The following is a 112,474-nucleotide window of genomic DNA, read 5'->3' on the forward strand; positions in this document are numbered from 1 at the left end:
CGCCGGCCTTTGCGCTGGAGACCTTCAAGCCCGCGGTCGAGGCCGGCACGCTCCGGCCCGCGCGCTGGTGGATCCACGCCCTCTCCGAGGCCAACGAGCGCGCCGACCGCGTGGGCGCCTACGGTCGCTCCTGGCTGTACCTGGTCAGCCGCGCGCTGGAGACCGCCCACAAGACGCCGCTGATTGGCTTGGCCCGCTGCCTCGACCCCAAGACCGTGGCGCCCGGGATGGCGGACGGCCTGTGGGCCACCGCTGCCCTGGACACCGTGCGCGCCTGGCAAGGCTTTTGGGGGGCTCACCCCAAGGCCGCCCAGCGCTTTCAGGTCTGGGCCGAACGCCGTTTTGACGATGGCGCGGACGGCGTGCCCGCCGCACACACGGCGTTTGACCGCTCCTCAGCCCTGTGGAGTCTGACCTTGGATCGCATTCAGAAACCCCGGCCCGCCCAAGGGTAGCGAGCTGCTGGCCGGGCGCTCGGGCGCGCCTTCGAACCACAATGCCCCCGTTGGCCCGCACGGGATCGCCTGTTGCGTGGCCCGCTTTCCTTTCAGCCCAGGAGTAACCCATGTTCAGCCACATCATGGTCGGCACCCAAGACATCGACCGCTCGCAACGCTTTTACGACGCGGTCCTGAGCGTGCTCGGAGCCGGCGCCGCGGTGCAAAACACGGCCAGCAGCGGCCACAAGCGGCTTTTTTACCGGCACGACGGCGCCAGCTTTTGCGTGACCGAACCCATCAATGGCGAGCCGGCCACGGTGGCCAATGGCGGCACCATCGGCTTTAAGTGCGACTCTCCCGAGCAGGTGCAGGCCTTCCACGATGCAGCGGTGGCCCACGGTGGCACGTCCATCGAGTCGCCGCCGGGGCTGCGCGGTGAAGGGCCGGGCGCGATGTACCTGGCTTATGTGCGCGACCCGGACGGCCACAAACTGTGCGCCCTGCACCGGCCCAAGCCGGCGCGTTGAGCCAGACCGGGCCTTAAGCCCAGCGCTCGACGATCACCCAACCCCACACGCCCGTGCACAGGAGCAGCGCCATCAGCACGGCGGCGCTGCCAAAGTCCTTGGCTCGGCCCAGGAGGGCGTGGTGTTCCACACTGATGGCATCGGCCAGGGCTTCGAGCGCGGAGTTGAGCAACTCCACCATCCACACCAGCACCACGGCGCCGATCAGCGCCAGCACCTCCCCGAGGCTGCGCCCCAGCCAGGGCGCAGCGGCGATCAGCGGGATGCCGATCACCAGCTCCTGCCGGAAAGCGGCTTCGTGCTGCACCGCAGCCCGCAGGCCTTGCAGGGAGTAGCCGAACGCGCGCCACACGCGGATCAGACCGCCGTGGCTTTTCAGGGGGTGTTGGGAGGGGGTCATGGTGCTGTGAAGGGGCCGCAGCCCGAATGATCGCCGATGGGGCGCCGAACCCCCGGAATCCGGGTGGTCCGAGGCCCCACAACGCGGGCGGCAGGCTCCGCGATCAGCGTAAGCTCCTCCCCACAAGAAGGGGAGCTGGGGAGTCCATGCGTCTGAACCATCCTTATGCCGAGCTCGATGCCTTGGTCATCGACGACATGGCCACGCAGCAGACGACCTTGCGCACCCAACTGCACATGGTGGGGATTGATCGGGTGGATGCCGTCAGCTCGGCCGACGACGCCCTGCGCCACATTCGCGGCAAGCGCTACCACCTCATCCTGTGTGACTACAACCTCAACGCCAAGACAGACGGCCAGCAACTGTTCGAGCACCTGCGTGAGAACCGTCTGCTGCCCCCGGATTGTTTGTTCTTCATGGTGACGGCGGAGAGCCACTACAGCGCGGTGGCGTCGGCCAGCGAGCAGGTGCCCGACGCCTACCTGCTCAAGCCCATCACGGCGGGCGACATCGAGGAGCGGCTGCGCACGCAACTCGAGAAGCGACAGGCCCTGCTGCCCATCACGAAGGCGCTGGGCAAACAAGATTGGCTCGCCGCCGTTCAGGCTGCGGACGAGGTTCTGGCGCGCAAGGACCGCTGGTTCATGCATGCCTTGCAGCACAAGGCGCAATTGCAGTTGCAACTGGGCGCGGTGGACGAGGCCCGCGGCGTGTATGAACAGGCGCTACAGCTGCGGCCTGGGTTGCTCTGGGCTCAGGTGGGGCTGATGCGCGCTCACAAAGCCGCGGGCGCCTTTCAGCAGTGTCGCGAGCTCGCCCTGGCGGTGCTCCAGACGCCGGATGGCAGTCGGTGCTTGCCCGCGTTTGATTTGTTGGCCGATGCTCAGGAGCGGCTGGGCGACACCGCCGCGGCCGTCGAGACGCTCAAGCAGGCGGTGCAGGCGGTCCCGTCGGCGCGGCGTCAGCGGCTGCTGGGGGAGGCGGCCTACCGCGAGGGCGACTTGGCCGTGGCCAGGCAAGCCTACGCCAAGGCCTACAAGGGTGGGCAGGGCTCGGTGATGGCCCAGCCCCAAGATGCGCTGGTGTTGGCCCAGGCCCTGGTGGAGCAAGGGGAGGGCAAAGAGGCGCTGACGCTGCTCACCGAGGCCCATGCGCGGGGCACCCGCGGCGCCGCCTTTGACCAGGTGGCATTGGCGATCAAAGCACAGGCCTGGGTGCAGACCGGCGAGGCCGCGCGAGGTCTGGCGGCCGCCAATCAGGCCTTGGAAATGGGGGGCACGCGCAAGGGCGATTTTGCGACGCTGGCCCTTGCACGGGCCGCCTTGGCCACCGGCCAAGACGCGCGGGCGCTGGGCCTGATGCAGCGCGCCCTGTGCGCCGACCATGAAGACTTGCGCACGCAGCGCTTGGTGACGCGGGCGCTGACGGACCATGGAAAAGGCGAGGAGGCCCAGGCCTTGATCGCCAGTGCCAGCCAGAGCCTGAAAACGCGCCTCTTTGAAGCCAAGCGCCTGTTGCGCAGTGGACAGCTGGATGAGGCGCTGGTGGCCATCGAGGCCGAATTGGCGGATTACCCCGAGAACACGACGGTGCTGCTGGAATGCACGCAGATGAACTGCATGTGGCTGCGCCTCAACAAGTGCCTGGAGGCCTCGCGCGTGGACCGGGTGCGTGACTACCTGGCCCGGCTGGAGAAGCTGTTGCCGGGCCATGAGCGCGTGGCGCAGATGCGCCGCTATCTGCGCGAGACCTTGGCCACGCTCAGCCGTGAGGGCGGCTTTTCCATCAGCAAGGAATTGGCGTGAACCGCGAGCTGATGGCGCTACTGGTCCACGACCTGAAAAACCAGCTTGGCAATTTGGAAGCGGAATTGGCCTGTTTGGCGGAGGCGCCCGACACGGCGCGCGCCCAGCGCGCTCACCACCACTGCGCGCAGCTGCGGCAGCGGCTGGTGGCCTATCTCACGCTCTACGGCGGCGGCCACGAAGCCTTGCAGGCGCAATTGGAGGACGAATCGCCGTCCGGCTTTCTGCGCACGCTGGAGCACATGCCATCCCGCCCCGAAGGCGCGCCGCTGCTACTGGTGACCGATGGCGCGCTGCCGCCGTTTTGGTATTTCGATGCCCGCTTGGTGCGCCTCGCCCTGGAGGCTGCCCTGCACAACGCGTGGCGCTTTGCGCGGGACGAGGTGGTGCTGTCGGTCGGCGCGGACGCCGGGGGGGTGCTCTTCGCCGTGGAAGACGATGGGCCGGGCTTGGGCAGCCCGGACCCGAGCGCCCAGAGCTCGACGGGGCTGGGCATGGAGCTGTGCGCCGCGGTGGCGCGCGCCCACCGGCGCGAAGAGCAGCGGGGTTGGGTGGCGTTGAGGCCGCGCCCGGGTGGCGGAACGCGCTTTCACCTCTGGCTTCCCTAAGCGAGGCCGGCTCGCACCGGCCCTCTTAAGACTCCGGCAAGCGCGCTGAGATCTAATCGTCGCCCATGTTTGATCGGCTCCTCTCGTTCCGTCGCTGGGCGCGCCCTACGCTCTCGCCCGAAGCCCTTTTGCTGGTGGTCGCGCTGGCTTGGGCCCTGTTGTTCAACCGCCCAGTGCTGGCGGCCCTGCGGCAGGAGTTGGAGGCGGGCTGGGGCCTGCAGGCCGCCGTGGTGGCCCTGCTGGCGGCCATCCACTACCTGCTCGTGGCCCCGCTGTTGGGGGTGCGCTGGACCCAAGCGCTGCTGGCGCTGCTGACCGTCGTGGCGGCCTGCAGCAGCCACTACACGCACAACCTCGGCGTGGTGCTGGACCCGGCCATGATGCGCAACGTGCTGCAGACCGAGTGGCAGGAGGCGCGCGAGTTGATTGGCTGGGGCCTGTTGCGCCAGCTCTTGTGGGCCTTGCCCATCCTGCTGGTGCTGGCCTGGGTGCGGGTTGAGGGCCCCGCTCACGCCTCCTTCTGGCGTCTGGCTTGGCGCCGCATGGCCTTGTGGGGCGTGGCCCTGGGCGTGGCCGTGGCCTTGCTGCTGGCGATGTTCCAACCGCTCTCGTCCCTGATGCGCAACCAAAAAGGCTTGCGCTACCAGATGCTGCCGGTGGCGCCGCTGTACTCCATGCCGCGCAGCGTCTGGAAAGGCCTGCAGGAAGCCCGCAAGCCCCGCGAGCCGATCGGGGAGGACGCGCAGGCGGGCCCGGCGCCCGCGCGGCCGCGCCTCTTGGTCTGGGTGGTCGGTGAAACCGTGCGCGCCGCCAACTGGGGCCGGTACCTGCTGCCCGAGGGCGGCGAGCGGGTGACTGCGCCCCAAACCCAGGCGCAGGCGGAGTGGGTGTACTTCCCGGTCATGAAGACCTGCGGCACGGACACCGAAACCTCGCTGCCCTGCATGTTTGCCCCCGTGGGCCGCAGCGACTACGACGAGGACCGCATCCGCACGCAGCAGTCGCTGCTGCACGTGCTGGCCCGCGCGGGCGTGCAAGTGGACTGGTGGGATGCGCAATCGGGTTGCAAGGGCGTGTGCGAAGGCCTGCCCGAGCGCCGCATCGAGTGCAAAAAGGGTGGCTGCGATGCCCAGCTCTTTGCCGGCTTGCCCGAGAAGATCGCCGCTGTGCGCCAGGCCGGGTCTGGTACGCACCTGCTGGTGCTGCACATGCTGGGCAACCACGGCCCGTCCTACTACCGGCGCTATGGGCCGGAGCACGCTGTTTTCCAGCCCGAGTGCCGCAGCGACGACCTGGGGCGCTGCAGCCGCGAGGCCATCCGCAATGCCTACGACAACGCGCTGCACGCCACCGATGCGCTGCTGGCGCAGGCCTTGAAGCAATTGCAAGTGGCGCAGACCGACATGGACGTGGCCCTGTGGTTCACGCCGGACCACGGGGAATCGCTGGGGGAGAAAGGCCTGTATCTGCATGGCCTGCCCTACGCTTTTGCGCCCGCCGAACAGACCGATGTGCCCTGGCTGATGTGGGTGGGCGAGGGGTGGCGTCGGTCGCGCGGCTGGGCGGAGCTCTGTCTTCAAACGCTGCCCAGCCGCTTGCGGCCCGATCATGAACACCTGTTCCATACGGCGCTAACGCTGTTGGATGTGAGGACCCGTCTTTATCAGCCGCGCTGGGACGCCCTGGCAGCCTGCGCACCATGAAGTCGGTTGCGCGCACCCGGGTGGCGTGGGCCTTGCTGCTGGCGTTGCCCCTGATCGGCCTGTGGGATGCCTTGCGGTTGGACGCGCTGACCACCCCTTGGTGGGCCGACGCGAACGGCTTTGCCGCGCGACATGCGTTTTGGGCTGAAGGCTTGCTGCACAACGGCATTCGTGGCGTGATGGGGTTGGCGGTGGTCGCGATCCTGGTGCTGGTGGTTCGTCCGCATCGTGCTGGCCCGACGCGCAGCGAACTGTTGGTGGGGTTGGGCGCAGCGCTGGCCGTTTCCGCTTTGGTGAATTTCATGAAGGCCCACAGCCTGACCAGTTGCCCTTGGGACCTGGCGGAATTCGGGGGGCAGGCTGAATGGGTCTCTCATTGGGCCTGGGGCCGGGCCGATGGCGGGCCGGGTCATTGCTTTCCCAGCGGACACGCGGGCGGTGCCTTTGCGCTGTGGGGGCTGTGTTGGCCGTGGTGGCGCCACCAGCGCCGCTGGGCCCTGGTGGCATTTGGGGTGGTTGCCGGGCTGGGCGTGATGGGGTCACTGGGTCAGTGGGCCCGCGGAGCCCACCATCTCAGCCACAGTTTTTGGGCGGCCTGGATTAGTGCGGCGGGTCTGTGGGGCTTGTCCCTTGCACGAGCCTTTTGGCTGTGGCACCAACGCCCCAACACAGCCACCGACACCTGGTCGGCGGCTTGAGCTGCAGTCGGGCGTTCAGCGCTGAATCGTGACCGGCGGCAGTTTGGGGGTTGGATCTTTTTGTGCCTGAACTTGAACGGGGGCAAGCTGCACGGGGACTTCAGGCTCCGGCGCAACCGCCGGCTCGAAGGTCAAAACCATGAACAGGCTGATCAAGGTCAGTGCAATCATGGTGCCCATGGTCAGGGCGTCGGAAATGCGGGGCAGGTTCATGGCAGCCTCCTCATTGATGCCCGAAAACCACCGGGCCTGGGGCAATAGTGCGCCAAGGCAGGTGGAAATGCCAGCGGTTTTTTAGAGCCCAGGGTCCACGCCGAGACCTTGAAATTCGTCCCCGTGGAGGAACGGCGGACCGGCGGGCAGCGTCCAGGGGGTTTCGGCCAGCGCCGGCCCGCCACTCGCGCTGTGGCAGGTCAACCAGGCCTGTTCGGCCTGGCGCCAGAGCACCAGCACCAGGTCTCCGACGGCCCGCGCCGTGACGAGCTGTGCGCCCGCCCGCGCAATGGGCGCCCGGCCGGCACGTTCGGGCCAGGCCTGCAAGCGGTCCTCGTCGGCCCGCCACAGCAATTCACGGTCGGCTTGGCCCACCAGGCCCCGGGCAGGCCGCGGGCATTGCACCCAGGTTGCCGCGTCGTCCAGCCCCACGACCTCAAATCCCGTTGGGGTGAGGTGGGCCCAGGCGGCCTGACCTTGCCAGGTGCACCAAGTGCTGAGGCCCCAGGCGTGAACCGCCCGGCGCGGCCGCAAGGGGCGGCGGGCATCCAGGTTGACGATCAGGGCTTCGCCCGCACGGGTTCGGGCCAGCACATGAAAGTGCTGGGGATGGACGGCCAAGGCCGTTAGCCCCGTGGGCATGGGCATGGGGCGCAAGCCCAGGTGGCCCCGGGTGGGCACGCCCTCGCCAAACTGAAAGTCGTGCACCGTGCCGGTGTAGAAGTCTTCGGCCTGGGGGTCCAGGTAGATTTCCCACAAGGCCTCGACCCCTTGCGGTGCCAGCACAAAACTGCGCCGCACGGGGTGGGCCGCCGCCACCACACCCTGGGCGGGGCAAGGGTAGTGGGCGACCCATCGCTGCGCCGTTGTGGACCACAGGTGGAGGCGCAGGCCGTCGCTCGTCAAAACCTGCTCGCCGGTGGCACTGACGCACACGAGGGACAGCGGGCGATCCCCCGGCGCGGCGGGAACGCGCTGGGCTTCGGTGCCGGCGAGGCCCCATTGGGTTAACCGACCGGCGTCGATGCCCCACAAGCCCGTGGGGCTGGCGCGCCACGGGCCCGCCATCGCCAGGCGCCGGACTGGCGTCAGGTCGGGCAGGCTCAGTTCGACTGCGCCCTGGCGGTCGCGCCACCACACCGAGGGTCGTGGCACCGGGGCTGGCGGGGCGGGGCGGGCGAGGCCGGGTACGGCGAGGGGCAGGCTGCCCAAGCCCCCTGCGGCCTGACAGAACTGGCGACGGTTCAGTGACATGCTGCCAGTGTGCGGGGTGGGCAAGGCCGGCTCCTTGAAGTCCATCAAGCCGCGGGCTTGTTGCCCGATGGCGACGGGCGCTCTCGAACCTGACGCAAGTCAAGGAAATGAAATAGCCCTAAGCGCCAAATGGGATTGCTGCGTTGCAGCAGATGGTTTCAAGGGATCGCCCATGCAAATTGCCAGCCTGATCGTGGAGGCGCTGCCGGCCGAGTTGGCCGCAGTACAGGCCCGATTGATCGAAATCCCGGGCGTGGAGGTTCATGCCACCGCCCCTGAAGGGCGCCTGATCGTGACCGTGGAGTCCGATGACGGCGCCGGAGCCGAAACCCACGACCGCGTGCGCACCCTGCCTGGGGTGCTGAACGTGGCGTTGGTCTTTAACCAATTTGAAGCTGAACCTGACGAGGAGGTCGTCCATGTCCAAGACCTTGGCGCTGTCGCGCCGTGAAGTGATCAAGATCCACGCGGCGGCCTCGGCCGCCTCGGTGGCCGGAATGACGCTGCCGCACGCGGCAACGGCTGCGACCACGCCCGATGGCCTGCGCTGGGACAAGGCGGTGTGCCGCTACTGCGGCACTGGCTGCGGAGTGCTGGTGGGCGTGAAGGACGGCAAGGTCGTGGCGACGCAGGGCGACCCGGATGCGCCGGTCAACAAGGGCCTGAATTGCGTCAAGGGCTACTTCCTGGCCAAGATCCCCTACGGCCAAGACCGCTTGACCACGCCCTTGCTGCGCATGAAGGACGGCCGCTATGACAAGAACGGTGAGTTCCAGCCCATCAGCTGGAAACAGGCCTTCGACATCATGGAAGAGAAGTGCAAGGCCGCCCTCAAGGCCAAGGGCCCGACGGCGGTGGGCATGTTCGGCTCGGGCCAGTGGACCATCTGGGAAGGCTATGCCGCCAACAAGCTGATGAAGGCGGGCCTGCGCTCCAACAACATCGACCCCAATGCGCGCCACTGCATGGCCTCTGCGGTGTTTGGTTTCATTCGCAGCTTCGGCGCCGATGAACCCATGGGCGTGTACGACGACGCCGAGCATGCCGATGCCTTCGTGCTCTGGGGCAGCAACATGGCCGAGATGCACCCCATCTTGTGGAGCCGCATCACCAACCGCCGCCTGACGGCACCGCATGTGAAGGTGCATGTGCTGTCCACGTTCACGCACCGCTCCTGCGAGGTGGCGGATGCCGAGCTGATCTTCAAACCCCACACCGACCTGGCCATCCTCAACTACATCTGCAACCACATCATCCAGTCGGGCGCGGTGAACGAGGACTTCGTCAAGAAGCACGTCAACTTCCACAAGGGTGTGACGGACATTGGTTTTGGCCTGCGCCCGAACCACCCGCTGGAGCAAGTGGCCGGGAACAACGGCTACGCGGGCGCCGATGGCAAGCCCAAGGGCAACCCGATGGCCAGCAGCCCGATCAGCTTTGACGAGTTCAAGCAGTTTGTATCGACCTACACGCTGGAGTACACGGCGCAACTCAGTGGTGTGCCCAAGGACAAGCTCGAAGCCCTGGCCCAGCTCTACGCCGACCCCAAGACCAAGGTCACGAGCTACTGGACCATGGGTTTCAACCAGCACACGCGGGGCACCTGGGTCAACAACATGATCTACAACGTCCACCTGCTGGTGGGCAAGATCAGCGAGCCGGGCAACAGCCCCTTCAGCCTGACCGGCCAGCCCAGCGCCTGCGGCACCGCGCGCGAGGTGGGCACCTTCGCCCACCGCCTGCCGGCGGACATGCTGATTGCCAACCCGCAGCACCGCGAGGTGGCCGAGAAGATTTGGAACGTGCCGGCCGGCACGCTGCGTGGCGAGGTGGGCTTCCACGCCGTGCAGCAAGACCGCATGCTCAAGGACGGGGTGCTGAACTTCTACTGGACCACCACCACCAACAACATGCAGGCCGGCCCCAACATCAATGGGGAACGCTACCCGGGCTTCCGCGACCCGCGCAATTTCATCGTCGTCTCGGACGCCTACCCGACGGTGACCGCCATGGCGGGCGACTTGATCCTGCCCTCGGCCATGTGGGTGGAGAAGGAAGGGGCCTTCGGCAACGCCGAGCGGCGCGGCCAGTTCTGGCGCCAGCAGATCAAGGCGCCGGGCGAGGCCAAGAGCGACCTCTGGCAATACCTGGAGTTCGCCAAGCGCTTCACGACCGATGAGGTCTGGCCGGCCGAGTTGCTGACCAAGTCTCCCCAATACAAGGGCAAAACCCTGTACGACGTGCTGTTTGCCAACGGCGAGGTCAACAAGTACCCGAAGGCCGACGCGGCCAAGGTCAACGCTCACGCCTGGAGCGGGTACAGCAACGACGAGACCGATTTCTACGGCTACTACGTGCAAAAGGGCCTGTTCGAGGAGTACCGCAAGTTCGGTTTGGGCAAAGGCAAGGACCTGGGCGAGTTCGACGCCTATCACAAGGTGCGTGGCCTGCGCTGGCCCGTGGTGGGCGGCAAGGAAACCCTGTGGCGCTACCGCGAGGGCTATGACCCCTATGTGAAGGCCGGAGAGGGCCTGCGTTTTTACGGCAAGCCCGATGGCAAGGCGGTGATCTTCGCGCTGCCTTACCAGGACCCGCCCGAGAAGCCCGACGCCGAGTACGACCTGTGGCTGTGCACCGGCCGCGTGCTGGAGCATTGGCACACCGGCACCATGACGCGCCGCGTGCCCGAGCTGTACCGGGCCTTCCCCGACGCGGTGGTCTGGATGCACCCCAAGGACGCCGAGAAGCGCGGGCTCAAGCACGGCGATGCGGTCAAGGTCGCTTCGCGCCGCGGGGAAATTCAGCTGCGCGTGCACACCCGCGGCCGCAACAAGGTGCCCGAGGGCCTGATCTTCGTGCCCTTCTTTGACGAGCACCGCCTGGTCAACAAGCTCACGTTGGACGCCACCTGCCCGATCTCGAAAGAGACGGACTTCAAGAAGTGCGCGGCCAAGGTGGTCAAGGCTTGATCGGGAAAAAACCGTGACCGAACCCCGCAGCCCCGAGCAACTGGCGCGTCGCCGCTGGATGCAAGACACCGCCCGCCTGGCTTGTGGCGCGGGTTTGGTGGGCGGGCTGCTGGGCTTGCAGGCCAAGCAGGCGCGGGCCCTGCCGCCGCAGGCCTTGCGCCCGCCGGGCGCTTTGCCCGAGGCGGAGTTTCAATCGGCTTGCGTGCGCTGCGGCCTGTGCGTGCGCGCCTGCCCCTACAAGACCTTGCGGCTGGCCACGCTGGATGAGAGCGTGCCCGTGGGCACGCCGGTGTTCACGGCGCGCGAGATCCCCTGCGAAATGTGTGAGGACGTGCCCTGCGCACGCGCCTGCCCCACGGGCGCACTCAATCGCGACATCGAGCGCATTCAGGACGCCCGCATGGGCTTGGCGGTATTGATCGACGGCGAGCATTGCCTCAATCACTTGGGTCTGCGCTGTGACATTTGCTACCGCGTCTGCCCGCTGATCGACCAGGCCATCACGCTGGAGGAGCACAGCAACCGCCGCACGGGCAAACACGCGGTGTTCACGCCCACCGTGCATGCCGAGGCCTGCACCGGTTGCGGCAAGTGCGAGCAGGCCTGTCCGCTGCCCGTGCCCACCATCAAAGTGCTGCCCATTGCCTTGGCCCAAGGGGCGGCTTCGCCCCACTACCGCCTGGGCTGGGAAGAGAAGAAGAAGGCGGGCGGCAGCTTGGCCGCCCCCGAACCCGAACACCAGTACCACCTGCCCGACGGGGCGTCGCAGCCGGGTTCGCCTGCCGCCAGCGCGCCGGTGCTGAAGGCGTTCAAGGGGGATCGGCTATGACCTCACGCGTCCTGACCACGGGCTGGCGCGGACAGCGCTTCTTGTTGGCGCGTCGGGCGGTCCAGATCAGCGTGCTGCTGCTCTTTCTGGCCGGTCCTTGGTGGGGCATCACTTGGCTGCAAGGCAATTTGAGCGCCAGCCAGGTACTGCACACCGTGCCGCTGACCGACCCCTTTGTGTGGCTGCAAACGCTGATGGCGGGCCACGCCCCGCAGGCGCAAGCCGCGCTGGGCGCCGCCATCGTGCTGGTGTTTTATGCGGTGGTGGGCGGACGCAGCTACTGCGCGTGGGTGTGCCCCGTCAACGCCGTCACCGACAGCGCCGCCTGGTTGCGTGAGCGCTGGGGCTGGCGCACCGGCGTGCGGTTGCCGCGTCGGGCGCGCTGGGCTTTGCTCGCGCTGGCCCTGGGGTTGCCTGTGCTGCTGGGCACGGTGGTGTGGGAACTGGTGAACCCGGTTTCGATGCTGCAGCGCGGCTTGCTCTTTGGCCTGGGCCTGGGTTGGGCCGTGGTGGTGGCGGTGTTCTTGGCGGACCTGCTTCTGGTGCCTCGCGCTTGGTGCGGCCACCTGTGTCCGCACGGGGCGTTCTACAGCCTGCTGGGGCGCCGCAGCCTGCTGCGCGTGCGCGCCCAGCGGCGCGAGGACTGCGACGACTGCGGGGACTGCTACCGCGTGTGTCCGGAACCTCAAATTTTGAAACCGGTGCTCAAGGGCGAGGGCTCGCGCTTGATCGACACCGGGCAGTGCAGCAACTGTGGGCGGTGCATCGACCGCTGTCCGCAGGATGTGTTTGAAATGGGCTGGCGCGGCACGGGCCGTGTGGGCCCCAACCCTTGAAGACACGAAAGGACGAATCATGAAGAACCTGCCCATGCGCTGGATGCTGGTGGCGGCTGCGGTGGCGGCGGTCTATGGATGCGCGCAGTTCGCCGGAGTCTCCACCCTGCGCGGCAGCAACGCCGACACCGTGGACGTGGCCCCCAACGACAAGACCTATGTCGGCAAACGCCCCGGCGGCGGCCAGGAGCGGATCGCGCGCAGCTACAAAGAGCAGCCGCCGCTGATCCCCCATGCCATCGACAACTTCGACGAGATCACGGTCAGCGACAACCAATGCATGGACTGCCACAGCCCCAGCAGCGCGGCCGCCAAGAAAGCGCCGGCGGTACCGCAAAGCCACGTGGACGCCACCGGCAACAAGGGCCTGAACATGGCGCGCTACCAGTGCAACTCGTGTCACGTGCCGCAGGTGGACGCCAAGCCGCTGGTGGAGAACCGCTTCGAAGGCCGGAAGTAAAGAAGAGGGCCCGCGCCGCGCGGGCCTTCCCTTCCGTCTGCAGGCCGGTTTTACATCCGGCTGTCGTGCAGCGCACCGCCGCTGAGATCGGCCAGGTCGGCGGTCAGTTGGCTGAAGGGCAAGATCTTGCCGCCCCACGCTTTGACGAAGCCTTCGGCGGCGGCCGCCTCCGCAAAAGTGGCCAGTGTGGGCCCCATGCTGCCGTGGCGCTTGCTGCCATGGACAAAGAAGGCCGTCTTGGCGTCGATCCAGTGGCCCACGGGTCGATCCCAATCGGCTTTCCCCATGTCTTGCACATAGGCGGCCTTGAGGGGGCGAACCTGCTCGGGCTTGAGCAAGAGGCTCACCATTTCCACCGTGTCGCACAGGAAGACGGGTTTGGGGTCGTCAGCGTAATGGAGCTGGGCCTTGGGGCCCGCGTAGTCGGCCAGCAGCATGCCGTCCAGATCGCAAGCGGTGGCGGGATTGACCTCTTGCGGGCCCTGGCGGCCTTTGTCGCTCTCGCGGGTGCAGGCGGTCAGCCAGGGTAGGGCGGCGCAGGCCAAGCAGTGGCGGCGGCTGATTTTCATGGTTTGAACTTCCAGAGGGCCAGGAGCAGCGGCGCAACGATCCAGGCCAGCAGGGCGCTGCCCATGATCCACGGGCTGGCCAATTGAGGGGGCATCAGCGTGCCCAGACCGGTCAGCCCTGCGACCTGATCGAGGGTGAAGACGTTGGCGATCCGGAAAACGTCCGCCGGATTGAGCAGCAGGAGCCACGCAAAACGGTCCCCGCTCAAGCCGGGAATCTGTCCGCCCGTGCCCACCAAGAGTCCGAGCAGGGCCAGGTCGAACACCAGCGCGAAGCCGAACCACAGCATGATGGCCAGGCCTGACGCCCGGGTGCGCTCACGGCTCAAGACGGAGAGCAGCAGCGCGAGGCTCAAAAAGCTCAGGCCCATCAGCGTGGCGGTGACCACAAAGCCGCCGTAATGCAGTAGCGTGGCGCTGGCACCAAATTGACGCCACAGCAGTCCGCCCACCAGGGCGAAGCCGCCCAAGGTTGACAAGGTCAACGCCGCGGCCAACCCCAGGTACTTGCCCATCAGCAACTGCCCGCGGCTGATGGGGTGAGTGAGCAGGAGCTCCAGCGAGCCGCGCTCGCGTTCGCCCACGATGGTGTCAAAGCCCATCAACAGAGCGATCAGCGGCAGCAGGTAAATCACCAAGCTGACCAGCGAGGTGATGGTGGTGGCGAGCGATTGCGGCCCCAGTTGGCCTTGCTGCGCCCCGCCAAAGTAAGTGATGAGCAGCGAAAAGGCGGTGAACACCAGCGCAATGGCCAACACCCAGCGGTTGCGCAGGCGCTCACGCAGCTCTTTGCTGGCCAGGGTCAAGGTCGGGTTCATGCGGCCACTCCGAAGTAAAGGTCCTCCAGCGAGGGCTCATGGATTTGCAGGTCGGCGAGCTGGCTGGCCAGCGGCGCCAGGCGGGCCAGCACCTCCATCTTGTGCACGCGCTCGCAGCGCAGGTGCAGACCGGCTCCGTCCTGCTGCGCGGTGGCGCAATCGCCCACGGCGGTTTGAGCGGCGGCCAACACGCTGGGCTCGCCCCACAGGCTGACGGTGAGCGGCAGGGCCAGAGCCTCGCGCAGCTCTTGCACACTGCCTTGGGCCACGATGCGCCCGCTGGCCAGGATGGCCAGCCGGTCCACGCGCTGCTGCAACTCGGCCAAGATGTGCGAGGTGATGATCACCGTCACGCCCTGGCGGCGCAGGCCATCCAGCAGCTCATAGAACTCGCGAATGGCTTGGGGGTCCAGGCCGTTGGTGGGCTCGTCCAGGAACAACACTTGGGGCGTCCCGAGCAAGGCTTGGGCCAGCCCCAACCGTTGCCGCATGCCCTTGGAATAGGTGCGCACGGGCCGCCCGGCAGCGGCGGACAGACCGACGCGCGCCAGCAAGGGTTCGATTTGGGAGGCGTCGGCGCGTTTGAGCTGGGCAAAGAAGGTCAGGGTCTCGACGGCGTTGAGGTTGTCGTACAGCGCCAGCTGCTCGGGCAAGTAGCCAATGCGCGCACGGGCCGCCTGCCAGGCGGGGCTGCCCACGGCGCAGCCAGCCACCTGCACCTCGCCCGCGTCGGCGGGTGTGAGGCCCAGCATGATGCGAAAGAGCGTGCTCTTGCCCGCGCCGTTGTGGCCGATCAGTCCGAACAGTTCGCCGCGCGGCACCGTAAGGTCCACGCCATCCACGGCCACCAGCGGTCCGAAGGCCTTGCGCACGCCTTGGAGGGCGATGGGTGCCCTGGCGGTCATCGGGCGGTTCGCGGCGACCGCGTTAATTGCTGAAGTGGCGTCCAAGCCATTCCTTCCAGTTTGAAGCGGGGGGCTGCATGCGCGGGTGGGCGTCCACCACGGAGGGCGCGCGCAGCACCGGAAATTGTTGGGACACCACGCGCAGCGACTGCACGGCCGGGCTGCCCATCAGGAGGCGCAGACTGGGGTGGCGCCAGGAGAGGCGGTCCACCAGGTCGTTGGCCTCGTAAGGCAGGTCGCCCACGCCGTCGCCGTCGCGGTCCCACCCGAGGTAGTTGCTGAAGTGGTTGCCCTCGCCCTTGGCGCCGCCCCAGCGCTCGTCACGCGTGCCGACGTATTTCACCGGTTCGCGGTTGGCGATGAAGGCATTGCCCTGCACGGTGTTGCGAGTGGAGAGCGCGGCCAGATGCACACCAATTTGGTTGTCGATCACCCAATTGTTTTTGAGCGTGGCGTACTCCACGTCGTAGATGAACAGCCCGCGCGCGTTGCCGGCAATGATGTTGTTTTCTATGACCGAGTCGGTCAGGGTTCGCAACATGATGCCGTGGTCGCTGTTGCCCCAGGTCTTGTTGTGGCGCACCACGTTGTCCCGCACTTCCATCAGGGCCAGGCCGCCCCGGTTGTAATAGCTCTCGTTGCCCTCCCAGAGGTTGCGATAGCTGTTCATGTAGTGCGTGCCATAGCGGCTGTGGTGCAGCTTGTTGCCCCGGAAGATGGCGTCGTGCGAGACGTCGACGTACAGCGCGTCGCGCACAAAGCTGATCTCGTTGTTCAGGATGCGGGCGCCGCGCGTGTTGTAGAGCTGAATGCCATTGCCGCGCTGTGAGGAGTTGTAGTCGCGCTTGCCGGTGATGGTGTTGCCCTCGACGGTGACGTCGTTGGCCCGTTCGATCCACAGGCCAAACAGGTTGTAGGAGAGGCCGCAGCGGCGCACCACCACCCGATGAGCGCCGGGGGCAACCCAGATGCCGGCGTTTTGGTCGACCAGAGAATCGCCGGAATTGGTGACGAGCAGGCCTTCCACCACCGCCTCGGACGCAGCGATCTTGAGCGTGTGTCCTTTGAGACCCCCACTCAGGGTGGGGCGTTCCAGCCCTCTGAGGGTGAGGCGCTTGGGAATGACGAAATTGCCCTCGTAGCGCCCCCGCGCCACTTCGACCACATCGCCGTCCGCGGCGCGGTCCAGCACCGCCTGAAGATCTTGCCCGGGTTGCACCCGCCAGGTGGTGGCTTGCGCGCCGCCAGACCCCAAGGCCGCGAGCAGCCCAGCGAACCCTGTGGCTCGGAGGTTTCGGCTGAATCGCGCCCAGCAGCGCGCCGAGGGGGGCTTCACGGCAGCAGGCGGCCCAGGGCCTGCAGACCCAGATACAGCACCGCACCAATCAGCAAATTTTTGAATCCCACGTAAGCCACCATGTCCATCCATCCAGCTTGGCGATAGTGCGCTTTCCACCACGGCCCGTCCTTGACGAAGCTCATGCCTTGCTTACGCAGCAGCACTTCGTACACCGACCAACCGATCCACCACCCCACGACGGCGGCAGCCGAGAGCCGGCTGTTCCAGGCCAAGACCCAGGCCAGCGTGGCGGCTACGGCCAGGCCGATGCCGGCAACTTGCCACGCCTTGGCCGTGCGCCAGCCCTTGGCGCTCCAGGGAAAGAGGTGGTGACGCGCCTCCGCCAGCAGCCAGGCCAGGCTGCGCTCGCGCGCCAAGTGCGGCGGCGCCACAGGCGGGGTGGCGGCGCGCGGGTCGCGCTCCGGCGCAATCGTGGAAGCAGTGGTCGCAACCGGAATGATTGGAATGAAATACCCCTGACGGTCGATGGCCGTCAGCGGCTGGCCGTCGCGTTCGCGCTGCTTGCGCTCCTTGGCCAGCGGCGGGCAGGCATGGGTATCGGTGTAGAGCACCATGCAATCCAGGCAGTGCAGGCACTCGCGGTGGTCGATGCGGCCGGCGGGGTCAATCGCCAGCGAGCCGCAGCCTTTGGCGCAGGCCTTGCAGGTGTTGCACTCGGCCTTGCGTCGGAGCCCGAACCAGCGGAAGGTGGAGGGCAGGGCCAGCGAAGCGCCCAGCGGGCAGAGGTACTTGCAGTACGGGCGCTCGACGATCAGCGCCACGCCCAGAATGGCCGCGACAAAGAGGCCATAGGGCCAGCTGCGGTTGAGCACGCCCACCAGGAAGGTGGTCTTGAAGGGCTCGATCTCCGCCAGCACCTCGGCCGTGGTCATGGACACCAGCGACACGCCAAAGAGGCCAAAGAAGATCCAGTACTTCAGGTTCTTCAGCTTGTCATGCAGCGGTTTGGGCAGGTTGCGTTGCAGCTTCTTGAGGCCCAGCAGACCCGCCAGCTTGTACAAGCCCTCTTGCAGCGAACCAAAGGGGCAGAGCCAGCCGCAAAACAACCCGCGACCCCAGATGAAGGTCGTGAGGATGATGAAGACCCAGAAGCAGAAGATGAAGGGGTCGGAGAGGAAGAGCTCCCACTGCCACTGGAACAAGAGGGAGTGGAACCAGGTCAGCACCTGGGTGATGGAGGGCTGGGCCAACACGCCAAAGCCCACAAAGAAGATGGACAGGGCCCAGGCCGTGTACTTGAAGCCGTTGACGGGCCACTTGTTCTTGTGGGTCGAGAGGCGCGTCAGGCGCTCGCGCTGCCAGTACACCACCGCCGTGGCCAGCAGCAGCACGATGAAGCCGGCCAGGGCGAGCGGGCGCGCGGCCCACACCTTCTTCCAGGTGTGACCTTCGTCCACCGCCGGGCGGCCGCCGTCCAGACGCTCATCGGCCAGCCAATAGGGCTGCTCAAAGTTGGCAAAGCTGCGCTGGCCGGTGGCCCGGTCCACGCGGTTGCCCAGGAAGTTCAGCTTCCAGGGGTGGGCGGCAGAGTAGGCCTTGGAGCGCAGGATGAAGATCGCAGCCTCGGTGTAGGTCGGGCTGCCAGCGGCTTCCAGGGAATACAGGTTCAGGTAATCGGTGTCGCGGAACGTGAAGAGGTCGCGGCCTTGCTTGATCTGGATGCGGTCGTAAATGCCGCCGCGCACAAAACCCGAGCCTTTGAAGCTCTCCTGACCGGCGGTGCGGATGATGAAGAGCGCGTGTTCGTGCGGCTGCAAGCGGCTGCGCAGGCTCTCCCAATTGGTTTTGCCGAGCAGGGCTTGACCGATTTCCGGGTGGTCCAGGTTGCCGAACCACAGTTCAATGAAGGGCTCGGGCCCAGGGGGCAAGCCCACTTGCTGGGGCGTGACGGTCAGGCGCTGCACGGCGCCTTCGGCCACCAGGTCGGCCCAACGGGGCAACTTGCCGGCCAGCTTGAAGCGGGCGGGCTCGCGCACCGTGGGCGGCAGGATGCCCACTTGCGCAGCCACGGCTTGGCCCGAGGTGGTGATGACTTGGTTCTGGGCAATCACCGTGACGGTGGCGCCGGAGATTGCGTCCAGGTGCGTGGCGTTGCCACCGCCGCCTCCGACCTCCAGTGTTTCGCTGACGGCGTGGCCCTTGTATTGGTCGTGAAACTGTGTGAGCGCCGACTCGGGGATGCCCAAGAGCAGGATGGGCTCCGAGTGCTTGAGCACCTTGAAGCCGACAAACCGGCCGACCTTGTCCATGCCAATCAGCGTCACCACCGGCTTGCCGGAGTAGGCCGGCGTATCGGTGATGTCGGTGGAGAGCATCACATAGCCCAGCAACTGATCCTGCGCGTCGAAGGCCTCGACATAGGGCGGCTGCCCCTTGCGAGCGGAAAAACGCGTGGCGCCCGGAAACACGGCGGCGCAGTCCACGCGCTCGCACAGATTCGGGTGGCTGGCCAAATCGTCCGGCAGCTTGGCCTCATAGGCTTGGCCACGGGCCGTGCCCGTCAGAAGAAAAAACGCGGCCACCAGGGCCGCGAGGAAGTGCATTACCGGCATCGTCATTCAGCTCGTGTTCCGGGCTCGAGTCGGTTCACAAGCCCTCCCATCTCATCTTGGCGTTGAGAAGCGCCTCGGGGCTCAAGCGGCCGCCGCGGAACTGGCTTTGCCAGGCCGCCAGCGGCGCCCCATGAGGGGGCCGAGGCAGGACACAAAGGGCCCAGTGGGCCATTTGTGCCAGCCGAGGGGTTGAGCCACTGGCTCAACCTGGCCCGTAGGGCGCCGAAGGCGCTTCGGGGGGGTCAAGCTTCGACAATCATGCGCGTCCGCATTTCCAGGTGCAGCGCGTGGCAGAAGTGCGTGCAATAGCACCAGTACACGCCAGGGTCCCCAGCCGTGAACGTCACCGACGCGGTTTCCTGCGGGTTGACGATGAAGTTCACGTTGTGGCCCGGGATGGCGAAGCCGTGCGTCAAATCCTGCACCTTGTCCAGGTTGGTCAGGATCAGGGTGACTTCGTCGCCCTTCTTGACCTTGAACTCGGTGAGGCCGAAGGCCGGCGCCACCGAGGCGATCTTGACCGTGACCTTTTTGCCGTTGCGCGTGACGCCGCTGTCCTTGACGTCCTTCACCGCATGCGGGAAGTCGTCGAGGTTGTAGACCATCTTGGGCTTGAGCAGGTCGCGCTTGAAGAACACGAAGTCATGCGGCTCGCCGCGCACCGGGTGGTCGCCCAACAGCGCCATTTTTTCGCCCGAGATGTCGATCAACTGCTCGTTCTCGGGGTGCAGCGGGCCGACCGGCAGGAAGCGGTCTTTGGCGAACTTGCAACCCACGGCCAGGAACTTGCCGTCGGCAGCTTTGGTCTCCGACTGCGACGCGTTGATGTGGCCCGGCTGGTAGTGCACGTCGATGCGGTCCACCACGTACTTGGCCGCCTTGTCGCCCTTGTGGAAGGCGATGGCTTTGTCCACGTTCCATTTGACGACTTGGCTGTCCAGGAACAGCGTGGTGTAGGCGTTGCCGCGGCCATCAAAGGCGGTGTGCAAGGGGCCCAAGCCCAGTTCGACTTCGGCGGCGATGGCGCCGTCCAGTTTTTCCAGCTTGCCGTCGAAGTAGTCCAGCACCTTGGACAGTTCGATCACCGTGGCGGTGGGCGAGAGCTTGCCGGCGCAGATGAAGTACTTGCCGTCCGGGCTGGCGTTCACGCCGTGCGGGTTCTTCGGCACACTGACATAGGCCGCCAGGGCGGTCTTGGCATCCTTGTTGGCTTCACGGGTGGCATCCACCACCGGCACCTTGGAGCTGCCAATGGTCTTGAACTTGCCGGCCTTGACGGCTTCTTCAATGCGGGCGATGTTGAAGAACACGCAGGCATCGCGCTCGGCCGACATCATGTCCGCGAACTTGGCACCCATCTCGGTGTTGTACTGGTTGGTCGCGGCCAGCTTGCCGTCGTAGCTGGTGGCCACGAGGTCGCAGTTGCCGTCGATCAGGGCCTGCCAGCGCACATCCATGGTCTCGGCGTCCACACAGGTGAACAGCGAGCGGTACTGCTTCTCGTCTTCCACGCCGGCGTTGGGCAGCGGGATGCTGAACTCACCCCCGCAGAACACGCGGGTCGTGTAGTTGATCTTCGGGTCGACCGGGTCGGCCTTGTCCGGGAAGATGCCGTGGAAACCTTGCACATTGGGCAGCATGGTGATCTTGTCGCAGACGAAGTAGTCCAGGCGGATGCGCGCCACGCGGCTGTTGATCTTGTCGTTGACCCAGGCGTAGCGGCCGTCGTAGTTGCCGTCCTTGTAGGACAGGTGCACGTGGTGCGTGTCGCCCACGGTGTAGCGCAGCGAGCCATCCGCCTTCGTGCCCATGATCTTCTTGGACTCGTTGGTGTGGCCCCAACCCACCAGCGCATCGGGCACGAAGCAGGGGATGCGCAGGATTTCGCGCCCGCTGGGGATGCCCAGCACCCGCACGTCCCCCGTGTGGCCGCCGCTCCAGAACCCGTAGTAGCTGTCCAGTTCACCCGGCTTCAGGTGCGAGGCATTGGCGCCGCCGCCCGCGTGGGCCAGCGGAGCCGAAGCCGGTGCCGCGCCCGTGCCCGCGGATTTGTCACCGCAAGCCGCCAAACCTGCGGTCAGGCCGACCAACGCCGTGGTGTTGAAGAAACGACGACGGCCGAGTTCCGGTTGAGCCTCGGGGGTCGTGTCAAGGATTTTGTCCGTCATGGTTCTCACCTAGGTTGTGTTTGAAGGCTCTGTACAGGAAGAGCCTGGGCAGAGACGGGGTGCATCCTTCGCTTCTTTTGGGTTTGCCGCTTTGACTTAATTCAAGCAATTGGCCGATGCCATCCCAATTGATGAAGCTGCGGTTTTCTTGATGCATTCGGTGTGCTGTAGGCGGGCCCCCTCCCAAAATGAATCGAACTGTTTTTGGAGCTTCGAATGCAAAAAACCGTCCTCACCCTGGGTCTGTGTGTGTTGGCGCTCGCCGCCTGTGGCAAGAAGGAGGTGCCGCCCGCCGCGCTGCCGACGCCGGGGGCTGCAACCCCCAGCGCTGAGCCCGCAGCGGCTGGGGCTCAGAACGATTTGGGCAAGGGCGTGTATGCCAAGACCTGCGCCATGTGCCACAGCGCCGGCGTGGCCGGAGCTCCCAAGCCGGGTGACAAGGCCGACTGGGGCCCGCGCATCGCCCAGGGCATGGACGTCGTTTACAAGCACGCGATCGAGGGGTTCACCGGTGGCAAGGGCATGATGCCCCCGCGCGGCGGCGGCACGGCGTTGACCGATGAACAGGTCAAAGCCGCGGTGGATTTCATGGTCAATCAGTCCAAGTAAGCCCATGACGCCCACTTTGACGCGTCGCGCCTTCGCCGGCGTTTCGGTGCTGCTTGCGCCGGGTTGGGCCCAGGCCACCAGCGAGTTGCAACGGGAGACGCGGGCCCTCATGGGGACCCACGTGCGGGTGTTGGTGCCGGGGCGGCGCGACGACGTGGCCCCGGCGTTGGCGGACTGTTGGTTCCAGATGCAACGCCTGGAGGCCCTGCTCAGCCGCTACCGGCCGGACAACCCGGTGGCGGCCTTGGCGCGAGCTGCAGGGCGTGCACCGGTTACGGTACCCGTCGAGTTGCTTGCCGTGTTGCGTGCGGCGCGTGAGCGTGCCGAGCAAACGGACGGCGCGTTTGACGTGACGGTCGGGGCCTACCGGGACTGGCACTTCGAGGCGGGGGCCACGACCAATGTGCCGAGCGCCCGGCGCTTGGCGCAGCAGCGGCCTGCGGTGGATTGGCGGGCGATCGAAATCGACGGCTCGCAGGTGCTGCTGAACCGTGCGGGCATGCGGTTGGATTTGGGGGGCATTGCCAAGCTGCCCGTTTTGGCCGCGGGCCTGCAAGCGCTGCGCCGCCATGGCGTGCGCGATGCGCTGGTGGATGGCGGGGGCGACATCGGGGCCATGGGGCGGTTGGATGGGCGCGCGTGGCGCGTGGGCCTGCGCGACCCGATGGCGCCGCAGCAGTTGCTGGGGGCGGTGAGCCTGGAAGACGGCTGGATCGCATCGTCGGGTGACTATGAGCGCAGCTTTGTGCGGGACGGCCGCCGCTACCACCACGTGTTGAACCCCCGCACGGGCTGGCCGACCGAAGGGGTGCGTGGTTTGAGCCTGTTGGCGGCCGACTACCGGGTCCTTAATGGCTTGGGGGCCGCCCTGATGGTGGGGGGCGGGGAGCGCACGGGCTGGCTGTCTTCGACCCCGGTCGACGGTGTCATCGTGCACGCGGAGGGTCGTCGCTGGCAAAGTGCCGGACTCGCCGCGCGCTGGGCGACCGGCTGAGGGCGCGCGACGTCAGGCTCGCGCAATGGAGGCATGGTGAGATTCTTCGCCTGAAGGGAGAACGACATGCTGACGGCGTACCTGACCCATCCCGATTGCGAGCGGCATCAAATGGGCCCCGACCATCCCGAGTGCCCAGAGCGACTGGCAGTGCTCAACGATCACCTGCTCATCAAGGGGCTCTTGGACTGCATGCAGGCGGAAGAGGCGCCGGAAGTGACCGATGAGCAACTGCTGCGGGTGCACTGCGGGCTGTGGTTGGCCCAGCTTCAGGCGCTGAGCCCTGCCAGCGGCTACGCCCGGCTGGATGCCGACACCCTGGTCAACGCCTACACCCTGCGGGCGGCTCGGCGCGCGGCGGGTGCAGCGGTGCGGGCCGTGGACTTGGTAATGAGCGGCCAGGCGCCCAATGCCTTCTGCGCGGTGCGCCCCCCCGGCCACCATGCCAAGCGCAGTACTGGGGGGGGCTTTTGCTTCTTCAATAACGCCGCCGTGGGCGTGGCCCATGCTTTGGCCGTTCATGGCGTGCAACGCGTGGCCTTGGTCGACTTTGATGTGCACCATGGCGATGGCAGCGAAGACATCTGGGCCGGGGACGACCGGGTGCTGCTGTGTTCCAGTTATCAGCACGACCTCTACCCCTTCCGCGACGCCGCGCCGCCCGCGTCCAATGTTGTGCTCGCGCCCCTGCCAGCACGCAGCGGAGGAGGCGCCATGCGGGAAGCCGTCAGCCAGCACTGGCTTCCCGCGCTGCAGCGGTTTGAGCCTGAACTCCTCGTGATCTCGGCGGGGTTTGATGCCCACCGCGAGGACGACATGGGCAACCTGGGTTGGAGTGAAAGCGATTACCAATGGGTCACCGAACAACTGCTGCAGCAGGCCCGCGCCTCCGCGCGGGGCCGCATCGTCTCTTGTCTGGAGGGGGGCTATTCGCTCTCAGCGTTGGCGCGCAGCGCCGGGGCTCACGTGCGCGTGCTCGTCGAGGCCTGAGGAGCCCGGCATGAATGCGCACCCCCTGAGTGCCCTGCTGGCCCCCCGCTCTGTGGTCGTGTTGACGGGGCCCGAGGGGCAGCGCACGGCCGAAGCCGAGCAATTGCTGGCGCAGCTGAGCGCCCAGCCCTTTCAAGGGCCCTGTGCGATCTTGGATGCGCACGTGCGGGGCAGCCTGGCGGACTTGGCGCAATCGCGGGCGGACTTGGCGATCCTGGCCCTCCCTGAATCCGAGTGGCTCTCCGGGGTGGAACTGGCCAGTCGCATCGGTTGTCGCGCGGCACTAATCGTGGGCTCCGGTGTCTCCGCCGACCGGGCGGTGGCGCTGCAGCGCCTGGCGCGTCGCGAAGGATTGTTGTTGGCCGGGCCAAATGGCAGCGGGCTCATGACGCCCCGTCTGGGCCTGAATGCGAGTTTGATGGGCCCCTTGGTGCCGGCTGGGGGCTTGGCGGTTCTCTCTCAGTCGGGTTCGCTCACGGCGGCGTTGCTGGATGGCACGCGCACCAGCGGGGTGGGCTTCTCAACGGTGGTGGCCTTGGGGCCGCATCCGGGGGTGGATTTGGCGGCGCTGCTGCTGTACCTGGCGGTGGACCCGCACACGCACAGCATCGTGGTGCATCTGGAAGGCCTGACGCAAGCGCGGCCGTTCATGAGCGCCTTGCGCTTGGCGGCGCACGCCAAGCCCGTCGTGGTTCTCAAGACCGGTCGCCGCGAGGAAGGGCGCAGCGTGGCACAGACACACAGCCAAGCACTGGCGGGGCATGACGACGTGTTCGATGCCGCCCTGCGTCGGGCCGGTGCCGTGCGGGTGAACGCATCGGCCGAGTTGTTGGCCGTGGCGAAGTGTTTGGGTGTGCTGGGGCGTGGAAGCCGACCGGTCCAAAAAGGCTTGGCGTTGGTGAGCAACGGGGGCGGGCCGGCCGTGCTCGCGGCGGACTGGGCCGAGCGGGTGGGCCTGGCGGTCACGGCGGTGCAGGACCTCTCACGAGGCGGCACACCGGGAGCCTATACCGCGGCCGTTCTCGCGGCGCAATCTCGCGCCGATACCGACGCGGTTTTGGTGCTGCACGCTCCGTTGCTGGACAGCCCGGGAGCGGATTGCGCCCAGGCACTCTTGGACCTCAAGCCGGAACTCAGCAAGCCCGTCTTGGCCTGCTGGATGGGCGAAGGGGTGGCGGCTGAGGCCCGCACCCGCCTGGGGGCGGCGGGGATTCCCTGTTTTCGCACGCCGGAGGCCGCTGTGGGGGCGCTGGCCCATGTGGCGGCCTACCACCGGCATCAGCACCTGCTCCAACAGACGCCGTCGCCACTTTCCCCGCTGCCGCCGCCGGATCTGGAAGGCGCACGCCTGCTCATTGACACGGCCTTGGCCCAACGCCGCAGTGTGCTCAGCGAAGTGGAGAGCAAAGCCCTGCTGGCCGCGTTCCGCATTCCCGTGACTGGCACCCTGAGGGCGCGCAGCGCGCACGATGCCATGCTCATTGCCACGCAACTGGGGTTCCCTGTGGCGTTGAAGATCGACAGCGATTCGCTGCCCCACAAGACCGAGGTCAACGGGGTGATGCTGGACCTGCGTGATGCCCGCGCGGTGCATGCGGGCTATGACCGACTGCTCGAGCAGGTCAGAAGGGCCCTGCCGGGTGTGGTGGATTTGGGGGTGACTGTGCAGCCCATGGCGGGCAAGTCTCGGGCGCGGGAGTTGCACGTGGGCTTGATTCACGAACCCTCGTTTGGTCCGGTGGTGGTGTTTGGGGCTGGGGGCACCCAAGTGGAATGGATTCGCGACTGCGCCATGGAGTTGCCGCCGCTCAATCGCTTCTTGGCCCGCCAACTGATGATGCGCACCCGCACTGCCGTGACGCTGGACGCCTGGCGCGGCGCCCCTGCCGTGCAATGGGAAGCCCTGGAAGCCTTGTTGTTGCGCGTGTCGGAGATGGCGTGTGAGTTACCGCAGTTGCGGGAGATGGACATCAACCCGGTGCTCGCGGATGAGCATGGGGTCGTGGCTGTGGATGCACGCATCGTGCTGGCCGCCGAAGCCCCGGCCACCGTGACCCCCTCCTATGCCCACTTGGCGATTCGCCCTTACCCCGCCCACCTGGCGCACCCGCTGGCCCTGCGCGATGGGCGTATCTGCCAGGTCCGGCCCATCCAACCAGACGATGCAGAACGGCTGCAGGCCTTGGTGGCAAGCCTCTCGCCCGAGAGTCGCTACAACCGTTTTGCCGCCACGCTCACCGAACTGCCGCCGCGCCTGCTGGCTCAGTTCACCTTGATCGACTACGAACGCGAGATGGCCTTGCTGGCGCTGTATCGCGAGGCGCCGGATCAGCCCGAACGCATCGCGGCTGTGGCCCGCTACACCAGCCAACCCGACGGTGAGAGTGCCGAGTTCTCACTGCTGGTGGCCGACGGGTTTGCTGGCCAGGGTTTGGGGTCCCGCATGATGGAGTCCCTCTTTGTTGCGGCGCGGGAGCAGGGCTTGCAGCGCCTGGATGGGTTGGTCTTGAAAGCCAATACCGCCATGCTGCGCTTGGTTAGAGGACTGGGCTTCAGCATCGAGCCCTGCAGTGAAGAGCCGGACTTCCGCTTGGTTCGCAAGCCGCTCTGACGGCGGCGCAAAAAAGGCCGGCGAGTGCCGGCCTTCTAAGTGAGTGTCAGCGGCTTACTGCTTGACGCCTTTGTCTGCCTTTTCGGCCTTGGGCTTGGCCGCCTGGGCCGCAGCGGCAGGTGCAGCGGGCTGGGCCGGCGTTGCCGAAGCCGCCGCTGTGGCCGGCGCGGCGCCCTTGGCGGGGGTGGCGGCGCTGGCGGGCGTTGCTGGCGCGGCAGGGGTCGCGGCCTTAGCCGGCATCGCAGCCGGTGCGGGTGCTACGGCCGTCGCAGGCTTGGCCGTTGGGGCTGCGGGTGCTGCCGGTGCAGGGGTCTGGGCCAGGGTCAAGGTGCTCAGGACACTGGCAACAACAAAAATCGCAGCAGACTTTTTCATGGTGGGTCACCGTGAGAAGAAGGTTCGTGGTGGAGCTCCGAACCGTTGAGCAGGCGGCAGGTGCCGACATGGGCTGCACAACGGGGTCTGGCGCTGCCGCGTTGACAGGGGTGGGCAAGGGTGGCGCTGCGGAGAGAATGCAGCCATGTTTGCCTACCGCCACGCCTTTCACGCCGGGAACCACGCCGATGTCCTCAAGCATCTGGTTCTGGTTCATTTGTTGCAACATTTGAACCAAAAGGAAAAGGGCTACCGCGTAATCGACACGCACGCGGGCACGGGCGGGTATTCGCTGCGCAGCGTCGAGGCCAACAAAAAGTTGGAGTGGGTGGACGGCATCGGTCGCCTGTGGGAGCGGCAGGATTTGCCCAAAGGCGTCGCTGCGTATTTGGACCAGGTTGAAGTCTTCAATGGCCCGGGGGTCCTCAAGCAGGTGCCCGGTTCCCCCAGCCTGATCCGCCAACTGCTCAGACCCCAGGACGAGCTGCACGCCTTTGAGATGCAACCGCAGGACATGCGCTCACTGGAGAAATTGATGGCGGACGACAAGCGCGTCAAGGTGCACTTGAGTGACGGCTTCAATGGACTCAAGCCCCTGCTGCCGCCACCCACCCGCCGGGGGCTGGTGCTGATGGATCCGCCTTATGAAATCAAGACGGACTACACGCGGGTGTTGGGTTCGGTGCGCGAAATCCTGACCCGTTTTCCCGATGCCGTGGTGGCGGTGTGGATTCCGCAAGTCCAGTTGGTGGAGGCGCAGCAGCTGCCGCAGCGCTTGCGCAATGCGGTGCAGGGGGTGGTGAAGAAAGGTTGGCTGGATGCCCAACTCACGGTGGCACCTGCGCAAGGCGGCGGGTTCGGCCTGATGGGAAGCCACATGTTTGTGGCCAACCCGCCCCACACCCTGGGCACGTTGTTGGCGGAGGAACTGCCCTGGCTGGCCAGCGCGATGGCGCAGTTCCCCGGCGCCAAGGGTCAGTTATTGGCCGGGTGAGGGCGCCGGACGGGTGGCTTCTGGGGCCACGGGTGCCAGCGCGCGGGTGACACGCGCACTGCGGCCTTGGTGAATCAGCATCACGGCATCGCCTGGTGCAAAGCGCTCTTCGCCCGTTGACTGCACGATCGCGATGCGTTCGCCATTGCGCAGCTGGATGATGAGTTCAACCCCTTGGTGCTGGCCCGAGTCACGTTCGATGGCACTGCCAATCACGCCACCCAGGAGCGCGCCCAGGGCACCGAAGGCCAGCGATTCGCGATGGCCGCCGACGGAGGACCCCGCCACGCCACCCACGATGGCGCCGGTCATCGTGCCTGCTCCGGTCGGTTGGGCTTGCAGGCGAACGGCCCGCACCGAAATCACCGTGCCTTCTTGAACCTGCGCCACCCGGGCCACTTCGCCGCGATAGCGGGTGTCGGCATGGTGGTGGACGGCACAGCCTGACAACAGGGCGGCAATCAAGACGGTCAGGCTCAGGCGTGGTGCGAACGATGGCATAGAAACTCCCCAGAGTGAGAGGGACTCAACGACGGGTGCCGGGCGTGGGTTGACCGCTGGGGCGCCGCTCGTGCGGAAAAAACTGCGGGTTCCCCCGGTCTTTCCCGGGGCTGGATTAGAGGCGATTCCCCAGAGGTGGCGCGAATTTGTCCTTGCCGGCGGGGTGCAATGCGCCAAAAATAGAACGACCGTTCGTTTTATTCTGTGTCCGCAAAGTTGAACATCTCCATGGCCTCTCGTCCCACCTCCGCATTGGCTTCCGCCCCCGACCGCCGGGTGGCTGCGCCTTTGCAAAAGGGGCAGCAAACGCGGGCGGCCATCTTGGATGCCGCCCTGAGCCAAGCGGCCCATGTGGGTCTGGAGGGGCTTTCGATAGGCGCGCTGGCGGATTTGATTGGCATGAGCAAGTCGGGTGTGTTCGCCCACTTCGGCTCGCGCGAAGAGTTGCAGATTGCCGTGGTGGCCGAATACCACCAGCGCTTTGAAGAAGAAGTGTTTTTTCCCGCCATCCGGCAAGCGCGCGGTCTGCCCCGATTGCGGGCGATGTTTCAGCGCTGGGTGCGTCAGGTGGCTGTCGAACTCGAAAGCGGCTGCATTTACATCAGTGGCGCCGTTGAGTTTGACGACCGTCCCGGCCCGGTGCGCGATGCCCTGGTCACCATGGTCAAGGCGTGGCATGCCGCCTTGCAAAAGGCCATTGAATTGGCCCGCGATGAAGGGCACCTGGCGAGCGAGTGCGATGTGCCCCAAGTCCTCTTCGAACTTCACGGCCTGATTCTTTCCCTGCACCACGACGCGCGTTTCTTGCGCAGCGAGGGCGCACTGGATCGGGCTGCGCGTGGTTTCGACCGCGTGATTCAGTCTTGCATCACCCCGGCCGGAATGGCCGCCGAACCCGCGGCGCCTGCGCGCCGCAAGTCCCGCTGATTCCCCGACACCCCTCAAGGAGACCACCATGCCCAGCTATACCCCGCCTCTGCGCGACATGCAGTTTGTGTTGCACGAAGTGCTGAACGTGGTGGATGAGCTCAAGATGCTGCCGCCCTATGCGGACATCGATGCCGACACCATCAACGCCGTTCTGGAAGAAGGCGGCAAGTTCTGCGCCGAGGTCATCACACCGATCAACCTCAGTGGCGACAAAGAGGGCTGCCAGCTCGACAAGACCACCCACGAGGTCACCACGCCCAAGGGCTTCAAGGAGGCCTACCAGACTTATGTGGACGGCGGCTGGCCCGCGCTGGCCTGCGACCCCGCCTACGGAGGCCAGGGCCTGCCCCTGCTGGTGAACCAGTTCTTCTACGAGATGCTCAACAGCGCCAACCAGGCCTGGACCATGTACCCGGGCCTGAGCCATGGCGCCTACGAGTGCCTGCACGCGCACGGCACGGAGGAGCAAAAACAGCTCTACCTGACCAAGCTGACGAGCGGGCAGTGGACGGGCACCATGTGCCTGACCGAACCGCACTGCGGCACGGACTTGGGCCTGTTGCGCACCAAGGCCGAGCCGGTGGGCGATGGCACCTACAAGATCACCGGCGGCAAGATCTTCATCAGCGCGGGCGAGCACCAGCTTGCCGAAAACATCGTCCACCTGGTGCTGGCGCGCTTGCCGGATGCCCCGGCGGGCAGCAAAGGCATTTCGCTCTTCATCGTGCCCAAGTTCCTGCCCAACGCGGACGGTTCACTGGGTGCGCGCAATCCCATCTTCTGCTCGGGGCTGGAGCACAAGATGGGCATCCACGCCAACTCCACCTGCCAAATGACGCTGGATGGCGCCATTGGCACGATGGTGGGCCAACCCAACAAGGGCCTGGCCGCCATGTTCGTGATGATGAACACCGCGCGTTTGGGTGTGGGCAATCAGTCGCTGGGCCTGACCGAGGTGGCCTACCAAAACGCCGTGGCCTACGCCAAAGACCGGCTGCAGATGCGTTCGCTCTCCGGTCCCAAGGCACCGGACAAACCGGCCGACCCCATCATCGTGCACCCCGATGTGCGCAAGATGCTGCTCACCGCCCGGGCCTACGCCGAGGGTGCCCGCTGCCTGCAGGCCTACACCGTGCTGCAGGCGGACAAGTCCATCAGCAGCGATGACGAAGACGAGCGCAAGGAAGCCGAGGCCGAACTGGCGCTCTTGACGCCGATCATCAAGGCCTTCATTACCGACAACGGCTGGATCGCCACCAGCCATTGCATGCAGGTGTACGGCGGCCATGGCTTCATCCACGAGTGGGGCATGGAGCAGTTCGTGCGCGACTCGCGCATCAACATGCTGTACGAGGGCACCAACACCATCCAATCGCTCGACCTGCTGGGCCGCAAGGTGCTGGGCAACAACGGCGCCACCCTGAAGAAGTTCGGTAAAAAGATTGCCGCCTTTATCGAGGAAGAGGGCACCAACGAGGCCATGCAGGAGTTCGTCAACCCGCTGGCCGACTTGGGCGACAAGGTCAACAAGCTGACGCAAGAAATCGGCATGAAGGCCTTCGGTAACCCCGACGAAGTCGGCGCGGCGGCCGTGGACTACCTGCGCGTGGTCGGCCACATGACCTTTGCCTACTTCTTTGCCCGCATGGCCAAGGTGGCCTTGGAAAAGGAGGCTTCCGGTGATCCCTTCTACCGTGCCAAACTGGCCACGGCCCGTTTCTACTTCGCCAAGCTGCTGCCCGAAACGGCCAGCCTGATCCGCACCTGCCGGGCGGGCCTGAAGCCGCTGATGGAAATGGACGAAGCCCTGTTCTGAAACCTCGCCCCAGCCGTGCTGGGGTTCTTTCGGGAGATGCCATGAAAGTCTTGATGGCCGCGCTGGCGCTGGGGGGGATGACCGCCGCAGCGTGGGCGCAGCAGACCCCCGCCGGGCTGTGGCGGACGATTGACGACGATGGCAAGACCGTCAAGTCCCACGTTCGCATTCAAGAACAGAGCGGGGTCTATTCCGCGGTGGTCGAAAAAGTACTCGACCCCAAAGCGCCCCCCAACGCCAAATGTGACCTGTGCAAGGACGACCGCAAGGACAAACCCATCGTGGGGCTAGAGATCATGCGGGGCGTCAAAGCCGATGGTGAGGGCGTGTGGGCCGGCGGCGAAATTTTGGATCCCGATGACGGCAAAACCTACCGGGTGCGCCTCAAGCCGCTGGAAGGCGGCAAGCGTTTGGAAGTTCGGGGCTACATCGGTGCCCCGTTGTTTGGCCGCAGCCAGACCTGGCAACGCCTCGAATGATTGACAAGCAAGGAAGCAAGATGAGTCGATTCCAAGTTCGTAAAGTCGCCGTGCTCGGTGCCGGCGTGATGGGGGCGCAAATTGCGGCCCATCTGGTCAACGTCAAAGTGCCCGTGGTGCTCTTTGACCTGCCGGCCAAAGAAGGCCCCAAGAACGGCATCGTTCAAAAGGCTGTCGACAACCTGAAAAAGCTCAAGCCCTCGCCGCTGGGCGACAGCGCCGATGCCGGCCGGATCCAACAGGCCAACTACGAAGAGCACTTGGAGCAACTCAAGGATTGCGACCTCATCATCGAGGCGATTGCCGAGCGCATGGACTGGAAGCTGGATCTGTACACCAAGATCGCTCCGTTCGTCGCCCCGCACGCCATCGTGGCCTCCAACACCTCGGGCCTGTCCATCACCAAGCTCAGCGATGTGCTGCCGGAAGAAATCAAGCCGCGCTTTTGCGGCATCCATTTCTTCAACCCGCCGCGCTACATGTACCTGGTGGAGTTGATCCCCACCGCCGCCACACGCCCGGAGATCATTGACCAGCTTGAGGCCTTCGTCACCACCAGCGTGGGCAAGGGCGTCGTGCGCGCCAAGGACACGCCGAATTTCGTCGCCAACCGCGTGGGCGTGGCCGGCATGATGGCCACCATGATCGAAGCGGAGAAGTTCGGTCTCAGCTACGACGTGGTGGACGACCTGACCGGCAAGAAGCTGGGCCGGGCCAGCTCGGGCACCTTCCGCACCGCCGACGTGGTGGGCCTGGATACCATGGCCCACGTGATGAAGACTATGCAGGACAACCTGCAAGCCGACCCCTTCTACGCCTGCTACGCCACGCCCAAGGTGCTGGCCGCGTTGATCGAAAAGGGCGCCCTGGGCCAGAAGACCAAGGCGGGCTTCTTCAAGAAGGACGGCAAGGCCATCTTGCGCTTGGACCCGGCCACCGGCGAGTACGTGCCGGCGGGCAAGAAGGGCGACGAGATCGTGGCCCGCATGCTCAAGAAGCCCACCGCCGACCGGCTCAAGCTGCTGCGCGAGTCGACCAACCCGCAGGCCCAGTTCCTGTGGTCCATCCTGCGCGACAGCTTCCATTACTGCGCCGTGCACCTGGCGGACATCGCCGACACCGCGCGCGAAGTGGACTTCGCCATGCGCTGGGGCTTCGGCAACCAAAAGGGCCCGTTCGAGCTGTGGCAAGAAGCCGGCTGGACGCAGGTGGCCCAGTGGATTGCCGAGGACATCGCCGCGGGCAAAGCCTTGTGCAATGCCCCGCTGCCGGCCTGGGTGACCGAAGGCCCCGTGGCTGCAGCCGGTGGCGTGCACACGCCCGAGGGCTCGTGGAGCGCCGCCGAGGGCCAGTTCAAGCCGCGTGCCGATCTGCCGGTCTATGCCCGCCAGCACTTCCCCGAAAGCCTCGTGGGCAGTGGCGCGGCCGATCCGCTCAAGAGCGGCACCGAGCTCTTCAAGAACGACGAGGTGCGGGTCTGGACGCTGGATGGCGAGGTGGTGATCGCCTCCATCACCGCCAAGCTGCACCTGATCAGCCCCGCGGTGACCGAGGGTTTGCTCAAGGCCGTCGAGCTGGCCGAAGCGAGCTACAAGGGCCTGGTGATTTGGAGCCCGGACGACGTGTTCTCGGCGGGCGCCAACCTGGAAAGCCTGATGCCCGTGTTCATGAAGCACGGCTCCAAGGGCATTGCCCCGGAAGAGAAGAAGCTGCAGGACGCCATGCTGCGCATCCGCTACGCCAACGTGCCGGTGGTGGCCGCCATGCGCGGCCTGGCCTTGGGCGGGGGCTGTGAGCTGGCCGTGCACTGTGCGCGCCGCGTGGCCCACGTCGAAAGCTATGTGGGCCTGGTGGAAGTGGGCGTGGGCTTGCTGCCCGGCGCGGGGGGCCTGACCTACATCGCGCGCCGTGCGGCCGAGATGGCGGCGGCGGGCAATTCGGGGTCCGACATCCTGGCCTTCTTGAAGGACGGGTTCTTGAGCGCGGCCACGGCCAAGGTGGCGACCAGCGCCCACGAAGCGCGCAAGATCGGTTACCTGCTGGACAGCGACCTCATCGTGCCGAACAAGGACGAGTTGCTGTTTGTTGCGCTGACGCAGGCCAAAGCCATGGCCGACTCCGGCTACCGTCCGCCCCACAAAGCGGTGTTCCCGGTGGCGGGCCGCAGTGGCATTGCCAGCATCAAGGGCCAGGTGGCCAACATGCGCGATGGTGGGTTCGTCAGCCAGCACGACTACCTGCTGGCCAGCCTGATTGCCGATGTGGTCTGCGGGGGGGAGGTCGAGGCCGGCTCGATGGTGACCGAGGAGTACTTGATGGCGCTGGAACGCAAGCACTTCTGCTCGCTCTTGGACAACCCCAAGACGCAAGAACGCATCATGGGCATGCTGCAAGACGGCAAGCCGGTGCGCAACTGAGGCTGCGCGGTGACTGCTTCTCCCAACCGCATGGCACGCCTGATCGGGCGGTTTAACCGGCTGCCGGGTGGGGTGGCCCGCGTGGCGCGCAACTGGGCGCTGCACCGGGCCGTGCCCCTTACCGGCACGGCGGCGCTGAACTTTCTGGAGCTCACGCCAGAGCGCTGCCGCGTCAGCGTGCCCAACCGCAAGCCGGTGCAAAACCACATCAAGGGGGTGCACGCCGCGGCCATGACCTTGGTCGCCGAGACGGCCACGGGCATGGTGGTGGGCATGAACGTGCGCGACGACTGCCTGCCGCTGTGCAAGGGCCTGCGGGTGCGGTTTCGCAAGCTCAGCCAGGGGGCGCTCACCGCCGTGGCGCACCTGGAGCCCGAGCAGCGCGAGCTGCTGTCGCGCGAGACCAAGGGCGAAGTGAATGTGGCGGTCACCGTGACCGATGAAGCCGGCGAGCAGCCGATCGAATGTGAATTTGTCTGGGCCTGGGTGCCCAAGAAACCTCAGGCCCCTGCGGCTTGAAGCGAAAGGAATGATCATGAGCAAGCAAGTGCAAGACGCCTACATCGTCAGCGCCACCCGCCTCCCCATCGGCAAGAGCGGTCGCGGCTACTACAAGAACACCCGGCCGGACGAGATGCTCGTCAAGGTCATGCAGGCCGCCCTGGCCCAAGCCCCGGGTCTGGACCCGGCGGCCATTGAAGACGCCATCGTGGGCTGCTCCTTCCCCGAGGGCGAGCAGGGCATGAACATCGCCCGCGTCGCCAGCGTGCTGGCAGGCTGGGGCCACGGCGTGGGCGGCGTCACCATCAACCGCTATTGCGCCTCGGGCATCACCGCCGTGCAAATGGCGGCGGACCGCATCCGTGTGGGCGAGGCCGATGTGGTCTTTGCCGGCGGGGTGGAGTCCATGTCCATGATCCCCATGGGCGGCAACAAGCCCAGCCTCTCGCCGCTGATTTTTGAGCGCGACGAGAACCTTGGCGTGGCTTACGGCATGGGTCTGACTGCCGAGCTGGTGGCCAAGAAGTGGGGCATCACCCGTGAAGCGCAAGACGCTTTTGCGGTCGAGTCCCACCGCCGCGCCGTGGCTGCCATGCAAGCCGGCTACTTCAGCGCCGAGATGACGCCCTTCGAGCTCATCGACCGCACGCCCAACCTGGCCGAGGGCAGCATCAACGAGAAGCGCCGCGTGGTGTCGCTGGACGAAGGGGCCCGCCCCGACACCAGCCTGGAAGGACTGGCCAAGCTCAAGCCCGTGTTCGCCGCGCCGAAGGACTCGACCGGCAAACCCACCGGCATGGGCTCGGTAACGGCGGGCAACAGCTCGCAGACCTCTGACGGTTCGGGCGGCTTGTTGCTGGTCAGCGAAGCCGCGCTCAAGCGCTACAACCTCACCCCGCTGGCCCGCTTCGTCAGCTTCGCCGTGCGCGGCGTGCCGCCGGAAATCATGGGCATCGGCCCCATCGAAGCCATCCCGGCTGCGCTCAAGATGGCCGGCCTCAAGGCCAGCGACCTGGGCTGGGTGGAACTGAACGAGGCCTTTGCCGCCCAATCCCTGGCCGTGCTGAACGACCTGGACAGCAAGGGCATCGAACTGGACCGCAGCAAGGTCAACCCCAACGGCGGCGCCATCGCCCTGGGTCACCCGCTGGGGGCAACCGGCGCCATCCGCGCCGCCTCGGTCATCCACGGCCTGCGTCGCACGGGCGGCAAGTACGGCATGGTGACCATGTGCGTCGGCGCCGGCCAAGGGGCGGCCGGCATCATCGAAATCGTTTGAGCCATGCATCTGGCTCCTGCGCGACCCGATAGCCGCTTTGTGCTGCTCGCCGTACGGGAGTACGGCTGCGCTGCTCAAGTGACTCTCGGGCCGCTCGCGACGCCATCTGCACGACTCAAACTGAGGGATTAGTGTGCGGCGGCGCCACTTCGTCATCACGGGGGTCGGCGCACCCTTGCTGGGGGGCTGCATGGGCAAGTTGGAATCCTTTGCCACGATCAAAGAGGCCAAGCAGCGGGTGCTCGATCTGGGCTTTGGTGAGCCCAAGCTGCAGCACCCGAGTTGGACGCTGAGCCAGCTGTTGCAGCACCTGGCCCAGAGCATCGAGTTCTCCATGCAGGGCTATCCCGAGATGAAGGGCGCGGTTTTTCGCGCCGTCGTCGGCAACACGGCTTTCGCCGTCTTCAACCTGCGCGGGGCCATGAGCCACAACCTGGCCGACCCCATCCCCGGGGCGCCCCTACTCGACAAAGCGCCCCTGCTCAAAGACAGCATTGCCCGCTTGCTGGACGCGCTCAACACGTTTGAGCGCTGGACGGGGCCGCTCAAGCCGCACTTTGCCTACGGCGAGCTGGACAAGGCGCAGTACACGCGCGCCCATCTGATGCACCTGGCCGACCACTGGCAGCAGATTCACATCCCGCCCGCCAAGACGACATGAGGGACATTCAATTTCAGTCGGGCGATGGCACGACCCTGGTCGCGCGTCTGTTCACCCCGGAAGGCCCCGCGCGGGCGGCGGTGCTGCTGGCGCCCGCCATGGGCGTGACCCAGGGCTATTACGCCGAGCTGGCCCGTTGGCTGGCCGGTGAGGGCTTTGCGGTGCAGACTTTTGACTTTCGCGGCATGGGTGCCTCGCGCCCGGCCCGGCACGCCCGCAGCCTGCGGGGGTTTCAAGCTGGGGTCAAAGACTGGGTGCAGGACATGGATGCTGCGCTTCTGCACCTGCAGGCGCAGGTGCCCGGTGCGCCGCTGCTGCTCATCGGGCATTCGCTGGGCGGTCAGCTGCCGGGCTTGCTGCCCTCACGGGACCGTCTGGCCGGCCTGGTGGGGATTGCGGCCGGCAGTGGTTACTGGGCGCACCAGCCCGAGCCGCAGCGCAGCCGAGCGCGCTGGTTCTGGCGCTGGGGCGTTCCGCTCGCCACCAGCCTGTACGGCTACTTCCCCGGCGCCAAGCTCAAACTCATCGGGGACTTGCCGCTGGGCGTGATTCAGGACTGGAAGCGCTGGTGCAGCCAGCCTGGCTACCTGCTGGACGACCCGGGTCTGCGCGAGCATTACCGCGGTTTCCAGGCGCCTTTCATCACCCTTCACGTGGCCGACGATGAAATGCTGAGCGAGACCAGCTTGCGCACGCTGTACGACGGCTATGCCGGCGCGCGTGAACGGGAGTTCATGACCCTGACCCCGCCGCCGGGCGGCCGCATCGGGCACTTGGGCTTTTTCCGGCCCCAGCACGCGGCGACACTCTGGCCTGTTCTGCTGCAGCAACTGCAGCGCCTCTCAGGAGCCCAACCCCCATGAGCATCAAGACCGCCACCCTCAATGGCGTGGCCACCCTCGAAATCGCCCGCCCCGAAAAGAAGAACGCCATCACGCAGGCCATGTACAGCGAGATGGCCGAGGCCCTGCGGGCGGCCAACAGCGACCCGGCCGTTCGCGCCGTGCTGATCACCGGTCAGCCGGGCATCTTCACCAGCGGCAACGACCTGGAAGACTTCATGGCCCGCCCGCCGCGCGATGCCGAGGCGCCCGTCTTTCAGTTCATGCAGGCCCTGCTGGATTGTGAAAAGCCCGTGGTGGCGGCGGTGACCGGCGCGGCCATCGGCATCGGCACCACGATGCTGCTGCACTGCGACCTGGTCTATGTGGCTGACGATGCCCGCTTGGCCATGCCCTTCGTGGCACTCGGTTTGGTGCCCGAATTTGCCTCCAGCTTGGTCGTGCCCCAGCTGCTGGGTCACGTCAAGGCCGCCGAAAAGTTGCTGCTCGGCGACCCCATGACCGGCGCGGAAGCCGAGCACTTTGGCATTGCCTCCGCGGTGCTGCCTGCGGGCGAGGTGGTGAACCATGCCCGCCGCATGGCCGAGCGCTTCAATGGCCTGGCCCCCGCCGCGGTGCGCGCCAGCAAGAAGCTCATGCGTGCCCCTGGCCGCGAAGCCCTCCAACAAGTCATCCGCGAAGAAGCCGAAATCTTTGGCCAGCGCCTGCGCAGCCCCGAGGCCATGGAGGCCTTCCAGGCCTTCTTCCAAAAGCGCGCCCCGGACTTCTCCAAATTCCAGTGAGCGCCTGAGCTGCCCCATGCACGCCGCCGCACAGGCAGAACTGGCCCCGCGCACTGCCTTGTTGGCTGGCGCCAGCGGCTTGGTGGGCCGCGCGCTGCTGGACTTGCTGCTGGCCGACCCCGGGTGGAGCGCTGTGCACGCCCTGGTGCGCCGGCCCCTCACTGGCGGGCCGCAGCACGCCAAGCTCCACACCCTGACGGTGGACTTCGCCCACCTGTCGCGCCTGCCGGCGGTGGACGACTGCTTCATCGCCCTCGGGACCACGATCAAGCAGGCGGGATCTGAAGCCGCCTTTCGTGCCGTGGATTTCGACGCCGTGCTGGCCACGGCCCGTGCCGCGCGGCGGGCCGGTGCCCAGCGGCTCTTTCTGGTGTCCGCACTGGGTGCGGATGCCCACTCCCGGGTGTTCTACAACCGGGTCAAAGGCGAGGTCGAAACCGCCGTCCAGTCCCTCGGCTTTGCCACCGTGGTCGTCGCCCGCCCCTCGCTGCTGCTGGGCGACCGCGCCGCCCTGGGCCAGCCCACCCGCTGGGCCGAGGGTTTGAGCCAAACCCTGCTGCGCCCCCTGAGCCGCTTGTTGCCTCGCGCCGTGCGCCCGGTGGCGGCGGGGGCGGTGGCGCAGGCATTGGTGCAGGCTGCGCATGAGCAGCACAGTGGTGTGCACGTGCTTCACTCAGCTGACATGCAGCAGGCCTGACCGGGTTCTGGGTGCCCCGCAGCGACGCTCAGGTCGATATCGCAGCCGCTTCACCCTCCAACACCTGCAGCCACGCCCAGCGCGCCTGGTAACTCGCTGCCTTGGCCCGAAACAGCGCCCGGTGGTCGATCAAAGGGTTGGGCCGCAAGCGCCCGGCGTAGAGGTCGTCCAGGCCATAAGGGGCGGCCAAGCGCAGCGTGCCGTCCGTTTGCGACTGCACGCCCACGCAGGTGCAGGGCACCAAAAAGCGGGCAATGCCGTCTTCGCTGCAGGTGAGGGCCTCATACGGGTGGCCACACCAGGCTTCGTACCAGCAGTGCACGCGGGCCTGGTTTTTGGCTTCGATGGGCACGCCCAGGTGACCCAGTGCTCCCTGTACCCGGGACTGCACGGCCGCCTCGGCTTCGGCGGAGAGGTCGCTGGCATCGAAGTAGAAGAGGTCGTAGTCCTTGATGTCCGCCTCGGGGTCGCGGTTGCTTTGCAGGTTCCAGACGGTCTGGAACAGACAGCCGGCCACCAGCCAAGCGTCCTGCAGTTCGAGCGTGGGTAAGGCGGCCAGCAGCGCGCGGTTGAAGCGGTTGCGCTGGATGTCTTGGAGGAAGCGGTGCGGGGTCATGGAGTGGGACGTTCAGGCCGCCGGCGGCGGTGGGTCAGCGCGGGCGCGTCTGGGTGTCAGGTGCACGAAGCAGGACGCAGCCCAGCCAGATGAACCACACGATCTGGGTCAAGCCAAAGGTCTCTTTGATCGCCTCGGCAGGAATCGTCGTGGCCATTCCCGCGGCGCCGACCCCGAGCCCGAAATAGGCCAGTGCCTTGGGCAGCCCGCCCCGCAGGGCCGCAAGACTCAACAAGAGCACCCACAGTCCTCCAGCCATCTCGTTACCGCCTCCCAGGCCTTCGACCACGTGATTCAGCGTGGAAAACAAGGTGAGTGCCCGTTCGGGGTCGCCGCTGAGCCGATCGACCGTGGTCATCAAGCCGACGTTGGCGATCATTCCGGCCGCCATCACGAGCGTCACCCAGATCACGCCGAACATCGAGGCGGCGCGCATCAGCTGTGGCGCTTCGGGAGACAAACGGTCATGAACGGCCAGCACCAAAGCGGCCAGCGCGATCCCGAACACGATGAACCCCATGACATTCACGCCATAAAGCACCGCCAGGTGGTCGGTCAGGTAGTTCAGTTTCTCTACGGCTGTGCCCGTGGCGGGATAGTTCCAGTAAGCGCCATAAAAGCCGAACATCGAGACGTAAATGGCCGCCTCCAGGAAGGCGGCGACTGCGCCCAAGCGGTGCAAAGTTTTCATCCGCGTTGCCTTACTGGGGTTGGAACTGCGTGACCCAGGCGAGGTAGGCGTCCACGAACTTCTGCACATGGGCCGCGCTGGCCTCCCCCAGCGCGCCGTTGTCGTCGAACATGCCCTCGCGCATTTGCAGGAACATCTCCGGCTGGCCCAGCGTGGGCATGTTCAAGAAGGCCAGCACGTTGCGCAGGTGTTGCTGCGCCATGGCTGTTCCGGCCGCACCGGGGGACATACCCAGCACGGCCGCGGGCTTGTTGCGCCACACGCCTTTGCCAGCGGGGCGGGAGCCGTGGTCCAGCGCGTTCTTGAGCACGCCGGGAATGGAGCGGTTGAACTCTGGCGTGACAAATAAAACGCCATCAGCGCTGGCCACCAATTCGCGCAGGGCCGTCACGCTGGGCACCGGGTTGTTCTCCTCGTCTTGGTTGAACAGCGGCAGGCTGCCGATGTCGGCGTAGGCAAACGTCACGCCGCTGGGCAGCAGCTTTTCCAGTGCGAGGGCGAGGCGGCGGTTGATGGAGTCTTTGCGCAAGCTCCCAACGAAGACGGCGATTTTCATGGTCAGGTTCCTCCAGGGGTTCAAATGCGGGGCGGTCAGAGATCGATCATGTCGAACAGCAGCACCTCGGCGGACTTGCCGGCGTCAAAGCTCAATTGCGACTCGGCTTGCACGCGCAGGCCATCGCCCGCGCGCAGGGGCAGGCCATTGACGCTTAGCGCGCCCTTGGCCACGTGCACGTAGTAGAGCCGTTGCGGGTCCAGCGCCAGGGTTTGGCCCTCGTCGTTACCGTCAAAGAGGCCGGAGTAGAGCTTGACGTCCTGCTGAAGCCGTACCGAGCCATCCGCGCCGCTGGGGCTGGCCACCAGGCGGAAGCGGCCGCGCCGCTCGGCCCAATCGAAGGCCCTTTGCTCGTAGCCCGGTGCACCGCCGGGGGTGGCGGGCAGGATCCAGATCTGCAAGAAGTGGGTCTCTTCGGACGCGTTGTGGTTGTACTCGGAGTGCAGCACGCCGGTGCCGGCGCTCATGCGCTGCACCTCGCCGGGATGGATCGAGCTGGTGTTGCCCATGGAGTCCTTGTGCGCCAGCGCACCGGAGAGCACGTAGCTCACGATCTCCATGTTTTTGTGACCGTGCGTGCCAAAGCCCATGCCCGGCGCGATGCGGTCGTCGTTCAGTACCCGCAAGGGGCCAAACTGCATGTGGGCCGGGTCGTGGTAATCCGCAAACGAGAAGCTGTGCGCGGTTTTGAGCCAGCCGTGGTCGGCGTGGCCGCGGTCTTGGGCGAGGCGGGGGGTCAGCATGGCGAGATCCTGGTGTGGGGGGCGGCGCTCAATCGGGCCGCCGGCATCCAGATTCTTGCCGGCTCAGCCATGCCTTCAATTGGCGATGTCGTCATTCATGGGCCCCCATGGGTTGCCGCTGTCGGTTCGCCCGTGGCGCGTACGGCCATCACCTTGAGCGCCCGCTCCACATCGGCGTCGGCAAATGCCGCTGGGTTGGGCAGGCGCTGAACCACCTCAAAGTCAGGCGCTTCGGCGGCGAGCAACTCGGTCAGGAAGGTCGACCCGAGCTTGGGGGTGTTCAGGCACAGCAGGGCGTGCCCGCCGGGGGCCACGAGGTCGGGCAGCTTGCGCAGCAGGCGGGCGTAGTCCTTGGTGGCGACAAAGCTGCCTTTCTGGAAGCTGGGTGGGTCCAAGATCACCAGTCCGTAGGGGCCCAGGCGCTTGATCTTGCCCCAGGAGGTGAAGACGTCGTGCGCCAGGAACTGCGCGCGGCCCTGCACGCCGTTGAGCACGTGGTTGCGGCGGCCCAGTTGCAGCGGGCCGGCGGCCATGTCCACGTTGATCACCTCGGCCGCGCCGCCCATCAAGGCCGCCACGGAGAACGCGCAGCTGTAGGCGAACAGGTTCAACACCTTCAGGCCTGGCGTGGCCTCGGCATGGGCGCGCACCCAGCGCCGCCCTTCGGCCATGTCCAAAAAGAGCCCGTGGTTTTGCCCACGCAGCAGGTGCACCTCGTAGCGCGCCCCAGCCTCGGTCACGACGTGGGGCTCGGGCAGCGCGCCCGCCATCAAGCGGGTCTCGCTCTGCTGGCCGCTTTCATCAATGCGGCGGCCTTGGTAGACCCAGGTGAGCGGCTCCCCCGGCGCGAGGCGCTGCCAGGTGGACTCCAGCGACGCTTGAAACACCGCCAAGTCACCATCGCTCAGCGGCTCAAACGCAGTGAGCAACCACGCGGGGCCGAACCAATCCAAGGCCAAGTGCTCGCACCCCGGATGCAAGCCCCCGCGCCCGTGAAAGACGCGCTGGGTGTTCTGGGGGCGGGTGGGGAGGTGGTCGAGGGTGGCTAGCAGCGCGCGCACGATCAGATTGAAGAGCGGTCTTCTGGACTGGGGTCAAGTTGGAGATTGTCAGAGGGACCTGCTACGCCGCGCCGTGGCCAGAGAATCACCGTGCACCTTCTCCTGTGACGCCATGCGGACCTATCCATACCTCGACGAACAAGGGAACCTCCGATCCTTCGAAATCAGCGCCTTGCTGGGCCGGCGCCTGGCACGACGCATTGCGGCGTCGTGTCCTGGTGTGGAAATCCTGCCGTGCTCGCTGCGGAAGGACCTGTTTTGCGAGTTCCGTATCGGCCCGGAGCGGTATGGAATCGAAGAGCCCTTTGGCGATAACAGCCGCTATTGCATAGCGCCGCTAGACCCAGACCAGCGGGCGTCATTGGCTCAGCTTGAAAGGCACTTCGGCGCCAGCCGGCTGGGCCACTTTTGGGCGTTTGCGATGAAGGTCCTGCTGGTGACCGTGCTGCTTGTCGTCGTTCTTCCGCCCATCGCGCGAGTGTTTGACCAAGATCGATGCTTGGATCGCGGCGGTCAGTGGATGGAGGCCGCAAGGGCCTGCCGTTTGGAAGGGGTGGGTGGCTCGGTGTGACAGATTTGTTCCGATCGCTCGACTGGGCCCCTGGTTTCGCCCTGGTGCGTTCTGTTTTTCGGCCCAGTGAGTGGCCTGAGGTGGAGTTGCTCGGTGTCCGAGGCCGGGAAGCTGCCGGCACACGCTGCTTGCTGGAGACTCCTTGGTGTCGGGACTTGGCGCTGCGGGTGCGCCAGCACGCGGCATTGGCGGCATTAATTCCGGCCACTCATGTCGCAGTGCAATGCACGTACTTTGAAAAGTCTTCAACCACGAACTGGCTGGTCTCACCCCATCAGGACTTGAACTTGCCCGTGGCCGAACGGGTCCACGCCCAGGGGTTACGAGGCTGGTCCATCAAGGAGGGGGCCCACTTCGTTCTCGGTCCACCCGAGGTGATGGGGCAGATGGTGGCGGTGCGACTTCACGTGGATCGCTGCCATGCAGCAGATGGGGCCTTACGGGTGTGGCCAGGCACTCACCTTGGTGGCGTGTTGGATGCCGACGCGATGGCGCCTGACCGGGCTGAAGTCCCGGAGGTGTTGGTGGAAGCCGATGAGGGGGATGCGCTGCTGATGTCGCCGCTCCTGCTCCACGCCTCCTCCAAATCGACCAGTGACGGGCGGCGCAGGGTGTTGCACTTTCTGTTCGGTCCCCCGGCCTTGCCGCAAGGGTTGCGGTGGGCTCGGGCCGTTTGAAGGCGGCGTTTGGGGCCACAGGGGCCCGCTACTGCACACACCCTCGCGCGTCTACGGTCCACACGGCTTCGACCTGACCCTGGGTGAGCCCGCCGCGCACGGCCACCAGGTGGTTGTGTAGATTCACCGTGGGGTCACAGTGGCCGGGGATGAGCCAGACGGTATCGCCCAACGCGGGCAGAGGGGCTTCGTCGGGGTGGAGGATCAGGTGCTCGTCGCCGCCATTGGCGGTGGGCCAGCGCTGGGGCCAGGTGATGGGGAGCCCGCAGTCGATGGCGTGGCTTTTGTGACCGGCGTCCAGCACGGCGTGGTGCTCACTGCGGCTAATGACCTGGGCTTTGAGGAAGAGCGCGTGCTCAAAGTGCGGCGCTTCGGCGTCGGGTTCGTTGTCGGCGTAATCCCGGTCCATGAAGATGTAGCTGCCGCATTGCAGTTCGCCCCAGAGGCCGCTGGCGGCCTCATGCACAAAGCTGCCGGTGCCGGCCCCGGTGACCAGGGGCACACGGAGGCCCGTAGCCTGAACGCTGGCCACGGCCTCGCGTGTGAGGGCGGCGGCGTGCGCCAGCGCCGTGCTGCGCGCGGCGGCGCTGCGTACATGCTGGGCCTTGCCTTGATAGGCCTGCAGGCCCGCGAAGCGGAGCCCGGCCGCCACCACCTGCAGGGCCAAGGCGCCCGCTTGCGCGGGGGGCACGCCGCAACGGCCTTGACCGATGTCGACTTCCACGAACACATCAAGCGCCGGTTGGGCACCGGCACGCCAAGCCGTGGCCAGCCGCTCCACACCCAGGGGCGAGTCGACGGCAAGGGCCAGTTGCACCCGGTGCGCCAGCGCCACCGCGCGGCCGAGCCTGGCTGGGTCGATGAGCTGGTTGCTGAGGTACAACCGGTCGATCCCCGCATCCGCCAGGGCTTCAGCCTCGCTGAGCTTCTGAACGCAAACCCCCACGGCGCCCGCGGCCAGCTGCAGCCGGGCGATGGCGGCGCACTTGTGCGTTTTGGCGTGGGGCCGCAGCCGCAGGCCGCGCGCTTGAGCGAAGGCGGCCAATGCCGCGATGTTGCGCTCCAGCGCATCCAGGTCCACGACCAGGGTCGGGGTGGGGAGGGCGGAGACGGGGGTGCCGGGCGGGGGGAGGGGGCTTGCCATCGCGGCATTTTGAGGGCGGCTGGAATCGACCTGTGACCGCGAGCCCCTAAGCTGCACGTCATGCCCGCTTCACCTTCCCCTGCGCTGCGCCACTGGGCGCTTCACGGCGTTTTGCTGGCGCTCAAGCTCCTGCTAGCTCCGGTGCTCCTAATTCAGGGCGCCCGAGTGCGCCGGCGTGCCCTCGAGTTGCCCGAAGCGCCAGGGCCGAGACTGGGCCAAGTGGGGGCGGACGATGGGCGGCAATCACCGCTGCGGTTGCTGATCGTGGGTGATTCCTCGGCGGCCGGTGTGGGGGCCTTGCATCAGGACCAAGCACTGGCCGTCACGGTCGCCCATCAGTTGCACCAGACGTTGCAGCGGCCGGTTCACTGGCAGTTGGTGGCGTCAACGGGTTGGACTTCCGCCTGCGCCGTGGCCGCCCTGCCGCAGCAGAACCTGCAACCGGCTGACGTGTGGGTGAGCGTGCTGGGTGTCAATGATGTGGTGCGTCAAGTGGGGCCCACGCGAACGCTGCGGAACTTGCTGACGCTGCAAGCGATGGTGCACGCCCAGTCGGGCGCAGTGCACTGGGTGCACTGCGCTGTGCCGCCCCTGCACCGATTTCCGCTGCTGCCGGCTCCGCTGCGTTGGGTGCTGGGCGCGCAGGCGCGATTACTCAATCAAACGCTGGTGGCGGTACTGGTTCGTCGAGAGGGCATCCAGGTTCTGGGCATGCCCCCGGGTTTGAGCGAGATGGGGGGGCTGATGGCGGAGGATGGTTTCCACCCGGGCCCGGCGGGCTATGCGCTGTGGGGTCAGCATGTGGCTCGTCAGGTGGCTGACGTCGTGCGAAGGGGCGGCGCGCCTGGTTTGAAGGCTCGACCTTGACTGCCGCGAAACCGTCCTCTGTCGGGGTCGGCCTGGCGCTGGCGGGGCTGGGCGCCGTTGGGTTTTCTGGGAAGGCCATCATCGCCAAGCTGGCCTACCGCCATGGCGTTGACGCGGTTACCGTGCTGATGTGGCGCATGGTGCTGGCGGCGCCGCTTTTCCTCGCGCTGGCGTGGTGGGCGGGGCGAGGGCAGGCGAAGCTCACGCGGGCGGATTGGCGCGATGTGCTGTTCCTGGGCTTTACGGGCTACTACCTCGCCAGTGCGTTGGACTTCGCTGGCTTGCAATACATCAGCGCCGGGCTGGAGCGCTTGATCCTCTACCTCAACCCGACGATGGTGCTGTTGTTCGGGGTATTCATGCAGGGGCAGCGTGTCCAGCCGCGGCAAGGGTGGGCCCTGGGCGTGAGTTACGCCGGTGTGGTGCTGGCCTTCGGCCAAGAGGTGAACCTGGGCGCTGGAGGGGACACGGCGCTGGGCAGTGCCTTGGTGCTGGGCAGTGCGCTGAGCTACGCGGTGTACCTGAGCCGCAGTGGCCAGGTGGTGGGGCGTTTGGGCACGCTGCGCCTGACCGGGCTCGCCACCTCGGTGGCCTGTGCCCTGTGTCTGTTGCAGTTCGTGCTGCTCAAGCCGTTGAACGCCGCCTGGGTGCCGGCACCTGTCCTGGGGCTGTCGCTCCTCAATGCCACCCTGTGTACCTTTGTGCCGGTGCTCGCAGTGATGGCGGCCGTGCAGCGCCTGGGCGCGCCGCTGGCCGCGCAAGTGGGCATGGTGGGGCCGTTCAGCACCTTGCTGTTGGCAAGCTGGCTGTTGGGCGAAGTCTTCACCCCCGGCATGCTGGCCGGCACCGTCATGGTGCTGGCTGGGGTGTGGGCGGTGAGCCGTCGCGCTTGAGGGACTGCCGGCCCAATGAGGGGATGGGTGAGGGCCAACCGCCCCAAGGCCCTTAGCGTTTGGGGTCGCGATCGTGCGGCCGCAGGGCGTTGAGTTGGATCCGCAGACCGTCCAGCGAAAACGGTTTGCTCATGAAGTCGTCCATGCCGGCGGCCAGACAGGCCTGGCGATCGGCCTCATAGGCGTTGGCGGTCAACGCGATGATGAACGGTTGGGATGCCAGCGACAGGGCCCGAATCGCTCGGGTGGCCTGCATGCCATCCATCACGGGCATTTGCATGTCCATCAGCACCACGTCGTAGGCCTGGCGCTCGACGGCGGCGAGGGCTTGTCGGCCGTCCTCTGCGAGATCCGCCTTGAGGTTCAGCTTGGCCAGCAAACGCTGCGCCAGCATGCGATTGACGGGGTGGTCATCCACCACCAGAACCCGCCAATTCACCCAATCTTGTGATGGGCCAGCGGCGGGCGGATGCGACGCTAGCGCCGACTGCGTCGTACCGTTGCCCAGTTGGATGTGAAACCAAAACCGGCTGCCCGAACCCGGCGCACTGTCGACGCCAATGGCGCCCCCCATGGCCTGACACAAACTGGCGCAAATGGCCAGTCCAAGGCCCGTGCCCCCAAACTCACGGGTCGTGGACGTGTCGACTTGCGAAAAGGCCTGAAAAAGGCGCGACTGGCGGTCCACCGGGATGCCGGGTCCGGTGTCCTGAACTTCCACGTGCAGCGTCCAGTGGTCTGCCGCCTCGCGTGCGGCCCCGACCCGCAAGGCGACGGTGCCCTGGGCAGTGAACTTGATGGCGTTGGAGAGCAGGTTGGCCAGTACTTGGCGCAAGCGGGTGCTGTCCCCCTGGACAGGGTCCGGCAAGGAGCCCAAGCCCTCCAGCTCCAGTTGCAGCCCCTTGGCCTGTGCGGTCGGAAGAAACAGGGCCCATGTCGCCTCCAGTTCGCGGCGCAAGGAAAACTCCCGGTGTTCCAGGTCCAGCTTGCCGGCTTCGATCTTGGAAAAATCCAAGATGTCGTTGATCAACACCAGCAGCGACTGTCCTGCCTGCTGCAGCGTTCGCAGGTGCTCCTGCTGCTCGTCGTCCAGGGGGCTGAGGGTTAGCAGTTCCGCCATCCCCAACACGGCATTCATGGGGGTGCGAATCTCGTGACTCATCACGGCCAGGAAGGCACTTTTGGCCCGGGTTGCCGCTTCGGCCAATTCCAGTGCTTGCCGCAATTCGGCGGTGCGAGTTTGCACCTGGGTTTCCAAGTTGCCCGCCAAGGCCGTGAGCGCGCGGTTGGCTTCGTAGAGTGCCAGACTGCGGTCCTCCAACAGCCGCTCGGCTTCCTTGCGGGCCAGGCGCTCGCGATCCAGTCGTCGCTGCCAGCGGGGGTCGGGACGATCCGGGTCCATCCGTCTCAGCTTCGTTCCAACACAAAACGCACACGATGGGCTGGCGCGACCGCCTCCCGGTGGACCTGGATTCCGCCCCCGAAGTGCGCCACGCAGCCCCGCATCAGCCCCTCTGCCAGGTCTTCGAAGTGACGGCTGGACTCGTAGTCCAAGACGAGGCGCTGGGGTTCGTGCAGAACAACGTGAAAACGCGGCAATTCGGCGTCGGGGTAGAGCTTGAGTACCTCGGCATGAATGACATCCTCAATGCCGGCCAGAAACACCAGGGCATCGGTCATGCCCACAAAAAAACGGGGATAGGCCTGGACAAAACGACTGAACAGGTGCTCGCCGAAGGCCCGCAATAGCGCGGGCACCGGGGTTTCGGTCCGTACCGCCAAGGCCTGGACCAGCGCGACGATTTCACCGTGAGGGTAGGTGCCCACCGCGGTGTAGGCGCCACCCGACGCGGGCTGAGCATCGTCCAGGATGTCGTCGACGCGATCCGCGCCGAATCGAGCCTCGACCATCTCCAAAAACTCGGTAAACACAACGCCCTTCATGACGCCCCTCCCGCCTCATCACCTCTGAGCTTAGGACGCGAGCTTCGGTGGCTCCAAGCGGGGCATACCCTGGTAATCCGGAGCCTCAACCCGGTCCGGTCAAACGCCCGGATTGCTCCGAGCCCGGGCACCAGGGGCGTTTAGATGACGTTGCGCTCCACCAGCCGTTCGCCCCGACGCAAGCGCGCGGGAGCCAGGGGGCTCAGATCCAGGGTTTGATAGGTGCCGGTGGCAATCCATTCGGCCACACCCCGCCCCACACCGGCGGCGTGTTGCAGTCCATGGCCTGAGAAGCCACAGGCCAGCAAGAGCCCGGGGCACTCGGGGAGGGGCCCCACCCAGCCGTTGTGATCAAAGGGGTTGATTTCGTAATAGCCCGCCCAGGCGCGGGCTGGGCGTAGCGTCTCGAAGCCCGGCACCCGGTGGGCCAGGGCCGGCCACAGCCGCTCCTCAAACAAGTGGGGCTCGGGGTCCAGCGGCAGGTCGTCGTCGTCGGCGCCAAGGGGCGGACCGCCACAGAGGAACACCTCGCCCTCGGGCCGGAACCAAAGCCCCGTTTGCGGGTCGGCGTCGATGACCAAGGGGCAGCCCGGCGCGCGCTCGGGGCTGGTGAAGGCGTAGACGCTGCGGCGTTTGGCGTGCACCGGCACGTCCAGCCCCGCGCTGGCTGCGAGTTGCCCCGACCAAGCGCCACAGGCCAGGACCACGGTGTCGGCTTGCAAGGGCCCTTGTGGGGTGTGGACCCGGGCCAGGCTGCCGTCGGCATGGCGCTCCAGGCTCAGGGCCTCGGTGGTCACGAATTGCACGCCGGCGGCTTGCGCCTGGCGCTTGAAGTGCATCAGGAGCCCCCAACCATCAAACCAACCTTCGCCCTCAGCGCCCCATTGGCCGAGTTGTAGGTCGTCGGTGCGCAGCCAGGGCCAGCGCGCCGTCAGGGCTGCACGGTCCAGCAACTGCACCGGGGCACCGGCGGCGCGCTGCACGGCGTGCAACTCGTGCAGGGTGTCCGCTTGTGCGGTCGTACCGGCGAGGTAGAGGTAGCCCCGGGGCTGAAAGGCGGCTGCAGGCCCGATACGGCGCAGCAGGTCCAGGCCCACTTGGGAAAGGGCGATGTTCAGCGGTGTGCTGAACTGCTGCCGGATCGAGGCCGCCGACAGCGCCGAGGAGGCCTGACGGTACTGTGGGTCGCGCTCCAGCACCGTGATGCGACCGCCCCAGTCCGGGCGAGCGGCCAGGGCGGCGGCGACCGCACAGCCCAGGGCGCCGCCGCCGAGGATCAGCACCTCGTGCGGCATGGGGCTCAGGCCTGCAATTGCAGCTGGCGTGGCTTGCCCTGGTTGTCAATGGCGACGAAGGTGAGCTCCGCGTCCGTCACCTTGACCACTTGCGGGTTCTCGGGGTTGCGCTCGGCAAACACCTCGACCTGGACCGTGATGGACGTGCGGCCGATGCGCAAGACCTTGGCGTAGAAGCTCAGCAGGTCGCCCACGGTCACGGGCTGCTTGAAGATGAACTCTTTGACGGCCACGGTGGTGACGCGGCCCCGGCTGATGCGCGTGGGCAGCACCGAGGCGGCCAAGTCGACCTGGGCCATGATCCAGCCGCCGAAGATGTCGCCATTGGCGTTGGCGTCGGCGGGCAGGGGGATGACGCGCAAGACCAGCTCGCGCTCGCTGGGCAGTTGGGCGGGGTGCATGAAGGGGCTGGCGGTTTCAGTCATGCCGCCATCCTAGAGCGGATGCACCGTTCAAGGGGCGGCGGGGCTTTGCGATGGTGCAAAGCATTCTTTCGGTCCGACTGGGTCGGATTCGGGCAGCAGGGCCAACAGGCCCGCCATGTCCACGGCATCGCGTTGTTCGGGCAGCAGGAACTCGGCGGCGAATTCGTCCCACAGCCGGCTGTGCAGGAAGTAGCGGAACAGCGCCGGGTCCAGGTGCCGGTCGCGGCACATCTGCACCATGATGCGCAGGGTCTCGTTCAAGGTCTTGGGGGTCTTGTAGGGGCGGTCGGCCGAGGTCAGGGCTTCGAAAACGTCGGCCAGCGCCATCACGCGATCCTCGACACCCAGCTGGTCGGCGCCGAGCCGCCGCGGATAGCCTTGCCCGTCCAGCTTTTCGTGGTGCGAGGCGGCGTACTCGGGCACGCGCGCCAGGTCCTCTGGCCAGGGTAGGCCCTTGAGCATGATGTAGGTCTGGACGATGTGGTCGTTGATGCGGAAGCGGTCTTCGTCCGTCAGCGTGCCGCGGCGCACGCTGAGGTTGTGCAGCTCGCCCTGGTGCTGCTGCTGCTCGGGCAGGCGCATGTCAAAGCCGTAGCGGTTGCGGGGGTCGTCCTTGGCCACGGGCGGGCGGGTCTCGCCCCAGGGCACGCGGTGTTCGGGCCGGTCGGCCAGCAGCGGTTCGGGCGCCGGCAGGGGCGGGGCCTCGGGGCGAGCGGCCTGCAGGCGGCTCGCCTCGGCCTCGGACAGGCCGAGCCGGTCGTCGAAATGGCGCAGCCAGGTTTGGGCGCCGATGCGGTGCAAGCGCTCGATGGCGGCATCCGCCAGAAACTCCCCGCCCACATTGCACTGGGCGACGAAGGCAAAGTCCTCGCGCAGCTGCCGCTGGCGCTCGTGCAACGCGGCGGTGTCGAGTTCGCCGCGCAGCGCAGCCATCTCCATGTCACGCCACAGGATTTCAAAGCGCGTGCGCACCTCGTGGATGCGGTTGTAGATCAGCTCCAGCTTGGTGGCTTTGTCCACGATGTGTTCGGGGCTGGTGACCTTGCCACAGTCGTGCAACCAGGCGCCGAGTCGGAAGGCGTAGCGCTGGGCTTCGCTGAGTTGGAAGCTGGCGAAGGGGCCCTCCTGCTCGGCGCACAGGCGCTCGACCAGGGTCGTGGCCAGGCGCGGCACGCGGTCGCAGTGCCCGCCGGTGTAGGGGCTCTTGGCGTCGATGGCGTCGGCCATCAGGCGGATCACGGCATCAAACAGCTGGCGCTGGGCCTTGATGAGCTGCCGGGTCTCGATGGCCACGGCCAGCATGCCGCTGAGCTGGCGTGCAAAGCTCACGAAAGCGGGGTCGCCATGCTCCTCGTCGGCCGGGAACTCCAACACGAGCAGGCCTTGCAGGCGCCCATCGCGGCCGTGCAGCTCCAGGTCCATTTGCTTGCGGCCTTCCCCCCGTGCAGTCTGCCGCGCGGGCCGGCCGCTGGGGTAGGCGAAGGCCTCGGGCAGCACCTGCTCGGGCGCGCCCGCGCTGGCGGCGTGCTGCATCTGCTGGGCGTCGCGATGCCAGAGAAAGACCTGGGCCGCACTGCAGTGGGTGGCTTGAACCAATTGGTCCAACACCTGCTGCAGCATGCGCTCCGTCTCCGGCTCGGTCGCCATCTGTTCGCTCAGGCGCAAGAAGGCGCCGATGGTGCCGCCCATGCGTTCGATGGCCTGGTTCAGCTCGTTGACCTCGCACACCGGGCTGCGCGTCAACGGGGCCGGCCGAAAGTCGAAGTGCGTCAGCCGCTGCGTGCGCTCGCTCAGTTGATCCAGGCGCCGCGCCAGCAGGGAGCCGGCCCACCAACCCACCGGCAGCAGCAGCAGGGCCAGGCCGGTGGCAATCCAGCGGGCCCGGTGCGCGCGGGCGCGGGCCGGTGCCACCAGATCTTCCAGCGGGGTCACAGCCAGCAACTCCACGCCGGGGCCGAGGCCAACTTCCAGCGCCAGCCGGATGCCCACCCAGGCCTCGCCGTCGGCGGCCGTGAAGGTATGCGCCTGCTCCGAGGTCAAGGCCTGCAGGGGGGCCAGGGCGGGGGCCCCCAAGTCGGCCACCGTGGCCAGACGGACCTTGTCGCCCACGCGGGTTTCGAGCCGTGCGGCCTCGGTGAAGGCCAACACCTGACCTTGGGCATTCATCAAGGCCATCTGCGTGCCGCGCGTGCTGCGCAGACCACCCAGCGTTCGGGAGAGGTCTTGCAGCTGCAGGTCGGCGCCGACGACGGCCCCGCCCTCGCGGCTGCGCTGGCTCAGCGTCAGGCCGGCGCTGCGGGTGGTGAAGAACAGGTAGGGTGCGCTCACGGCGAGCCCGGGTTGGGCCAGCGCCGGCGCCCACCAGTCGCGCGTGCGCGGGTCGTAGCGGTAGGTGGGGCGTTCCTGGCTGACGAGCAGCTGCCCGGTGCTGTCGAGATAGTGGTAGCGGCCCTGCATGGCGCCATCCCTGTCGCGGTCCTGGGTCTGGAGCAAATAGGCTGCGGCGGCCGGGGCTTCGAAGCGGGTGCGTTCGGCCGCCGTGCGCAGTGGGCGGGCCAGAAAGAACTCGCCGTCGGTATAGCCGACGTAGAGCGCTGCCAGCAGTGGGTTGGCGTCCAACTCGGCGGTCAGCACATGGGCCCGGGCCAGGCGGGCGCTCCAATGGGTGGCGCTGGCCAGCGGGTCAAAACCCACTTGGCGCACGACGGTGGCGCCCGGCTGCAGCAGGCCGCGCATGCGCTCCTCGATCAACTGGCTGGCCTGCTGGGCGCTGCGCTGGGCGTCTTGGGTGAAGCGGTCCCGACCCTGCCAGACGTTGATGCCCAGCTGGGCGGTGGCCATCACCACCATGCAGGCGACCACGAGCGAGGCGAGCAAGACCCGCAGCCCGAGGCCGCGCTTGAGCAACTGGGTCAGGGCTTGCGGCGGGCGGGCCCACCACCGGGGTGCAGAGGAGGAGGGGTGCATGGCCCAGTCTATGTGAGGGGGGCGGGAGCCCAGGGTCCTGCGCATGAACGAGGCGCGGAGAATGCAGCGCTGCTGTTTTGAGCCGACCCGATGCGCCGCACCGACCTGACCCCCGCCCCCTCCCAGCGCCGCGACGGCGAGACCCTGTCCAAACTGTTGCCCTACTTTTGGCAGTACCGCTGGCGTGTGGGCGTGGCGCTGGGTTTCATGGTGGTCGCCAAGCTGGCCAACGTGGGCGTGCCCTTGTTGCTCAAGCAATTGGTGGACGGCTTGAGTGGCGCGGCCACCAATCCGGCGTTCGTGATTCCGCTCGGGCTGCTGCTGGCCTACGGGGGGTTGCGGCTGTCCACCTCGCTGTTCACCGAACTGCGCGAATTGATCTTCGCCAAGGCCACCGAGGGCGCGGCGCGCCAGGTGTCCTTGCGAGTCTTCCGCCACCTGCACGAGCTCTCACTGCGCTTCCACCTGGAGCGCCAGACGGGGGGCATGACGCGCGACATCGAGCGCGGCACCCGGGCCGTGCATGCCTTGATCAGCTATTCGCTCTACAGCATCGTGCCCACGCTGATCGAGGTGGCCCTGGTGCTCACCCTGCTGGCCACCCAGTTCGACTGGGCCTTTGCCGCCATCACAGGCGCCGCGCTGACGGTCTACATCGCCTTCACCATCGGTGTGACGGAATGGCGCACGCAGTACCGGCGCCGGCTCAACGAACTGGATTCGGCCACCCACACCCAGGCGATCGACTCCCTGCTGAACTACGAGACGGTCAAGTATTTCGGCCAGGAGGACTTCGAGGCCCGCCGCTACGACGCCGCCCTGGAAAAGCTGCGCCGCGCCCAGCTCAAGAGCCAGACCACCTTGTCGCTGTTGAACACCGGGCAGCAGGCCATCATTGCCCTGGCCCTGGTGGCCATGCTGTGGCGCGCCACCGAAGGCGTGGTGGCCGGGCGGCTCAGCCTTGGGGATTTGGTCATGATCAACGCCTTCATGATCCAGCTCTACATCCCGCTGAACTTCCTCGGGGTGCTGTACCGGGAGATCAAGCAAAGCCTCACCGACCTGGACAAGATGTTCACCCTGCTGGAGCGCCCGCGCGAGGTGGCCGATGCGCCCGACGCCCCGGCACTGCAGGTCACCGGCGGGGCCGTGCGCTTTGAGAACGTCCACTTTGCCTACGACCCGGCGCGGCCGGTTCTCCAGGGCGTGAGCTTTGAGATCCCGCCAGGCAAGAAGCTGGCCGTCGTGGGCCCCAGCGGCGCGGGCAAGAGCACGCTTTCGCGCCTGCTGTTCCGCTTTTATGACGTGGGTTCGGGACGCATCACCATCGACGGGCAGGACATCCGCAGCGTGAGCCAGCACTCGCTGCGCAGCAGCCTGGGCATCGTGCCGCAGGACGCCGTGCTCTTCAACGACACCCTGGCCTACAACATCGGCTATGCCCGAGAGGGCGCCACGCTCGCCCAGATCGAGGCCGCGGCCCAAGCCGCCCAGTTGCATGGTTTTGTGGCCAGCACCCCCCAGGGCTACGAGACGCGGGTGGGTGAACGCGGGCTGAAGCTCAGCGGGGGCGAGAAGCAGCGCGTGGCCATTGCCCGCACCCTGCTCAAAGACCCCCCCATCCTGATCTTTGACGAGGCCACCTCGGCGCTCGACTCACACAACGAGCGCGCCATCCAGGCCCAGCTCGACGCCGTGGGCCGCAACAAGACGGTGCTGGTCATCGCCCACCGCCTGTCCACCGTGGTTGATGCCGATGAAATCCTGGTGCTGGAACACGGCCGCGTGGTGGAGCGCGGGCGCCACGCCGAGTTGTTGGCGGCGGAGGGGGCTTACGCCCGGATGTGGGCCCTGCAGGCCAGCGAGGGCCGTGGCTGAATCCTGGGGCGACCTAAACTTGCGGCCCTATGGAAACCAAATGGCTTGAAGACTTCGTCAGCCTCGCTGAGACGCGCAGCTTCTCGCGTTCGGCCCAAGCGCGGCATGTCACCCAGCCGGCGTTCTCGCGCCGGATTCAGGCTCTGGAAGCCTGGGCGGGCATGGATTTGGTGGACCGATCCAGCTACCCCACGCGCCTGACACCGGCCGGTGAAACCCTGCTCGCACAGGCGCAAGAAATCCTCAGCCAGTTGCAGGCGACGCGCAACATGCTGCGCAGCCACCAGGGTGCTGGGCAGGACATGATCGAGTTCGCCGTGCCGCACTCGCTGGCGTTCAGCTTTTTCCCGCACTGGTTGATGGAGTTGCGCAAGCACATGGAGCCGTTCAAAAGTCGGCTCAATGCGCTGAACGTGCACGATGCGGTCTTGCAGTTGAGTGAAGGCCATTGCGATCTGCTGCTGGCCTACCACCACGAGAGCCAGCCGCTACAGCTGGACCCCGGCCGCTTTGACATGCTGAGTTTGGGCCATGACACGCTGGCGGCCTTTGCGCGGCCGGACCCCGACGGCCAGGCCCTCTTTCGTTTGCCTGGGCACAAGGGACAAAAAATCCCGTTCCTGGCCTATGCGGAGGGGGCGTACCTGGGCCGTCTGGTGGAAATCGTGCTGAAAGATGCCGGGGTGCCCTTGTACCTGGATCCGAGCTATGAAACGGACATGGCGGAAGGCCTCAAAGCCATGGCGCTGGAGGGGCACGGACTGGCGTTTTTGCCGGCCAGCTCGGTCAAGCGTGAGCTCCGGGCGCGGCGCCTCGTGCCCGCCGCCCCGGCGGGCGAATTTGAGTTGCAGATTGCCCTGCGCCTGTACCGCGAGAAGCCCGAACTGCGCAAGCGCAACAAGCCGGCCGCGATGGCGCTGTGGGATGCGTTGGTGGCGCAGGGCGCTGCTTGAATTTGCCTCGGGTTATCCCGGGGCATGCCCTGCAAATGCTGCCCCGGGCGCTATCGTTGCCCCTTCTCTGGTTGGTCAGCATTGGAGCGGGCATGAAGACGTTGGCAAGTGCGCTGGGCGCAGTGGCATTGGCGGTCGCGGCTGTGGGGGCGCAGGCTGAAGACACGATTCAGAAGATCAAGAGCACGGGCGTGGTGACCATGGGCGTGCGCGAGTCCTCGGGGGCGCTGTCCTACACCATTGGCGACGGCCGCTTCACGGGCTTTCACGTCGAGGTCTGCAACCGGGTGCTGGCCGATCTGCGGCGCGAACTGGGATTGGCCGAATTTGCCATCCGCTACCAACCGGTGACTTCGCAGAACCGCATTCCGCTGGTCAAGAACGGCAACGTGGACATCGAGTGCGGCTCCACCACCAACAACCTCGCGCGCCAGAAGGACGTGGCCTTTGCCATCACCACCTACGTCGAAGAGGTGCGCATTGCGGTGAAGGCCAACTCGGGCATCACCGGCATCAACCAGCTCAACGGCCGCACCGTGGCCACCACCACGGGCACGACCAGCGTGCAGCACCTGCGCAAGCACGAGCGGGCGACCGGGGTGGATTTCAAAGAAGTCTTTGGCAAGGACCACGCCGACAGCTTCCTGCTGCTGGAGTCGGGCCGCGCCGACGCCTTCGTGATGGACGGCTCCATCCTGGCTGGCAACATTGCCCGCGCCAAGAACCCCGCAGATTTCAAGATCGTGGGCGAGGTGCTGTCGGTGGAGCCAATCGCCATCATGTTCCGCAAGGACGATCCCGCCTTCAAGAAGGCGGTGGACGCGTCGATCATCAACCTGATCAAAACCGGGGCCCTGGCGCGGATGTACGAGAAGTGGTTCCTCCAACCTATCCCGCCCACCAATTCGCGCATCGGCTTGGCCCTGAACGACGCCACCAAGGCCGCGTGGGCAAACCCCAACGACAACCCGATGGAGTCGTACGTCAAGAAGTGACCCACCCACGAAGCGGCGCTGCCGCTTTCCTCTCAAGGGGGCGCCGCTGGTGGCCCGGCGAAGCCGGTTCCACGGCGGCCACTTGACGGCGGTATCTCAGCGCCCAGCAGGCGCTGAGCTTGGGGTGGAATGAAAGCGTGTGATGGCGTTTGAGTGGCAGGAACTCTGGTGCAAGGACACCGTGGACGGCACGGTGGGCGCCTGCTTGGGTCAGGATGGCGGCCAGACGTACCTGACGTGGTTGCTGTCGGCCTGGGGCTGGACGGCCGTGGTCAGCGCGGTGGGCTTGGTGGTGGCCCTGAGCCTGGGGTCGCTGATGGGGGTGCTGCGCACCACGCCCAGCCGCGCCGCGGTTGGGTTGGGCAATGTTTGGACGGAGTTGTTCCGAAACATTCCGTTGATCGTTCAGCTTTTTCTGTGGTTCTTCGTGGCGCCGGCGTTTGTTGGGGCCCTCAAGGCGTGGCCGAGTTGGCTGCTGGCTGGGGTGGGGCTGGGGCTTTTCAGCTCGGCCCGGATCTCCGAGCAAGTGCGAGCGGGCATTCAGAGCTTGCCCAGAGGGCAAACCCATGCGGCCTTGGCCTTGGGCTTGACCCGCGTGCAAGCCTATCGGCATGTGCTCCTGCCCGTGGCGTTTCGGGTGGTCATTCCGCCGCTGACCAGTGAGGGGATGAACCTGGTCAAGAACAGTTCGGTGGCGTTCGCCATTTCAGTGCTGGAGTTGACCCAGTTCGCCCGCCAAGTGGGCGAAGAGACCTCGCAGCACATGGAGGTCTATGCCGTGGTGACGGCGCTGTACTTTGTCAGTGCCTTCTCGGTTTTCCTGCTGGCCCATTTCATTGAGCGGCGGGTGCGGGTGCCCGGGGTGGCGGGGGGCGGCCGGTGACGCTTGACTTCAGCTTCGTCAATCCGGAGTTCCTGCGCGCCTGGGTGCTGCATGGCCTGTGGTTTTCACTGCTGCTAACGGGGGTCGCGGCTCTGGGGGGCATTGCCCTGGGCACGGTGCTGGCGTTGATGCGCCTGTCCGGACGCGCTTGGCTCGCGCAGCCGGCGACGGCCTATGTGAACTTGATGCGCTCGGTGCCGCTGGTGATGGTGATTCTGTGGTTTTTCCTGCTGATCCCGAACCAGCTGTACCGCACGGTGGCGGGCGAATGGGGGGCGGCCCACGCGCCCGAGGTGTCGGCCTTCATCACGTTCACACTGTTTGAGGCGGCTTACTTTGCTGAGATCCTGCGGGCGGGCATTCAAAGCGTTCCTGCCGCCCAGCAACAGGCTGGCTATGCGCTGGGCATGACCTACGGACAAACCATGGGGCTGGTGGTGTTGCCCCAGGCTTTTCGCAACATGCTGCCGGTGCTGCTCACCCAAACCATCGTGCTGTTCCAGGACACCTCACTGGTCTATGCCATTGGCGCCTATGACCTGCTCAAGGGCTTTGAGTCCGCCGGTCGAAATTTCAACCGGCCGGTGGAAACCTATTTGATGGCGGCAGGTCTGTACTTCGTGCTCTGCTTCAGCCTCTCCCTGGCCGTGCGCAAGCTGCAGGCTCGAGTGGCCATCATTCGCTGAACGGGGCATCTGCCATGATCGAGATTCAAAACGTTTCCAAGTGGTACGGCAGCTTCCAGGTGCTGGCGGACTGCACGACCACAGTGAAGAAGGGCGAGGTGGTGGTGGTCTGCGGCCCCTCGGGCTCGGGCAAAAGCACGTTGATCAAGACGGTCAATGCGCTGGAGCCCATTCAGCAGGGGGACATCCGCATCGACGGGCAGTCGCTGACCGCACCGGGCGTCAATTTGCCCCGGCTGCGGTCACGGGTTGGCATGGTGTTTCAGCACTTTGAGCTGTTCCCCCACCTGGACGTCATGCAAAACCTCACCTTGGCGCAGATGAAGGTGCTGGGCCGGGGGCCGGATGAGGCCCGGCAGCGGGGCTTGTCGATGCTGGATCGGGTGGGCTTGTCGGTCCACAAAGACAAGTTCCCTGGGCAGTTGAGCGGCGGTCAGCAACAGCGCGTGGCGATCGCCCGCGCGCTGTGCATGGACCCCATCGTCATGCTGTTCGATGAGCCCACGTCCGCGCTGGACCCCGAAATGGTGGGCGAGGTGCTGGACGTGATGGTGCAACTGGCGCAGGAGGGGATGACCATGATGTGCGTGACGCACGAGATGGGCTTCGCCAAGAAGGTGAGCCATCGCGTGCTGTTCATGGACGGCGGGCGCATCGTGGAAGACTGCACCCAGGACGCGTTCTTTGGCGATCCGGCCGCTCGCAGCGCGAGGGCCCGGGACTTTCTCTCCAAGATCTTGGATCACTGAGCGCCGCTCGGCCCGGACCGGGCCACCGACTGTTGCGTGGACGGGCCGCAGAGGCCGGAATCTTGCACACCTGAGGGTGGGTTCGGGCAGACAGCGCGTCCAAGTTCCTGCAAGATGAGCCTTCAAGAATCCGACGCGGAGGCGGTGGATGGCGGCAGCGGAGTTCCGGCGGGAGGGGGCGGCGGGCAGCTTGTGCTGCCTGGGGGCCCGTGCCTGTTCGGGGGCCTTTCGCTGGCGCGACTGGGGGGCCTGGATCCTGGCACTGCTGCTGATGGGCGGTGGGGCCGCCCGGGCCGAACCCGACTGGTCCGCATTGGCGACGCCGGGGTTCCGCAACCTCAGTTTTGACGACGGGCTGCCCCACCCCATCGTGACGGCCTTGACGGAAGACGCCCAGGGGTTCATTTGGATTGGCACCCAGGGCGGGCTGGCCCGCTATGACGGATATCGGCTGCGCCTCTTTACCCGGGACCCAACCCAGGGCGGGCTGAGCGACTTGTACATCCAGGCCCTGGCCGCGGCGCCCGAAGGGGGGGTGTGGGTGGCCACGCGGGGCGGTGGCTTGCTGCGTTACCGACCGGGCTCGGACCAGATGGAGAACGTCGGGGGGCCCCGTGGGGTTCAAGCCCTGCAGGTCCAGGGAGACACCGTGTGGCTGGCCGGGGACCAGGGCTTGTGGCGCTACCAGCAGGGTCGCATGGAACCCTGGGTCGGAACTGGCGACGGGGGCGAGCGGTTGCAGACGGGGTTGCGGGCCTTGGCGTTGGCGCCCAATGGCACCCTGTGGGTGGGCGGGAGCCGGGGCTTGGTCCGGTTGACGACCCAAGGGGTGGCCCAGCCCGTGGGTGACGCGCAGGAGGTGACCGCCCTTGGCGTGGACGATGAGGGCGCCGTTTGGGTTGGGGCCCACGGGCGGCCGCTGGCCCGTGTGCACGGCGAGAGCGGGCTGGAACCGCTTTGGCGCGCGGATCATCCGCAATTGGCGCGGCACGAAGTGACCGCCTTGGTTCAGGCGCGCCCGGGCGAAATGTGGGCCGCGGGCTATGGCCAAGGCATCGCGCGCTGGCCCATGCCCGCGGGGGGGGTGATTCGCCATGACCCGGGCTTGCGCGGTGGTTTGGCCTCTGACGGCGTTCGCGTGCTGATGCGGGACCGGGCGGGCTTGATTTGGGTCGGGGGCGATCAGGGCGTGGGGCGGCACGACCCCAGTGCCTCGGCCTTTCTGAACCTGGTGGCCAGCCCCACGGGGCAAACGGGGCTGGCCGACCGCAACGTGGTGCACATCGGTCCGGGCCGCAAGGAGGGCGAGTGGCTTTTGGGCTACGGGGCCAGTGGGTTGGGTCGCCTGGAGGTTCCTGTCAATGGGTGGGTGCGCCACGAGCGGCTGGTGTTCACCCCGCGGGGCGAGGAGGCTCCACCCCTGGAGCGAGCGCGGGTGCTGGCCACCGCATGGGAGGGGGACGTGCTCTGGGTCGGGACGCTGCACGGCCTTTATCGGGTGGACTGGGCGCGCCGTAGCGCCGAACGCGTGCCGCTGCCCACGCCCCGCCGACATCCGCGCGTCGATGCCCTGCTGTGGGACGGCGAGCAGTTGTGGGTGGGGACCTTGGAGGGCTTGGTTCGGCGGCAAGGCGGGGCCATGCGTTGGATGGCCCACGATCCAGGGCGCCACGACAGCCTGCCCCATGACCGGGTGAACACGCTGCGCCACGATGCCCAGGGCCGCCTGTGGGTGGGCACGAACGAGGGTTTGGCGCGCTGGATCGAAGACGACCGGTTTGAGGTCTTTCCCCGTGCACCCGGGCTGCCGGGGTCCCTGGCCCACGATGACATCGTGTCGTTGGCGGTGGATCGCCAAGAACACCTGTGGGTCGCGACCCTGGGTGGGGGGGTGTGCGAGCGGCAGCCTGGAACGGTCACGCGGTTTCGTTGCTTGGATCGCAGCGACGGGTTGCCGCACGACAACGTCGGGGGGCTGGTGCTGGACGACTCGGGCCAGGTGTGGGGCAGCACCGCGGATGGGGTGTTCCGGGTCGAGGGCCAGACCGGGCAAGTCCGGGCGTTTGGCGCGGGGGAAGGCCTGGCCCTGCGCAGCTTTTGGATCGATGCCGCGGCACGGACGGCGCAAGGCGAGTTGCTCTTTGGTGCCGGAGGGGGGGTGCTGGTGGTGCGGCCGCAGCACTTGCAGGCCAACCGAACCGTGCCCCATTTGGTCATCACGGAGCTGCGGGTCGATGGTCACCGGCGGCCCAGTGCCCAGTCGGCCTTTGAACTCGCGCCGGGCGAACGGGCCATCCACGTGGAATTTGCCGGCTTGCAGTTCAATGCGCCGGAACGATTGCGGTACCGGTTTCGGCTGGTCGGTTTGAGTGACGACTGGACCGAAACCGATGGCAGCCAGCGGGTGGCGGCGTTCAGCCATCTCGCGCCGGGGGCGTATCGGTTTGAGGTGGAAGTCTGGGGGCCGGGTGGCGGCACCGCCAAACAAACCTGGCCGCTGACCGTTCACCCGGCCTGGTACCAGACCGGGTGGGCGAAGGTCGGGGCGGTGCTGCTGGGCTTGGCCTTGTTGAGCTTTTGGGTGAATCGCCGCACCCGCACCTTGCAGCGGCGTCAGCAAGCCTTGGAGGGGCAGGTCGTTCAGCGCACCACCGAGCTGTCCCAGGCCAACGCCACCCTGGCCCGCAGCGCCGAGACCCTGCGCCTCCTGGGCGATACGGGGCGCGACTTGACGGCGCAATTGGATTTGCAGGCCATTTGCGCCACCCTGCACCGCCAGCTGGCCCAGCTCTTGCCAGTTGACGCCTTTGGTGTGGCCCTGCTGGAAGCCGAATCGCGGCAGTTGCGGTTCCTGTACTACTTCGAAGACAAGCTGGTTCAAGGGGACACCGTGTCCTTGGACGACCCGCACTCGCTGAGCGCCCGGGCGTTTCGTGAAGACCGCGAGTTGGATGTGCTGGATGAGGCGCAAAGCGAAACGGCGCCGGAAGTTGATGGGATCGACGTGGGCGAACCCATGCGCTCTTTGGTGTTCCGGCCGCTGCAGCTCAACGACCAGCGCATCGGCATCGTCACCATGCAAAGCCGGTTGACGCAGGCGTATGACGCCAATGCCCTGGCCATCTTTCGCAATTTGGCCGCTTACGCCGCGATCGCCATCGGCAATGCCCGTGCCTTTGAGCAGGTGGCCGCCGCGCAGCAGGCCACCGAGCAGGCATTGGATGACTTGCGCACGGCCCAAGACCAGTTGGTTGAGCAGGCCAAGCTGGCGTCACTGGGGCAGTTGGTGGCGGGGGTTGCTCATGAGGTCAACACCCCGCTGGGCGTGGCGGTGACGGCGAGCTCGCATCTGATGGAGCGGGCCCGCGAAGTGCAGGGCGCGTGGCGCGCACAGAAACTCTCGCGTTCAGCCCTGGACGGTTTCTTGGCGGAAACCGAGGAATCAACGGTCTTGCTGCAGCGCAACCTGGACCGCGCCTCTGAATTGATCGCGCATTTCAAGGAGGTTTCGATTGATCGGACCTCCGATGGGCGTCGCGAATTTGATCTGGGGATTTACCTGACGGAGTTGGTGGAAAGCCTCAGCCCCAGCTGGAAGCGGCGCCCCATTGAGTGGGTCAGCGAGCTGGAACCCGGGCTGCCCATGGACAGCTTCCCGGGGGCGTTGGGGCAGGTGATCACCAATCTCGTGGACAACGCCTTGCTCCACGCTTTCGAGCCCCAGCAGCCGGGCCGCTTGGTGCTGCAGGCCCATGCGCTGGATGCGGATCGGGTGCTGCTGTCCCTGCGCGACAACGGGGCGGGCATGACCGAGGCCCAGCGCCAGCGCGTGTTCGAACCCTTCTTCACCACCAAGCGGGGCAAGGGGGGAACCGGCCTGGGTCTGCACATTTGTCACAACTTGGTGGTGCAGAAGCTGGGCGGCAGCATCCGGGTCGAGAGTCAACCGGGGCAGGGGGCGACCTTTTGGGTCGAACTCCCCCGGCTGGCGCCGAGGGGGGAGTGAGCGCCCCGGCCCGGTCTTACTTGGCGATCAGGATCAGCAGCGAGCGCTCCTGCAGCCCATAGACCGTGGTTTCCCCGCCGATCAACGGTTCGCCACCCGGGTTGGCAAAGGTGTCGGGCCCGTCGGCCCACGTGGCGGTGTCGGTCACGCGGTACCAACTCTTGCCAGCCCCTGGCCACGGGAGGGTGAAGTTCACGGCGCCAGACCAGCCGTTCCAGGCGATGTAGATCGCCGAGGCCGGGTCCCCGAATTCCGTGCCATCCAGGCGCCAGGCCAGCGCATGGTTGGCGGTGTTGGTGAAGTAGGCCGTGTCCGCCACCGTACCGTCGGGTTTGAACCAACGCAGCTGTTCCATCACGTTGCCGTTGGTGTCATTCGCTACGTAGAAGTCCGCCGGCCGCAGCGCTGGGTGGGCTTTCTTGAAGGCCAAGAGGCGTTGGGTGAAGTTGCGGAAGTTCGTCTGATCGGTGCTCGCACTGGGGTTGAGCCAATTGCCCACCGAGTCCAGGTTGTAGGTGTTGTTGTTGCACAGTTGGCTGCGCAGGGTCTCGTCACCGCCGGTGAACATGGGCACGCCGCCCGCGACCACACTCAGGGCCAGGCCCGTGCGGGCCGCACGGCGCTGCGCTTGGGCGCTGCCACCCTGATCCCAGCTGTGGTTGTTGTCTTCGCCGCCATCGCTGGGGCCATAGGGCCAAGCTTGGTTGTTGTTCTTGCCGTTGCAGCTGTAGAGGTCTTTGAGCGTGAGTCCGTCATGGGCCACCATGAAATTGACCGAGTGCCAGGGTTTGCGACCGTCATCCTGGTACAGGTCCGAGGAACCGGCCATGCGGCTGGCAATCTCGGACAGCAACACGGTTTCCACACCCAACTGGTTTTGCTTCTTGCGAATGGCATCCCGGAACTTGCCGTTCCATTCGGCCCATCCGCTGGGAAACCCGCCCACCTGGTAGCTGTTGCCGCCGATGGCCCAGGGTTCGGCGATCAGGTCAATGCCGGTGCCGCCGGCCGCCGCCCGCGGGGGCAACTCTTGCACGATGCGGTTCAGGGCGTTGGCTCCGTCCATCTTGTCGAAATTGAAGCACCCGTGCTGGCAGGTGTTCCCCAGTACCGAGGCCAAGTCAAAGCGGAAGCCGTCCACGCCCAACTGGTCGCGCCACCAGGCCAGGGAGTCGACGATCAAGTTTTGTGCTGTGGGGTTGCGGGTGTTGTAGTTGCCGCCCACGCCGGTGTTGTCCCAGCTGTACTGGTAGTCGCTGGTCAGTGAGTAGTAGGTCGGGTTGTCCAGACCGCGCCAAGACTGGAGGTTGTAGACCGTGAGGCCATCCGTGCCGCCCCAGGCACCGCCTTCCCCGGTGTGGTTGTAGACCACATCGATGAAGACTTTGATGCCGGCGTCGTGGAACGCCTTCACCATGGCCTTGAATTCCCGTGTGGGGCCGCCCGGGGTTTTGTCGCTGCTGTAGCGCCGGTCCGGGGCGAAGTAGTTGAGGGTCATGTAGCCCCAGTAGTTGTCCCCGGCGGTGGAGGTCGGGTCGACATCGTTCTGGTCGTTTTGGGTTTCCTGCACGGGCAGAAATTCCACGGCCGTGACCCCTAAAGCGGCCAGCGAAGCGGCCTTGAGCGCGGCGCCGGCGTACGTGCCGCGCACGGCAGCCGGAACGCTGCTGTCGTTTTGGGTGAGGCCCCGAACGTGGACCTCGTACACGATGTCGTCCTTGAAAGCCCGCGTGGGCTTGGTGCCGGTGCTGCCGGTGTTGGCGGCCAGAACCAGCCCTTTGGGCGCGCAGGCGCCGCTGTCCTTGCCGCGGTGGCTGGCCCCGCTGGCGTACAGCGTGCCATCCGTGCAACTGCCGCTGACCGGGTCATGGCTCATCTCGGTGGCATAGGGGTCGAGCAAGAGCTTGTTCGGATTGAAGCGGTTACCCGCCGCGTCGACGTCCTTGATAAACCCGGTGTTGCTGCCTTTGGTCCACGTGCTGGAGTAGGTCCAATTCGGGCCCCAGGCGCGGTAGCCGTAGTAGACGGTTCCCGTCAGACCATAGCTGTTCTTCAGCGTGCTCACCGCGGCGGTCTTGCTCCACACCTGGGTGGCGGGATCCTTGGTCATGACGTAGCGCACCACTTCCTGAGCGCCCATCGGGGTCTTGTAGAGCCACACCTCGATCCGGGTCGCCCTCGAGGAGTACACGCGGAAGTTGATGTTGGTCGCTGTCGCGTCGTACTTGGCGCCCAAATTCAGGCTGTTGAGGGCGGCGTGCGCCGGGGTGAAGAGCAAGGTGGCCAGCAGGCTCAGCCAGGGCCACAGGCGGTCAAGTCTCAAGGACATGGGGGTCTCGGTCCGGCGCCACATTCACTTGGGCCTCGGGGCCCGACGCGGCGCTGTCAGGTCCGAAATGTAGGAAAACTAGATTCCTACATGCGGACGCATGGTCGAGCTTCCCTCCTTCTTTTGGCGCGGGTGGTTTCCCTATTGCCAGGGAAATCCTGATCGATGGCAGGGTTTTGGGCTGGGGCGCCGTACCAAAACTACTCGTTTCTCGCCCGTGGCTCAGGGGGTTTTTGGCGGCGTCTCCAGGGGCCAGCCGCGCGCGGCCCAGCCCGCCATGCCGCCCTCGACGAACTGCACCCGGGTGTAGCCCAGCTCCTTGAGTTGCTGGGCCACCCGCTTGGACCGGTTCTGGGTGCGGCAAATCAGCAAGAAGGGCTCATCCTTCGCGCTGGGCAATTGACCCAGACGCTGGGGCAGTTCGCTCATGGGCAGGCGCTGCGCACCGGGGGCAATCCCCGTGGCGTGCTCGCTGGGCTCGCGCACGTCAATCAGGCGTCGGCCGGCCTCCACGGCAGCGCGGGCCTGGTCCAGGGTGACGGAGGCCGCGTCTTGGGCGAGGGTCCGCGGGGGCAGCACCAAGAGCGGGGCGAGGCACAACAGGGTTCGGCGGTTCATGGTGGGCGGGCGAAATCAAGGGACTTGATTGTCCGAGGTGCGGGCGGGCGCGCGCGGACAATCACGCCATGAACGCTCCGCTCTCCCTGACCCTCACCCGCCCCGATGACTGGCACTTGCACGTGCGCGATGGGGCGGCCCTGCAATCGGTATTGCCCTACACCGCGCGTCAGTTTGCGCGGGCCATTTGCATGCCCAACCTGCGCCCGCCGATCACCACCACGGCGCAAGCGGTGGCGTACCGCGAGCGCATCCTGGCGGCGCGCCCCACGGAAGGTCCCGGCAGCGACTTCCAGCCGCTCATGACGCTTTACCTGACCGACAACACGGCGCCCGATGAAATCAAACGAGCCCGGGATGCCGGTGTGGTGGCTGTCAAGCTCTACCCGGCCGGCGCCACCACCAATTCCGATGCCGGTGTGACCGATGTGCGCAAGACCTACAAGACGCTTGAAGCCTTGCAGCGCGAGGGCCTGCTGCTCCTGGTGCACGGCGAGGTGACGGACGGCGAGATCGATGTGTTCGACCGCGAGGCGGTTTTCATCGACCGGGTGATGCAGCCCCTGCGCGCCGACTTCCCTGAGCTCAAGGTGGTGTTTGAACACATCACCACCCAAGAGGCCGCGCAGTACGTGGCGGCGAGCGACCGTTTCACGGCCGCTACCGTGACGCCGCAGCACCTGCTCTACAACCGCAACGCGATCTTCACGGGGGGGTTGCGCCCGCACTACTACTGCCTCCCGGTGCTCAAGCGCGAGGTTCACCGCCAAGCGCTGCTGCAGGCCGTGGCCAGCGGCAGTCCGAAGTTCTTTCTGGGTACGGACAGCGCACCGCATGCAGCGCAACTCAAGGAGAGCAGCGTGTGCGGTGCCGGCTGCTTCACGGCCCCCGCTGCGCTGGAGCTCTACGCCGAAGCCTTCGAGGCCCTCGGGGCGCTGGACAAGTTAGAGGCCTTCGCCAGCCACCACGGCCCGGACTTCTACGGCTTGCCGCGCAACACAGGAACCGTCACGCTCAAGCGCGAGCCTTGGCAAGTGCCGGAGACCCTGGCTTTTGGCGACACGATCATCAAGCCCCTACGGGGCGGCGACACCTTGAACTGGAAGTTGCAGGCATGAACAGCGAACGTCCCGCGCGCATTGCGCTGTTGATCGACGCCGATAACTCCCCGGCCGGCAAGATCGACCTCATCCTCACCGAACTGGCGACCTTGGGCGTCGCCAATGTGCGTCGGGCGTATGGAAACTGGAAAAAGGACGCCCTCAAAGGGTGGGAGAAGCTGCTGCACGAGCACGCCATTCGCCCCATGCAGCAGTTCGACTACAGCAAGGGCAAGAACGCCAGCGACATGGCCATGGTCATTGATGCGCTGGAGCTCCTGTACACCGACAAGCCCGATGCCTTTGGCATCGTCAGTTCGGACGCTGATTTCACGCCCTTGGTGATGCACCTGCGCGCGAAAGGGGCGGCGGTGTATGGCTTCGGCAACCGCCAAACGCCCCAGCCGTTTGTGAATGCCTGCTCGCAATTCCTGTACCTGGACAAGGTGGACAGCGGCAGCAGCGGCGCCAATGTGCCCCATCGCATGAGCGGTGCCCAACTGCGCCAGGACGCCAAGCTCGTGACGCTGTTGCGGCACGCGGTTCAGGCCGCGGGCGGCGATGAGGGGTGGGCCATGGCGGGCAATGTCAGCCAGTACATCCGCAACCAAGCCCCGTTCGATCCGCGCAATTACGGATTCGCCAGCTTCAGCCGCTTGCTGGAGGCGACCAATCTGTTCGAGCTTCGGCGCGAGGGCTCGGTGGCTTGGGTGCGAGAGAAGCGCGAGTCCAAGCCCGAGCGGCGCACGGAGGTGCAGACGGAGGTCGACACGCCCCGATTGGAGGGGCTGCGAGAGCCGGCCGAACCGCGGAAGTTGCCGGAGTCCCGTGAGCCGCGAGAACCGCGGGGTGAGGGCCGGCGTCGAGGCGGACGGGGCCGCTCCAAGGCAGCCGATAGTGAAGGGGCATCGGAGTTGGCGCGCGAGCCCTCGGCCGAATCTGTCGTGGTCGCCCTGCCAATCGCGGCCGTCGAGGACCGCGTGGCCGAGGTGGTGGCCGATTTGATGGCCGAGGCCCCTCCTGCGCCGCCGCCCACGGCGAAGAAGCGAGCGCCGCGCAAAAAGGCGGCGGCGCCGGCAGCGCTGCCTGTCGAGCCGGTGGCGGCCGAACCGGCCCCGGCCCCGGCTCCGGCCCCGCGTCGGCGACGCAGCAAAGCGACGCCCTGAGTTGGTGCTGCCGCCCACCTTTGTTGAAGCGCCTTGGTGCGCCCCCTTGCGCTGGGCCTGGTCTCGCGTCGGCACGGTAGGCAGCGTGGCCGAACGGCTCAACGCGGCCCACTTGGCGCCGCGCCGCTTCGTTGCCCAAACCGACTTGCCGAGTGGGGAGGCCTACGAGGCCTACATCGCTCGCACGGGCCAAGTGCCCACGCGCGACAACGCTCACGACGCGCTCAATGGGCTGATTTGGTGCGCCGAGCCGCAGCGCAAGCTGCGACTCAACGCGTTGCAGGCTGAGGCCATTGCCGCGCGGGGTGTGGGGGGCCAGCGCGGGCCATTGCGCGATGCGCTGACGCTCTTCGACGAGAACGGGGCCTGGTGGCCCGACTGTCCGCGGGCGATCGAAGCGGCCTGGCGTCGGCGCGATTGGTGCACGATGTTTGTCGCACTTCGGCCGCTGTGGCGCGAGAGTCGCCCGCGTTTGTTTGGCCACGCGCTGCTGGAGCAATTGGCCCTGGCGCCGCGCAAGGGTTTGTGCGCCCATGTGGTGCTGGGCGACCCGCTGACCTTGAGTGCCGAGCAGTGGCGGGCCAAGCCCTTTCTCCCGCTGCCAGTGTTGGGGGTGCCCGGCTGGTGGCCCGCGAACGAGGAATCGTCGTTTTACGATGAGGCCTCGGTGTTCCGCCCGCTGCGGAGGCAAGCGGGGGGTGTTTCTGTTCAAGGAATTCAATGATCGATCGACCGGTGGGGGTGCGCTCTTGGGGGTTTTGGGGGCGTTGGGTTCTGGCGTGTGTGGTGGCCGGATTGGCGGGCGGTGTTGCGGCCCAGGCAACCCCGCCCAAGCCCGAGCCGCAGGCCGAGGCGCCCGATGCGGCGCCGCTGTCCGCCACGGCCCGCCGGCTGTTTGACGCCAGCCGCGCCAACTTGGTTCAGGTGCGGACGCTGCTGGCGCAACAAGACAGCCAGGCCAGCGTGGGCTCAGGGTTTGTGGTGGAGGCTTCTGGCCTGCTGGTTAGCAATTACCACGTGGTCAGTCAGGCCGCCTTGGAGCCCCAGCGCTACCGCCTTCGTTTCAAGACGGCGGATGGGCGGCAGGGCAAGTTGCAGATCGTGGCCATTGACGTGCGTCGCGATTTGGCGCTGCTGCGGGCGGTGGGGGAACGGGATGAGCCGCTGACGTGGCCGGCCCCGCTGAGCTTCCGGCCAGCGCAGGAGCCCTTGGCCAAGGGCGACCGGATTTACTCGCTGGGCCATCCCCACGATGTGGCCTTTGCCATCGTTGAAGGGAACTACAACGGATTGGTGGAGCGCAGTTTTGATGACCTGATCTATTACGCCGGCGCCCTCAACCCTGGCATGAGCGGGGGGCCGGTGCTCGATGACCGGGGGCGGGTAGTTGCCGTCAATGTGTCGACGATGCTGTTTTCCCAGCAAATGAGTTTCCTGATCCCCGGACGGTTTGCAGAGGGGCTTTGGCAGCGCTCGCGGGAGGCCAAACCCCTGACCGGTCCGGCGTGGCCTCAGGTGCGGGATCAACTGCTGGGCTACACCGACGAGCTGGTCCAGGCGTTTATGGCGCAGGCCTGGGGAGATTGGGGGCATGCGCACTACCGCATGCCCATTCCCGAGGAGCAGTTCTTGCGTTGTTGGGGCCGCAGTGCGGACCCCCGCAGCAAGGGCTTGCAGTTCTCTCGCAGTCAGTGTCGTCAGGACCACGCACTCTTTGTGGGTGAGGGGCTGGAGACGGGCTACTTGGAAGTGCAGCACGAGGTCTATGACGGCAAGGCGCTGGGAGCCTGGCGCTTTGCCCGTCAATACAGCCAGAGTTTCCGCAACGAGAACCTGGGGCGCGCCAACGATCGGCACCGAACCGCCCCGCATTGCTCGGAGTCCTTCATCGATGCCCAAGGCTTGCCAGCCCGTGCTGTGGTCTGCCTGAAGGCCTATCGAAAAATGCCGGGCGTGCACGATGTGACGGTGCTGATCACCGCCGTGGACCGCGAAACCGAGGGGCTGCTGGGTCGATTTGATGCCCGGGGCGTTCGATTCGAGTCTGCCCTCAAACTGGCCCGGCACTTCATCGCGGGGTATGGCCGCAAAGGGGGGCAGTCATGAAGCCCTTGGCCTTGATCGATGTGATGGATGGGGACGTTGCTCGCCATTCGGTGCCGGTTTTTGCGGATGCGCAGGGTGGCGCGACGCTGTGCGTGGGCCGCAGTTTGGACTGCGATGTGGTGTTGGACGACCCGCATGTGGCGGCGGTTCATGCCCAGATGCGGGTGGAAGCCACCCCGGTGGCTCGTTTGACGCTGTTGCCGAGTCTGAATGGGGGATGGCTTGGCACCCACCCTCTCCGCGGGGGCACCACCGTGGACTGGCAGGCCGACACCGTGGTCCAACTGGGGCAATCGCGCCTGCGGCTGAGACACGCGGCGGCGGCGGTGGCTCCAGAGACCCCGCCGGTGCAAGCCGTGGCGCACCACCGGTGGGCGCACCGCGGGATCCTGCCCCTGTTGATCCTGATTTGCTTGCTGTGGTTTGGGGGGGAGCAGTGGTTGCGATCGGAGCCGGGCACGCCCCTGGTCGACTATGCCCGCCCCCTGCTGGGGGTGGGGCTGGGCGCCTTGCTGTGGGCCGGCGTGTGGGCCCTGGTGACCCAGGTGTTCCAGCGGCGATTTCCGTTTGGGGCGCATTTGCAGCGCACGCTCTGGGTCGTCGTGCTGGCGGCTGCAGCCGACGAGGCCTTGGCGGCGCTGGCCTTTGTGGGCTCCTGGCCAGCCTTGCTGAGTGTGGCGGAATGGTTGGGCCCCATCGCATTGGCGACGCTCGCGGTTTGGCAGGGCCAATTGGCATTGCCGCGGCGGCAACAGTGGGTTCGCGGTGCCGCGCTGCTGGGCTTCCTGGTCTGGATGGGCATGAGTTGGGTCAGCGACGAGGGGGTGCAACACCGCTGGCGGCCGCCCTACATGGCCGGACTGCTGCCGCCCGAGTGGCGCTTGGCTCCCCTGCGTTCGGTCGACGCACTGCTGGAAGAAGCCGAACGTTTGGAGCCGGAACTGGCGGCCAAAGCCAAACGGGACCCGAAAGGCCGGGAAGAAAGCCAGGATTAAGCGAAGTACCGGACAATGCAGCGGTCGTGAAGTGGTTCAGACCGTCGCTGAGGCAAGACCCGAAAGGGTGCCTTGGAGGAAAGTCCGGACTGCACAGAGCAGCGTAGGGGGTAACACCCCTCCGGCGCGAGCCGAGGATTAGAGCAACAGAGACGAGTTTGAGTGGGTAGCGTGGACGCGGTGCAAGCTGCAACCTCGCGAAACCGCCTGAGGGTGGTCTGTGGGCCCGGTGCGAGCCGGGAGCCGACGCGCAAGCGGCGGCTTTGGGTGCAACCCAAACCCCACAGCACCTTGGGTGGCCCGCCGGCGCTTGCCGGCGTCCCGCCCAAGGTGAAACGGGCAATCTCTACGCGCAGCAACACCAAGTAGGCCGGCGTTGACGTGACTCGCGGAGCCGGCGGGTAGGTGGCATCGAGCCGGGGTGTGAGCCCCGGCCCAGAGGAATGACGGTCAAGGTCTGGCAACAGGCCTCACAAAATCCGGCTTATCGAACGGCTTCACGACACCCTATCTCGTAACTGGACCCCCGTCGCATGCATCCTCAAGCCGCCAGTCTTTGGCGCCACCCGCGCTGGACCTTGGCGGTGTTGCTGGCCACCCTGGGCATGTTGGGTCCGTTCTCGATTGACACCTACTTGCCGGCATTCGAGGGCATTGCGCGCTCCACCGGCGCCACTCCAGTGCAATTGCAGCAAACCCTCTCGGGTTATTTGCTGGGTTTCGCCGTGATGAACTTGTTCCACGGCGCTTTGTCCGACAGTTTGGGGCGTCGGCCGGTGGTGCTGGGCGGACTGGTGGTGTTCACGCTGGCTTCGGTTGGCTGTGCCCTGTCGCAGCGGATTGAAACGCTGATTCTTTTCCGGGCGCTGCAGGGCATGTGTGCCGGCGCCGGCATGGTGGTTAGCCGCGCCGTGATTCGGGACCTCTTCCCGCCCTCCGAGGCGCAGCGCGTGATGTCCCAAGTCACCATCTTTTTTGGTGTGGCCCCGGCCATCGCGCCGGTCTTGGGAGGCTATCTCTACGTTCACGCCGATTGGCACGCGATTTTTTGGTTTCTGGCCGGCATCGGCTGCTTGATGACCGTGGTCAATGCCCGCCTCTTGCCGGAGAGCCTGCCCCCAGCCTCGGTGCAACCCTTTGCACTGCGCCCCCTGATGACGGGATACGCGGGGTTGGTCCGCAATCCTCGGTTCTTGCTGCTCGTGCTGGCCAGCGGCATTCCGTTCAACGGCATGTTCCTGTATGTCTTGGCCGCCCCCACCTTTCTGGGCCATCACTTGGCCTTCGCGCCGACCCAGTATTTCTGGTTTTTCCTGTGCAGCATCGGCGGCATCATGGGGGGCGCAGCCTGGAGCGGCCGCTTGGCGGGCCGCATCGCGCCGGAGCGACAAGTGCGCCGCGGGTTTCGCATCATGGTGGCCGCAACGGTGGCCAATGTGGCGTTGGTGAGTCTGGCTCCGCAGGCGGCTCGATGGAGCTTGCCTCTGATTGGCTGCTTCAGCCTGGGGTGGTCCTTGATGGTGCCGGTGGTCACGCTGATGGTTTTGGACCAGGCGCCGGACCGCCGGGGCATGGCCTCGTCCCTGCAGTCGGCCATCGCGGCCGCGGCCAATGCCCTGGTGGCCGGCGCCTTGGTGCCCTTGGTCATGCATTCCTTGGTTGGGCTGGCCTTGGCGTCTGCGGCATCGCTCACCGTGGGGCTGCTGTCTTGGCGCCTGGTTCGACGGCAAGGGCAGTCTGGGTCGTCCTGACTGGGGATTCAAGCGCTTGCGTGTGCGGCCCGGATCGCTATATTGGGCCCCATGAAATTCCTTCATCACCTCTGTGGAGGCTGGCTGCTGATAACGCTCTGGTGTGGCGTGGCCAGCGCCCAAGGGGTGACCCTCCGCTTGTGTGCCGAGGATGAAGACGCCCACCCTTGGCTGGTGCGAGAGGGGGGCGGGGCCAATGGCGTGATGCTGCGGATGGTGGAGCAAAAACTCGGGGTGCGCTTCCAGGTGGAGCGGATGCCATGGCGGCGCTGTCTGCTCTCGATGAAAGAGGGGCAGGTGGACGGGGGCTTCAAGGCCAGTTACAGCGCCGAACGGGCGACGTTTTTGGCTTACCCGATGAAGAACGGTCAGGTGGACGAGGAGCGGCGCATGCTGACCGAGAGCTACCACTTCTACCGTCGCAAGAGCAGCTTGCTGGTTTGGGACGGGGCGCGCATGAACCGGCAGCCCGAATCGGTCGGGGCCCAGTCGGGCTTTTCCATCGTGGGGCGCTTGCGCAACCAAGGCTTCACCGTGGATGACGGCAATCGCCTGAGCGAAGCCGTGTTGGTGAAGCTGCAGAAAGGCCGGGTCGAGTTGGCCGCGCTGCAAACCTTGGCAGCGGACCGGGTGTTGCAGCGGCGCCCCGAGTTGGCGGCCGAGTTGGAGCGCATGGAGCCTGCGCTGGTGTCGCAGGCGTATTACCTGGTGTTCGCCTTGCCTTTTGCGCAGAAAGCCCCGGCGCTGGTGGACCGGGTTTGGGACACGATTGGTGCGGTGCGGGAGGCCTTGCCTTACCAGCAAGCCTTGAACGAACTGATGGGTAACTGAAGCCCCGCCGCATCGGCTGCCTCAAGTCTGTGGGCATCCTGCCGAAAGCTGCAGCATGAAGAACCGTTCAGTGGTGATGCTCGCCCTGTTGCTGGGGTTGACGGGTGTGCGAGCACCGGCGGAGGAGCCGCCGAAAAACCTGCGCCAACGCCTGGCTGACAAGCTGGAGCAAGACAAGGCCGCGGAGCTCAAGGTGCAGAACCGCGGTGCGGCGACGCTTGGCGGCAAGACGGCGCCCAAGGCGGCCGCCAAACCCGACGGGCATGCCTGGGGGTATGCCGGCGACGGCGCTCCCGATCGCTGGGGGGAACTCAGCCCCGAGAACCGCCTGTGCGCGCTGGGCACACGGCAAACCCCCATCGACATTCGCGACACGCTGAAGGTGGATTTGGAGCGGATTCAGTTCGACTATCGGGTCAGCCGCTTCAGTGTGATCGACACCGGCCATGCGATCCAGGCCAATGTGGAGCCGGGCAACTTTCTGTCCGTTGCGGGCCGCCGGTTTGAATTGCAGCAGTTTCACTTCCACAAACCCAGCGAAGAGCGGATTAACGGCCGTGCGTTCGACATGGTGGCCCACTTGGTCCACAAGGACCCCGAAGGCAAGCTGGCGGTGGTGGCCGTCTTGCTGGAACGCGGGCAGGATCAAGGGCAGGTTCAGCAGGTCTTGAACAGCTTGCCTCTGGAGAAACTGCAGCTTCAGTGGGCGCCAGATGAAATCGATGTGGGCCAACTCCTGCCCACGGATCGCGCCTACTACACCTTCATGGGCAGCCTGACCACGCCCCCCTGCAGCGAAGGGGTGCTCTGGCTCGTGCTGCGTCAGCCCGTGCCGATCGGTGCTCAGCAACTGGCCATCTTTGGCAAGCTGTATCCGATGAATGCGCGACCCACCCAGCCCTCGGGGGGACGAATCATCAAGGAGTCTTTGTAGGACTCGCGGCCGGATTCAAGTGCTCGACGAGCAGGGTATCCAAACTGCCATCGGACTTCATGGACTGGATGGCCTTGTTGATGGCTGGCAGCCAGGCCATTGCATGACTGGAACGGCGGCTGATGCCGACGTGATAGTCCTTAGTGAAAAAAGGTTTGGGTGCACGATCAATCAAGCCCTTGAACCGATCCTGCCGCAGAAGAAACAGGGCTGACCAATGATTGGCGAACACCGCGTCCACGCGGCCCGCAATGAGTTTGATGAAATTTTGCTCGTCTGAGCCTCCGACATCGACGCTGAGCCGATCTGCCTGAATGGCACGATCGAGGGCCTCGCCCAGGTTGTGGCCACGTGTCACCCCGAGGCGCAAGCCTTTGAAGTCTGCGAACTGAACCCAAGCAAGGGTCTCGCCTGCGCGGAAGTACACGTAGCCCAATTTTTGGAACAAAGGCTCACTAAAAGCCAGCAACGCCTCACGTTCTGGGTTGCGCGAGATGACGGTCACTCCGTCGTGGCGCCCTTGCTGGAGCTCAAGCAAGAGGCGTTTCATGGGGAAAAGCTCCAGTCTGGCCGCGAACCCGGCCCGGCGACCGATCTCACGGATCAGTGCCAGTGACAGGCCGGTTTGTGCAAGCCCTCCCCGTTCCCGGGTGAACGGGGGCCAATTGCCTTCTTCTGCGAAGCGCAAGAGCGGCGTTGCCGCACACAGGGTGGGCCCCAATCCCAACACCATAAGGCCGAGTCGGCGATTCATCGCGTGCTCCGAGTTGTCTTGATGTTGGGCGGGAAACGGAGTGCTGGCAACACATTTGCCCCCCTTATTCACGTGTTTCTCGATGTGGTTTCCCCGTTGAGCTTTCCCTGGGGTCTTCACTGATGTGAGGGGGTGCTGGCCTCCTTGCGTTCTCAAGCTTCACTTGCTTAGCGCACTCCAAGTTGTTTATCTGAATCACTTTTTTTTGATTTCCTGTGACGACGGTCGCGGCGGTAAGTCGTTGATACGCCAAGCACTTTTTTACGGGTTGCGGTGTGACGAAGGTAATTGCAGGGGGTAAAGTTGCGAAAAGTGGGTTTTTGTGGATTGCGAGGGTGCTGTGGCCGATCCGGCGGGTGGGGTGTTTCAGGGGACGTCGGTCTTGGCCATGGATGCCAAGGGCCGCACCGCTGTGCCCACTCGCTTTCGCGATGCCTTGGCCGCGCAATGCGCCGGGCAGCTCACCCTGGTCAAGAGCCCTGAGGGCTGTCTCAAGCTCTATCCCCAACCCATTTGGCTTGAATTGCGGGCGCGTTTGCTGGCGCTGCCGCAAGAGGCCGCGGCGTGGCGACGCTTCTTGTTGGGGAGTGCCCAGGACGTTGAGTTGGACGCCGCCGGCCGCTTCTTGATCGCGCCCGAACTGCGCAGCTTCGCAAAGCTGCAGCGCGACCTGAAGTTCATGGGCGTGGGCTCACATTTCGAGCTCTGGGATGCCCAGGTGCATGCCGATCACGAGGCGGCCACGATGGCCTCGCCCATGCCGGCCTCCATCGCCGAACTGAACTTCTGATCGTGGCGCCGGTGATCGACTCTCCCAGCGCCGAAGCCAGCGCCGCGCGTCCGCACCTCACGGTGATGCTGCATGAGGCGGTGAACGCCCTGCTGCATACCGAGGCCGACCTCAACGGCGTGTATGTGGATGGAACGTTTGGCCGCGGTGGCCACAGCCGTTTGCTGCTGTCCCGGTTGGGCCCGCAAGGCCGCCTCATCGCGCTGGATCGTGATCCCGCCGCGCTGGCGGCCGGGCGCTCGGTCAGTGATCCACGGTTTTCCATCCATCACGCCCAGTTTTCCGACTGGGCGGAGGTGGTGCGGAACTTGGGCGTGGGCCCGGTTCAGGGCTTGCTGCTGGATGTGGGGGTTTCCAGCCCCCAAATTGACGAAGCCGAACGCGGTTTTTCCTTCCGGATGGACGGCCCGCTGGACATGCGCATGGACCCAACTCAGGGTGAGTCGGCGGCCGATTTTCTGAACCGCGCCGACGTGCGCACACTGACAGAGGTGATTCGTGACTACGGGGAAGAACGGTTTGCTGGGCCGATTGCAAAGGCGCTTGTGGCTCGCCGCGAATCAGGGCCCCCATTGGCCCGCACCCGAGAGCTCGCTGAGTTGGTCGCGCGCGTCGTCAAGACCCGAGAGCCGGGGCAGGACCCTGCGACCCGCACGTTTCAAGCTTTACGGATTCACGTCAATGGTGAGCTTGAAGAGTTGCGCTGCGCGCTCGACCGCACGCTTGAGGGACTGAGCCGGGGCGGACGTTTGGCCGTCATCAGCTTTCATTCGCTGGAAGACCGAATGGTCAAGCGCTTCATCCAGGCGCACAGCAAGGACGAACCCGACCGTCGTGCACCGTTTGCGCCGCCACGGGCCATGCCGTTGCGCGCCATCGCCCGGATACACCCCAGTGCCGACGAAGTGGCGGCCAATCCTCGCTCCCGCAGCGCTGTGCTGCGGGTGGCGGAGCGTGTGAATTGAGGGCGCACCATGTGGTTGCGCCTGAATGTCCTGCTGCTGGTGGCCCTGGTGCTGTCCGCGCTGGCGCAGGTGCGGCAGAGCTACGAACACCGTCGGACTTTTGCTGCGTTCGAGCGCAGCAAGTTCGAGGCCCGGAAGCTGGAGGCTGATTTGGCCCACCTTCAAGCCGAACGTGAAAACGAGGCCACCAACCTGCGCGTGGAGCAACTCGCTCGCGAGCGATTGCTCATGCGCCCCATCAGCCCGGCAGTGACTTTGGCCACTGCTTCTTCGCCGGCCGCGTCGGCCGCCTCCCAACCATGAAGCTGTTCCCCTCCAAGCCCGACGGTTCGGCGTCGCTGAGCTATGGCAGCAGCCCGCTGCTCAAGAGCAAGACCCCCGTGTGGCGCTCCCGCTTGTTGGTTGCGGCCATCGGGGCAGCTTTCGTGGGCTTGCTGGGCCGCGCGGTCTACGTTCAGGTTTGGGCTGAGGACTTCTTCCAGGCCCAAGGCGAGCAACGCTACGCGGCCACACTGGAATTGCCCGCCAGTCGGGGACGCATTCAGGACCGCAATGGCCACCTGCTGGCGGCCAGCGTGGCGGTGCCCTCGGCCTGGGCGGTGCCGCAGGAGGTCTCGCGCGATGACCGAGCCCGCCTCAGCAAGATCTTGGGGCTGAGCCGTGATGAGGTGGATCGCAAGCTGGACATCGAAGGTCGATTCGCTTGGCTCAAACGCGAACTGGACGACGAGACCTCGCAGGCGCTGAAGGCGGCCAAGATCAAAGGCGTGTACCAGGACCGCGAGTTCCGCCGCCGCTACCCGGAAGGTGAAGCCTCGGCCCATGTGGTGGGTTTCACGAACCTGGAGGATCGAGGGCAGGAGGGCATTGAGCTCGCGTTCCAGCGCCAACTCCAGGGCCAAGACGGTCGGCGTGGCGTCGTCCGGGACCGGCTGGGTCGCATCGTCGAGGACATGGGGGATGCGCTCCCCGCGCAGCACGGTCAAGACGTGCAGCTGTCGCTGGACGCCAAGGTGCAGTTCTTTGCCTATCAACGCATCCGCGACGCCGTTGCCGAGCACAAAGCCAAGGCGGGGTCGTGCGTGGTGCTGGACGCGCAAACCGGGGAGATCTTGGCGTTGGCGAACTACCCGAGTTTCGACCCGGCCACGCGCAAGAACCTCACAGGGAATCAGCTGCGCAATCGCGCCTTGACTGACGTGTTTGAACCGGGCTCGACCATGAAGCCCTTCATTGCCGCTTTGGCTTTGGAGCGTGGCAAGGTTCAGCCGGACACGGTGATCAATGCCAACCCGTTCAGCATCAATATCAGCGGCTGGCACCCCACCGATGTGCACCGCTATGACGCCTTGACGGTGCAGCAGGTCATCCAGAAGTCCAGCAACGTGGGCACGACCAAGATGGCCATGATGTTCCAGCCCCACGAGCTGCACGAGATGTACAGCGGCATTGGGCTGGGGCAACGGCCGGGGCTGCAGTTCCCCGGGGCTGTTAGCGGCAAGCTTCGGCCTTGGAAAAGTTGGCGCCCCATTGAACAGGCGACCATGAGCTATGGCTACGGCTTGTCGGCCAGTTTGTTGCAGCTGGCGCGGGCCTATACCGTCTTTGCCCATGATGGCGAAGTGCTGCCCGTGACCTTGAACAAGCTGCCGTCGGACCAACCCGTTCGGGGAGCTCGGGTGTTTTCGCCGGAGACGGCGAGAGAAATTCGCACCATGCTCCAAATGGCCACCACGGAGCAGGGAACGGGGCCCAAGGCGCAGGTGCTGGGGTACAGCGTGGGCGGCAAGAGCGGCACGGCCCACAAGCAGGAAGGCCGCGGGTACGCCAGCAACAAGTACCGCAGCTGGTTTGTGGGGTTGGCGCCCGTGAGCAAGCCACGGGTGATCGTGGCGGTCATGGTGGACGAGCCCAGCAATGGGGTGCATTACGGCGGTGCGGTGGCGGCTCCGGTGTTCAGCCAGGTGGTTTCCCAAACGTTGCGCCTCATGAATGTGGCGCCCGATTTGGATGTTCAAAGCCAGATCGTGGCGATGAATACGGCGACCAAGTTCACGCCCGTGCTTGAAAGTTTTTGAGTTCACTCATGACCATCACCCGCCTCAAATCCCCTGATGCTGCTGCGCGATGGCTGCGCGAGTGGTGCACCGGAACGCTGGTGAGCGACAGCCGCGCCGTGCGCCCGGGCGATGCCTTCGTGGCTTGGCCTGGCCATGTGCGCGACGGCCGCAGCTTCGTCCGGCAAGCGCTGGCGGCGGGCGCCGCCACCTGCCTGGTCGAAGCTGAAGGCTTGGAGGCCTTCGGCTTCGACGACGCCCGCGTGGCCGCGCTGCCCGAACTCAAACGCCACACCGGTGCCATCGCCGCCGAGTTCTTTGACCAGCCCACCCGGGCACTGGACGTCATCGCCGTCACCGGCACGAATGGCAAGACCAGCACCGCCTGGTGGACCGCGCAGGCGCTCAGCCTGGCCGGGCGCCGCTGCGGTGTGGTGGGCACCCTGGGGGTGGGTGAGCCACCGGCGCCTGATGGCCGCGCGGCGGCCCTGCCAATCGAATACACCGGCCTGACCACGCCCGATCCGGTGCGCTTGCAGCAGGGTTTCAAAAGCATGCGCGAGGCTGGCTTTGCCGCCTGCGCCATCGAAGCCAGCAGCATTGGCATCGAGGAACACCGCCTGGGCGGCGTGCAGATCAAGGTGGCGCAGTTCACCAACTTCACGCAGGACCACCTGGACTACCACGGCAGCATGGAGGCTTATGCCGCGGCCAAGCGCAAGCTGTTCGACTGGCCCGGCCTGCAGGCCGCGGTGTTGAACGTCGACGATGCGCAGGGCGCCGCCTGGGCCGCCGAGTTGCAGGGTCGCACCGACCTCTGGACCGTGGGCACGGCGGCCGCAGCACGCCTGCGCGGTGCCCACCCGCGCTACACCGCGCAAGGCCTGGCCTTTGACGTGATGGAAGGCGGCGAACACCGCACGGTGCAGACCGGCCTGATCGGCGACTACAACCTGCACAACTGGCTGGGTGTGCTGGCCGCGCTGCGCGCGCTGGGCATCCCGCTGGATGAGGCACTTGCCGCCTGCAGCCCGGTGACCCCGGTGCCCGGCCGCATGCAGCGCATTGGCACGGGCCGCGAGCTGCCGATGGTGGTGGTGGACTATGCCCACACGCCCGATGCGCTGGACAAAGCGCTCTCGGCCCTGAAGCCCCTGGCCGCCGCGCGTGGGGGCAAGCTGCACGTTGTGTTCGGCTGCGGTGGCGACCGAGACCGCGGCAAGCGCCCGCAAATGGGCGCCATCGCTGCCCGGCTGGCCGACGCCGTGGTGCTCACCAGTGACAACCCGCGCACCGAGGCCCCGGCGCAAATCCTCTCGGACATCGCCGCAGGGGTCGGTGGCGAACACCAGGCCATCGAGAACCGCGCCGAGGCCATCCGCACGGCCGTGCTCGGCGCGGCGCGCGAGGACCTGATCGTCATCGCCGGCAAGGGCCACGAGGACTATCAGGAGATCCAGGGCGTCAAGCACCCGTTTGACGATGCCCAGCAAGCGCGTGCGGCCTTGATCGAGCGGGCCGGGCTATGAGCGCCGCACGGCCGCTCCGAAGGCGCTCGCTCCCCCTCAGGGGGACGGCGCACAGCGCCAAGGGGGCGTCATGAACATGTGGACCCTGGCGGAGGCGGTTCAGGCCCTGCGCGAACGCGGTGTGGCTGCCGAATTGTTCGGTGATGCCAGCCTCGCCTTTCAGCGCGTGCACACCGACACGCGCAGCCTGCAGGCCGGTGATCTGTTTGTGGCTCTCCGGGGCGAGCGCTTTGATGCCCACGAATTCCTGCCGCAGGCGGCTGCAGCGGGCGCCGTGGCGGCCCTGGCCGAGCGGGGGCTCGCGGGTTGGAATGGCATCCAGGTGCCGGACACCCGGTTGGCCTTGGCGGCCCTGGCCGGGGCTTGGCGCGCGCGCCACAGCCTGCCGCTGATCGCGGTGACGGGCTCCAATGGCAAGACCACGGTCACGCAAATGGTGGCCGGCATCTTGCGTGCCTGGGTGGGCGAGGCGGCGACCCTGGCCACAGCAGGCAACTTCAATAACGACATTGGCGTTCCGTTGACGCTGCTGCGCTTGCGCCAGCAAGAGGATGGCCTGTGGCATCGGGCAGCAGTGGTCGAGATCGGCATGAACCACCCCGGGGAGATCGCGCCGCTGGCCTTGTTGGCCGCTCCCACGGTGGCTTTGGTGAACAACGCCCAGCGCGAGCACCAGGAGTTCATGGCCACGGTGGAGGCCACGGCGCGTGAGAACGGCTGTGCCTTGAACGCGCTGTCGGCCCAGGGGACTGCCGTGTTTCCAGCCGACGATGTGTGTGCACCCATTTGGTGGCAGTTGGCGGGCGAACGCGCGCACCTGACCTTTGCCTTGCAGGGGGCTGCGGACCTCACGGCTGACGCGCTGTGGCAAGACACACATTGGGCGGTGACGTTGCACACGCCCGGGGGGGAGATGCCCCTCGAACTGCGCATGCCGGGCCTACACAACCTGCGCAACGCTTTGGCTGCGGCGGCCTGTGCGATGGCGGCGGGGGCACCGCTGCTGGCGGTCAAGAGTGGCCTTGAGGACTTCAAAGCCGCCAAGGGACGTTCACAAGTTCACCGACTGCAGGGACCCGAAGGGCTCTGGACGTTGGTGGATGACACGTACAACGCCAACCCCGATTCCATGCGGGCGGCAATTGAGCTGCTCGCCGGTTTGCCGGGCCCCAGGTGGCTCCTTTTGGGCGACATGGGGGAGGTGGGTGACCAAGGCCCGGCCTTTCACGCCGAAGTCGGCGCTTTGGCCCGTGAGCGGGGCATTGAGCATCTGTGGTGTGTCGGGGTTGCCGCGCGAGCGGCCGCCGCTGCTTACGGCACCCACGCGCGGTGCTTTGCCGATGCGGGACAGGCGGCTGACGCCGTGGCGATGGAGGCTCCGCGCGCGGTCAGTGTTCTGGCCAAGGGCTCGCGCTTCATGCGCATGGAACAAACCGTGGCCGCGCTGCTGGCGCGCGCCACTCCCCGTACGGAGAACGCGGCATGCTGATTCTGTTGGCCGAGTGGTTGCAAGGTCTGCAACCCGACTGGGGCTGGTTGCGCCTTTTCCAATACATCACTTTTCGCGCCGTGATGGCGGCGATGACGGCGTTGCTCATTGGTCTGGCCTTTGGCCCCTGGGTGATTCGCTACCTGACGTCCTTGAAGATCGGTCAACCGGTTCGGGAGTACGGTGTCCAGAGCCACCTCAAGAAGAGCGGCACGCCCACGATGGGAGGCGTGCTCGTGCTGCTGGCGATTGCCGCCTCCACCCTTCTGTGGTTCGACTGGAACAACCGCTTCGTCTGGGTGGTGATGCTGGTGACCACCGGGTTTGGGGCCGTCGGGTGGGTGGATGACTGGCGCAAAGTCGTCAACAAAAACCCGGAAGGCATGCGGAGTCGCGAAAAGTTTTTCTGGCAGAGCCTGATTGGTCTGCTCGCCGCGATCTACCTGGCGTTCTCGGTGTCGGAGACCAGCTTCATTCGCGTGGCCGAATTGTTCTTTCGCTGGGTGAGTTCGGGCTTTTCGACCGACCTGCCGCCCAAAGCAGATTTGATCGTGCCCTTCTTTAAAACCATCAGCATGCCGCTGGGGGTTTGGGGCTTCATGCTGTTCAGCTACTTCGTGATTGTGGGCGCCAGCAACGCGGTGAATTTCACCGATGGCTTGGATGGGTTGGCCATCATGCCGGTGGTGATGGTGGGCTCTGCGCTCGGCGTGTTCGCCTATGCCACGGGCTCTTCGGTGTTCTCGAAGTACCTGTTCCTGCCGCACATTCCTGGGGCCGGTGAACTGTTGATCTTCTGTGCGGCGATGGCCGGTGCCGGATTGGCCTTTCTGTGGTTCAACGCCCACCCGGCCCAGGTTTTCATGGGTGACGTCGGCGCCCTGGCCCTGGGTGGGGCGCTGGGAACCATTGCCGTCATCACGCGCCAGGAAATTGTGCTCGCGATCATGGGCGGCATCTTCGTGGCAGAAACGCTCAGCGTGATGCTGCAGGTCAGCTGGTTCAAGTACACCAAGAAGAAGTACGGGGAAGGCCGTCGCCTGTTCCGCATGGCGCCGCTTCATCACCACTTCGAAAAGAAGGGTTGGACCGAGACACAAGTCGTGATCCGCTTCTGGATCATCACCATGTTGCTGTGCATGGTGGGCCTGGCCTCCTTGAAGCTCCGCTGACATGCTTGACCTCCTGCGCAATCAATCCGTGCTGGTGCTGGGCCTGGGCGACAGCGGCTTGGCCATGGCCGCCTGGGCTGCCTGGCAGGGTGCAGCGCGGGTTCGGGTGTGGGACTCGCGAGAGGCCGCGCCCCAAGATGCGGCACTGGTTGCGTTGGTGCCCCGCGCGGAGCGGCTGCGTGGGGCGCTTGTTGCGGATGACGTGCAAGATGCTCAGCGCATCCTCAAATCGCCGGGGCTCTCGCCCCGGGATGTCCGCCTGCAAGCGCTTTTGACGAGCGCGCGAGAACAGCAGGTGCGCATTCAAGGGGAACTCGATCTGTTTGCGGAGGCCCTGGCGGCGCTGAAGCATCAGTGGCGGTACGCCCCTGCTGTGTTGGCCATCACCGGGACCAATGGCAAAACCACGACGACCTCGCTCACGGGACAACTCTGCGAAGCCGCCGGCCTGTGCGTGGCCGTAGCGGGCAACATTGGCCCCACCCTTCTGGATACGCTGAGCGCCGCCCTTCGCGAGGAAGGGCACGCGCCGGTGCTGGAACCCCCTCAGCAGCTTGACCTCCCCATCCCCGACACGGCGGTGCTGCGGGACGAAGCGACGCAGTCCGCAGAAGCGGCGGAAGCTGACATCAGCTTGGAGCAGCTTGATGCGATGCTGGACCATCAAGCCCTGCCCATTGAACCGCCGCCGCCCAAGCCCCCCGAGTTCAAGGCGCTACCGGATGTGTGGGTGCTGGAGTTGTCCAGCTTTCAGTTGGACGGGGTCCAGGGGTTTGAACCGAGTGCGGCGACGGTGCTCAATGTCACGCAAGATCACCTCGATTGGCATGGTGATCTGCAAGCGTACGCCGCGGCGAAATCGCGGGTGTTCGGCACGCAAGCCTTGATGGTGGTGAACCGAGACGACGCCTGGGTGGAGTCCATGGTTCCCACCGCGCCCCCCCCGCCCGTCGGGGCGCGCGGCAAGCCGCTGAAAGTCACGGTCAAGTGGACGCCTCGGCGGGTGTGTCGTTTCGGCTTGAATGAGCCCCAGGCCCCCGGGGACTTTGGTTTGGTCGAGGCCGGAGGCATTGCGTGGTTGGCGCGGGCGGTGCCGACCGACGACACGCCAGTGCGGGTCAAGCGCGGGGGGCGGTCAGAGGCCCCGGAGGTTCAGATTCAACGGCTGATGCCGGCCGATGCCCTGCGCATTCGCGGGCGCCACAACAGCGCGAATGCCTTGGCCGCACTGGCCCTGGCTACCGAAATTGGGTGCCCCTTGGCACCGATGCTGCACGCCCTGCGTGAATACCGGGGCGAGCCCCACCGCGTGGAATGGGTGGGAACCTTGGCGGGTGTGGACTTCGTCGACGACAGCAAAGGGACCAATGTTGGGGCCACGGTAGCGGCGCTTGCGGGCCTGGGGGCCGACCGAGAAGGGGCCCGATTGAGCCTGATCTTGGGTGGTGACGGCAAGGGGCAAGACTTCAGCCCGCTGCGCGAGCCCGTTGCGCGTTACGCGCGGGCCGTTGCGCTGATTGGAAAAGACGCTGAAACCCTGGCTCATTGTTTGGAGACCACGGCGGTGCCGCTTCAGCGGCATGCCGACTTGGAGGCGGCCACGCGGTGGGCGTTTGAGCAGGCGCAGCACGGCGACACCGTGTTGCTGAGTCCGGCTTGCGCTTCGCTCGACATGTTCCGCAACTATGCCCACCGAGCGGAGGTCTTTGTGGCCACCGCGCGCGAGTTGGCGGCCGAGCGGGGAGAGATCCTGTGAACGGGATTGGGGGATGGAACCCGTTCAGGCCCAAGAGCGGTGACGAGGGGTTCACGCTGCCCGTACGGGATGGCATCCACATCCGAGACAGTCGTCCCACGCGGGCGTACGGCTACGACCTGCTCCTGGTGTGGGTGGTGGTCTGCCTCATGGCGCTGGGGCTGGTGATGGTGTATTCCGCCAGCATCGCGCTGCCGGACAACCCCCGTTTTGCACGCTACGCCTCCACCCATTTTTTGTCCCGCCATCTGCTGGCGATCGGCATCGCGCTGTGTGTGGCGCTGGCAGCGACCCAAGTTCCGGTGAAGTTCTGGGAGCGGATCACCCCCTGGCTCATGCTGGGGGCCTTGGTCCTGCTGGTGATTGTCTTGATTCCCGGTGTGGGCAAGGGCGTGAACGGGGCGCGCCGCTGGCTTCCGTTGGGCGTGATGAACTTCCAGCCGTCTGAACTGGCGAAATTCGCCATAGCGCTTTATGCCGCCAGCTACATGACGCGCAAGATGGACTTGCGGGAGCAGTTCTGGAAGTCGGTGGGCCCGATGCTGGCCACCTTGGGTGTGATGGGGCTTTTGCTGTTGGCCGAGCCCGACATGGGGGCCTTCATGGTGATCGCTGCCATCGCGATTGGCGTGCTGTTCCTGGGCGGGGTCAACGGTCGCATGTTCAGCTTGGTGCTCTTGGTGCTGGTGGGGGCGTTTGTCCTGATGATCACCTTCAGCGAGTTCCGCCGCGAGCGCATCTTTGCCTACCTGAACCCCTGGGACGAAAAGTACGCCGCGGGTAAGGCCTACCAGCTCACCCACTCTTTGATTGCCTTTGGACGCGGTGAGTGGTTCGGTCAAGGCTTGGGTGGGTCGGTGGAAAAGCTCCACTACTTGCCGGAAGCCCACACCGACTTTCTGCTCGCCGTGATTGGTGAGGAGTGGGGCTTGTTGGGTGTGGGCGTGGTGATCCTGGCGTTTTTCTGGTTGACCCGGCGCGTGATCTTGATTGGGCGCCAAGCCATTGCTTTGGACCGGGTCTTTGCCGGTCTGTACGCGCAAGGGGTGGGCATTTGGATGGGGGGGCAGGCGTTCATCAACATCGGGGTGAACTTGGGCGCGCTGCCGACCAAGGGATTGACCCTGCCGCTCCTGTCTTTCGGAGGCTCGGCCATTTTGATGAACCTGATCGCGTTGGCGGTGGTGTTGCGTGTGGATTTAGAAAACCGGGAACTCATGCGGGGCGGTCGAGCATGAGCGAACGCCACTTGGTCATCATGGCTGCCGGAACGGGCGGCCACGTCATTCCCGGCTTGGCCTTGGCCGCCGAAATGAAGCGGCGGGGCTGGTCCATCAGCTGGCTGGGCACCGCGCACGGCATGGAGAACCAGTTAGTGCCCAAGGCGGGGATTGAGCTGGACACCCTCCGTTTCTCCGGACTGCGCGGCAAGAACTTCATCGAGACTGTGTTCGGCGGCCTGCGCCTACTGAAGGCCTTTTGGGATTGCCTCGGCATCCTGCGCCGCCGCCGCGCCACCGCCGTGCTGGGGATGGGCGGCTATGTCTGCTTTCCCGGCGGCCTGATGGCCGCGCTGCTGGGCAAGCCGCTGGTGCTGGTGAATGCCGACGCCGGTCTGCTGCTCTCCAACAAGGCCCTGCTGCCGGTGGCCGACCGGGTCGCGTTCGGCTTTGGCTTCCAGGGCGTCGAGAAGATTCAACAAGGCGTGGTCACCGGCAACCCGGTTCGCGCGGCGATCGAGAACCTGCCCGCGCCGGCCGAGCGCTTCGCCGACCGCAGCGGCCCCTTGCGCGTGTTGGTGGTGGGCGGCTCGCTCGGCGCCAAGGCGCTCAACGAAGCCATTCCGGCCGCGCTGGCCCTGCTCAAGCCCGAACAGCGCCCCCAGCTGGTGCATCAGACCGGTAACGCCAACCTCGCTGCCGTGCTGGCGGATTACGACGAACGCGGCCTGCACGCCGAAGTGCGCCCCTTCATCGACGACATGGCGGCCGAGCTGGCTGCTGCCGATCTGGTGATTTGTCGCGCTGGCGCCATCACGATGAGCGAGCTCTGCGCAGCCGGTGTGGCCGCGGTGCTGGTGCCCCTGGTCGTCAAGACCACCGCGCACCAGCGCGACAACGCCCGGCATCTGGCGGCCCAGGGCGCGGCTCTCCATTTGCCGCAGGCCGAGGCCACGCCAGAGCGACTGGCCGCGCTACTTTCCAACGAGCTGAGTCGCGAGCGTTGCTTGGCCCTGGCCGAGGCCGCTCGGGCGCAGCATCGACCGGGGGCGGCCCAGCGTGTGGCAGATGCGATTGAAGCCCTGAACTCCGGAGTTCGCGCATGAAACACGCAGTGAAACGCATTCACTTCGTCGGCGTTGGCGGTGCTGGCATGTCCGGTATCGCGGAAATTCTCCACAACTTGGGATTTGCGGTCAGCGGCTCCGACCAAACGGCCAGCGGTGTAACCGACCGCTTGGCCCAACTGGGGCTCACGATCCACATCGGCCATGCGGCCGAGCACATCGGCGGCGCCCAGGCGGTAGTTACGTCCACGGCGGTGAAGGCCGACAACCCCGAGGTGCTGGCGGCCCGGGCCGCTCATGTGCCCGTGGTGCCGCGGGCCGTGATGCTGGCCGAGCTGATGCGACTGAAGTCGGGCATCGCCATCGCTGGCACGCACGGCAAGACGACGACGACCTCGCTGGTCACCTCCATCCTGGTGGAGGCGGGCCTGGACCCGACCTTTGTCATCGGTGGCCTGCTCAATGCCGCGGGGGCCAATGGGCAACTGGGCAAGGGCGAGTTCATCGTCGTCGAGGCCGACGAGAGCGATGCCAGCTTCCTGAACCTGAGCCCGGTGCTGTCCGTGGTCACCAACATCGACCAAGACCATATGGACACCTACGGGCATTCGGTGGAGCGCCTGCACCAGGCCTTCATCGACTTCCTGCACCGCATGCCCTTCTACGGTGCGGCGGTGGTGTGCAGCGACGACGCCGGTGTGCAGGCGGTGATCGAGCGCATCGAGCGCCCGCTGGTGCGCTATGGCCTGGGCGAGGATGCGAATGTGCGCGCTGTGGGCATCCAGGCGCTCAGCGGTGGGCAGATGCAGTTCACCTGCCAGCGCCGCAATGGCACGCAACTGCCCGACCTGCCCATCACCTTGAACCTGGCCGGCGAGCACAACGTGCGCAATGCACTCGCCGCCATTGCCGTGGCCACCGAGATTGGCATCGAGGACGCACCGATCCAGCGCGCCCTCGCGGCGTTCCAGGGCGTGGGCCGGCGCTTCCAACGCCATGGCCTGTGGCCGACCGCCAGTGGCGGGCAGTTCCTCCTGATTGACGACTACGGCCACCACCCGGTGGAAATGGCCGCCGTGCTTGCCGCCGCACGCGGCGCCTTCCCGCGCCAGCGCCTGGTGCTGGCTTTCCAGCCGCACCGCTACACCCGCACGCGCGACTGCTTCGAGGACTTCGTGCGCGTGCTCGGCCAGGCCGATGCCGTGCTGCTGACCGAGGTCTACAGCGCCGGCGAAGCCCCAATTCCCGCGGCGGATGGACGGGCTTTGGCGCGCGCCTTGCGACTGGCAGGCAAAGAACCCTTCTTTGTGCAGGACGTGTCCGACATGCCCGCGGCGCTGGCCCAGATGACGTGCGACGGCGATGTGGTCATTGGCATGGGGGCGGGCTCGATGAGCAGCTTGCCCAAACGCGTGGCCGAACACTTCTCTTCCAAGATCTGACTCTGACTATGTTTGACCTTTCTTCGATCGACCCGCGGGCTCTGGGCAAGGTTGCGGTGATGTTCGGCGGTACCAGTGCTGAGCGCCCGGTGTCGCTGATGAGCGGGGCCGGGGTGCTGGCTGCGCTGCAATCCCTGGGTGTTGACGCCCAGGCGTTTGACCCGGCCGAGCGCCCTTTACAGGCCTTGAAAGACGAGGGCTTTACCCGTGCGTTCATCGCTCTGCACGGGCGAGGGGGCGAAGATGGCACCGTGCAGGGGGCGCTGGAATGGCTGGGCATTCCGTACACCGGCTCTGGAGTTGCGGCTTCGGCCATGGCCATGGACAAGACCACGACCAAGCGCATTTGGCTGGCTGAGGGCTTGTCGACCCCACCGCACTTGGCGCTGTCGCGCGCCGAACTCACGCGGGAGCGCATTCGCGCCATTCCGGACACCTTGGGGTTGCCCGTGATGGTCAAGCCGCCGCATGAGGGCAGCTCCATCGGGATCAGCAAAGCCAAAGGGTATTCGGACATGCAAGGCGCCGTGGACCTGGCGCTGCAGTACGACGATGAACTGTTGTTCGAGACCTGCATCGATGGGCCGGAGCTCACCTGTGCAGTCCTGGGCGATGGACCTGCCGCCCAGGCGCTGCCCGTCGTGGAAATCCGCGCTGTGGGGGGGGAGTACAACTTCGAAAACAAATACATCAGCGATGCGACGGAGTATGTTTTCGGAAGCCTGACCGCGACACTCGAAGCTGAAGTGCAGGCCTTGGTTCTGAAGGCCTACCGCTTGCTGGGCTGCCGCGGGTGGGGGCGGGCTGACTTGATGCTGCGGCGCAGCGATCAAAAGCCGTTTTTGCTGGAAATGAACACCAGTCCGGGCATGACCTCGCACTCCTTGGTCCCCAAAGCCGCCGCCCAAGTGGGGTTGCCCTACCCGTCGCTGTGCCTGTGGCTGCTCGCCCAAGCGCGCTTGGACAGCCGGGCCTGATTCAGCCATGAGCGAAATTCCCACGTCCCACCCGTCCAGTGATTTGCGCTGGATGGTGCTGACGGCGCCCCTGTTGGCGTTGGTGGGGAGTCTGTTGCTCACGGGAAGCGCGGCGGTGTGGGTCGCGAAACGCCCGGTATTTGACTGGCGCCTGATCCGCATCGACGGGGATGTGGAACGCAACAGTTTGGCCACCTTGCGTGCGAATGCGCTGCCCAACCTCCGGGGCAATTTTCTGACGCTGGATTTGCAGCGTGCCCGTCAAGCCTTCGAGGCGGTGCCGTGGGTACGACACGCCCGGGTGCAACGCGTCTGGCCCGGGCAACTGCGCGTCACCCTGGAGGAACATCGCCCCGTAGCCTATTGGGACGGGCGAGGTGATTGGGGGGAGGCTGCCCCCGAGCGCGCGCTGCTGAACAGCTATGGCGAAGTATTTCAGGCGAATTTGGGTGACGTGGAAGACGAAGCCTTGCCTGTTTTGGCGGGCCCGCAAGGCACGGCCCCCAAAGTCCAACAACTCTGGCAGCAGCTTCAGGCGGTCAGCCAGCCCTTGGGCGAACGGGTGGTCCGCCTGGAGCTCACCGGCCGTGGATCGTGGCGGCTGGCGTGGGAAGGCGGCGCCCAAGTGGAGTTGGGCCGGGGCGAGCCTCAAGAACTGACCACCCGCTATCGGCGTTTCGCCGAGCACAGTCTGGCCGTTGCCCGCCGACTCCAAACCCAAGTCGCCAGCGCGGACTTGAGGCACGCCGAAGGGTATGCCCTCAAACTGGCCGGCGTGACCGTGAATCCCAACCTCAAGTCGAATAAGAGGAAACCCTAGTATGGCGAAGGAATACAAGGACCTGGTCGTTGGCCTGGATATCGGAACGTCCAAGATCATGGCCGTCGTCGGCGAGGTTATGCCGGGCGGTGATCTGCGCCTGGCTGGACTGGGAATGGCCCCTTCGTCTGGATTAAAGCGCGGCGTGGTGGTCAATATCGATGCCACCGTTCAGGCGATTCAGCAAGCCTTGAAAGAAGCGGAGATGATGGCCGACTGCAAGATCACCCGGGTTTTTACGGGGATTACGGGAAGCCATATCCGCGGGCAAAACTCCACCGGGATGGTCATCGTGCGGGACAAAGAGGTCTCGCCGGTGGATGTCACGCGAGTGGTTGAAACCGCGAAGGCGATCAATATTCCCAATGATCAACGCCTGCTATTGGTCGAACCTCAAGAGTTTGTAATCGATGGCCATGAGGTTAAGGAGCCCATTGGCATGAGTGGTGGCCGACTGGAGGTAAAGGTTCACATCGTGACCGGCGCCCAGTCTGCGGCCGAGAACATCGTCAAGTGCGTTCGCCGGTGCGGCTTGGAAGTTGAACAACTGGTGCTAAACCCAAGCGCCAGCGCACTTTCGGTCCTGACGCCGGATGAGCGAGAGCTGGGTGTCGCGCTGGTTGACATCGGGGCGGGCACGACGGATGTGGCCATCTTCACCGGGGGCTCCATCCGTCACACGGCGGTGATCCCCATCGCTGGCGATTTGATCACCTCCGACATCGCCATGGCCTTGCGCACGCCGACCAAAGATGCGGAAGAAATCAAAGTGGAATTCGGCGTGGCCAAGCAAATGTTGGCCGACCCCTTGGCGCAGGTCGAAGTACCCGGCCTGGGTGACCGAGCTCCGCGCATGCTCTCCAAGCAAGCTCTGGCTGGCGTAATTGAGCCCCGGATTGAGGAAATATTTTCTCTGGTGCATCAAGTCATCCGGGACTCGGGGTATGAGGAGCTTTTGAGTTCGGGGATTGTTTTAGCGGGTGGATCGGCCGTGATGCCTGGAATGATTGAGTTGGCGGAGGATATGTTCCTCAAGCCCGTTCGACGCGGCAATCCAACTTATAGCGGGCCCTTATTTGATATGGCTGCCAATCCTCGATGCGCAACGGTGATGGGTTTGTTGGAGGAGGGGCGGTTGGCCCGCACCCGGGGGCAAAAGGCGGCCCAGCATGCGGGCTCCATGAAAACCCTGATGCACCGCTTCAAAGACTGGTTTTCCGGCACCTTTTGAGGGTTAGTTCCTTGGGTTTGTTTGCGAAAAAAGTGTGACGAACCTGGAATTTCCTGCACTTTTACGCGACAATTCAGCAGTTCATGGAGGTCAGTATGCCCATCGAGATGATCGAAGAGTTCAACCAAGGCACCCGGATCAAGGTGATCGGCGTGGGTGGGGGCGGCGGGAATGCCGTCGAGCACATGATTGAAGAGCGTGTGCATGGGGTTGAGTTCATCGCTGCGAATACCGACGCGCAGGCGCTCAATCAGTCACGGGCTGACCAAATTATTCAGTTGGGTCGCAGTGGCCTGGGTGCAGGTGCCATTCCGGAGCGCGGCAAGGAAGCGGCCCACGAAGCCGAAGACCGCATCCGCGAGGTGCTCGACGGCACCGATTTGCTCTTCATCACGGCAGGGATGGGTGGCGGCACCGGGACCGGGGCGGCCCCCGTGATCGCCAAGATCGCCAAGGACATGGGGATTTTGACGGTTGGGGTGGTGACCAAGCCGTTTGACTTTGAGGGCTCGCGCCGCAACAAACAGGCCGATTCGGGGCTCACGGATCTCGAAGCCAATGTGGACTCGCTGATCGTGGTGCTGAACGACCGCTTGCTCGATGTGTTGGGTGAAGATGCCACACAGGATGAGGCCTTCGCCTTTGGCAACGACGTCTTGAAAAATGCCGTCGGGGGCATTTCGGACGTGATTCACCTGCCCAGTCTGGTGAACCTGGACTTCCAAGACGTACGCACCGTTATGCAGGAGCCGGGCAAGGCTTTGATGGGAACGGCGCAGGCCGGCGGTCCGGACCGCGCCAGCAAGGCGGCTGAGGCCGCGATGGCCTGCCCGCTTCTGGATGGCGTCAATCTGACGGGGGCTCGGGGCGTCTTGGTGTTGATTGCGGCGTCGCGGGCGACCTTCAAGTTGTCGGAGTCGCGGGCCGCGATGAACGCGATCAAGCGTTTGGCTCACGAAGATGCTCACGTGATTTACGGGACGGCCTACGACGATTCATTGGGCGATCAGTTGCGCATTACCGTGATTGCCACGGGCCTGAGCGGCGAGCGCGCCGCGGCGCAACGTCCCACCATGCATGTGGTGGCCGACGCGGGGCTGCGGACCGGCACGGACAACCTGCCGATCTTGACCCAGGCCGTGGCCACGCCCAGCGTGGGGCTGCCCACGGGGCTGACGATGGGGGTTGGCGGCTCAGACTTCCAGAACCGCGACATGCCCAGCGTTTGGCGTTATGGCCGTGCCTCGCAGAAGGTCGATGCGCTGTCCGCCTCAGGGTTGGATGAGATTGAAATTCCGGCATTCCTGCGCAAGCAAGCCGACTGATCCCAAGAAGACCCTGTGAACCCAAGGGCCCACGCCGAGTGCGTGGGCTTTTTTCTGGGCCATTGACGACAATTGCAACGATGTTGGCGCAAAGAACCCTTCAATCTGTCACCCGGGCTGTGGGCGTGGGTATCCACAGTGGACGTCGCGTGGAACTGGTGCTCCGGCCTGCTCCCGAAGGCACCGGGCTGGTTTTTCGGCGCACCGATCTGGAGCCCCCCGTCGAGATTCCTGTCAATCCGGCTGCCGTCTGCGACACGCGCATGGCCACCACGATCAGCCCCAGCGGCGACCCGGGCGCGCCCAAGGTGCAGACCATTGAGCACTTGCTTTCGGCCTGCGCCGGCTTGGGCTTGGACAACCTCTTCATCGACATCAGTGCGGATGAAGTGCCCATTTTGGATGGATCGGCCTCCAGCTTCGTTTATCTACTTCAATCAGCTGGCATTGCGGTGCAACGTCAGCCCAAACGGTTCCTGCGTGTGAAGAAGGCCGTCGAGGTGCGGCGCGGTGAAGGCCGGAGTCTGATGTGGGCGCGGCTGGAGCCCCTGCACGGCTACACCCTGAGTTTCGAGATTGAATTTGACAATCCGGCCGTGGCGGCCACGGGCAGTCGGTACACCTTTGACATGGGCTCGGGCCGCTACAAAGCGGAGATCGCACGGGCGCGCACGTTCGGTATGACGCGCGACATCGAGTTGATGCGGTCTCGCGGCTTGACGCTGGGTGGCAACATGGACAACGCCATCGTGGTGACCGAAGACAAGGTCCTCAACGCCGAGGGACTTCGCTACGACGACGAGTTTGTGAAACACAAAATCCTGGATGCCATCGGCGACATGCAGGTCGTGGGGCACCCCCTGCTGGCCGCCTATTCCAGTTTCAAGGGGGGGCACGCACTCAACAACGAGTTGCTTCGGGCCCTGTTGGCCGACCCGCAGGCCTGGGAATGGGTGAGTTTTGAGGGGGCCAACGACGCGCCCGCCGGTTTTGCCGAACTCGCTCCAGCTTGGTGAAACGAGACCCCTCATGATGATCCTGTTCCGTGTGGTGTTTGGTCTGTTCCTGGCGGTCTCCCTGGGGTGTTTTGTGACCGCGTTGATCAAACGGGACCCCCGATGGCAGCGGTTGGGCGTGCGGATTCTGAAGTGGACGCTGATCGCCGCGGGCGGGTTCTTCGCGGTACTGATTCTTGAGCGCCTGCTGGGGATTTGAGCCGTCCCCGGTTCAGGCTTCTTCGCGCTCCTCGAGCTGCTGCAGCTGAACCAGGCGCTGATACACGCCGCCAGGTTTCGCGATCAGGTCGGCATGGCGGCCCGCTTCTACGCGATGGCCGTGGTGCAGCACCCAGATGGCATCCGCAGCCCGAATGGTTGACAGGCGGTGGGCCACGGCAATGATGGTGACCTGCCCGCGCAGCGCGTTAAGGGCCTCGCCCAGCTCGGCCTCAGTCGCGCTGTCGATATTCGCCGTGGCTTCATCCAGCAACAGGATCTTGGGGGATCCGGCCAATGCGCGGGCCATGGCCAGCAGCTGTTTTTGTCCGGTGGACAGTTGGACGCCCCCCTCTCCCAGCCCGGTGTCGTAGCCCCTTGGCAATGCCTCGAGCAGGGGGTGTAAGCGCGCGGCCTTCGCTGCCGCCACCAGCCGCTCATCGCTCAGCTCGGCGCGCCCCATCCGCAAGTTGTCCCAGACGCTGGCGGCCAGGACTTGGGGCTCTTGGGGGACCAAGGCCACATCCTGACGCAAGTGGACCTCGTCCAGGGTCGCGAGGTCCTGGTCATCCAGCCGGATGACGCCGCCTCGCGGTGCATAAAAACGCAGCAACAGCGACAGCAAGGTGCTCTTCCCGCTGCCCGTGTGACCGACCAAACCGATGAACGCACCGGGCTGGACCGTATCGGTGAACGGGTGCAGCACATCGGGGCCATCACCGTACCCGGCACGCACGCCGTCCCAAGTCAGTGCGCCTTGATGAAGTCGTCGGCTCGAGCGAGGCAGGGCTTCGCACGGCTCTTGCAGCAGCACGCCGACCCGGGCGGCCGCTACGAGGGCTTGCTGCAATTGACCGAACTGCAGAGTGATTTGAATCAGCGGCTCGACCACCCGTGTGAGGTAGGCCAAAAAGGCGTAAAGCAACCCGACTTCAAGCCCCTGAGCCGCTTGGCTGTTCGCGAACCCCAAGATCAAGGCCACCATCAACACCACGTTGAGCAAATCCAAGGCGGGCCGCAACAACCAGGCGTTGGCGGCCAATTCCCGCGTGCGGGACTGGTAGTGCCGCTCGTTGTGCGCTGCAAAGCGCGCCTGGAAGCGCCCCAGTGCGCCGCTGGCCTGTAGGACGGCCAAGCCGTTGAGGTTCTCAGCGATTTGGGCGTTGATGTCGCTCTTGAGTGCCCGAGCTTGTGCAACGGCAGGTGCCGACAACCGCTGATAGCCCCAAATGACGGCGGTCATGGCCGGAATCAGCAGCGCGATGATGAGCATCAGACGCCAGTCGAGCCAGGCCATGGCCACCAAAGCCGCCAGGACGACGATGCTGGAGTCGAGCATCACATACAGCGCTTGGCGGTAGAGCTGATTGACCGATTCCGTGTCGTTGGTGACCCGGCTCACCAACGAGCCCGTGATCTGTTGGTCAAAGTACCGCATGGGCAAGGCCAGAACATGGGCATACACGTCTTCACGCAACCGCAGCACGCACCGGCGTGCAATGGCGGCCATCCGGGTCAGCTGAAGGTATCGAACCGAACTGGCCACCAGTCCGCAGCCCAAAATGGCGGCCAGAAGCGCCGCAATGGCGGAGCCGTCCCCAAACGACTTGGGTAACAGGTAGTCATCAATCAGCCGCTTGGCCAAGATGGGCCCCAAGGCCTCAAAGGCGGCGGCGGCCGTCAACCCCAAAATGCCCAAAGCAATCGCCCGGCGCTCGGGCTGAGCCGTGGCCCACAGCAGGCGGGCGGCTTCGCCCGCGCTCGATTGGGCGGTGTCCTTGGCTGCGGTGTTCATGTGGGCTCCCCGTCTTCGAGTGAGGCCTCGAGTTGTTGGTAGCGCCATTGGGTTGCATACCAGCCCCCCAATGCGATCAGTTCGGTATGGGTTCCCCGTTCGGTGATGCGGCCGTCGCGCAGGACCACGATCTCGTCGGCGTCCACGGCGGCGGAAAGTCGGTGCGTGACCACCACCAGTGCACAGGTGGGTCGTTGGCGCCGCCTTTCACGCAAGGCCTCCAAGATGCGGGCTTCCGTCCCGGTGTCGACGGCGGACAGTGCGTCGTCCAGCAGGGTCAGGGGGGCGTCGCTGAGCAGGGCCCGGGCGATGGCCACGCGCTGGCGCTGCCCCCCGGACAAAGAAACCCCCTTTTCACCCACCACAGTCGCGTAGCCCTGTGCAAGTCGTACCAAGTCGTCGTGCAGAGCGGCCGCCTGGGCCGCAGCTTGAATGAGGGCTTGGCTCGCGTCCGCGCGCGCCAGTGCGATGTTGTCGGACACGCTGGACGAAAACAGAAAGGGCTCTTGGGGCACCCAAGCGATGGCGGCGCTCAGCGCACGGCACCGCCAGTCAGGGAGGGGGCGACCGTCCAGTTCGATGGTCCCCCCGGTGGGCTCCCACTGGCGCAACAGCAAGCGCAACAGCGTGGACTTGCCACTGCCAGTTGGCCCCACGACCGCGAGCATGCGGCCGGGCCGCAAGTCCAAGTCGATGCCCTGAAGGGTGGCGCGTTGCTGCGAGTCGTATACAAAGTGCAGATCCCGCACCTGGAGCCGGGCTTGTTGAACCGGGGCGGCTGTCCCTTGATCCAGTCGAGAGGGCTCGGCCCGAAGAATGGGGGCCAGCCGCGTCCAGCCGGCCCGCCCGCGCTCCAGCAGCGACAGCACCCAGCCCGCGGCAAACATCGGCCAAATCAACCGGTCCAGCAACAAAACAAAGGCCGTGAGCTGCCCCACGGACAGTTCGCCCCGAGCGATCAGCCAGGCACCACAGCCCAGGGTGGCCACGGTGGCGGCCGACAGCGAAATGCCGACGGCCGGTTCGTAGGCGGCTTCCCAGCGTTGGGCCCGGAAGGCGGCCTCGCCTGACGCTTCGGCCCAGCGTTTGAAGGCCGCCTGTTCCTGTGCGGCGAGCCCCATGGCGCGAACCGTCCGCACGGCACTCAAGCTTTGCTGCGCTTGCCGGCTCATGTGCCCAAAATCCGCCAGCGACTGGCTCCAAGCCTCGTGTACGCGGGTCGAAATGCGCCAAAAAGACCAGGCCATGAAAGGGAAGGGCAGCAGGGCGGCCAGGCCCAAGCGCCAGTCGATGACCAACACCATGGTGGCCATCACCAGCAGCAAGGTCTGGGTGCCGTCGAATGCGGCCAGCATGGCGTCGCCGCTGGCGGTCTCCACGGCGTCGACATCGTTGGTGGCCAGGGCCATCAAGTCCCCGGCGCGCTGGGTCTGAAAAAAGAGCGGGCCTTGCAAGCCCAGTCGCTCGAACAGCTGCACCCGAAGTCGCTGCCCGAGCCGGTATGAGGCCCCGAACAGCGCCAGCCGCCACCCCACGCGCAGCGCATAGACCATCAGCCCTGCGCCCGCCAGCCACATCAGCTGCCGATAGAAGGCAGGGCCGGTCAATTGGTGGGTCATCAAACCGTCCACGATGCGGCCCACCTGCGTGGGAATCCAAACCAGGAGCAGGCTGATCCCAGTCAGCATCAGCGCCGCGCCGCCATACGCGATGCGGTGCTGCCAGATGAAGGCGCGCAGCAAGCCGCCCAGGGTCGCGGGAAACGTGGGGTTCATTCAGTTGAAAGGGGTTCGCAGCCGGCCGGCTACTCCGTGCAGGGACGGGCATCCTAGGGCCGATGGACTGCCCCCGTGCGGGACTCGGCTTAGTAGGTGCGGCTGCCTTTGTACTGCGCGTGCTGACGACGTTGCAGTTGCCCTTTGGCGCTCATGGCGGCAAAGCTGGTTTGCGCATGGGCCTGAACAATGGCCAGGCCCAGGGCGTCTGCGGCATCTTTGCCGGGCAAACCGGGGAGCTTCAGCAGGTGCTGCACCATGGCTTGCACTTGCTCCTTCTTGGCGTGGCCGTGACCCACGACCGCTTTCTTCATCTGCAGGGCCGTGTACTCATTGACGGCCAGCCCCGCACTGGTCAATGCGGCCAGTGCCGCGCCTCGCGCCTGGCCCAGCAACAGGGTGGACTGTGGGTTGACGTTGACGAACACGATTTCGACTGCAGCGCAGGTCGGCTGGTAGGTCTGAATGACTTCGCGCACCCCTTCAAAAAGGATGCGAATCCGCCCGGGAAGGTCTCCGGTGGCGACGCCGCACCCCGCGCCGGTGGTGCGTATCGTGCCGCTGGCCACATAGGCCAATCTTGGCCCGTCCGCTTCGATGACGCCGAACCCCGTGGTTTGCAGACCAGGATCGATGCCGAGGATGCGCATCAAACCGACAACTTGAAGTACCACCGCACCGAGTGGAAAAAAATCGGTGCGGCGAAGCACAAGGCTGCCGTGCGGTCCAACAAGCCCACCGCACCGGTGATGCCACTGCGGTTGCCCCAGTAGTGGATGCCCGCTTCGCGCTTCATGGCCTTCATGACCAGGGCCCCAAGCGTGCCCGAACCCGCCGCAATGAAGGCCATGACAAAGGCCTGGCCTGCCTTGAAGGGCGTCACCCAGTACAGCAACGCTCCGACGAAGGCGCCCGCCAGGGCGCCGCTCCACCAGGCTCGCTTGCTGAACGAACGGCTGATGGCTCGAACGGTCGGTCGGCTGCGGATGGAGCGGCTGACCGCTTCTTGGACGATCTGCGCGACGGACACCACGGTCACCAAGAAGAAGAGGAGGAACGCGCCTCGTCCGGGGTAGCGCGGGAACTCCAGGAGCAGCAGTGCGGGCGCGTGGCTGAGCCCGTAAACGCACACCATGATGCCCCATTGAATTTTGGCGTTGCGCTCCAGAAACCGCAGCTTGTCTCCCGAGAACGCGCTGATCACGGGGATCGCAAAAAACGCATAAACCGGGATCAGCACCGTGAACAAATCGAAACGACGGTGGGCCACCACGATGTATTGCAGCGGCAAGATGATGAAGAAGGCCGCGATCAACGTGCGATGGTCGCTGCGGGTGGTGTGCTGCAGCGTGATGAACTCACGCAAGCAAAAAAAGCTGAACCCACCGAACAGGATGGTGGCACCCACGGGGCCGCTGATCCAAGCCAACCAAAAGAGCAGGGCACCAACCCACGATGCGTTCAAGTCGCGCCGGAACTGGGCTCGGGCGCTGCGGGGGTTGACACTGAGCTCTTCGCGGGGATGGCGAGCGCGGTACAGCACGCCGCCCGCGGTGACCAGCATCAACAAACCGAACAGCATCGCGAAGAGCAGCGCGATTTGGTCGGCCGGACTCCAGTACTTCAGATCGCCCATGGGGTCTCCGCCCGCTGGGGCGTGATGAGGGCTGTCATTTTTTCCACCCTCCAGGCTTCAGCGCCATCATCTCGGATCGCGTGCGCTCCAGAAAGGACTTCTTGTCTTCGTCGGGTTGAATCTGTGTGGGGGTTCCAAACGTCACCGTGCACAAAATGGGGACTGGCACCACCTCGCCCTTGGGCATGACCCGCTGGACGTTATCGATCCAGGTCGGGATGATCTTGACCTCCGGAAACTGTTCGGCCAAGTGATAGATGCCGCTCTTGAAGGGCAGGGGCTCGCCCAAGGCGGACCGCGTGCCCTCAGGAAAGATCAGCAAGGAATCGCCCGCATGGAGGGCCTCAATGAGGGGCTCCAGGGGGTCTTCATCCGGATTGCTGCGGGTGCGGCTGACGTACACCGTATTGAACACGTCGGTGGTCAGCCAGGTCTTGAATCGACTCTTGGTCCAGTAATCGCGCGCGGCGATGGCCCGCACCCGGGGGCGAAGCTCGCTGGGCAGCGCAGCCCAAATCAACACCAAGTCAAAGTGACTCTGGTGATTGGCGATGTAAATGCGCTGCTCGCTGGAGGGGGGACAACCCAGCCAATGACCCTGGGCGCCCGTTATCGCGCGTGCAACGAAGCCCAACAGGGGGCCCATGAGATCGGCTAGGCGCATGGGCCGGATCCTAAGCCGCCGGTACCGAGCCTCAGAGTGGTGTTTCTTCCAAGACCGGAACGGCACCCCGCAGCGAATGCGTATAGGCGTCGGTGATCTGAAGGTCGATCAGTTCGTTCATCAAACGGGCGTGGCCCTTGAAGTTGACGATGCGATTGCACTCGGTGCGCCCCATCAACTCGCTGGGGTCTTTCTTGGCGTTGCCCACCACCAGGACCTTTTGAGTCGTGCCCACCAAGGTTTGCGAGATCGCCAGCGAATGCGCCTCAATGGCGGCTTGCAGTTGCTGGAGCCGGGCCACCTTCACCTCATAGGGCGTGTCGTCGGGCAGGTTGGCAGCCGGCGTGCCCGGGCGGGGGCTGAAGATAAAACTGAAGGATGCGTCAAAACCCACTTCAGCGATCAATTGCATGGTCTTGGCATGGTCGTCATCGGTCTCGCCGGGAAAGCCCACGATGAAGTCGGAGGCGATGCGGATGTCCGGACGAATGGACCGAAGCTTGCGCACGATGCTCTTGAATTGAATCGCGCTGTAGCCGCGCTTCATGGCCGCCAGGATGCGATCCGAACCGTGCTGGACCGGCAGGTGAAGATGGTTCACCAATTGCGGCACCTTGGCGTAGGCATCAATCAAGCGTTGACTGAACTCATTGGGGTGGCTGGTGGTGTAGCGAATGCGCTGAAGGCCCGGGATCTCGGCCACATACTCCAAGAGCATCGCGAAATCCGCAATTTCCCCGCTGTCGCCCATCTTGCCGCGGTAGGCATTGACGTTTTGCCCCAGCAGCGTCACTTCCAGCACACCCTGCTCTGCCAGCCCCGCGACCTCCACCAGCACGTCCTCGAACGGGCGGCTGACCTCTGCCCCGCGGGTATAGGGCACGACGCAGTACGAGCAGTACTTGCTGCAACCCTCCATGATGGAAACGAAGGCGCTGCGCCCTTCCACCTTGGCAGGAGGCAGGTGGTCAAACTTTTCGATTTCCGGAAAGCTGATGTCGACCTGGGGGCGTGCCACGGCGTCACGCTGGGTCAACAGTTCCGGCAGGCGGTGCAGGGTTTGGGGGCCAAACACCACATCAACATAGGGCGCACGTTCAATGATCGCGGCCCCTTCTTGCGAGGCCACGCAGCCGCCCACCGCGATCTTGACCCCCTTGGCTTTGAGGTGGCGAACCCGGCCCAAATCACTGAAGACCTTTTCCTGAGCTTTCTCGCGCACGGAGCAGGTATTGAACAGGATCAGATCGGCTTGTTCGGGGTCGTCGGTTTTTTCATAGCCCTCGGCCTCCCGCATGACATCCACCATCTTGTCCGAGTCGTACTCGTTCATTTGGCAGCCAAAGGTCTTGATGAAAACCTTCTTGGTCGAGGTGTCGTTCATGGTCGTTCCAGCGGAGTCGGCGCACGCGGGCGGGCGGCCGGGGTGGGCAAGCAATCAAAAAACAGCGAAGAGAGGGGGGCGGCTCGGCGCGTTGCCGGGGCCCGAACCTTAGGGCCGGTGCCAGGTCTGCGTGGCGACGTCGAAGCGCCATTGCGCTGCCTGAGCAGGGCTCACGGGCCACAGGGCATTGGTGCGCTCGACGGCATTCAAGATCCACACATCCTTGATTTGGCCATCGGACTGCAGCGTGTAGTGCACGAGGTGGGTTTGGCCCATCAATTCGCCAGACATCGCGCCCATCCCATTGGCGCCTTGGATTCGACTCCCGGGCGAGAGGCGCTGCGGCTGGCCGTTGAGGCGAACCTCCGGCGGTTGACCAAATTGCAGGGTGCCGCGCAAGGTGTCGGCCGTGAAGGGGCGATGGGCTTGGGCCAGCACCAAACTGGGGGCCAGCAGCAGGGAAGCCAAGGCAAAACAGCGGGTCATGGGGTACATCCAGGGGCTGTGGGAGAGCCAAAAGCGGCAGCAGATGGAACGAAGCCCCGCCGGCAACTACCAGCGGGGCTTCTTATTTTGGTGGCGCTTCAGGGATTCGAACCCCGGACCTGCGGATTATGATTCCGTCGCTCTAACCGGCTGAGCTAAAGCGCCAAGAGCCCGCTACTATAGCGCAAATTGCGCAGGGATTTGCAAGTCCCTTGTTGATGCCGCGAAAAATGCGGCCAAGCGGAAGGTTCATGTTCAGTTTCTTCAAGAAAAAGCCCGCCACCGAGGCTGAAAGCGCTTCGGTTTTCACGGAGGTGGCATTTGCGGATGCACTCCCCAAGGTCGCTCCGACAGGGCCGGAGCGCCCCCTTCAGGAGGCCTCAACGCCCCCGTCCGCCCCTGGGGCAACGGGTGTGCAGACTCAAGTGCCCGTCCCCGAACTTACCCAGCGCGATGGCGCCGGTGAGCCGCTCGCACAACCGTCGTGCGATCAGGTGGCGGCCAGTGAGGGCCCGGCCGCCCCCCCGGTCACGCTGCCGCTGGGGGTGGAATCGCTGCCTCCTGCGGTGAGCGGGCCGGCGCCGATTGCCATGACACCGCCGGCGTCCGTGGCTCTGGTTACGTCGATGGAGGAGCCGCCACCTGCCCCGGCAACACCCCCGCCGATGGTGCCCCCGTCCATCCACCCGGCCCCCAAACCGGAGACGCCGCGCGCGGGCTGGCTGGCCCGGTTGAGCGCGGGGCTGCGCAAGACGGGCAGCAGCTTGGCCGGCGTCTTCAGCCGCACCAAGATCGACGACGCGCTCTACGAAGAGTTGGAAGAGGCCCTGCTGATGGCTGACGCGGGCGTCAAGGCAACCGAACAGCTGCTGGACGACCTCAAGCGCCGGGTGCGCGAGGCCCGCGTCACCGAGCCTCAAGCGGTCAAGGCGCTGCTGGTGGACGCGATCGCCGAGCTGCTGCGGCCGCTGGAGCGGCCGCTGGAGATTGGCCGTCACGCGCCCACCGTGATGATGGTGGTGGGTGTCAACGGTGCAGGCAAGACCACCAGCATTGGCAAGCTCACGCGCCACCTGCTGGAGGCCGAGCAAAAGGTGCTGATGGCGGCGGCCGACACCTTCCGTGCGGCTGCGCGCGAGCAGTTGGCGGTCTGGGCTCAGCGGGCGGATGGCAGTGGCGTGCAGGCTGCAGGTGCGGGCTGGGTGGACATCGTCAGCCAGCAAGGCGGAGACCCGGCTGCCGTGACCTTTGATGCCGTGGTGGCTGGCAAGGCGCGCGGCTGTGACGTGGTCATTGCCGACACCGCCGGCCGCTTGCCGACCCAGCTGCACTTGATGGAAGAGCTGAAAAAGATCAAGCGCGTGATCACCAAAGCCCAGCTTGACGCGCCGCACGAGGTGCTTCTGGTGGTGGATGGCAACACGGGCCAGAACGCGCTCACGCAGGTCAAGGCCTTTGACGATGCCTTGCAACTCACGGGCCTGATCGTCACCAAGCTGGATGGCACCGCCAAGGGCGGCGTGTTGGCCGCCATCGCCCGCGAGCGCCCCATCCCCGTCTACTTCATCGGCGTGGGGGAAAAGCTGGAGGATCTGCAGACCTTCAGCGCACGCGAGTTCGCGCAGGCTCTGCTGAGCTGAGCCGTAGCGGACTCGCAGAAGCCTCTGCTGAGCTGATCAAACAAACGGGGGCCTTGGCCCCCGTTTGTTTTCTGCGCTGCGGATTACATCCCGGGCAGGCCCGGCATGCCGCCTTTCATGCCGCCCAGCTTCTTCATCATTTTGAAGAGACCGCCGCCCTTCATCTTTTTCATCATGTCGCGCATTTGCTCGAACTGGTTGAGCAAGCGGTTGACGTCCTGCACCTGCACGCCCGCGCCCTTGGCGATGCGCTTCTTGCGCGTGGCCTTGATGATGTCGGGCTTGCGGCGCTCTTGCAGCGTCATCGAATGGATGATGCCGGTCATGCGGCGCATGTCTTTCTCGGCACGCTCCATCTCGCCCGCGCCGGCTTTGGCGGCGATCTGCGTGGGCAGTTTGTCCACGAGGCTCGAGAGGCCGCCCATCTTCTTCATTTGCTGCAACTGCAGCAGGAAGTCGTCGAGTGTGAAGGCGTCGCCGCTCTTGAGCTTCTCGGCCATGGCCTTGGCCGATTCCAGGTCCACGCCCTTGGTGACCTCTTCGACCAGGGCGACGATGTCGCCCATGCCCAGCACCCGGCCGGCGTGACGCTCGGCATCGAAGGCCTCTAGCCCGTCAATCTTCTCGCTCACCCCGGCGAACTTGATCGGCACGCCGGTGATGGCGCGCACCGACAGGGCCGCCCCGCCGCGCGAGTCGCCGTCCAACTTGGTGAGCACCACACCGGTCAGGGGCAGTGCCTCTTTGAAGGCTTTGGCCGTGTTGATGGCATCCTGGCCCTGCATCGCGTCGACGACAAACAAGGTCTCGACGGGCTTGACGGCCGCGTGCAGGTCGCGGATTTCGGCCATCAGGGCTTCGTCGATGGCCAGCCGGCCGGCGGTGTCGACCAGCAGCACATCAAAGTAGTGGCGGCGCGCGTGGTCCAGGGCCGCCAGAGCGATGTCTTGTGGCTTTTGGTCTGGCGTGGAGGGGAACCACTCGGCACCGGCCTGCTTGGTGACGGTCTTGAGCTGCTCGATGGCCGCCGGGCGGTAGACGTCGCCGCTAACCGTCAGCACCTTTTTCTTGCGCTTCTCGATCAGGTGCTTGGCCAGCTTGGCAGTGGTGGTGGTCTTGCCCGCGCCCTGCAGGCCGGCCATCAGGATGACGGCGGGGGGCTGGGTGTGCAGGTTGATGTCGCTGGCCCCGGGTTTGAGCTGGCCTTTGTCATCGAGCTCGCCCATGGTGGCGGCCAGCTCTTTGTGCACGATGCCCACGAGGGCTTGGCCCGGCGTGAGCGACCCCACCACCTCTTGGCCCAGGGCTTTGTCCTTGACGCGGGCGATGAAGTCCCGCACCACGGGCAGGGCCACGTCGGCTTCCAGCAAGGCCATGCGCACTTCGCGCAGCATCTCCTGGACGTTGGTTTCGGTGATGCGGGCCTGGCCGCGCATCGTTTTGACCAGCCGACTGAGGCGATCGGCAAGGGCGTTGGCCATGGGGTGCGGGGGCGCGAATGGGAGAGGGCGCCCGTAAACTAAAGCGCTGATTTTAGGGAGGGCCTGCGCCCTTTGAATTTCATGTGGCTCACAGGTTCGAGTGCGATTGCGGTGCTGGGCTTTTTGCTCGCGGCCTGGGGTGCGCGTCCGCACGATGAAAAGTGGATGCCGGCACTCTGGGTGGCGTGGGTTGCGCAAGGTGTGGCGCTGGTGCTGGACATCGGCGGCGTGGGGCAATTCCCTGCGGGCGCACGTTTTGGCTTTGCGCCGGCGCTGTCGCTGATGTTTTGGATCCTGTGGGCCGTGGTGCTCTTGGAGAGCCGCTTCGTTCCCTTGCACTTCATGCGCCGGGCGCTGGCCTTGGGGTCCGCGGTGGCTGTTGGCTTGGCGGTGGTGTTTCCCGGGCAAGTGCACCCGGCCCCGACGCCGTGGGCGCCCTTGCATTGGGTGCTGGGCTTGGTGTCCTACGGGATCTTGGCCACAGCCGTGTTGCACAGCATCCTGTTGTCACGGGCTGAGCGCCAGATGCGGCACCCCGTGGCAGGCGCGCCGGTTGTGGGGCTGCCCCTGTTGCGTCTGGAGCGCTTGACCTTTCAGTTTGTGGGGGCCGGGGTGGCGACGCTGACGGTGGCCTTGGCGCTGGGTGGGTTCTCTGGCGCCGTTTGGCGGTGGGACCACAAGACGGTGTTCTCGCTCTTGGCCTGGACGGTATTGGTGGGCCTGTTGGCGGGGCGGCATTGGCTGGGCTGGCGGGGGGGCAAGGCCAAACGCTGGCTGTACGCGGGCACCGGCTTGTTACTGATGGCGTATGTCGGCACCCGTTTTGTGCTGGAAGTGCTGTTGCGCCGGGGAGCTTGAGCATGATCATCCGCATTGCCCTGGTCCTGGGCCTGCTCTGGATCCTCTGGACGTTGTGGCGCAAGATGAGTCCCCGCCCCCCGTCGCCGCCCTCTACGGCAACGCGAGCTTCAAGCCCGGAGGCCATGAGCCGCTGCGCCGAATGCGGCGTCCACTTGCCCGAGAGTCAAGCCTTGCCCGGGCGTGGCGGTGTGTTCTGTTGTGCGGAACACCGCGAGCGCTTCGAGTCCCGTCAGCCGTGACTTGGGGCGCGCCGTTGGATCACGACTCGGGCCTGGATTCGCGCTGGGACGTCCGGCCGGAGCCTAACGACCCGGAAGGCGCGTTTCGTCGGCTCTTCACTACGTTCATGGCGGCGCGGGCTGCGCTCGGCTGTGTGCTGTTGCTGGCTGTGCTCAGCGGGGTGTGGCTGAACCGAGGCTTGCCCCCGGCGGTGATTGCCACGTGCGGCTTGTACGCCGTTTGGGTCCTGTGGGTGGCCCTGTGGCCGCCCCTGCGCGAAGGGGTGGCCTCGTCGGCTTTGCGTAGCCTGCGCAGTCGGCACTGGTGGGGCAGCATTGGGGCCGATGTGGTGGCCTTTACGGTGCTGCAGCCCGCGTTTGCCGAAGGGGGCTTGCCGGTGGCTGCACTCTATGTGCTGCCTATTTTGTCGGCGGGTGTGCTCAGCACTCGCCGCCTTGCCGTGGGGACCGCGGCGATGGCCACGCTGGGCCTGTTGGGGGGGCTGCTGTGGGCCGATCTGGCGGGGCGGGACAACGCCCAGTCCTTTTTGCAGGCCGGTCTGGCGGGCAGCGGGTATTTCGCCGTTTCTCTGCTCGCCTCAGAGATGGCCCAGCGGTTGGCCCGTGAACAGCGCAGCGCCCGCGGCAGTCTGGCTCTGGCCCGTCAGCAGGCGGCGTTGAACCAGTTGGTGATTGATGAAATGCAGGAGGGTGTGCTCGTGTTGGACGCGCACTGGCGGGTTCTGGCCGCCAACCCCGCCGCTCGGGCCTTGCTGGGGGAGGTTGATCCTGCGCCGGCGCCGCCGTTTGAGTTGACGGCAAAACCGGCCTGGCAGGGCCTGGTGGAGGCCGCACAGGACACCTTTGAGGGCTCGTTTGCGGCGCGCGATGTGGCCTTGAATTTTGCCCAGGCCCCCCCGCGCGCCCTGCGGGTGCGGGGTCGCCTCAGTGCCTCGGCGGAAGGCGGTTCCAGCTGTGTGCTGTTGCTGGAGGACCGCGCCACCTTGATGGCGCGCATGCGCCAAGAGCGCATGGCGGCGATGGGCCGCATGTCGGCGGGCGTGGCCCATGAAATTCGCAACCCGCTGGCCGCGATTTCTCAAGCCAATGCGTTGCTGGCCGAGGACTTGGCCGACCCCGGGGCGCAGCGACTCACCGGCCTGGTGTCGGCCAATGTGGCGCGCTTGAAGCGCATCGTCGACGACGTCATGGTGTTGGCCGCCGCCCCCGATGCCACCGTACCGGTTTTGGATTTGGGAAATTTGGCGGCCGAGGTGGCGCAGGAGTGGGCGCAAACCCAAGGTCTGACGGTGGGGGTGAGCCTGCGCCTAACCCGCCCGGATCAGCCTGTGAAGGGCCGATTTGATTCGGAGCACTGGCGGCGGGTGTTGGTGAACCTTTTGGACAACGCGTGGCGGCACGCCCAAGAAGCGGCGTTGGATGGGCAAGGACGGGCCGGGGCTTGGATTGGTCTGGCCGTTGAACCGGTGTCGGCGGGGGGCGCGGCGCGCATCCGGGTTTTCAATCCGGGCCCGCCCATTCGGCCGGAAGTCGAGCGCTATTTGTTTGAACCCTTTTACTCAACCCGCAGCCGGGGCTCCGGGCTCGGGTTGCACATCTGCCGCGAGTTGTGTGAGCGTTATGGCGCGGCCATCCGCTATCAGGCCGCAGTGTGGCAAGGGGTCGCGGGCAATGCGTTCGACGTGGTGTTGCCGCCTGACAATGCGACACCATGAGCCCCGCTGAACGCCTCCTGGTCATCGATGACGAACCCGACTTGCGCACGCTGTACGAGTTGACGCTGTTGCGCGACGGCCATGACGTGTTGAGTGCGGGAACCGTGGCGGAAGCCTTGGGCCTGTTGGCCGACGAACGCTTCACCGCCGTCATCACCGACATGCGTTTGCCCGATGGGACGGGCCTGGATGTCTTGGCATGGCTGGAGCGTCAGAACCGCACCGAGCGCGCCATCGTCATTACCGCGCACGGCTCCGCCGAGAACGCAGTCGAGGCGTTAAAGGCAGGTGCTTTTGATTACCTGACCAAACCCGTCGACTTGCGGCAATTCCGCAGCGTCGTGGCGACGGCCATCGGACGGGATGGGCCTGCGCGGCCATCGCGCCGGGAGGGCCCCGCCCCCGCGCGCGTGGGCGGAACGGCGTTGGACCGCTTGGCGGGGGATTCGCCCGCCATGACGCAGGTCCGTGAACTCATTCGCAAGGTGAGTCGCTCCATGGCGCCGGTGCTCTTGCAAGGGGAATCGGGGACGGGCAAAGAGGTGGTGGCGCGGGCCATTCATGGCGAGGGCGCGCGGGCCAGCCAGCCGTTTGTGGCGGTGAACTGCGGGGCCATTCCTGAAGCCCTGCTGGAGGCCGAGTTTTTTGGCTACCGCAAAGGCGCTTTTACGGGGGCCAATGAAGATCGTGAGGGCTTCTTCCAGGCCGCCCAAGGGGGCACGTTGTTTCTGGATGAAATCGGGGACTTGCCCCTGGCCATGCAGAGCAAGCTGTTGCGCGCCATTCAGGAGCGCTGCGTGCGGCCGGTGGGCGCTGTGGCCGAGGTGCCAGTGAACTTGCGAATCTTGAGCGCCACCCACAAGGACCTCGCTGCCGAAGTGGCGGCCGGCCGCTTCCGTCAAGACTTGTATTACCGCCTGAATGTCATCCAGATTCGGGTGCCCCCGCTGCGCGAGCGGCTCTCGGACTTGTCGGCGATCAGCGCGGCCTTGCTGGCGCGGATTGCTCACGATGCGGGGGTCAGCCCCATTCCCCGGTTAAGCGCCGGTGCCCTGGCCCGATTGCAGGGCTATGCCTTTCCCGGCAACGTGCGGGAACTCGAAAACGTGTTGCATCGGGCGTTGGCACTTTCTGGGGCCACGGAGTTGCAGGCCGACGATTTGGACCTGCCCGATGGGGTGAGCGGTGACGACTCCGGCTTTGGCGTTTTGGCCCCGGCGCAAGTCGTGACGCCGGCCAGCCCCGCCCCGGGAGAAGAGCCCTTGCCCAGTGATTTGCAGCACTACCTGGATGAAGTCGAGCGCCGCGTGCTGCAGCGCGCTCTGGCGGCCTGCCGGTTCAACCGAACTGCGGCCGGCGCCCGACTGGGCCTGTCGCTGCGCCAAATGCGGTACCGAATGGCGCGTCTGGGCATTCAGGTGGATGACGCGGAAAGCAGCGCGTGAGCGCGGTGGATCGGCCCCAGCAGACTTGGGCGGACGGTTGGTGGGCCCCGGCCCGGCGCGTCCCCTCGCCCCATCACAACGCCCGTCCGCACGGGGTCGCGGTCGAGGGCGTGGTGTTGCATTCCATCAGCCTACCGGCCGGTTCGTATGGTGGGCCGGAAGTCGAAGACTTGTTCCTGAACCGGCTGGACCTGAGCGCCCATGAGAGCTTTGAGAGCCTGCGCGGCTTGCAGGTGTCGGCCCACTTCTTTATCCGCCGCGAGGGCGCCTGCCTGCAATTTGTTCCAGTGCAAGCGCGGGCCTGGCATGCGGGCCGCTCCAGTTTTCTGGGCCGCGAGAACTGCAACGACTTCACCGTCGGCATCGAGCTCGAAGGCCTGGAGGGCCACGCCTTCGAGCCGGCGCAATACCGCTCGTTGGTGCGCCTGCTGCGGGCGTTGCGCCAGGTGATCCCCCTGCGTTGGGTCGCCGGCCACGAGCACATTGCCCCCGGCCGCAAGGGTGACCCGGGGCCCGGGTTTGATTGGGCTGGGCTGCAGCGTCGGCTGCGCTGGAGTGCGGGGCGGTTTCCGTTCGCCTGAAAGGGGTCGCCGCAATGTCGAGGCGGCTCGGCGACCGCGTTACTTCTTGCCCGAAGGCGAGTCCGGGCTACGCAGCCAAGAGTAAATGAGCACTTCGACCACGCACTCCAGCACACCGGAGCAAGCGCGCGAGGCTTCGCGAGCCTGGACATTGGCCCGTTGTTGCGCCGTTTCGCCGGCCCCTGTAGCGCCTGCCCGTCGGTACTCGTCGGCCGCCTGCTGACTGCGAGCGGCTTCTGTTGAGTGGGTTTGAGCGCCGGGGGTCACGGCGCAGCCCCCCAGAGCAAGGGCCAAAGCCGCCGTGATGAGCGCGTTTCGCGCGCAACGAAGTTGAAGCATGTCGCTCATGTTTGCCTTGCGTCTCACGGCGCCACGGGCACCGGGCGAACTTCAGCCTGCAACCAAAAATCGCCTTCGCACTTCCACTTGTCCGTGTGGTGGGTCAGATGGTTGACTACCAATCGCAAATTTCGCCTCAATTGTTCCTTTTGGCTCGGATCACCCTTGTCTTCCCCGTACTTGATGCTCACCTGTCGCTGCCCAACGGACTTTCCAGCCTTTAGCTCGGTGGAGTAGTGCAGGCTGATCCCCTCTGGCCACAGGTCGGGCACGCGGACGTTGCGAATTGTTGTTTCGGTGCACACGCCGCCCGTCAAGTTGTGAACCTCAAATTGCAAGGTGAGCACCTTGGTTTGCATTGGCGCGGGCGCTGCTGGGCTTTCTTGCGCCTGAGCGACTGCTGGTGCGAAAAAGCCCACGGCCGTGGCGGCCGCGATCGCGAAAAACGTGTTCTTCATCGATTCCCCCTGACTTTGTTGAGTCGACACCGGGGCAGTGATCCGCCCCGATGCCCAGTGCCGCCGTAGCTCAATGCCGGAAATGCCGCACGCCCGTGAACACCATGGCGATGCCGCGTTCGTTGGCGGCGGCGATGACTTCTTCGTCGCGCATCGAACCGCCCGGCTGGATGACGCAGCTGGCGCCCGCGTCGGCCAGCACATCCAGGCCGTCGCGGAAGGGGAAGAAGGCGTCGCTGGCCACGGCCGAGCCCTGCAGGCTCAAGCTGGCATTGGCGGCCTTGATCGCGGCAATCTTGGTGGAGTCCACGCGGCTCATTTGGCCCGCGCCCACGCCCAGGGTCATGCCGCCGCCGCAGAAGACGATGGCGTTGCTCTTGACGTACTGGGCCACGTTCCAGGCGAACATCAGATCGTCCAGTTGTTGCTCGGTGGGCTTGAGCGTGGTGACGACCTTCAGGTCTTCGCGCTTCAGGAAGTGGTTGTCGGCGGTTTGCACCAAGAGCCCCGAACCCACGCGCTTGACGTCTTGGGCGTTGCGGCCTTGCAGCCAGGGCGTATCACCACCGGCGGGCAGCTCGATCTGCAGCAGGCGCACGTTGACCTTGCTCTTAAAGACGGCCAGAGCTTCAGCGGTGAAGGCCGGGGCCATCAGCACTTCGACAAACTGCTTGGCCACCAGCTCGGCTGCGGCGCCGTCCACCGGGCGGTTGAAGGCGATGATGCCGCCGAAGGCGCTGGTGGGGTCGGTCTTGAAGGCCTTGCTGTAGGCCTCGGCCGGGGTGGCGGCCACGGCCACGCCGCAGGGGTTGGCGTGCTTGATGATCACGCAAGCGGGCGCTTCGAAACTCTTCACGCACTCCCAGGCGGCGTCGGCGTCGGCGATGTTGTTGTAGCTGAGCTCCTTGCCCTGCAACTGCTTGCCCGTCACCAGCGAGCCGGGGGCGGGGTAGAGGTCGCGGTAGAGCGCGGCGGTTTGGTGGCTGTTCTCGCCGTAGCGCAGGTCTTGCACCTTGATGAAGCTGCTGTTCATCTGGCCGGGGTACTCGGCCAAGCTGCCATCGCCCTGCACGCTGGAGAGGTAGTTGCTGATGGCCGCGTCGTACTGGGCGATGCGGTTGAAGGCGGCGATGCTGAGTTGGAAG

General features: G+C 65.8%; 103 protein-coding genes, 1 tRNA gene, 1 other RNA gene and 1 pseudogene (2 of these 106 running past the window's edge). 69 read left to right on the plus strand and 37 right to left on the minus strand.

Translation table 11 applies throughout. The features are described from left to right. Together I7X43_RS05395 and I7X43_RS05400 are read left to right on the plus strand one after the other, a co-directional pair. Positions 1-455 carry the final stretch of a C1 family peptidase gene (locus I7X43_RS05395; RefSeq protein WP_198099905.1) on the plus strand. It extends 1,570 nt beyond the left edge of the window, so 455 of the gene's 2,025 nt are visible here — the last part of the coding sequence; the start codon falls outside the window, past its left edge; its stop codon occupies positions 453-455. Between the two features lie 110 nt (positions 456-565). Continuing rightward, positions 566-967 (plus strand): VOC family protein, encoded by a 402-nt coding sequence (locus tag I7X43_RS05400; protein WP_198099906.1) that lies wholly within the window; start codon positions 566-568, stop codon positions 965-967. 13 nt (positions 968-980) lie between these two features. Here I7X43_RS05400 and I7X43_RS05405 read toward each other — a convergent pair whose 3' ends face one another. Continuing rightward, a complete protein-coding gene (locus tag I7X43_RS05405) occupies positions 981-1,367 on the minus strand; it encodes a diacylglycerol kinase (RefSeq protein ID WP_198099907.1) in 387 nt (128 codons plus the stop codon). A gap of 146 nt (positions 1,368-1,513) precedes the next feature. Here I7X43_RS05405 and I7X43_RS05410 point away from each other — a divergent pair, with 146 nt between their 5' ends. The 4 genes from I7X43_RS05410 to I7X43_RS05425 all read left to right on the plus strand — a co-directional run bounded on the left by I7X43_RS05410 (position 1,514) and on the right by I7X43_RS05425 (position 6,181). After that, positions 1,514-3,172 (plus strand): response regulator, encoded by a 1,659-nt coding sequence (locus I7X43_RS05410; protein WP_198099908.1) that lies wholly within the window; start codon positions 1,514-1,516, stop codon positions 3,170-3,172. Further along, entirely contained in the window at positions 3,169-3,780 is a 612-nt protein-coding gene (locus tag I7X43_RS05415) for a sensor histidine kinase (protein ID WP_198099909.1), read from the plus strand. The genes I7X43_RS05410 and I7X43_RS05415 overlap by 4 nt, the downstream gene beginning before the upstream one ends. 65 nt (positions 3,781-3,845) lie before the next feature. Further along, on the plus strand, positions 3,846-5,483 hold the full coding sequence (locus I7X43_RS05420) for a phosphoethanolamine transferase (protein WP_198099910.1): 1,638 nt from the start codon (positions 3,846-3,848) through the stop codon (positions 5,481-5,483). Next, positions 5,480-6,181, plus strand: a complete 702-nt coding sequence (locus I7X43_RS05425; protein ID WP_198099911.1) for a phosphatase PAP2 family protein — start codon at positions 5,480-5,482, stop codon at positions 6,179-6,181. Before I7X43_RS05420 ends, I7X43_RS05425 begins: the two co-directional genes overlap by 4 nt. A 15-nt stretch (positions 6,182-6,196) precedes the next feature. Here I7X43_RS05425 and I7X43_RS05430 read toward each other — a convergent pair whose 3' ends face one another. Both I7X43_RS05430 and I7X43_RS05435 read right to left on the minus strand, forming a co-directional pair. Beyond that, a complete protein-coding gene (locus I7X43_RS05430) occupies positions 6,197-6,394 on the minus strand; it encodes a hypothetical protein (RefSeq protein WP_198099912.1) in 198 nt (65 codons plus the stop codon). A gap of 81 nt (positions 6,395-6,475) precedes the next feature. Further along, positions 6,476-7,648, minus strand: coding sequence for a hypothetical protein (locus I7X43_RS05435; RefSeq protein WP_198099913.1), 1,173 nt, complete (start codon positions 7,646-7,648; stop codon positions 6,476-6,478). A 172-nt stretch (positions 7,649-7,820) separates the two neighbouring features. On the opposite strand from I7X43_RS05435, the gene I7X43_RS05440 reads away from it, so the two are divergent. Genes I7X43_RS05440 through I7X43_RS05460 form a run of 5 tightly spaced genes read left to right on the plus strand, consistent with a single transcriptional unit; the run spans position 7,821 to position 12,742 of the window. Beyond that, positions 7,821-8,099, plus strand: coding sequence for a chaperone NapD (locus tag I7X43_RS05440; protein ID WP_198099914.1), 279 nt, complete (start codon positions 7,821-7,823; stop codon positions 8,097-8,099). Continuing rightward, positions 8,080-10,617 carry a nitrate reductase catalytic subunit NapA gene (gene napA / locus I7X43_RS05445; RefSeq protein WP_198100359.1) on the plus strand — a complete coding sequence of 846 codons (2,538 nt, stop codon included), beginning with the start codon at positions 8,080-8,082 and terminating at the stop codon, positions 10,615-10,617. Before I7X43_RS05440 ends, napA begins: the two co-directional genes overlap by 20 nt. A 13-nt stretch (positions 10,618-10,630) precedes the next feature. Next, positions 10,631-11,446 carry a ferredoxin-type protein NapG gene (gene napG / locus I7X43_RS05450; protein WP_310737525.1) on the plus strand — a complete coding sequence of 272 codons (816 nt, stop codon included), beginning with the start codon at positions 10,631-10,633 and terminating at the stop codon, positions 11,444-11,446. Further along, positions 11,443-12,282 (plus strand): quinol dehydrogenase ferredoxin subunit NapH, encoded by an 840-nt coding sequence (napH, locus tag I7X43_RS05455; protein WP_198099915.1) that lies wholly within the window; start codon positions 11,443-11,445, stop codon positions 12,280-12,282. Before napG ends, napH begins: the two co-directional genes overlap by 4 nt. A gap of 19 nt (positions 12,283-12,301) precedes the next feature. Further along, positions 12,302-12,742, plus strand: a complete 441-nt coding sequence (locus I7X43_RS05460; protein WP_198099916.1) for a nitrate reductase cytochrome c-type subunit — start codon at positions 12,302-12,304, stop codon at positions 12,740-12,742. 50 nt (positions 12,743-12,792) lie between these two features. Here the strand turns inward: I7X43_RS05460 and I7X43_RS05465 are convergent, their stop codons facing one another. The 6 genes from I7X43_RS05465 to nosZ form a co-directional block, all read right to left on the minus strand. Then, positions 12,793-13,311: a nitrous oxide reductase accessory protein NosL gene (locus I7X43_RS05465; protein ID WP_198099917.1), complete on the minus strand. Its 519-nt coding sequence runs from the start codon at positions 13,309-13,311 to the stop codon at positions 12,793-12,795. Then, entirely contained in the window at positions 13,308-14,129 is an 822-nt protein-coding gene (locus I7X43_RS05470) for an ABC transporter permease (protein ID WP_198099918.1), read from the minus strand. Before I7X43_RS05470 ends, I7X43_RS05465 begins: the two co-directional genes overlap by 4 nt. Further along, a complete protein-coding gene (locus tag I7X43_RS05475) occupies positions 14,126-15,034 on the minus strand; it encodes an ABC transporter ATP-binding protein (protein WP_198099919.1) in 909 nt (302 codons plus the stop codon). The genes I7X43_RS05470 and I7X43_RS05475 overlap by 4 nt, the downstream gene beginning before the upstream one ends. Positions 15,035-15,056: 22 nt before the next feature. Beyond that, complete coding sequence (locus I7X43_RS05480; RefSeq protein WP_246480245.1) at positions 15,057-16,301, minus strand: nitrous oxide reductase family maturation protein NosD; 1,245 nt, start codon at positions 16,299-16,301, stop codon at positions 15,057-15,059. A gap of 65 nt (positions 16,302-16,366) precedes the next feature. After that, a complete protein-coding gene (locus I7X43_RS05485; RefSeq protein WP_198099921.1) occupies positions 16,367-18,952 on the minus strand; it encodes a 4Fe-4S binding protein in 2,586 nt (861 codons plus the stop codon). A gap of 236 nt (positions 18,953-19,188) precedes the next feature. After that, positions 19,189-21,114 (minus strand): TAT-dependent nitrous-oxide reductase, encoded by a 1,926-nt coding sequence (nosZ, locus tag I7X43_RS05490; protein WP_198099922.1) that lies wholly within the window; start codon positions 21,112-21,114, stop codon positions 19,189-19,191. 216 nt (positions 21,115-21,330) lie between these two features. Here nosZ and I7X43_RS05495 point away from each other — a divergent pair, with 216 nt between their 5' ends. The 4 genes from I7X43_RS05495 to I7X43_RS05510 all read left to right on the plus strand — a co-directional run bounded on the left by I7X43_RS05495 (position 21,331) and on the right by I7X43_RS05510 (position 26,318). Continuing rightward, a complete protein-coding gene (locus tag I7X43_RS05495) occupies positions 21,331-21,723 on the plus strand; it encodes a c-type cytochrome (RefSeq protein WP_198099923.1) in 393 nt (130 codons plus the stop codon). A 4-nt stretch (positions 21,724-21,727) separates the two neighbouring features. Beyond that, a complete protein-coding gene (locus I7X43_RS05500; RefSeq protein ID WP_198099924.1) occupies positions 21,728-22,717 on the plus strand; it encodes an FAD:protein FMN transferase in 990 nt (329 codons plus the stop codon). A 66-nt stretch (positions 22,718-22,783) separates the two neighbouring features. Continuing rightward, positions 22,784-23,707 carry a histone deacetylase family protein gene (locus tag I7X43_RS05505; RefSeq protein ID WP_198099925.1) on the plus strand — a complete coding sequence of 308 codons (924 nt, stop codon included), beginning with the start codon at positions 22,784-22,786 and terminating at the stop codon, positions 23,705-23,707. A 10-nt stretch (positions 23,708-23,717) separates the two neighbouring features. Beyond that, positions 23,718-26,318, plus strand: coding sequence for a bifunctional acetate--CoA ligase family protein/GNAT family N-acetyltransferase (locus tag I7X43_RS05510; protein ID WP_198099926.1), 2,601 nt, complete (start codon positions 23,718-23,720; stop codon positions 26,316-26,318). Positions 26,319-26,372: 54 nt separating this feature from the next. Here the strand turns inward: I7X43_RS05510 and I7X43_RS05515 are convergent, their stop codons facing one another. Next, positions 26,373-26,693 (minus strand): hypothetical protein, encoded by a 321-nt coding sequence (locus I7X43_RS05515; RefSeq protein ID WP_198099927.1) that lies wholly within the window; start codon positions 26,691-26,693, stop codon positions 26,373-26,375. 145 nt (positions 26,694-26,838) lie between these two features. On the opposite strand from I7X43_RS05515, the gene I7X43_RS05520 reads away from it, so the two are divergent. Beyond that, positions 26,839-27,687: a 23S rRNA (adenine(2030)-N(6))-methyltransferase RlmJ gene (locus I7X43_RS05520; RefSeq protein ID WP_198099928.1), complete on the plus strand. Its 849-nt coding sequence runs from the start codon at positions 26,839-26,841 to the stop codon at positions 27,685-27,687. Here the strand turns inward: I7X43_RS05520 and I7X43_RS05525 are convergent. Further along, positions 27,673-28,188, minus strand: coding sequence for an outer membrane lipoprotein (locus I7X43_RS05525; protein WP_198099929.1), 516 nt, complete (start codon positions 28,186-28,188; stop codon positions 27,673-27,675). The genes I7X43_RS05520 and I7X43_RS05525 overlap by 15 nt on opposite strands. A gap of 228 nt (positions 28,189-28,416) precedes the next feature. On the opposite strand from I7X43_RS05525, the gene I7X43_RS05530 reads away from it, so the two are divergent. The 10 genes from I7X43_RS05530 (at position 28,417) to I7X43_RS05575 (ending at position 38,592) form a co-directional block, all read left to right on the plus strand. After that, on the plus strand, positions 28,417-29,115 hold the full coding sequence (locus I7X43_RS05530; RefSeq protein WP_198099930.1) for a TetR/AcrR family transcriptional regulator: 699 nt from the start codon (positions 28,417-28,419) through the stop codon (positions 29,113-29,115). Between the two features lie 28 nt (positions 29,116-29,143). Next, positions 29,144-30,934: an acyl-CoA dehydrogenase C-terminal domain-containing protein gene (locus tag I7X43_RS05535; RefSeq protein ID WP_198099931.1), complete on the plus strand. Its 1,791-nt coding sequence runs from the start codon at positions 29,144-29,146 to the stop codon at positions 30,932-30,934. Between the two features lie 41 nt (positions 30,935-30,975). Beyond that, entirely contained in the window at positions 30,976-31,413 is a 438-nt protein-coding gene (locus I7X43_RS05540; RefSeq protein ID WP_198099932.1) for a DUF2147 domain-containing protein, read from the plus strand. Between the two features lie 20 nt (positions 31,414-31,433). Then, a complete protein-coding gene (locus I7X43_RS05545) occupies positions 31,434-33,830 on the plus strand; it encodes a 3-hydroxyacyl-CoA dehydrogenase/enoyl-CoA hydratase family protein (protein ID WP_198099933.1) in 2,397 nt (798 codons plus the stop codon). Positions 33,831-33,860: 30 nt separating this feature from the next. Continuing rightward, on the plus strand, positions 33,861-34,349 hold the full coding sequence (locus I7X43_RS05550; RefSeq protein ID WP_198099934.1) for a DUF4442 domain-containing protein: 489 nt from the start codon (positions 33,861-33,863) through the stop codon (positions 34,347-34,349). Positions 34,350-34,365: 16 nt separating this feature from the next. Next, positions 34,366-35,610: an acetyl-CoA C-acyltransferase gene (locus tag I7X43_RS05555; RefSeq protein ID WP_198099935.1), complete on the plus strand. Its 1,245-nt coding sequence runs from the start codon at positions 34,366-34,368 to the stop codon at positions 35,608-35,610. Between the two features lie 190 nt (positions 35,611-35,800). Continuing rightward, entirely contained in the window at positions 35,801-36,271 is a 471-nt protein-coding gene (locus I7X43_RS05560) for a DUF1569 domain-containing protein (RefSeq protein WP_198099936.1), read from the plus strand. Continuing rightward, positions 36,268-37,134 (plus strand): alpha/beta hydrolase family protein, encoded by an 867-nt coding sequence (locus I7X43_RS05565; protein ID WP_198099937.1) that lies wholly within the window; start codon positions 36,268-36,270, stop codon positions 37,132-37,134. The genes I7X43_RS05560 and I7X43_RS05565 overlap by 4 nt, the downstream gene beginning before the upstream one ends. Continuing rightward, entirely contained in the window at positions 37,131-37,895 is a 765-nt protein-coding gene (locus I7X43_RS05570) for an enoyl-CoA hydratase (RefSeq protein WP_198099938.1), read from the plus strand. The genes I7X43_RS05565 and I7X43_RS05570 overlap by 4 nt, the downstream gene beginning before the upstream one ends. 16 nt (positions 37,896-37,911) lie before the next feature. Then, on the plus strand, positions 37,912-38,592 hold the full coding sequence (locus tag I7X43_RS05575) for an NAD(P)H-binding protein (RefSeq protein ID WP_198099939.1): 681 nt from the start codon (positions 37,912-37,914) through the stop codon (positions 38,590-38,592). A gap of 28 nt (positions 38,593-38,620) precedes the next feature. Here the strand turns inward: I7X43_RS05575 and I7X43_RS05580 are convergent, their stop codons facing one another. From I7X43_RS05580 to I7X43_RS05600, 5 genes are all read right to left on the minus strand, one after another. After that, the gene (locus I7X43_RS05580; RefSeq protein ID WP_198099940.1) at positions 38,621-39,208 is read right to left on the minus strand and encodes a nucleotidyltransferase family protein; all 588 of its coding nucleotides are present in this window, start codon (positions 39,206-39,208) and stop codon (positions 38,621-38,623) included. Between the two features lie 34 nt (positions 39,209-39,242). Beyond that, a complete protein-coding gene (locus tag I7X43_RS05585; RefSeq protein WP_198099941.1) occupies positions 39,243-39,899 on the minus strand; it encodes a DUF4386 family protein in 657 nt (218 codons plus the stop codon). 10 nt (positions 39,900-39,909) lie between these two features. Further along, entirely contained in the window at positions 39,910-40,455 is a 546-nt protein-coding gene (locus I7X43_RS05590; protein ID WP_198099942.1) for an NADPH-dependent FMN reductase, read from the minus strand. Positions 40,456-40,490: 35 nt separating this feature from the next. Continuing rightward, positions 40,491-41,198 (minus strand): pirin family protein, encoded by a 708-nt coding sequence (locus I7X43_RS05595; protein ID WP_198099943.1) that lies wholly within the window; start codon positions 41,196-41,198, stop codon positions 40,491-40,493. 95 nt (positions 41,199-41,293) lie between these two features. Further along, on the minus strand, positions 41,294-42,259 hold the full coding sequence (locus I7X43_RS05600; protein WP_198099944.1) for a class I SAM-dependent methyltransferase: 966 nt from the start codon (positions 42,257-42,259) through the stop codon (positions 41,294-41,296). 112 nt (positions 42,260-42,371) lie between these two features. On the opposite strand from I7X43_RS05600, the gene I7X43_RS05605 reads away from it, so the two are divergent. Both I7X43_RS05605 and I7X43_RS16505 read left to right on the plus strand, forming a co-directional pair. Further along, the gene (locus I7X43_RS05605; protein WP_198099945.1) at positions 42,372-42,830 is read left to right on the plus strand and encodes a hypothetical protein; all 459 of its coding nucleotides are present in this window, start codon (positions 42,372-42,374) and stop codon (positions 42,828-42,830) included. Next, positions 42,755-43,507, plus strand: a complete 753-nt coding sequence (locus I7X43_RS16505; protein ID WP_259373374.1) for a phytanoyl-CoA dioxygenase family protein — start codon at positions 42,755-42,757, stop codon at positions 43,505-43,507. Before I7X43_RS05605 ends, I7X43_RS16505 begins: the two co-directional genes overlap by 76 nt. Before the next feature lie 28 nt (positions 43,508-43,535). On the opposite strand, the gene I7X43_RS05615 is transcribed toward I7X43_RS16505, so the two are convergent. Then, positions 43,536-44,651 carry a DSD1 family PLP-dependent enzyme gene (locus tag I7X43_RS05615; RefSeq protein ID WP_198099947.1) on the minus strand — a complete coding sequence of 372 codons (1,116 nt, stop codon included), beginning with the start codon at positions 44,649-44,651 and terminating at the stop codon, positions 43,536-43,538. Positions 44,652-44,711: 60 nt separating this feature from the next. On the opposite strand from I7X43_RS05615, the gene I7X43_RS05620 reads away from it, so the two are divergent. Both I7X43_RS05620 and I7X43_RS05625 read left to right on the plus strand, forming a co-directional pair. Further along, on the plus strand, positions 44,712-45,518 hold the full coding sequence (locus tag I7X43_RS05620; protein WP_198099948.1) for an SGNH/GDSL hydrolase family protein: 807 nt from the start codon (positions 44,712-44,714) through the stop codon (positions 45,516-45,518). Continuing rightward, positions 45,515-46,411 (plus strand): DMT family transporter, encoded by an 897-nt coding sequence (locus tag I7X43_RS05625; RefSeq protein ID WP_198099949.1) that lies wholly within the window; start codon positions 45,515-45,517, stop codon positions 46,409-46,411. The genes I7X43_RS05620 and I7X43_RS05625 overlap by 4 nt, the downstream gene beginning before the upstream one ends. A 52-nt stretch (positions 46,412-46,463) precedes the next feature. Here I7X43_RS05625 and I7X43_RS05630 read toward each other — a convergent pair whose 3' ends face one another. The 5 genes from I7X43_RS05630 to I7X43_RS05650 all read right to left on the minus strand — a co-directional run bounded on the left by I7X43_RS05630 (position 46,464) and on the right by I7X43_RS05650 (position 53,042). Further along, complete coding sequence (locus I7X43_RS05630; protein WP_198099950.1) at positions 46,464-47,813, minus strand: ATP-binding protein; 1,350 nt, start codon at positions 47,811-47,813, stop codon at positions 46,464-46,466. A gap of 5 nt (positions 47,814-47,818) precedes the next feature. Beyond that, positions 47,819-48,355 (minus strand): heme NO-binding domain-containing protein, encoded by a 537-nt coding sequence (locus tag I7X43_RS05635; protein WP_198099951.1) that lies wholly within the window; start codon positions 48,353-48,355, stop codon positions 47,819-47,821. Positions 48,356-48,495: 140 nt separating this feature from the next. Next, complete coding sequence (locus I7X43_RS05640) at positions 48,496-49,650, minus strand: NAD(P)/FAD-dependent oxidoreductase (RefSeq protein ID WP_198099952.1); 1,155 nt, start codon at positions 49,648-49,650, stop codon at positions 48,496-48,498. Between the two features lie 5 nt (positions 49,651-49,655). Next, positions 49,656-50,075, minus strand: a complete 420-nt coding sequence (locus I7X43_RS05645) for an acyl-CoA thioesterase (RefSeq protein ID WP_198099953.1) — start codon at positions 50,073-50,075, stop codon at positions 49,656-49,658. Positions 50,076-50,102: 27 nt separating this feature from the next. Beyond that, complete coding sequence (locus tag I7X43_RS05650) at positions 50,103-53,042, minus strand: HD domain-containing phosphohydrolase (protein WP_198099954.1); 2,940 nt, start codon at positions 53,040-53,042, stop codon at positions 50,103-50,105. Positions 53,043-53,132: 90 nt separating this feature from the next. Between I7X43_RS05650 and I7X43_RS05655 the strand changes: the two genes are divergently transcribed. From I7X43_RS05655 to I7X43_RS05685, 7 genes are all read left to right on the plus strand, one after another. Beyond that, on the plus strand, positions 53,133-54,920 hold the full coding sequence (locus tag I7X43_RS05655) for an ABCB family ABC transporter ATP-binding protein/permease (protein WP_198099955.1): 1,788 nt from the start codon (positions 53,133-53,135) through the stop codon (positions 54,918-54,920). A 29-nt stretch (positions 54,921-54,949) separates the two neighbouring features. Then, positions 54,950-55,873: a LysR substrate-binding domain-containing protein gene (locus I7X43_RS05660; RefSeq protein WP_198099956.1), complete on the plus strand. Its 924-nt coding sequence runs from the start codon at positions 54,950-54,952 to the stop codon at positions 55,871-55,873. Positions 55,874-55,965: 92 nt separating this feature from the next. Then, entirely contained in the window at positions 55,966-56,868 is a 903-nt protein-coding gene (locus tag I7X43_RS05665; protein WP_198099957.1) for an amino acid ABC transporter substrate-binding protein, read from the plus strand. 142 nt (positions 56,869-57,010) lie between these two features. Then, complete coding sequence (locus I7X43_RS05670) at positions 57,011-57,751, plus strand: amino acid ABC transporter permease (protein WP_198099958.1); 741 nt, start codon at positions 57,011-57,013, stop codon at positions 57,749-57,751. Continuing rightward, the gene (locus I7X43_RS05675; protein WP_198099959.1) at positions 57,748-58,437 is read left to right on the plus strand and encodes an amino acid ABC transporter permease; all 690 of its coding nucleotides are present in this window, start codon (positions 57,748-57,750) and stop codon (positions 58,435-58,437) included. The genes I7X43_RS05670 and I7X43_RS05675 overlap by 4 nt, the downstream gene beginning before the upstream one ends. A gap of 14 nt (positions 58,438-58,451) precedes the next feature. Further along, complete coding sequence (locus tag I7X43_RS05680) at positions 58,452-59,186, plus strand: amino acid ABC transporter ATP-binding protein (protein WP_198099960.1); 735 nt, start codon at positions 58,452-58,454, stop codon at positions 59,184-59,186. Between the two features lie 148 nt (positions 59,187-59,334). Then, positions 59,335-63,192, plus strand: a complete 3,858-nt coding sequence (locus tag I7X43_RS05685) for a two-component regulator propeller domain-containing protein (RefSeq protein ID WP_198099961.1) — start codon at positions 59,335-59,337, stop codon at positions 63,190-63,192. Between the two features lie 16 nt (positions 63,193-63,208). Here I7X43_RS05685 and I7X43_RS05690 read toward each other — a convergent pair whose 3' ends face one another. Further along, on the minus strand, positions 63,209-65,521 hold the full coding sequence (locus I7X43_RS05690; protein ID WP_198099962.1) for an isoamylase: 2,313 nt from the start codon (positions 65,519-65,521) through the stop codon (positions 63,209-63,211). 222 nt (positions 65,522-65,743) lie between these two features. Continuing rightward, the gene (locus tag I7X43_RS05695; RefSeq protein WP_198099963.1) at positions 65,744-66,139 is read right to left on the minus strand and encodes a rhodanese-like domain-containing protein; all 396 of its coding nucleotides are present in this window, start codon (positions 66,137-66,139) and stop codon (positions 65,744-65,746) included. 68 nt (positions 66,140-66,207) lie between these two features. Here I7X43_RS05695 and pyrC point away from each other — a divergent pair, with 68 nt between their 5' ends. The 9 genes and pseudogenes from pyrC to I7X43_RS05740 all read left to right on the plus strand — a co-directional run bounded on the left by pyrC (position 66,208) and on the right by I7X43_RS05740 (position 75,022). Next, positions 66,208-67,257: a dihydroorotase gene (pyrC, locus tag I7X43_RS05700; protein ID WP_198099964.1), complete on the plus strand. Its 1,050-nt coding sequence runs from the start codon at positions 66,208-66,210 to the stop codon at positions 67,255-67,257. Beyond that, positions 67,254-67,928: pseudogene (locus tag I7X43_RS16375) on the plus strand (NYN domain-containing protein); the annotation flags it as partial. The gene pyrC and the pseudogene I7X43_RS16375, both read left to right, overlap by 4 nt. A gap of 481 nt (positions 67,929-68,409) precedes the next feature. Next, entirely contained in the window at positions 68,410-69,129 is a 720-nt protein-coding gene (locus I7X43_RS05710) for a DUF3025 domain-containing protein (RefSeq protein ID WP_310737526.1), read from the plus strand. Beyond that, positions 69,126-70,511 carry a S1 family peptidase gene (locus I7X43_RS05715; protein ID WP_198099967.1) on the plus strand — a complete coding sequence of 462 codons (1,386 nt, stop codon included), beginning with the start codon at positions 69,126-69,128 and terminating at the stop codon, positions 70,509-70,511. Before I7X43_RS05710 ends, I7X43_RS05715 begins: the two co-directional genes overlap by 4 nt. Then, a complete protein-coding gene (locus I7X43_RS05720; protein ID WP_198099968.1) occupies positions 70,508-71,506 on the plus strand; it encodes an FHA domain-containing protein in 999 nt (332 codons plus the stop codon). The genes I7X43_RS05715 and I7X43_RS05720 overlap by 4 nt, the downstream gene beginning before the upstream one ends. A 28-nt stretch (positions 71,507-71,534) precedes the next feature. Continuing rightward, positions 71,535-72,009, plus strand: an RNA gene (rnpB, locus tag I7X43_RS05725) — RNase P RNA component class A. A gap of 30 nt (positions 72,010-72,039) precedes the next feature. After that, positions 72,040-73,257: a multidrug effflux MFS transporter gene (locus I7X43_RS05730; protein WP_198099969.1), complete on the plus strand. Its 1,218-nt coding sequence runs from the start codon at positions 72,040-72,042 to the stop codon at positions 73,255-73,257. A gap of 51 nt (positions 73,258-73,308) precedes the next feature. Beyond that, complete coding sequence (locus I7X43_RS05735; RefSeq protein WP_198099970.1) at positions 73,309-74,088, plus strand: substrate-binding periplasmic protein; 780 nt, start codon at positions 73,309-73,311, stop codon at positions 74,086-74,088. A 55-nt stretch (positions 74,089-74,143) separates the two neighbouring features. Next, positions 74,144-75,022, plus strand: coding sequence for a carbonic anhydrase (locus I7X43_RS05740; RefSeq protein ID WP_198099971.1), 879 nt, complete (start codon positions 74,144-74,146; stop codon positions 75,020-75,022). On the opposite strand, the gene I7X43_RS05745 is transcribed toward I7X43_RS05740, so the two are convergent. Further along, a complete protein-coding gene (locus I7X43_RS05745; protein ID WP_198099972.1) occupies positions 75,006-75,710 on the minus strand; it encodes a substrate-binding periplasmic protein in 705 nt (234 codons plus the stop codon). The genes I7X43_RS05740 and I7X43_RS05745 overlap by 17 nt on opposite strands. A gap of 427 nt (positions 75,711-76,137) precedes the next feature. Here I7X43_RS05745 and I7X43_RS05750 point away from each other — a divergent pair, with 427 nt between their 5' ends. The 17 genes from I7X43_RS05750 (at position 76,138) to I7X43_RS05830 (ending at position 94,831) form a co-directional block, all read left to right on the plus strand. Continuing rightward, entirely contained in the window at positions 76,138-76,566 is a 429-nt protein-coding gene (locus I7X43_RS05750; protein ID WP_198100361.1) for a division/cell wall cluster transcriptional repressor MraZ, read from the plus strand. Positions 76,567-76,568: 2 nt separating this feature from the next. Further along, complete coding sequence (gene rsmH / locus I7X43_RS05755; protein WP_310737527.1) at positions 76,569-77,531, plus strand: 16S rRNA (cytosine(1402)-N(4))-methyltransferase RsmH; 963 nt, start codon at positions 76,569-76,571, stop codon at positions 77,529-77,531. Between the two features lie 9 nt (positions 77,532-77,540). Continuing rightward, positions 77,541-77,834, plus strand: coding sequence for a cell division protein FtsL (gene ftsL, locus I7X43_RS05760; RefSeq protein WP_198099973.1), 294 nt, complete (start codon positions 77,541-77,543; stop codon positions 77,832-77,834). After that, positions 77,831-79,609 (plus strand): peptidoglycan D,D-transpeptidase FtsI family protein, encoded by a 1,779-nt coding sequence (locus tag I7X43_RS05765; protein ID WP_198099974.1) that lies wholly within the window; start codon positions 77,831-77,833, stop codon positions 79,607-79,609. Before ftsL ends, I7X43_RS05765 begins: the two co-directional genes overlap by 4 nt. An 8-nt stretch (positions 79,610-79,617) precedes the next feature. After that, positions 79,618-81,117 (plus strand): UDP-N-acetylmuramoyl-L-alanyl-D-glutamate--2,6-diaminopimelate ligase, encoded by a 1,500-nt coding sequence (locus tag I7X43_RS05770; protein ID WP_198099975.1) that lies wholly within the window; start codon positions 79,618-79,620, stop codon positions 81,115-81,117. Between the two features lie 76 nt (positions 81,118-81,193). Next, entirely contained in the window at positions 81,194-82,606 is a 1,413-nt protein-coding gene (locus I7X43_RS05775) for a UDP-N-acetylmuramoyl-tripeptide--D-alanyl-D-alanine ligase (protein ID WP_375140386.1), read from the plus strand. Beyond that, positions 82,600-83,778: a phospho-N-acetylmuramoyl-pentapeptide-transferase gene (gene mraY, locus I7X43_RS05780; RefSeq protein ID WP_198099977.1), complete on the plus strand. Its 1,179-nt coding sequence runs from the start codon at positions 82,600-82,602 to the stop codon at positions 83,776-83,778. The genes I7X43_RS05775 and mraY overlap by 7 nt, the downstream gene beginning before the upstream one ends. Position 83,779: 1 nt before the next feature. Beyond that, positions 83,780-85,534 carry a Mur ligase family protein gene (locus I7X43_RS05785; RefSeq protein WP_198099978.1) on the plus strand — a complete coding sequence of 585 codons (1,755 nt, stop codon included), beginning with the start codon at positions 83,780-83,782 and terminating at the stop codon, positions 85,532-85,534. Then, entirely contained in the window at positions 85,531-86,772 is a 1,242-nt protein-coding gene (gene ftsW / locus I7X43_RS05790) for a putative lipid II flippase FtsW (RefSeq protein WP_198099979.1), read from the plus strand. Before I7X43_RS05785 ends, ftsW begins: the two co-directional genes overlap by 4 nt. Further along, positions 86,769-87,860: an undecaprenyldiphospho-muramoylpentapeptide beta-N-acetylglucosaminyltransferase gene (gene murG / locus I7X43_RS05795; protein WP_198099980.1), complete on the plus strand. Its 1,092-nt coding sequence runs from the start codon at positions 86,769-86,771 to the stop codon at positions 87,858-87,860. The genes ftsW and murG overlap by 4 nt, the downstream gene beginning before the upstream one ends. Next, positions 87,857-89,263, plus strand: coding sequence for a UDP-N-acetylmuramate--L-alanine ligase (gene murC / locus I7X43_RS05800; protein ID WP_198099981.1), 1,407 nt, complete (start codon positions 87,857-87,859; stop codon positions 89,261-89,263). Before murG ends, murC begins: the two co-directional genes overlap by 4 nt. Before the next feature lie 8 nt (positions 89,264-89,271). Continuing rightward, positions 89,272-90,240 (plus strand): D-alanine--D-alanine ligase, encoded by a 969-nt coding sequence (locus I7X43_RS05805; protein WP_198099982.1) that lies wholly within the window; start codon positions 89,272-89,274, stop codon positions 90,238-90,240. A 7-nt stretch (positions 90,241-90,247) separates the two neighbouring features. Further along, on the plus strand, positions 90,248-91,060 hold the full coding sequence (locus I7X43_RS05810) for a cell division protein FtsQ/DivIB (RefSeq protein ID WP_198099983.1): 813 nt from the start codon (positions 90,248-90,250) through the stop codon (positions 91,058-91,060). Between the two features lies 1 nt (position 91,061). Further along, positions 91,062-92,291, plus strand: coding sequence for a cell division protein FtsA (gene ftsA / locus I7X43_RS05815; RefSeq protein WP_198099984.1), 1,230 nt, complete (start codon positions 91,062-91,064; stop codon positions 92,289-92,291). Between the two features lie 95 nt (positions 92,292-92,386). Then, positions 92,387-93,616: a cell division protein FtsZ gene (gene ftsZ / locus I7X43_RS05820; protein ID WP_198099985.1), complete on the plus strand. Its 1,230-nt coding sequence runs from the start codon at positions 92,387-92,389 to the stop codon at positions 93,614-93,616. Positions 93,617-93,696: 80 nt separating this feature from the next. Continuing rightward, positions 93,697-94,632, plus strand: a complete 936-nt coding sequence (gene lpxC, locus I7X43_RS05825; protein WP_198099986.1) for a UDP-3-O-acyl-N-acetylglucosamine deacetylase — start codon at positions 93,697-93,699, stop codon at positions 94,630-94,632. 13 nt (positions 94,633-94,645) lie between these two features. Beyond that, positions 94,646-94,831: a hypothetical protein gene (locus I7X43_RS05830; RefSeq protein WP_375140382.1), complete on the plus strand. Its 186-nt coding sequence runs from the start codon at positions 94,646-94,648 to the stop codon at positions 94,829-94,831. Positions 94,832-94,843: 12 nt separating this feature from the next. Here I7X43_RS05830 and I7X43_RS05835 read toward each other — a convergent pair whose 3' ends face one another. The 8 genes from I7X43_RS05835 to I7X43_RS05870 all read right to left on the minus strand — a co-directional run bounded on the left by I7X43_RS05835 (position 94,844) and on the right by I7X43_RS05870 (position 102,735). Continuing rightward, positions 94,844-96,625, minus strand: a complete 1,782-nt coding sequence (locus I7X43_RS05835; RefSeq protein WP_198099987.1) for an ABC transporter ATP-binding protein — start codon at positions 96,623-96,625, stop codon at positions 94,844-94,846. After that, entirely contained in the window at positions 96,622-98,400 is a 1,779-nt protein-coding gene (locus I7X43_RS05840; protein WP_198099988.1) for an ABC transporter ATP-binding protein, read from the minus strand. The genes I7X43_RS05835 and I7X43_RS05840 overlap by 4 nt, the downstream gene beginning before the upstream one ends. Positions 98,401-98,489: 89 nt before the next feature. After that, the gene (gene ruvC, locus I7X43_RS05845) at positions 98,490-99,050 is read right to left on the minus strand and encodes a crossover junction endodeoxyribonuclease RuvC (protein ID WP_198100364.1); all 561 of its coding nucleotides are present in this window, start codon (positions 99,048-99,050) and stop codon (positions 98,490-98,492) included. Further along, positions 99,050-100,036, minus strand: coding sequence for a phosphatidate cytidylyltransferase (locus I7X43_RS05850; RefSeq protein ID WP_198099989.1), 987 nt, complete (start codon positions 100,034-100,036; stop codon positions 99,050-99,052). The genes ruvC and I7X43_RS05850 overlap by 1 nt, the downstream gene beginning before the upstream one ends. Before the next feature lie 34 nt (positions 100,037-100,070). Continuing rightward, on the minus strand, positions 100,071-100,700 hold the full coding sequence (locus I7X43_RS05855; RefSeq protein ID WP_198099990.1) for a lysophospholipid acyltransferase family protein: 630 nt from the start codon (positions 100,698-100,700) through the stop codon (positions 100,071-100,073). Positions 100,701-100,731: 31 nt separating this feature from the next. Next, positions 100,732-102,084, minus strand: a complete 1,353-nt coding sequence (gene miaB, locus I7X43_RS05860; RefSeq protein WP_198099991.1) for a tRNA (N6-isopentenyl adenosine(37)-C2)-methylthiotransferase MiaB — start codon at positions 102,082-102,084, stop codon at positions 100,732-100,734. A gap of 108 nt (positions 102,085-102,192) precedes the next feature. Next, positions 102,193-102,570: a hypothetical protein gene (locus I7X43_RS05865; RefSeq protein ID WP_198099992.1), complete on the minus strand. Its 378-nt coding sequence runs from the start codon at positions 102,568-102,570 to the stop codon at positions 102,193-102,195. 88 nt (positions 102,571-102,658) lie between these two features. Next, positions 102,659-102,735, minus strand: a tRNA-Met gene (locus tag I7X43_RS05870). An 86-nt stretch (positions 102,736-102,821) separates the two neighbouring features. Here I7X43_RS05870 and ftsY point away from each other — a divergent pair. Next, the gene (ftsY, locus tag I7X43_RS05875; RefSeq protein ID WP_198099993.1) at positions 102,822-104,210 is read left to right on the plus strand and encodes a signal recognition particle-docking protein FtsY; all 1,389 of its coding nucleotides are present in this window, start codon (positions 102,822-102,824) and stop codon (positions 104,208-104,210) included. 83 nt (positions 104,211-104,293) lie between these two features. On the opposite strand, the gene ffh is transcribed toward ftsY, so the two are convergent. After that, the gene (gene ffh / locus I7X43_RS05880) at positions 104,294-105,691 is read right to left on the minus strand and encodes a signal recognition particle protein (protein ID WP_198099994.1); all 1,398 of its coding nucleotides are present in this window, start codon (positions 105,689-105,691) and stop codon (positions 104,294-104,296) included. 81 nt (positions 105,692-105,772) lie between these two features. On the opposite strand from ffh, the gene I7X43_RS05885 reads away from it, so the two are divergent. Genes I7X43_RS05885 through ampD form a run of 5 tightly spaced genes read left to right on the plus strand, consistent with a single transcriptional unit; the run spans position 105,773 to position 110,532 of the window. After that, a complete protein-coding gene (locus tag I7X43_RS05885; RefSeq protein WP_198099995.1) occupies positions 105,773-106,549 on the plus strand; it encodes a cytochrome C assembly family protein in 777 nt (258 codons plus the stop codon). Positions 106,550-106,551: 2 nt separating this feature from the next. Beyond that, positions 106,552-106,791, plus strand: a complete 240-nt coding sequence (locus I7X43_RS05890; RefSeq protein ID WP_216860076.1) for a PP0621 family protein — start codon at positions 106,552-106,554, stop codon at positions 106,789-106,791. Then, positions 106,692-108,506, plus strand: a complete 1,815-nt coding sequence (locus I7X43_RS05895; protein WP_445666939.1) for a sensor histidine kinase — start codon at positions 106,692-106,694, stop codon at positions 108,504-108,506. Before I7X43_RS05890 ends, I7X43_RS05895 begins: the two co-directional genes overlap by 100 nt. Then, positions 108,503-109,951: a sigma-54-dependent transcriptional regulator gene (locus I7X43_RS05900; RefSeq protein ID WP_198099997.1), complete on the plus strand. Its 1,449-nt coding sequence runs from the start codon at positions 108,503-108,505 to the stop codon at positions 109,949-109,951. Before I7X43_RS05895 ends, I7X43_RS05900 begins: the two co-directional genes overlap by 4 nt. Next, on the plus strand, positions 109,948-110,532 hold the full coding sequence (gene ampD / locus I7X43_RS05905; protein WP_310737528.1) for a 1,6-anhydro-N-acetylmuramyl-L-alanine amidase AmpD: 585 nt from the start codon (positions 109,948-109,950) through the stop codon (positions 110,530-110,532). The genes I7X43_RS05900 and ampD overlap by 4 nt, the downstream gene beginning before the upstream one ends. A 39-nt stretch (positions 110,533-110,571) precedes the next feature. Here the strand turns inward: ampD and I7X43_RS05910 are convergent, their stop codons facing one another. From I7X43_RS05910 to purH, 3 genes are all read right to left on the minus strand, one after another. Continuing rightward, on the minus strand, positions 110,572-110,871 hold the full coding sequence (locus I7X43_RS05910; RefSeq protein ID WP_198099998.1) for a hypothetical protein: 300 nt from the start codon (positions 110,869-110,871) through the stop codon (positions 110,572-110,574). Positions 110,872-110,894: 23 nt separating this feature from the next. After that, the gene (locus I7X43_RS05915; RefSeq protein ID WP_198099999.1) at positions 110,895-111,329 is read right to left on the minus strand and encodes a hypothetical protein; all 435 of its coding nucleotides are present in this window, start codon (positions 111,327-111,329) and stop codon (positions 110,895-110,897) included. Between the two features lie 70 nt (positions 111,330-111,399). Beyond that, positions 111,400-112,474 carry the 3' portion of a bifunctional phosphoribosylaminoimidazolecarboxamide formyltransferase/IMP cyclohydrolase gene (purH, locus tag I7X43_RS05920; RefSeq protein WP_198100000.1) on the minus strand. It continues 500 nt past the right edge of the window, so the window shows 1,075 of its 1,575 coding nt (coding positions 501-1,575); its start codon lies beyond the right edge, outside the window; it ends in the stop codon at positions 111,400-111,402.

The organism is Inhella gelatinilytica (assembly GCF_016093295.1).
Classification (GTDB): Bacteria; Pseudomonadota; Gammaproteobacteria; order Burkholderiales; family Burkholderiaceae_C; genus Inhella; species Inhella gelatinilytica.

Bases quoted from the DNA above. Each gene is read 5' to 3' on its own strand.
- I7X43_RS05400 (WP_198099906.1), top strand. From the start codon at position 566: ATGTTCAGCCACATCATGGTCGGCACCCAAGACATCGACCGCTCGCAA.
- I7X43_RS05405 (WP_198099907.1), bottom strand. From the start codon at position 1,367: ATGACCCCCTCCCAACACCCCCTGAAAAGCCACGGCGGTCTGATCCGC.
- I7X43_RS05410 (WP_198099908.1), top strand. From the start codon at position 1,514: ATGCGTCTGAACCATCCTTATGCCGAGCTCGATGCCTTGGTCATCGAC.
- I7X43_RS05420 (WP_198099910.1), top strand. From the start codon at position 3,846: ATGTTTGATCGGCTCCTCTCGTTCCGTCGCTGGGCGCGCCCTACGCTC.
- I7X43_RS05425 (WP_198099911.1), top strand. From the start codon at position 5,480: ATGAAGTCGGTTGCGCGCACCCGGGTGGCGTGGGCCTTGCTGCTGGCG.
- I7X43_RS05430 (WP_198099912.1), bottom strand. From the start codon at position 6,394: ATGAACCTGCCCCGCATTTCCGACGCCCTGACCATGGGCACCATGATT.
- I7X43_RS05435 (WP_198099913.1), bottom strand. From the start codon at position 7,648: ATGTCACTGAACCGTCGCCAGTTCTGTCAGGCCGCAGGGGGCTTGGGC.
- I7X43_RS05440 (WP_198099914.1), top strand. From the start codon at position 7,821: ATGCAAATTGCCAGCCTGATCGTGGAGGCGCTGCCGGCCGAGTTGGCC.
- napH (WP_198099915.1), top strand. From the start codon at position 11,443: ATGACCTCACGCGTCCTGACCACGGGCTGGCGCGGACAGCGCTTCTTG.
- I7X43_RS05460 (WP_198099916.1), top strand. From the start codon at position 12,302: ATGAAGAACCTGCCCATGCGCTGGATGCTGGTGGCGGCTGCGGTGGCG.
- I7X43_RS05465 (WP_198099917.1), bottom strand. From the start codon at position 13,311: ATGAAAATCAGCCGCCGCCACTGCTTGGCCTGCGCCGCCCTACCCTGG.
- I7X43_RS05470 (WP_198099918.1), bottom strand. From the start codon at position 14,129: ATGAACCCGACCTTGACCCTGGCCAGCAAAGAGCTGCGTGAGCGCCTG.
- I7X43_RS05475 (WP_198099919.1), bottom strand. From the start codon at position 15,034: ATGACCGCCAGGGCACCCATCGCCCTCCAAGGCGTGCGCAAGGCCTTC.
- I7X43_RS05485 (WP_198099921.1), bottom strand. From the start codon at position 18,952: ATGACGATGCCGGTAATGCACTTCCTCGCGGCCCTGGTGGCCGCGTTT.
- nosZ (WP_198099922.1), bottom strand. From the start codon at position 21,114: ATGACGGACAAAATCCTTGACACGACCCCCGAGGCTCAACCGGAACTC.
- I7X43_RS05495 (WP_198099923.1), top strand. From the start codon at position 21,331: ATGCAAAAAACCGTCCTCACCCTGGGTCTGTGTGTGTTGGCGCTCGCC.
- I7X43_RS05500 (WP_198099924.1), top strand. From the start codon at position 21,728: ATGACGCCCACTTTGACGCGTCGCGCCTTCGCCGGCGTTTCGGTGCTG.
- I7X43_RS05505 (WP_198099925.1), top strand. From the start codon at position 22,784: ATGCTGACGGCGTACCTGACCCATCCCGATTGCGAGCGGCATCAAATG.
- I7X43_RS05510 (WP_198099926.1), top strand. From the start codon at position 23,718: ATGAATGCGCACCCCCTGAGTGCCCTGCTGGCCCCCCGCTCTGTGGTC.
- I7X43_RS05515 (WP_198099927.1), bottom strand. From the start codon at position 26,693: ATGAAAAAGTCTGCTGCGATTTTTGTTGTTGCCAGTGTCCTGAGCACC.
- I7X43_RS05520 (WP_198099928.1), top strand. From the start codon at position 26,839: ATGTTTGCCTACCGCCACGCCTTTCACGCCGGGAACCACGCCGATGTC.
- I7X43_RS05525 (WP_198099929.1), bottom strand. From the start codon at position 28,188: ATGCCATCGTTCGCACCACGCCTGAGCCTGACCGTCTTGATTGCCGCC.
- I7X43_RS05530 (WP_198099930.1), top strand. From the start codon at position 28,417: ATGGCCTCTCGTCCCACCTCCGCATTGGCTTCCGCCCCCGACCGCCGG.
- I7X43_RS05535 (WP_198099931.1), top strand. From the start codon at position 29,144: ATGCCCAGCTATACCCCGCCTCTGCGCGACATGCAGTTTGTGTTGCAC.
- I7X43_RS05540 (WP_198099932.1), top strand. From the start codon at position 30,976: ATGAAAGTCTTGATGGCCGCGCTGGCGCTGGGGGGGATGACCGCCGCA.
- I7X43_RS05545 (WP_198099933.1), top strand. From the start codon at position 31,434: ATGAGTCGATTCCAAGTTCGTAAAGTCGCCGTGCTCGGTGCCGGCGTG.
- I7X43_RS05550 (WP_198099934.1), top strand. From the start codon at position 33,861: ATGGCACGCCTGATCGGGCGGTTTAACCGGCTGCCGGGTGGGGTGGCC.
- I7X43_RS05555 (WP_198099935.1), top strand. From the start codon at position 34,366: ATGAGCAAGCAAGTGCAAGACGCCTACATCGTCAGCGCCACCCGCCTC.
- I7X43_RS05560 (WP_198099936.1), top strand. From the start codon at position 35,801: ATGGGCAAGTTGGAATCCTTTGCCACGATCAAAGAGGCCAAGCAGCGG.
- I7X43_RS05565 (WP_198099937.1), top strand. From the start codon at position 36,268: ATGAGGGACATTCAATTTCAGTCGGGCGATGGCACGACCCTGGTCGCG.
- I7X43_RS05570 (WP_198099938.1), top strand. From the start codon at position 37,131: ATGAGCATCAAGACCGCCACCCTCAATGGCGTGGCCACCCTCGAAATC.
- I7X43_RS05575 (WP_198099939.1), top strand. From the start codon at position 37,912: ATGCACGCCGCCGCACAGGCAGAACTGGCCCCGCGCACTGCCTTGTTG.
- I7X43_RS05580 (WP_198099940.1), bottom strand. From the start codon at position 39,208: ATGACCCCGCACCGCTTCCTCCAAGACATCCAGCGCAACCGCTTCAAC.
- I7X43_RS05585 (WP_198099941.1), bottom strand. From the start codon at position 39,899: ATGAAAACTTTGCACCGCTTGGGCGCAGTCGCCGCCTTCCTGGAGGCG.
- I7X43_RS05590 (WP_198099942.1), bottom strand. From the start codon at position 40,455: ATGAAAATCGCCGTCTTCGTTGGGAGCTTGCGCAAAGACTCCATCAAC.
- I7X43_RS05595 (WP_198099943.1), bottom strand. From the start codon at position 41,198: ATGCTGACCCCCCGCCTCGCCCAAGACCGCGGCCACGCCGACCACGGC.
- I7X43_RS05605 (WP_198099945.1), top strand. From the start codon at position 42,372: ATGCGGACCTATCCATACCTCGACGAACAAGGGAACCTCCGATCCTTC.
- I7X43_RS16505 (WP_259373374.1), top strand. From the start codon at position 42,755: ATGCTTGGATCGCGGCGGTCAGTGGATGGAGGCCGCAAGGGCCTGCCG.
- I7X43_RS05615 (WP_198099947.1), bottom strand. From the start codon at position 44,651: ATGGCAAGCCCCCTCCCCCCGCCCGGCACCCCCGTCTCCGCCCTCCCC.
- I7X43_RS05620 (WP_198099948.1), top strand. From the start codon at position 44,712: ATGCCCGCTTCACCTTCCCCTGCGCTGCGCCACTGGGCGCTTCACGGC.
- I7X43_RS05630 (WP_198099950.1), bottom strand. From the start codon at position 47,813: ATGGACCCGGATCGTCCCGACCCCCGCTGGCAGCGACGACTGGATCGC.
- I7X43_RS05635 (WP_198099951.1), bottom strand. From the start codon at position 48,355: ATGAAGGGCGTTGTGTTTACCGAGTTTTTGGAGATGGTCGAGGCTCGA.
- I7X43_RS05640 (WP_198099952.1), bottom strand. From the start codon at position 49,650: ATGCCGCACGAGGTGCTGATCCTCGGCGGCGGCGCCCTGGGCTGTGCG.
- I7X43_RS05645 (WP_198099953.1), bottom strand. From the start codon at position 50,075: ATGACTGAAACCGCCAGCCCCTTCATGCACCCCGCCCAACTGCCCAGC.
- I7X43_RS05650 (WP_198099954.1), bottom strand. From the start codon at position 53,042: ATGCACCCCTCCTCCTCTGCACCCCGGTGGTGGGCCCGCCCGCCGCAA.
- I7X43_RS05655 (WP_198099955.1), top strand. From the start codon at position 53,133: ATGCGCCGCACCGACCTGACCCCCGCCCCCTCCCAGCGCCGCGACGGC.
- I7X43_RS05660 (WP_198099956.1), top strand. From the start codon at position 54,950: ATGGAAACCAAATGGCTTGAAGACTTCGTCAGCCTCGCTGAGACGCGC.
- I7X43_RS05665 (WP_198099957.1), top strand. From the start codon at position 55,966: ATGAAGACGTTGGCAAGTGCGCTGGGCGCAGTGGCATTGGCGGTCGCG.
- I7X43_RS05670 (WP_198099958.1), top strand. From the start codon at position 57,011: ATGGCGTTTGAGTGGCAGGAACTCTGGTGCAAGGACACCGTGGACGGC.
- I7X43_RS05680 (WP_198099960.1), top strand. From the start codon at position 58,452: ATGATCGAGATTCAAAACGTTTCCAAGTGGTACGGCAGCTTCCAGGTG.
- I7X43_RS05685 (WP_198099961.1), top strand. From the start codon at position 59,335: ATGGCGGCAGCGGAGTTCCGGCGGGAGGGGGCGGCGGGCAGCTTGTGC.
- I7X43_RS05690 (WP_198099962.1), bottom strand. From the start codon at position 65,521: ATGTCCTTGAGACTTGACCGCCTGTGGCCCTGGCTGAGCCTGCTGGCC.
- I7X43_RS05695 (WP_198099963.1), bottom strand. From the start codon at position 66,139: ATGAACCGCCGAACCCTGTTGTGCCTCGCCCCGCTCTTGGTGCTGCCC.
- pyrC (WP_198099964.1), top strand. From the start codon at position 66,208: ATGAACGCTCCGCTCTCCCTGACCCTCACCCGCCCCGATGACTGGCAC.
- I7X43_RS05715 (WP_198099967.1), top strand. From the start codon at position 69,126: ATGATCGATCGACCGGTGGGGGTGCGCTCTTGGGGGTTTTGGGGGCGT.
- I7X43_RS05720 (WP_198099968.1), top strand. From the start codon at position 70,508: ATGAAGCCCTTGGCCTTGATCGATGTGATGGATGGGGACGTTGCTCGC.
- I7X43_RS05730 (WP_198099969.1), top strand. From the start codon at position 72,040: ATGCATCCTCAAGCCGCCAGTCTTTGGCGCCACCCGCGCTGGACCTTG.
- I7X43_RS05735 (WP_198099970.1), top strand. From the start codon at position 73,309: ATGAAATTCCTTCATCACCTCTGTGGAGGCTGGCTGCTGATAACGCTC.
- I7X43_RS05740 (WP_198099971.1), top strand. From the start codon at position 74,144: ATGAAGAACCGTTCAGTGGTGATGCTCGCCCTGTTGCTGGGGTTGACG.
- ftsL (WP_198099973.1), top strand. From the start codon at position 77,541: ATGTGGTTGCGCCTGAATGTCCTGCTGCTGGTGGCCCTGGTGCTGTCC.
- I7X43_RS05765 (WP_198099974.1), top strand. From the start codon at position 77,831: ATGAAGCTGTTCCCCTCCAAGCCCGACGGTTCGGCGTCGCTGAGCTAT.
- I7X43_RS05770 (WP_198099975.1), top strand. From the start codon at position 79,618: ATGACCATCACCCGCCTCAAATCCCCTGATGCTGCTGCGCGATGGCTG.
- I7X43_RS05775 (WP_375140386.1), top strand. From the start codon at position 81,194: ATGTGGACCCTGGCGGAGGCGGTTCAGGCCCTGCGCGAACGCGGTGTG.
- mraY (WP_198099977.1), top strand. From the start codon at position 82,600: ATGCTGATTCTGTTGGCCGAGTGGTTGCAAGGTCTGCAACCCGACTGG.
- I7X43_RS05785 (WP_198099978.1), top strand. From the start codon at position 83,780: ATGCTTGACCTCCTGCGCAATCAATCCGTGCTGGTGCTGGGCCTGGGC.
- murG (WP_198099980.1), top strand. From the start codon at position 86,769: ATGAGCGAACGCCACTTGGTCATCATGGCTGCCGGAACGGGCGGCCAC.
- murC (WP_198099981.1), top strand. From the start codon at position 87,857: ATGAAACACGCAGTGAAACGCATTCACTTCGTCGGCGTTGGCGGTGCT.
- I7X43_RS05805 (WP_198099982.1), top strand. From the start codon at position 89,272: ATGTTTGACCTTTCTTCGATCGACCCGCGGGCTCTGGGCAAGGTTGCG.
- I7X43_RS05810 (WP_198099983.1), top strand. From the start codon at position 90,248: ATGAGCGAAATTCCCACGTCCCACCCGTCCAGTGATTTGCGCTGGATG.
- ftsA (WP_198099984.1), top strand. From the start codon at position 91,062: ATGGCGAAGGAATACAAGGACCTGGTCGTTGGCCTGGATATCGGAACG.
- ftsZ (WP_198099985.1), top strand. From the start codon at position 92,387: ATGCCCATCGAGATGATCGAAGAGTTCAACCAAGGCACCCGGATCAAG.
- lpxC (WP_198099986.1), top strand. From the start codon at position 93,697: ATGTTGGCGCAAAGAACCCTTCAATCTGTCACCCGGGCTGTGGGCGTG.
- I7X43_RS05830 (WP_375140382.1), top strand. From the start codon at position 94,646: ATGATGATCCTGTTCCGTGTGGTGTTTGGTCTGTTCCTGGCGGTCTCC.
- I7X43_RS05835 (WP_198099987.1), bottom strand. From the start codon at position 96,625: ATGAACACCGCAGCCAAGGACACCGCCCAATCGAGCGCGGGCGAAGCC.
- I7X43_RS05840 (WP_198099988.1), bottom strand. From the start codon at position 98,400: ATGAACCCCACGTTTCCCGCGACCCTGGGCGGCTTGCTGCGCGCCTTC.
- ruvC (WP_198100364.1), bottom strand. From the start codon at position 99,050: ATGCGCATCCTCGGCATCGATCCTGGTCTGCAAACCACGGGGTTCGGC.
- I7X43_RS05850 (WP_198099989.1), bottom strand. From the start codon at position 100,036: ATGGGCGATCTGAAGTACTGGAGTCCGGCCGACCAAATCGCGCTGCTC.
- I7X43_RS05855 (WP_198099990.1), bottom strand. From the start codon at position 100,700: ATGCGCCTAGCCGATCTCATGGGCCCCCTGTTGGGCTTCGTTGCACGC.
- miaB (WP_198099991.1), bottom strand. From the start codon at position 102,084: ATGAACGACACCTCGACCAAGAAGGTTTTCATCAAGACCTTTGGCTGC.
- I7X43_RS05865 (WP_198099992.1), bottom strand. From the start codon at position 102,570: ATGACCCGCTGTTTTGCCTTGGCTTCCCTGCTGCTGGCCCCCAGTTTG.
- ftsY (WP_198099993.1), top strand. From the start codon at position 102,822: ATGTTCAGTTTCTTCAAGAAAAAGCCCGCCACCGAGGCTGAAAGCGCT.
- ffh (WP_198099994.1), bottom strand. From the start codon at position 105,691: ATGGCCAACGCCCTTGCCGATCGCCTCAGTCGGCTGGTCAAAACGATG.
- I7X43_RS05885 (WP_198099995.1), top strand. From the start codon at position 105,773: ATGTGGCTCACAGGTTCGAGTGCGATTGCGGTGCTGGGCTTTTTGCTC.
- I7X43_RS05890 (WP_216860076.1), top strand. From the start codon at position 106,552: ATGATCATCCGCATTGCCCTGGTCCTGGGCCTGCTCTGGATCCTCTGG.
- I7X43_RS05895 (WP_445666939.1), top strand. From the start codon at position 106,692: ATGCGGCGTCCACTTGCCCGAGAGTCAAGCCTTGCCCGGGCGTGGCGG.
- I7X43_RS05900 (WP_198099997.1), top strand. From the start codon at position 108,503: ATGAGCCCCGCTGAACGCCTCCTGGTCATCGATGACGAACCCGACTTG.
- I7X43_RS05910 (WP_198099998.1), bottom strand. From the start codon at position 110,871: ATGCTTCAACTTCGTTGCGCGCGAAACGCGCTCATCACGGCGGCTTTG.
- I7X43_RS05915 (WP_198099999.1), bottom strand. From the start codon at position 111,329: ATGAAGAACACGTTTTTCGCGATCGCGGCCGCCACGGCCGTGGGCTTT.